The organism is Kitasatospora purpeofusca (genome assembly GCF_036010405.1).
In the GTDB taxonomy this organism is placed as follows: domain Bacteria; phylum Actinomycetota; class Actinomycetes; order Streptomycetales; family Streptomycetaceae; genus Kitasatospora; species Kitasatospora purpeofusca.
The window spans coordinates 7,900,137-8,015,479 of record NZ_CP108561.1 but is presented as its reverse complement, the minus strand read 5'-3'; the positions used below and the strand labels follow the sequence as shown (position 1 = coordinate 8,015,479).

The window sequence follows — 115,343 nt, the reverse complement described above, 5'->3', positions numbered from 1 at the left end:
CGGGCCGGCCGCGGTGCGACCGGCCCGCCCGTCGGAGGTCGGGAGGGGTGACGTGGAGTGGCGCGACGTCAGTACAGCGTGTGGGCGCGCGGGTGGCGCTGCCGCTCCTGGCCGACGAGGTGGTCCATCACCTCGGGCATCGCCTCGACGCCGCCGGCGTTGGTCGGCGAGGTGCGGTACTCGCCCTGCACCACCACGGTCGGCAGCTCGTTGATGCCGTAGCGGACGAACAGCGCGGCGGCCTCGTCGACGGCCCGCAGGGTGTCCTCGGAGCGGTACGCCTCGCGGAACGCCTGCTGGTCGACGCCCTGGCGCAGGGCCCAGTCGGTGGCGGTGTCCTCGGTGGTGACGTCCTGCTCGTTGGTGTGGACCGCGCGGAAGGCGGCGGCCTGCAGGCGCTCGACCAGGCCCAGCCGCTCCAGCGTGTAGTAGAGGCGGGCGTGGCCGCGCTGGGCGGTCTCCTCGCGGCTGCCCTGCCAGATGGCCGGGACGCGGCGCAGGTCGACGTCGGCGCGGTGCCGCTCGGTCCAGACCTGGAGCGGCTGTTCGAGCTGCTGGGAGTGACCGCAGTCGTACCAGAAGAACTCGATCGCCTCGGTGCGGGCGCTCTCGCGCACCGGCTGCGGGTGGTCGAGGCGGACGTACTGGGCGCCCTCACGGGGCGGCTGGTGGGTGACGGCGCCGGCCTGGACGGGGGATGCGGCGATCCCGGCGGCGACGGCGAGCAGCAGGGTGGTTCGAAGGATCGACTTCACACGGGGCAGTGTGGCGGTGACGGAACGTCATCGGCCAGGTCGTCCCGGTGCGTCGGGCCGGGATTCGCCCGATCGGCGCACCCGGCCCGGCGCACCGGGACGCGTCAGCCGCGACCGCCGTCCGGGCCGTCCTTCGCCGCACCGACCGGGTCCGCCCTCGCCCCGGGTCCCGCGGGTCCGGCCGGGCCGCCGCCGCGTCCGCAGACCTCGCCGAACAGCCGCTGCCAGGCGTCGGCCACCACGTCGAGCTCGTTGTGGGCGAGCGCGTGCGCCCGGGCCGCGGCGCCGAGTCCGGCCCGGTCCCCGGCCAGCACCTTGGCCAGCGCCTCGGCGAGGGCCGGCGGGTCCCCGGGGGCGACCAGCGCGCCGGTGACGCCGTCCCGGACCACCGAGCCGACCCAGCCGACGTCGGTGGCCACGGCCGGCAGGCCGGCCAGCGCCGCCTCGATCAGCACACCGGGCACGCCCTCGCTGTCGCTGCTGAGCAGGACGGCGTCGGCGGCCCGGTAGAGCGGGGTCGGGTCGGCGAGGGTGCCCAGGAAGTGGGCCCGGGCGGCGGCCGGATGTCGCTCCAGGGCGGAGCGTTGCGGGCCGTCGCCGGCGACCGCGAGGCGGACGTCCGGGAGTCGGTCGAGGGCGTCCAGGGCGAGGTCCAGGCGCTTCTCGGGGGCGATCGCGCCGAGCCAGGCGACCAGCAGGCCGTCCGGGGACAGGCCGAGCGCCTGCCGGGCGGCGCGGCGGTCGGCCTCGTCGACGGCCGGCGGATAGCGGTCGGCGGCGCGGGCGTTGGGGATGGTGCGGACCCGGCCGGCGGGCAGCCGGAAGCGTTCGACGAGCAGTTCCCCGGCCTCGTCGGCGAGGGCGGTGACGGCGGCGGCGCGGTGCAGCAGGGCGCCGGTGCGCAGCCGCCGGACCGGTCCCGCGGTCCAGTGCCGGGGGTCGCCGATGGAGACGTAGACGAACGGGGTGCGGGTCCCGGCGAGGGCGAGCGCGCAGGCCGGAAGGGTGGAGGAGCCGTGGGCGACCACCAGGTCGGCGGTGCGGGCGGCGGTGCGCAGGGCGCCGAGGGTGCGCGGGTGGAGCCGGCCGGGGCCGAGTACGGCGGTGGCGCGGGTGTCGGGGGCGTCCGGGTGGGCGTCGGGGTGCGGGGCGAGGGCGCGCAGCGCGGAGGCCTGGCCCCGGCGGCGGAGTTCGCGGTGCAGGTCGCGGGCGAGGTTCTGGGCGCCGCGACGGCGTGGATCGGTGATGAGGTGAAGGATGCGGGGGCGGGTTCCGGCCGTCCTGACCGGTGTCGCTTCGGGCATGGCAACGACCTTGGCACAGCCTCCCGTCAGGGACGACCCCTTCGCGCAACCCGGCGGTGGTCCGTTGGTCGGCGTGCGGCCTCCGAAAGGGCGCCGCTCGGGAGCCGTCGTACGCCCCACCGGTGGTGCACGCGCCCCGGTCCGCGCTGTCGACCGCCCCCTGACCGTTCGCCGTCGTCCGGTCCGGGGCGCCCGGTCGGCGGCCCGCCCCGCCCCGGCGCCGGTCTGACCGAACCGCTGGCGGGCGCCGTCCGCGACCTGCGATGCTGAGCGGCAGTCAGGGCGCCCTCCCGGCACGGGAGACCGGGGGCGCCCAGGAGGGCGGGGGTTGGCCTGTGCATGTGCTCTATGTGATCGACAGCGTGAGCCGGGTCGGCGGGGCCGAGCAGGGCCTGGTGGCGATGACCCCCCAGCTGGTACGGGCGGGGGTGAAGCTCGACGTCGCGTACCTCAAGGACTCGCCCGGCGGCTTCCAGCCCGAGCTCACCTCGGCCGGTGCCGATGTGTTCGGGGTCGGCCGGGCCTCCCGGGGCGGCACCGTCGCCGCGCTGCACCGGCTGGTCCGCGAGCGGCGGCCCGACCTCGTGCACACCACGCTCTACGAGTCCGACGTGCTGGGCCGGGCGGCCGCCCTGGCGGCCCGCACCCCGGTGGTGACCAGCCTGGTCAACGCGGCGTACGGGCCGGAGCACCGCAACGCGCGCGGGCTGAACCCGTGGAAGGTGCGGGCCGCGCAGGCGGTGGACGCCACGACCGCGCAGGGCACCCGGCGCTTCCACGCGCTGACCAGGTACGTGGCCGGGGCGATGGCCCGGCGGCTGCGGGTGCCGTCGCAGCGGATCGACGTGGTGCCCCGCGGGCGCGACCCGGAGCTGCTCGGCTCGGTGACGCCGGACCGGCGGGCCGCCGTCCGGACGGCGCTGGAGCTGCCGCAGGACGTGCCGGTGGTGCTGGCCGCGGCCCGGCAGCAGTACCAGAAGGGCCTCGACGTCCTGCTGGAGGCCTGGCCGGAGGTGCTGCGGGCGGAGCCGGACGCGGTGCTGCTGCTGGCCGGCAGCGAGGGCGGCGAGAGCGAGCGGCTGCGGGCGCTGGCCGCGGCGACCCGCGGGGTGCGGTTCCTCGGGCCGCGCGACGACGTGTTCGACCTGATGGCGGCCTCGGACGCGTTCGCGGTGCCGTCCCGCTGGGAGGGGCTCGGCAGCGCGGCGATGGAGGCGATGGGCGTCGGGGTGCCGCTGGTGGCCGCCGATGTGCCGGCCCTGCGGGAGACCGTCGGCTCCGAGGACTACGCCCGGCTGGTGGCGCCGGAGCACCCGGCCGCGCTGGCGGCGGCGCTCACCGACACCCTGGAGGACCGCGCCTCGGCCCGGATGCGGGCGAAGGCCGCGCGGGCCCGGTTCCTGACCTCGTTCACGCTGCACCAGGTGTCGGCGCAGATGGTGGAGTTCTACGAGCGCTCGCTGCGGCTGCGGACGGTCTGAGCCCGCCCGGACCCCTCGGCGGTGCACGCACCGGCGGGCCGCGGGGGCGCGCACCGCCGACGGCCCGTTCTGTCCGGATCCGGGCGGGTCGGCGGCCGGTGCACGCGATCTCCCGGACCAGTATCGCCAAAGCGGTTGCGCCGCACGTCGGGGCTCGGGAAGCATCGCAAGGGGATCCGGCGGGGGCGGCGGTCCGCGTGCGGCGCACGCGATGCACCACCGGGCCGGTCCGCGCCGTGGGGAGTACGTCGTTCAGGACGTTGTCCGCGAGTCGTCAGGGGGGCGGGTTGCGACATCAGCCGAGGGATTCCACCGTGCCCGCGAGGGTGTGCCGGTCACGCCCCGGGGCGTGACCCGACCAGCGGTACCCGGACCCGCCGCGCTCCCGGACAGGGGGGCGACGGGCGCTGACAGCACCACCGCACCACGAACGCGAGGGGATCCAACCGGTGGAACCGGCAAACCACTTCACCGTCCTGCGGCGCTACTGGCGCCTGCTCGTCGGCTGCACGCTCGCCGCGCTGGTCGTCGGCTGGCTGCTGACCCCGACCGGTGACACGGTGGACAACGCCAAATGGAAGTGCAAGGTCGCGATCACCCCGGTCGCCGGCGCCGGCGACACCGTCCGGGCCGACCAGGTGCTCTCCTACGCCCAGGGCGCGGACGTCGCGGCGGCCGCCGCGAAACAGCTCGGCATCGGCGACGCCTCCGAGGTGCTCGCCCGCCGGACCGTCACCGCCGACAGCCCCCAGATGCTGACCATCGCCACCACCGGCCCCACCGGGCAGTCCTGCTCCGACCTGGCCACCGCCTACTCGGCCGCGATCATCAAGGGCTACAGCGACGAGTCGGCCCGCAGCGCAGCGGAGACGATCAAGAAGCTGCAGGCCCAGGCGGACGCCCAGCAGCAGCAGCTGAACGACATCCAGGCCCAGTACAACCGCTCCTCCCCGGCCGACCAGCCCAAGCTCCAGCCCAAGCTGACCGCCGCCAACACCGCGCTGACCACCACCCTCACCACGATCAGCAAGCTGGCCAACAGCGCCCAGACCGACGCCATCCAGCAGTGGGGCAGCATCGACGCCCGCCAGGGCACCAGCAACCTGCTCGCCTCCCCGAGCCGCAGCGTGCGGCTCGGCCTGGCGGTGTTCCTCGGCCTCGCGCTCGGCGTGGTCGCGGCGCTGATGCTCAGCCGGATGGACACCCGGCTGCGCAGCCGCAACGCGGTCGAGGAGGCCTTCAACCTGCCGGTGATCGGCGAGGTGCCGCACCTGTCCCGCCGGCAGCGGCGGGTGCGCGAACCGCTGGTGCGCGCCCGGCCGTCCGACCCGGCCGCCGAGGCCTACCGCTCACTGCGCTCCACCCTGCTGCTGACCGGCCCGGACACGCTGGCCCGGCCGGTCGGAGGCGACGACCGGGACCCGAAGCGGACCGCCCCGCGTCCGCTCACCGAACCGGCGCCGGTGGTCCTGGTCGCCTCCGGCGGCAGCCGCGACGGCCGGACCATCACCATCGCCAACCTGGCCGCCGCGCTCGCCGAGACCGGCCGCGGCGTCCTCGTCCTGGACTGCGACTTCCGCCACCCGCAGCTGCACACCCACCTCGGCGTGGGCGACGGCCCCGGGATGGCCGAACTGCTCAGCGGTGAGCGGCTCGACGAACTGGACGAGCTGATCCGCCCGACCAATGTCGCCGGGGTCTCGCTGATCACCGGTGGCAACACCACCGCGTACCCGGCCGCCCTGGTGCTGCGGGCCGGCGACGTGCTGCGGCGGGTCCGGCCGCACGCCGACGTCGTCCTGATCGACACCTCCCCGCTGCTGCACGCCAACGACGCCTACGACCTGGTGCAGCACGCCGACGCCGTGCTGGTCACCGTGCGCAGCGGCAACGTCACCCCGGAACAGGCCGACCGGGTGGCCGAGTTGCTCTCCCGGACCGGGGTACCGGTGGCGGGCGTGGCCCTGCTCGGCACCTACGGCCCCTCGGGGCGGCGGCGGCGCGGGCCCGCGGGTGTTGCCGGGGCGTCCGGACCGGCCGGACGGGGCGGGCAGCAGCAGCCGCAGCAGCAGGCGGCACTGCCGCGCCAGTCCGGGCCGACGGCGGAACAGGCGTCCGCCCCCGGTCCGGAGCGGGCCGCCGAACCGCCCGGGGAGCGCGGCGGCGGACGGACCACCCCCAGCTGGGCGCGGCGCGCGTCCGGGGAGAACGGCACCGGCCCGGGCGGCGCCGGCCCGAACAGCGCCGGTCCGAACAGCACCGGTCCGAACAGTGCCAACGGCCACGGGCCCGGCGGCGACCAGGGCGAACCGGCCCTGCTGCGCGAGGCGGAGGATCGATGAGCGGGCCACTGGACGATTCCCCGCGGGCAGCGGAGCAGGTGTCGGCACCCGCGCCGGCCCCCGGACCGGCGGACGCCCCCGTGCGCGTGCTGTGGCTCGCCAAGGGCCTCGGCCGCGGCGGCGCCGAGCAGCTGCTGCTCAACTGCGCCCGCCACGCCGACCGTTCGCGCTACCGGATCGAGGTCGCCTACGTCCTGCCGTGGAAGGACGCGCTCGCCCCGGCGCTCACCGAGGCCGGGGTGGCCGTGCACTGTCTGGGCGGCGTCCCCGGCACCCCGGGCCGGGCCGATCCGCGCTGGCCGCTGCGGCTGCGCCGACTGCTCGCCCAGCGCCGGTACCACCTGGTGCACACCCACATGCCGGTGCCGGCCGCCGCCGCCCGGCTGCTCGCCCCCACCCTGACCGGCCGGGGGCCGCGCCTGGTGCACACCGAGCACAACGTCTGGGAGCGCTACCGCCCGGCCACCCGCTGGGCCAACGCGCTCACCTACCGGCGCAACGACGCGGTGATCGCCGTCTCGCACGCCGTCGCCCGGACCGTCCCGCCGGGACGGCGCCGCCCCGGCGAGTGGGTCACCGTGGTGCACCACGGCCCCGACCTGGCCGGAGCGAGCGGAGGACCGGCCGCCCGGGCCGCCGCCCGCGCCGAACTCGGCCTGCCCGCCGAGGCGTTCGTCGTCGGCACGGTCGGCAACCTGACCCCGAAGAAGGACCAGGCGACCCTGCTCGCCGCCCACGCGGACCTGCTGCGCCGCCACCCCGGGGCCCGGCTGGTGCTGATCGGCACGGGACCGCTGGAGGGGCAACTGCGCGCCCGGGCCGACGAACTGGGCATCGCCGACGCCGTCCTGATGACCGGCTCGCGCTCCGACGTGCCGCAACTGCTGCCCGCGCTGGACGTGTTCACCCTGAGCTCCCGCCAGGAGGGCCTGCCGGTCGCCCTGATGGAGGCGATGACCAGCGGACTGCCCTCGGTGGTCACCCGGGTCGGCGGCATGCCCGAGGTACTGGACGACGGCGAGCAGGGCTACCTCGTCCCGCCCGGCGACCCGTCCGCGCTGGCCGACGCGTTCGCCCGGCTGGCCGAGGAACCCGAGCTGCGGACCCGGCTCGCGACCGCCGCCCGGGAGCGCTCCGAGCGCTTCGACGTGGCGGGCGCCCAGCGCGCCGTCGAGGCGGTGTACGCACGGGTCCTGCGGCACTGAGCGGACCACCCGCAACCGGAGAACTCCGGAGCACCGACGTTTCCCCGTTGACCCCCCGACCACCGATGGGAGAGCGAGTCCGGACGTGAGCGCCCTGCCCGCCCCCGCCGAGCTGACCTTCCGCCCGCCGGCCGAGCCCGACCTCCCCGCCGTGCTCGACCTGCTCACCGCCTCCCTGGCGGGTGGACCCACCGGCACCCGCACCGCCGAGTTCTTCGCCTGGAAGCACCTCCGCAATCCCTTCGGCGCCAGCCCCGGGCTGGTCGCCGAGACCGCCGACGGCCGGCTGGCCGGGGTCCGCCTCTTCCTGCGCTGGCAGTGGCGGACGGGCGGCGCGGACGGCCGGACGGTGAACGCCGTCCGGCCCGTTGACACCGCCACCCACCCCGACTTCCAGGGCCGGGGCATCTTCCGCCGGCTCACCCTGGACCTGCTCGACGAGGTCGCCGGGGAGACCGAGCTGGTGTTCAACACGCCCAACGGCAACAGCCTGCCCGGCTACCGGAAGATGGGCTGGCAGGAGCTGGGCCGGGTACCGATCGCGGTCCGCGCCGTCCGCCCGGCCGCCTTCGCCCGGGGTGCGCGCGCCGCCCTGGCCCGCCGTCCGGCCGCCGCGCCGACCGGCCCGCCGGACTGCCGACTGCCCACCGCCCGGGACTGGTTGGCCGATCCGGCGGTGACCGGCACCCGCGGAGCGCTGGCCGAGCTGCTGCGCGAACGCGCCGCCGCCGACTCCGCCGACCACCGGCTCGCCGTCCACCGCACCCCGGAGTTCCTGCGCTGGCGGTACGGCGAGGCCCCCGGCCTGGACTACCGGGTGCTCACCGTGCACCGCGGCGAGGAGCTGACCGGCCTGGCCGTCGGCCGGCCCCGACGGCGCGGCCCGCTGGCCGAGTTCACCCTCGCCGACCTGGTGGTCCGCCCCGGCGACCGGGACAGCGCCGTCCGGCTGCTGCGTGCCGCCGCCCGCGAGTCCGGCTGCGACCACGTCGCCACCCACCTCTCCCCCGGCACCGAGGCCGCCGACGCCGCGCTGCGGGCCGGGTACCTGCGGGCCCCGCGCACCGGGATGACGCTCGCCGCCCGCCGCCCGGGCGGCGCCACCCCGCTCACCCTGGCCGACTGGCGGTTCAGCCTCGGCGACCTGGAGGTGTTCTGATGGCGGCGGCGCCCGGGGGACCGGGCAGCGCGGGCACCACCGGCGCCGCGTCGGCGGTGCTCCGGCGCGTCCCCTGGCCGTCCGCCCTCGCCGCCGCCCTGGTCACCGGCTACGTCACGCTCTTCGTGCTCGCCTCGGTGCACACCTCGTACGACACCTGGGGCGCGCTGCTGATCCTCCCGGCGCTGATGGCGATCGGCACCCCGCTGCTGGCCCGGATCGCGGCCGCCAACCCCGAACGGGACGTCTTCCGGCTGCTGCTGCTGGCGATGACCGCCAAACTGCTCTGCGCCTTCCCCCGCTACCTGATGGCCTTCGTGCTGTACGGGGGCGCGGCCGACGCCAAGATGTACCACCAGAAGGGCACCGAGCTCGCCGCCTACCTGGACCAGGCCGACCTGCTCGGCGGCGTCCACTACGACCTGGGCATGAAGGTCGCCGGCACCGGCTTCGTCATCATCGTCACCGGCATCGTGTACGCGATCACCGGCCCCTCGCTGATCGGCGGCTTCCTGGTCTTCTCCTGGCTGGGCTTCTGGGGCCTGCTGCTGTTCTGGCGGGCACTGCAGATCGCCTTCCCGGAGGCGGACACCCGCAAGTACGCCAAGCTGGTCTTCTTCCTGCCCTCACTGCTGTTCTGGCCGTCCAGCATCGGCAAGGACGCCTGGATGATGTTCTGTCTGGGCCTCACCACCTACGGCACCGCGCGGCTGCTGGACCGGCGGTTCGGCGCCTTCCTCTGCATCGTGCTGGGCTCGGTGGGCACCGCGATGGTCCGCCCGCACGTCACCGCGCTGGCGGGGGCCGGGCTGATGGTCGCATACGTGCTGCGCCGCCGTCCGCAGCAGGTCAGCGCACTTGGGCCGCTGCGCACCATCCTGACCGCCGTGGTGCTGGGCGCGATGGCGGTGCTGATGCTCCAGCAGGTCTCGACCTTCTTCGGCACCGACGGGACCGGCGGCGACGCCGTCAACCAGGTGCTCTCGGAGACCTCCAGACGCACCAGCCAGGGCAATTCGATGATCAACGCGACCGCGCCGGAGGACGCCGCGCCCAAGTTCAGCCTCAACCCGGCGGGGCTGCCGGTCGCGGTGATCAGCGTGCTGTTCCGGCCGTTCCCGTTCGAGGCGTCCAACATCCAGAACCTGATCCAGTCGGTGGAGTGCTTCGCGCTGCTGGTGATGTTCGTCCGGGCCTGGCCCCGACTGTCCCGGCTGCCCCGGCTCTTCGTGCAGCGCTCGTACGTGGCCTTCGCCGCCGTCTACACGCTGCTGTTCTGCTGGGCCTTCTCGACCATCAACAACATGGGCATCCTGTCCCGCGAACGGGTCCAGGTGCTGCCGCTCGCCCTGGTGTTGCTGGTCGTCCCGGCCACCACCGCGGGCCGGGGCCGCACCTCGGCCCGCCGGCCGCCACCGGTCTGGCGGGTCTCGCCCGGGCAGTGGGGCGCCCGGCGGACACCCGAGCCGCCGGGGCTCCCGCCCCCACCCGTGCCGACGGCGGCACCGGCACCCGCCGTCCGGTCCACCGTCCCGCCGTCGTCCACCGTTCCACCGTCCTCCACCGCCTCACCGTCGTCCATCGTGTCACCGTCACCGTCAACGTCCCAGGGGGGATCGACCGCGCCATGACCACCGACACCCTTGCCCTGCCCGCCGCCCTCGGCGGCACTCCCGCCTTCCCCGACGGGCTGCCGCTCACCCGGGTCCAGGTGCCCGACCGCGCCGCGCTGCTGGAGCGGCTCGGCACCGTGCTCGACAGCGGACAGCTCACCAACGGCCGCACCGTCGCCGAACTGGAGGAGGTCTCGGCCGCGCTGCTGGAGGTGCCGCACGTGGTGGCGGTCTCCAACTGCACGACCGGACTGATGCTGGTGCTCCAGGCCGCCGAGGTGGACGGCGGGCGCGCGGTGGTGATGCCCGGATTCACCTTCTCCGCCACCGCGCACGCCGCCCACTGGGCCGGCGGCACCCCGGTGTTCGCCGAGGCCCGCGAGCGGGACATCACCCTCGACCCGGAGGACGCCGCCGCCAAGCTCGCCGCCGCCGACCGCCCGGCCGCGCTCATGGCCACCCATGTCTACGGCACGCCCTGCCAGGTCGAGCACCTCCAGGAGGTCGCCGACGCCGCCGGGGTGCCGCTGGTGTACGACTCCGCGCACGGCTTCGGCAGCCGCCGCAAGGGCGTGCCGATCGGCAACTTCGGCTACGCCGAGGTGTTCTCGATGAGCCCCACCAAGGTCGCGGTGGCCGGCGAGGGCGGACTGGTCGCCACCCGGGACGCCGCGCTCGCCCGGCGGCTGCGCACCGCCCGCGACTACGGCAACCCGGGCGACTACGACACGCTGTTCCCCGGCCTGAACGCCCGGATGAGCGAGCTGCACGCCGCGGTCGGCCTCAACTGGCTGGCCGGACTGCCCGAGCGGGTGGCCCACCGGGGCGCGCTGGTGGCCGAGTTCGCCGCCGTCACGGCCGGTCTGCCGGGTCTGCGGCTGGCCCTGCCGGAGGAGGGCGACACCTCCACCTTCAAGGACCTCACCCTCATCCTGGACGCCGCCGCGTTCGGCCTCGACTCGCGGCAACTCGCCGACGCCCTGCGGGCGGAGGGGATCGACTCGCGGCGCTACTTCCACCCGCCGGTGCAGCGCCAGCGGGCCTACGCCCACCTCGGCCAGGCCGAGGGGCTGCCGCTCACCGACCGGCTCGCCGACTCGGTGCTGACCGTGCCGCTGTGGTCCCAGATGGACGCGCCGACGGTCCGCCGGATCGCCGAGGCGGTGGTCCGGATCCAGCCGTACGCGGAGCGCCTGCGCTCCGCCTGATCCGACCGCGCCGGACCGCGTCGCCGTTACGCGGATCGGGTGAACGCGGTTGGACCGGGGGCACCCCCGGTCGGCAGGATGTCCGGCCGGGGCCCGTGGTCCCGTCCCACCTCTCCCCGTACGGATTTGGAGTTCCCGGTGCTCAAGGGATTCCGCAGCTTCCTGCTGCGTGGAAACGTCGTCGACCTCGCGGTCGGCATCGTGATCGGCGCGGCCTTCACGGCCGTGGTCACCGGGTTCGTGACGGCCTTCCTCACCCCGCTGATCGGGGTCGCGACCGGCGCGGTCGGCGACTTCACCCTGAAGACCTTCGAGGTGGCCGGCACCCGGTTCCCGTACGGCGTCTTCATCAACGCGCTGATCAGCTTCCTGCTGGTCGCCGCGGTGATCTACTTCATCGTGGTGGTGCCGGTCGGCAAGCTCCAGGCGCGGCTCGACGGCGACAAGCCGGCGCCGGTCGCCAAGGCGGACTGCCCGGAGTGCCTGAGCAGGATCCCGGTCGCGGCGGTGCGCTGCTCGTTCTGCACCTCCGAGGTGGCCGGCCTGCCGGGCTTCCCCGCCCAGAACGGCGGCACTCCCCGGCCGGCGCCGGTGCACTGAGCGGACGCGGACCACAGCCCGGTGGCCGTTCGGTGGCCACCGGGCGACGGCCCGACGGCGGCTCGACGGCGGTCCGGCAGCGGTCCGACGGCAGGGCGGGTCCGGGTCGACGGCAAGTCGGGGGCGTTCCAGTGGCGTTCAACGGCCGCGACCGGCCGGGAGCGGCCCCGGGCATCCCCTCCGCAGGCCCTCAGCGGCCCGGACAAACCCCGCGAAAGCTCTGATGGGGACTTTATCCCCGAAACATTCACGAGCCCCCGCCGCGCCGTCGGCGGGGGCTCGAATGCGCCGGTACACGCCCTGCCCGGAGAAGTTTCTTCGACAGTCCCCGAACCGTCCACCGCCCCGTCACCGCACGGGGCTTCGGCGGGCGCGTCCGGGGCCCGTTCGAGCCCCCGGAGCGGGCGAAGGGTGGCCTGAAGTCATCGCCAATTTGTCCGTTCTTACTACTTTCGAAACCTTTGTTCGAGCGAAGCTTGTGTAAACACTCGAACTGCTCCGCCTCCCAGTCTCCTCAGTGGGCTCGTTGTGGGCTTACCGTATGCCCCATGACCTCGCCCCGCTCCTACGACGGAGTCGGCTACCCCTCTCCGTCCTTCTCCTCCGGCACGCCCATCTACGACAGCCTCGTCGCAGAGCGCGGTGTCCCGCAGATCGCGCCCATCAACGTGCCGGCCGCCCTGCCGCCGGCCATGTCGACCGGTTACGGATCGGGCCTCCCCGCCCAGTCCTACGAGAACCGGTACGGCTCCGGGTACGACAGTCCCGGTGGCAACCTCCCCGCCCTGCCGCCGGCCCGCCTCGCCCTGGGCCCCGGCCCGAGCAGCGCCCCCTCCGGTCCGGCCACCACGTACATCCCGGCGCAGCCCGCCCCCGCGTACGCCGCCGCGCCCCAGCCGGCGGTCCCCGGGTACGGCGCTCCGCAGCCCTACCTGCCGGGCCAGCGCCCGCAGGCCCCGTCCCAGGGCTTCACCCAGGCCTCCACCGGCGGGTACCAGCCCTCCGGCGGCCAGAGCTTCGGCGGCCAGAACACCTTCGTCGGCGGCAACGGCGGACAGCAGACCTTCGGCGCGCAGCCGGCCGGTCAGCACGGCGCGGCCGGCCAGCCCCAGGGCGGTCCGCAGTCCTTCGGCGGTCAGCAGTCGTTCGGCGGACCGCAGGGCTTCGGCGGCCAGGGCGGCCACCAGGGCGGCTTCGGCGGCTCGGCCGACCAGTCCTTCGGCGGCGCCCAGCTGCGTCCGGCCGTCACTCCGGTCGCCCCGGTCCGCCCGATGCAGCCGCAGCGGCCCGGCCCGTACGGCGAGCACGGCCAGTACCAGCAGGGCTACCAGCCGCAGGCCCAGGGCTACTGACACCACCCCGGGCCGGACCCCCACCCGGCCCGGACCCGCACCACCTGAGCACCACCCGGCGCGCACCGAACGACGCCGGGCGTACGGAGAACGGGTCATCCACGGACCGCCCGGAACGCCGCCCCACGCGGTGTTCCGGGCGGTCCGTGCGCGTTCGGGCAGCGTGTCGGGGCACTCTGCCGCAGTACCGACCCCGGCGCCTTCCGGCCGCGCGGGTCCGGCCCCGGCTCCGGGCGGGGTCCGGCTCCGGGCGGGGTCCGGCTCCGGGCGGGGTCCGGCTCCGGGCGGGGTCCGGGCGCCGTCCGTGAGCGAGGCAGGACTCACCCGCGGCCGGTCCGGACGGGGCTGGCAGGATGGAGGCATGCAGCTCACCGGACTCCACGTCTACCCCGTCAAGTCCATGTACCGCCTGAGCCCCGCGAGCGCCCGCGTCGAACCGTGGGGCCTCGCCGGTGACCGCCGCTGGATGCTCACCGACGCCACCGGCCGCTTCGTCAGCCAGCGCGAGAACCCCGCCCTCGGCCAGGTCCGCACCGAGCTGACCGCCACCGGCGCCCTCGTCCTCACCACGCCCGGCGGCTCCCGGGCCGAGATCCCGGCCCCCTCGGTCGCGGTCGGCGACCAGCTCGCCGACGTCGAGGTCTGGGGCACCCGCTTCCACGCCGCCGAGGCCGAGAAGGAGGCCCAGCTGTGGATCGCCGAGCAGCTCGGCGACTACCGGCTGGTGCACCTGGACGACCCGCGCGCCCGGCCCGTCGACCCGGCCTTCTCCTCGCCGGGCGACACCGTCTCGATGGCCGACGGCTTCCCGATGCTGCTCACCACCACCGCCTCGCTGGCCGAGCTCAACGCCCTGATCGCCGAGGAGCAGCCGGAGGGCCACGAGACGCTGCCGATGGAGCGCTTCCGCCCCAATGCGGTGGTGTCCGGCAGCGACGCCTGGGCCGAGGACGGCTGGCGCCGGATCCGGATCGGCGGACTGACCTTCCGCGTGGTCAAGCCGTGCGGGCGCTGCGTGGTCACCACCACCGACCAGGAGAGCGGCGAGCGGCGCGGCCCGGAGCCGCTGCGCACCCTCGCCCGGCACCACCGGCTGCTGAAGAAGGCCGCGTTCGGGCAGAACCTGATCCCGGAGCGGCCGGCCGGTGTCGAGGGCGATGTGCTGGGCATGCTGCGGCTCGGCGACGAGGTCGAGGTCCTGGAGGACGGCATGGAGTGGCCGTCCGACCGACTGGTCTGACCGCCCGGCCGCCGCGGACGGTCGCTGGGAGCGGCCGCTGTGGACGGCCGCCACCGGGAGGGACCGCGCGCTCCCGGCGCACGGGGCCGGCGCCCACGCGCCGGAACCCGCGCGCGTTCCCCGCACCCGGGGCTCCCGGCCGGCCCCGCAACCGCTGCTCCCCCACTCCACCCCACCTGCGCCCCACCGGCCCCGGCCGGTTCCGCACCCGCGTCCCGGAACCGGAACTGTGCGCACTCGTTGAAGCATGTGGTGAACCCGCGACGGTGCCCGGCCCCGCCCGCCACCGAGCGGTACCGAACGGCGGGAGCATCCGTGCGGGCGCGCTACGGTGGGCGGACGACCCGCGCACCCCGTGCGCCGCGTCCGGGCGAACGGCGCCCGCGTGCGTCCGGTCCGCAGATCGCCGGCTCGATGAAGGTGGGGACAACAAACCGTCATGGCTGAGCACAGGGTCCGGGTCACCCAGGACAGCGCATCCCGCTGGCGGCGCCGCGCCGGCGAGTACGACACGCTCACCGAGGCCCTGGCGGCCGCCGAACCCGGCGACACGGTGACCGTGCGGTCGGGCACCTTCCGGGAGAACGTGGTCGTGGACAAGGCGGTCACGATCGTCCCCGCCCAGGGCCCCGGCACCGTCCGGATCGACCCTCCCGGCGGCGTCCCGCTCACCGTGACGGCCTCGGCCACCGTCCGGGACCTGGTGATCGAGGGCAGCGACCGCTCCTCCCCCGCCGTGCTGGTGTCCGGCCCGGACGCGGCCCCCTCCTTCACCGGCTGCCGGGTCGAGACCCGCTCCGCCGCCGGATTCGAGGTCGTCGACGGCGCCCGGCCGACCCTCAAGGGCTGCACGGTGGCCAACCCGGACGGGCTCGGACTGCGGCTGCGCGGCCCCGGCACCGCGGCGGCGTTCGAGGACTGCGAGGTGTCCGCCGCCGGTCAGGCCGGACTCGCCGTGCTCGGCGGCGCGACCGCCGCGCTGGAGCGCTGCCGGGTGCACCACGCGACCGGCGCGGGCGTCCTGATCTCCGACCCGGGCAGCGCCGCCGAGTTGACCGGCTGCGAGATCTACGAGATCCGCGGCAGCGGCGTGCAGGCCGAGGCCCAGGCCGGCGGCCGGCTGGTCGACTGCGACATCCACCGGGTCACCGGCAACGGCCTCACCCTCGACAGCGAGGCCGAACTCGTCCTGACCGGCTGCCGGGTGCACGACCTGCCCGAGAACGCGGCCGACCTGCGCGGCCGGGCCCGGCTCAGCCTCACCAACTCCACCGTGCGGGACTTCGGGCGCGGCGCGCTCTCGATCTGGGACCAGGGCACCGAGGCGAGCGCCGAGTCCTGCGAGATCCACGGCTCGAACGGCGAGTACCCGGCGCTGTGGGTCAGCGACGGCGCCCGGCTCACCCTCACCGACTGCGCCCTGCACGACCTGCCGGACGCCCTGTTCGTGCTGGACCGCGACTCCGCCGCCGTCGCCGAGGGCTGCTCGTTCAGCCGGATCCGCAGCTCCGCGGTGTCGGTCAGCGGCGGCGCCACGGTGACGCTCAGCGGCTGCCGGGTGCAGGAGGCGGGCACCGGGCTGTGGTTCCGCGACCACGGCAGCGGCGGCCTGCTGACCAAGTGCGAGATCTCCGACGTGGCGACCGGGGTGATCGTCACCAAGGGCGCCGACCCGGTGTTCCGGGACTGCACCGTCCGCGCCGGATCGGACGCCGGCGTCTACGTCTCCGCCCAGGGCCGGGGCACCTTCGAGGACTGCCGGGTCTCGCACGGCAAGGGCTTCGGCTTCCACATCATCGACGGCTGCCGCACGGTGCTGACGCGGTGCCGCGCCGAGCAGAACGAGCGGGCCGGCTTCGAGTTCTCCGAGCCCGGCCCGGTGGTGGAGGGCTGCACCTCGGACGATGTGGCGGCACTGCCGCCGCCGACCACGGAGATCCCCGGTCCGCGCGCCCAACTCGCCGCCTCCGCTGGCTCCTTGGCCTCCGTCGCGCCTGCGGTGATCGGGCCGATCCCGGACTGCCGGCCCGCCGACGAGGCGCTGGCCGAACTCGACGGGCTGGTCGGCCTGGCCACCGTCAAGCAGGAGGTCCGGACCCTGATCGACCTCATCTCGGTCGGCCGGCGGCGCCGGCAGGCCGGCCTCAAGGCCCCCTCGCTCCGCCGCCACCTGGTCTTCACCGGCGCCCCCGGCACCGGCAAGACCACGGTGGCACGGCTCTACGGCGAGATCCTCGCCTCGCTCGGGGTGCTCCAGCGCGGGCACCTGGTCGAGGTGGCCCGGGTGGACCTGGTCGGCGAGCACATCGGCTCCACCGCGATCCGCACCGCCGCAGCCTTCGACCGGGCCCGCGGCGGCGTGCTCTTCATCGACGAGGCGTACGCGCTCGCGCCGGAGGACGGCGCCCGCGACTTCGGCCGGGAGGCGATCGACACCCTGGTGAAGCTGATGGAGGACCACCGGGACGAGGTGGTGGTCATCGTGGCCGGCTACACCACCGAGATGGAGCGGTTCCTGTCCGCCAATCCCGGTGTCTCCTCCCGCTTCTCCCGGACCGTCACCTTCCCCGACTACACCGCCGAGGAGCTGCTGGAGATCGCCCGCGCCCAGTGCGCCGAGCACGAGTACGCGCTGGCGGACGCCACCGCCCTGGCGCTGCTGGAGCACTTCGCCGGCATCGAGCGCGGCCCGACCTTCGGCAACGGCCGGACCGCCCGCCAGGTCTTCGAGACCATGGTGGAGCGGCACGCGATGCGGGTGGCGCAGCTCGACGACCCGTCCACCGAGGACCTCCAGCTGCTCGTCCCCACCGACCTGCCCGCGCCCCGACTGCCGTAGCCCAACAGGGCGGTGGGGCCGGTCGGCCGGTCGGCCCGTCGGCCCGTCAGCCCGTCAGCCCGTCAGCCCGTCAGCCCGTCAGCCCGTCAGCCCGTCAGCCCGTCAGCCCGTCCAGGCTCCGCCGGCCAGGAAGGCTTCCAGCCCCGCCTTGTAGGGCGCGATGTCGATGCGCTCCCCCGCCAGCCACTCGTCCGCGTAGTACTTGTCGAGGTAGCGGTCGCCCGGGTCGCAGAGCAGGGTGACCACGCTGCCGCGCTCCCCCGCCGCCCGCATCTCGGCGACGATCCGCAGCGCGCTCCACAGCCCGGTCCCGGTGGACGCGCCCGCCTTCCGGCCGAGCACCCCGTCCAGCACCCGGACGGCGGCGATCGAGGCGGCGTCCGGGATCTTCATCATCCGGTCGATCGCCCCGGGGACGAAGCTCGGCTCCATCCGGGGCCGGCCGATCCCCTCGATCCGCGAACCCCGGTCGCACACCGCGTCCGGGTCCTCCCGCACCCAGCCGTCGAAGAAACAGGAGTTCTCCGGGTCCGCGACGCAGATCCTGGTGTCGTACTGCATGTAGTGGACGTAGCGGGCGATGGTCGCCGAGGTGCCGCCGGTGCCGGCGGTGGCGACGATCCAGGCCGGCTCGGGGTGCGGCTCCAGGCGCAGCTGGGCGAAGACCGACTCGGCGATGTTGTTGTTGCCGCGCCAGTCGGTGGCCCGCTCGGCGTAGGTGAACTGGTCCATGTAGTGGCCGCCGGTCTCCTCGGCGAGCCGGGCCGAGGCCTCGTAGACCTCGTCGGGCCGGTCCACCAGGTGGCACTCGCCGCCGTGGAACTCGATCAGGTCGATCTTGGCCTGGCTGGTGGACTTGGCCATCACCGCGATGAACGGCACCCCGACGAGCTGGGCGAAGTACGCCTCGGAGACGGCGGTGGAGCCGCTGGACGCCTCGATCACCGGCTTGCCGGGGCGGATCCAGCCGTTGCAGAGCCCGTAGAGGAAGAGCGAGCGCGCCAGCCGGTGCTTGAGCGAGCCGGTGGGGTGGGTGGACTCGTCCTTGAGGTAGAGATCGATGCCCCACTCGGCGGGCAGCGGGAAGCGCAGCAGGTGGGTGTCGGCCGAGCGGTTCGCGTCCGCGTGGACCTTGCGGACCGCCTCCTTGAGCCAGCTCCGGTACTCCGCGTCGGTACGGTCGACGTCGACGGTCGGTTCGGTCCCCATGGCCTGCCACTCTCCTCGTGCGAGTTCTGCGAGTTCTTCGAAGCCCCCCGATGCGCTCACTACGAGTGTACGAGTGTCACGATAAGTGACATTATGCGAAGCCCCAGGCTCCGCTTATCGACCGTCGGGACCGACGGCCCGCGAGGGCCGCCGGTCGGGATCCGATGGACGCGCTACCCCACCTGCACCGACTGCGGATCGGCCAGGTACGGGCGCCAGCCGAGCTCGGCCGCCCCGGCCAGCGCGCTGTGCGCCAGCTCGGCACCGACGATCGGCACCCGGCCGCTGCGCCCCCAGAGGCTGCGGTCGGCCACCACCGCCCGCAGCCGGTCCGGCGCGGCCTCCAGGAGGTCGCGGTGCAGCCCGCTGAGCACCACCCGGTCCGGGTTGAGGATGTTGACGACCCCGGCGAGCCCGAGTCCGAGCCGGTCGATGACGTGCTCCACGGCCGCCCGGGCCCGCTCGTCGACGGCGGCGGCCCGGCAGACCTCGCCGGCCTGGTCGAGCAGCGGCCGGTCCGGGTCCGGTGTCAGACCGGCCGCGGCGAACAGCGCGTCCGGATCGGTCTCGGAGTTGAGGCAGCCCCGGTTGCCGCACGGGCAGGGGCGGCCCTGCGGATCGACGGTCAGATGGCCGACCTCCAGGGCGAGCCCGGCGCTGCCGGTGTGCAGCCGCCCGTCGATGACCAGCGCGCCGCCGACCCCGCGGTGGCCGGAGGTGACCAGCAGCAGGTGCCGGGCGCCGCGTCCGGCGCCGTGCCGGTACTCGGCGAGGGCCGCCAGGTTGGCGTCGTTGGCGATCGAGGTGGGCAGCGGGTCGAACGCTCCCGGACCGTGCTCGGCGCGCCCCACCTCGACGTCGTACAGGTCCGCGACGGGGGTGCCGCTGGGCCAGGCGAAGTGCAGCGCGGCCAGCGCCGTGCCGTCCGGTTCGGTGACCGGGTTGGGCAGCGCGAGCGCCGCGCCGAGGCAGCGGCGCTCGGTGGCGCGGGCGAGTTCGGCGCCCGCCTGGGCCACCGCGCGCAGCATCCGCACCGGGTCGGTGGCGGCGGGCAGCGGCAGGTGGAGCGGCGGGTCGAGCAGCCCGCCGAGGCCGGCCAGGGTGACGCTCAGGCCGTCGGCGTGGATCTGTCCGGCGATCACCACGGGGCCCGCGGGGTCGATGGCGAGCCGGTGCGAGGGCCGGCCCCGGCCGCCGCCGGCCGGGCGGGAGTCGACCGTGATCAGCCCGAGCGCCTCCAGTTCGGCGGTGACGGCGCCGGCGGTGGCCCGGGTGACGTCGAGCGCGCGGGTGAGCGCCGAGCGGGTCGGGGTCTGGCCGGTGTGGATCAGCTGGAGCGCTGGACCGAGCAGCGTCCGGCCGCGGTCGGGGGCCGCGCGGCGGTGGGCGTCGCGCTGCGCGTCGAGTTCGGCCCCGGTCCCGGGCTTCGGACTTGAAGGTGAGAGCTGCACGTCCCTATTCTTACTTTGTGCCGCTCCGAAACAAAATTCGTCCCCATGCCCCTGCCGACCGGCCGTCCCCCCAGTCTCGCAGCATTGCCGACCGGTCCCGCACCCTCCCCGTGTCCGCCCTCTCCTCCTGGGGCGCCGCCCGACTCGCCCTGACCGCCTTCTTCGCCGTCGACGGCCTGCTCTTCGCCGCCTGGGTCGTCCGGATCCCCGACATCCGCAACCAGGTCAGCGCCTCGCACGGGGCGCTCGGCCTCGCCCTGCTCTGCGTGTCGGCCGGCGCCGTGGCCACCATGCCGGTCGTGAGCCGGCTCTGCCTGCGCTACGGCTCCCGGCCGATCACCGTCGCCTCGCTCGCCCTGCTCGCGGTCTCCGTCCCGCTGCCCGCGCACACCCACTCGGTGCCCGCGCTCGGCGGCGTCCTGCTGCTCTTCGGCGCCGGCTACGGCGGAGCGAACGTCGCCATGAACAGCGCCGCCGTCGAGATCGTCAGCGAGCTCGGCCGCCCCGTGATGCCCAGTTTCCACGCCGGGTACAGCCTCGGCGGTCTGCTCGGCGCCGGTGCGGGCGGCCTGCTCGCCGGCACCCTGACGGCCGCCCAGTGGCTCGCGGCCGCCGGACTGCTCGGCCTCGCGGTCACCGCGCTCGCGGGTGCCGCGCTGCTGCGCAGCCCCGCGGCGCGACCGGTCGGCACCGCGTCCGCCGCCTCCTCGTCCTCCTCCTCGCGCGGCGGGACCGCCGCCGGCCGCGTGCTGGTCCTGCTGCTCGGCCTCACCGCGTTCTGCACCGCGTACGGCGAGGGCGCGATAGCCGACTGGACCACCGTGCACCTGACGGACGACGTGCACGCCGGGGCGCAGACGGCCGCCGCCGGTTACGTGGCCTACGCGCTCGCCATGACCACCGGGCGGATCGGCGGCACCTGGCTGTCCGTGCGACTCGGCCAGCACCGGGTGATGCTGCTCGGCGGGTTCACCGCGGCGGCCGGGATGCTGCTGGCCGCGCTCGCCCCGCTGGTCCCGCTCGCCCTGGCCGGGTTCGTGATGGTCGGGCTCGGCCTGGCCAACCTCTTCCCGCTCGCCATCGCCCAGGCCGGCGCCGTCGGCGGCCCCCGGGGTGTCGCCCTCGCCTCCACGCTCGGCTACGGCGGCATGCTGGTCGGCCCGCCGGTGATCGGCTTCCTGGCCGACGCGACCAGCCTGCCGCTCGCCCTCACCACGGTCGCGGTCGCGGCCACCGCCGCCGCGCTGCTCCCGCTGGCCGTCCGTCGGCGCTGAGTCGGCTGACCACGGCGCTCGCCGGGAGGCTCCCCCCGCGTCTCCGGGCCCGTGCGAGGATCGCGCCATGACGAACAGCACCGGACCGGTCCAGCTCCTCCGCGCCGCCGAACGCCCGGCCACCGCCTGGCGCAACGGCGGCGGGGTGACCAGGGAGGTCGCCGGGTACCCGGCGGGTTCGGGGCTGGACGACTTCGCGTGGCGGGTCAGCCTCGCCGAGGTCGGGTCGGCCGGCCCCTTCTCCGCCTTCCCCGGGGTGGACCGGGTGATCACCCTGGTCGAGGGCCCGGGGATGGCCCTGACCGTGGACGGCACCGAGCACGTCGTCGACGCGCCGTTCCGCCCGTTCGCCTTCGCCGGCGACGCGGCCACCGACTGCCGGCTGCTCGGCGGCCCGCTGGTCGACTTCAACGTGATGACCCGGCGCGGCCGCGCCACCGCCGAACTGGCCCTCGCGACCGAGCCCCGGCCGCTGGTGGTCGCCGCGGGCGCCACCGTGCTGCTGGTCTGCCTGTCCGGCACCGCGGACCTCGACGCCACCACCACCCTCACCCGCTACGACGCCGCCCTGCTCACCGCCCCCACCACCCACACCCTCGACCCCACCGGCACCACCGCCGTGCTCACGCTGCGCGCCGTCGAGGGCTAGCGAGTGCCCGGCTCCTGACCGAGAGCGGCGAGCACCCGCTCCAGCTCCCGCTCGTCGGCCCCCTCGACCTCGATGTCGCCCTCCACCCGCAGATCGAGGTGGGCGAACCGGGGGGCCAGCGCGGTCAGGACCTCCAGCGGGTGACCGCGCCCCTGGTCCGCAGGTGCGTCAACTCCTCGTGCACCACGTCGTCGAACAGGAACGCGCCTTCGAGCTCCAGACTGCGCAGGGCGGGCAGCGCGGGCCAGAGCGCCCGGCCCGCCTCGTGCGGGACCACCGGGTCGTGCAGGTACCGCTCGACCTCCAACGGGCGACCCGTCGAGGTCCGGTGGAGCTCGAAGAGCGTGTCGTAGTGGTGGCCGAGGTACAGCTCCGCGAGCCGCGGCCGCTGCCGCGCGGCGAGTGCCGCCGCCGCGCGCCCGGCGGAGTGGTGGTGGTCCGTCAGGTGCAGCTCCAGCCTGCGCAACCGCCCGGCGGCGGGGTGGCGCAGCAGCACGTCGACCAGGACCGCCTCCCACTGCTCGGGATCGTCCGGGTCGTGGACGCCGCTGTGCGGCAGCTCCGCCAGGAGCCGGAGCACCAGCGCCCGGCGGCGCGGACCGGTCTCCTCCGCCGGGCCGGTCTCCTCCGCCGGACCGTTCTGCTCCGTCAACCGGAACACGGCGGTGTCGAGGAAGCCTCGGGACCAGCCGAGCCGCCACGACCCGTCGGCCCGCAGGCCGTCCAGCCCGCACTCGCGCTCCACCTGCCGGTACACCGCCGCGAGTTGCACGTCGTCGGCCGGCGCCCCCCGGTGCTCCAGCCGGATCGCCTCCCCCCGCGGATCGCCCGCCCCGCTCAGCGCCCGCGCGTACACGAGCCAGTCCGCCCAGTCCTCCAACACCGGCACCGGCACCTCGTCGACGAAACCCACGCCACTCTCCTGTCCTCGGTCCACGGCAGTATCCCCGCCCCCACCGACACCCCGGCGCACCGGACCGCCGCGCGGGAAGTCGGTCCGTCCGACTTCCCGCGCGGCGACAACAGCCTTCAGCGGCCCCGGTGGTGGCGGCCTCAGCCGCAGAGCACCGGCGTGGCGTGGGCCGGGTCCAGCGCGTTGGTGACCAGGTGCAGCGCGGTGGGCGCGAAGGCGACGGCCACGTGCTCGGCGAGCGACAGCGGGCAGTGCGCCTGGACCACCTCGTTGTCCACGGCCGCCGCACCGGCCCCGCCCGCACCGTCCAGGAACTGGCTCCGGTACGGCGTGACGACCTCGTCGTACACCGTGGAGATCACGGTGTAGCGCACACCGGGGACGGTGTCCGGCCTGGAGGCCATCCGCCGGTTGAAGTCGGAGCCGACCGCCTGGTCCCGACAGGCCGCGCAGGCCGTGTAGATCAGTTCGGCGACGCGCGGGAAGTACGGGGCGAGGTTGGTGATGCCGTCCAGCGTCGTCCCGTGGTTGGACGGCGCGAGGGCGACCAGCTTGCCGACCTTGGCCGCGCCGCCGAGGAACTTCAGGTAGTAGTTCGGCAGCATGCCGCCCTGCGAGTGGCCGACGAGGTCGACCTGGGCCGCGCCGGTCGCCCCGCGCACCAGGTCGACGAAGCGCCCGAGTTGGGCCGCCGAGTCGGCGACCGGGGCGAGCCCGCCGATCGGCAGCAGCAGTCCGCTGCCGGAGGAGGTGATGCCGGGGACCGTGCCGTAGTCCAGGGCGAAGACGCAGTAGCCCAGGCTCTTCAGCAGCGGCGAGAGCACCAGCCAGTTCTCGTACCGGTTGGCGAAGGTGCCGTGCACCAGGACCACCGGGTTCGGGTGGGCGGCACTCGGCCGGCAGGTCCAGTCGTTGGCGCCGGGCGGCGAGGCCACCGTGTCACCGTCGGGCGGGAGTCCGGTCGCGGCGGCCCGGACGGAGGCAGGTGCGGCAGCAGCGGCGGCGGGCGCGGTGGGGGTCGCGTCCGCCGCCCGGGCCGCGCCGGCGGGGGTGCCGGCGAGCAGTGCGCCGGCCAGGAGCGCCGCACCGGCAGCCCCAGGGAGCTTGCGGCGCAACGTCCTTGCGGCGGAGCGGAGAAGTGGGGTTCTCAACGGTTGCCTCCGGAGCGGAAGTTTGTTACCAACAGGTAACCCGAGTGCCTCCATCCTGCGGTCGCCCCTCCGACCTGGGTCTCGGGCGGCTTCCAGACCTCGACGGAGTTCTCTGTGACCGGTCACAGTTCACCCCCCACCGCCGCCGGTTGGCGGATCCCGGTGATCGGCGGCACCGCCGCCGACCAGCGTCTGCTGAGCGCCGTACCGGAGTTGGCCGAGGCCGTGGTCGCCGCACTGCTGGACCGGGTACCGGCCTACCGCCGCTTCCCCCGCGAACTGGCCACCGGCGAACTGGTCCCGGTCTCCGCACGCCGGATCCGCGCCCTCGCCCACGCCGTCCGCACCGGACTGCCCGCCCCCGAGGGCGAGTTCGCCGCCGTCCGGGAGGCCGCCGCCCGACGCGCCGAGGAGGGCGTGCCGCTGGACGCCGTCCTGTTCGCCCACCACCTCGGCATGGAGGTCTGCTGGGAGCTGATCACCCGGCACGCCGACCACGGTGACGCCGCCGACCTGCTGCTGCTCAACCGGCTGATGCTCGACCACCTGCGCCGGGCCGCCGCCGCGACCTGTGCCGGATACCTGGCGGAGGGCCGCGGCGACGCCGACGAACGGCGGGCCGCCCGGGGCGCCCTGGTCGCCGCACTGCTCGACGGCACGCCCGCCGGGGCCGAGTCGGCGGCCGCCCGGGCCGGGATCGGCCTGCCGCCCGCGTACGCGGTGCTGCGCCTCGCCGTCGCCGAGCACCCCGACGAGCGCTCCCCGGACGTCGACCGGGCGGTGGCGGGGCACCGCAAGCTGCGCCGGATGCGCACCGAACTCGACCACGCCACCCGGCAGTCGGCGCTGTCCGCGCTCACCGCCACCGGCGGCGTGGTGCTGGTCCCGCTGGAGCACGACCCGGAGGCCGTGCCCGAACAGGTCTGGGAGCGGCTGGCCGAGACCCTGCGACGCGTCGCCCGCGCGGCCGGCGTCACCGTCCGGGCGGGCGGGTCCGCCTCGGTGCCCGCCGAGGTCCCGGCGGCGGCCGCGCTCGCGGCGGAGGTCCTGGAGGTGGCCCTGGCGGTCGGACGGCCGCCCGGACTGCACCGGCTGGACGACCTGCTGGTCGAGTACCAGCTCAGCCGGCCCAGCCGGGCCCGGTCGCGGCTCGCCGCACTGCTCGCCCCGCTGGACGACGCGGGCGAGCTGCTCACCACCCTGCGGGTGCACCTCGCCGGTGGTCTCAGCAGACGCCACACGGCCCAGGTGCTCCACCTGCACCCCAACACCGTGGACTACCGGCTCCGCCGGATCGCCGTCCGCACCGGCCTGGACCCCACCCGGCCCGCCGACCTGCCCCGGATCACGGCCGCCCTCGCCGCCCGCGACGCCGAGCGCGCCGCCGGGGGACACACCCCGGGCGCCCGGACCGTTCCTTAGCCCCGGGCCTTCCAGTCCTGCACCAGTTAGCCCCGGGCCTTCCAGTCCTGCACCAGCAGGCCGAGCAGCACCTCGTCCAGGAACTCGCCCATCACCCAGGCGGAGGAGCGCAGCACGCCCTCCCGGACGAAGCCGTTGCCCTCGGCGGCGCGGAGCATCGCGGCGTTGTCCGCGAGGGTCTCGACCTGCAGCCGCCGCAGGCCGCGCACGACGAAGCCGTAGTGGCACAGCACCGCGACCACCTCGGTGCCGTGGCCCCGCCCCCGGGCCGAGGGGCGCAGTCCGAGGCCGAGGTGCGCGGTGCGGTTGTGGTTGTCGATGCCCCACAGGCTCGCGCTGCCGAGGAGCGCGCCGCTTTCGAGCTCCACCACGGAGAACGGCACGACCGCGTCGTCCGTGCGGTCCAGTGAGACCCGGGACTCCTTCGAGCCGGGCGGGATCGGCCGCCACGGCGCGCTCTCGGCCCGCGAGGAGTTGGCCACGTCGTCGTGGAGCTCGGTCAGCAGGACCGGGATGTCGTCCTCGTGCCGGGCCCGCAGCCCGATCTTCTCTCCTCGAAGCATGCGAGCTTCCTATCCGACCCCGCGCAGCGGCGGCAACCGAATTAGGGCCCGCCGCTCGGATCCCGGCCGCCCGGCCTCAGACCTCGGACTCGCCCGGCAGCCGCAGGTCCCAGCCCGCCAGCGCCCGCAGCTGCGCGGCGGTCATGTCGTCCGGCAGCGGGCTCGGCGGCTCGCTGCGGAACGGCGGCTGCCAGCCCTCCTCCTGCGTCCAGCGGCGGACGGCCCTGGCCGGCGCACCCGCCACCACCGTGTGGTCCGGCACCTCGCCGCGCACCACCGAGCCGGCCGCGACGACCACGTTGCGGCCCAGCCGGGCACCGGGGAGGATCACCGCTCCGGTGCCGATCCAGCTGCCGGAGCCGATCTCCACCGGCTCGTTGCGCGGCCACTGCTTGCCGATCGGCAGGTCCGTCGCCCGGTACTCGTGCGCCTGGTCGGATATGTAGACGCCGGGGCCGGTCCACACGTCGTCGCCCAGCACGATCGACTGGTGGCCGACGATGTGGCTGTCGCGGCCGATCACGCAGCCGCCGCCGATCCGCACGATCGGCTCGGGTCCGAGGTCCAGGCCGGGGAGGAAGCCCGCGCTGATGGTCACCCGCTCGCCGATGATCGAGAACGGGCCGATGGTGATCCACTGCTCGTTGAAGACCGCCCCGAGCGGGAAGCTCAGCTTCGTCCCCGCGCCGAGCTCGCCGAAGCGGTACGGCCCGGGGTTCTCGCTGGAGACCGCGCCGGCCCGCTGCACCCACTGCCAGCCCCGGTGGACGAGCCGCCCCGCAGCGCGCCGGCCGCCGGCCCGGGCGGCGCTGAACAGGGAACGCGTGATCGACATGCGCTCACGTTACCGGTCCGTACGGTCCGCCCGGCGCGGAGGCGGCCAAGGTCACACGGGCCGCGTCGACACGCCCTCGCAACATTTTCGCCGCCCATCCATGGGAACGCATGTCCGAATACCGCCGATGCTGCCAGAATCCCGATCATGGAGATCACCGCACACATCGACGCCCTGCGCCACGAGGGCGGCCTGCTCGCCGACGCCGCCGCCCGCACCGAGCTCGACGCCCCCGTCCCGACCTGCCCGGAGTGGCGGCTGCGGGACCTCGTCCTGCACACCGGCCATGTGCACCGCTGGGCCGCCACCCACCTCCGGGACCGTCGGCCGGCGCCGATGGACGAGGCGAGCCAGCAGGCGATCTGGGCGGAGACGCCGGACGACGCCGTCCTGGTCGACTGGTTCCGCGCGGGCCACGGCGCGCTGGTCGACACCCTCCTCGCCGCACCGGCCGACCTGGACTGCTGGACCTTCCTGCCGACGGCCACGAGCCCGCTCGCGTTCTGGGCCCGCCGACAGGCGCACGAGACGGCCGTGCACCGCATCGACGCCGACGCGGCCGCCGGCACCGAGGGCCCCGCGACCGCACCGGAACTCGCGCTCGACGGCATCGACGAACTGCTGCGCGGCTTCCTGTCCCGCGGCCGCTCCACGCTCCGCAGCGAGCGGCCGCGCACCGTGCTGGTCAGCACGACCGACGGGCCCGGCCGCTGGCTGGCGACGGTCAGCGAGGAACCGCTGTCCGTCGAGCTCACCGAGGCCCCGGCCGACCTGACCCTCACCGGTCCGGCCCGGGACCTCTACCTGCTGCTCTGGAACCGGCTGCCCGCCGGGACCGGTCGGGTGGAGCACTCCGGCGACGAGACGCTGCTCGACCTCTGGCGCGAGAACGCCACGATCGGCTGAGCCGGGCCGGCCGCGACAGCCGTCAGCGCACCCAGCGGGCGGGCCGCTTCTCCAGGAACGACCGCATGCCCTCCTGCGCCTCCTCCGAGCCGAACAGCCTCGCCGACAGCTCGACCAGCTCGTCGGCGTCCCGCTCGAAGGAGCGCACCACCTCGGCGTTGGCGAGCCGCTTGGAGTGCGCGAGGCCCTGCGGCGAACCCAGCCGCAGGGCGTCCAGCAGTTCCTTGAGCGCGACCTCGGCCGCCTCCGGCGCGTCGGCCGCCCGGGTGATCAGACCGATCCGGGCGGCCTCGGCCGCGTCGAACACCTCGCCGGTCAGGTAGTAACGGGAGGCCGCGCGCGGGTCCAGCTTGGGGCGCAGCGGCAGCGAGATCACGGCCGGCGCGAGACCGAGCCTGACCTCGGTGAACGCGAAGGTGGCGGCCGGTCCGGCGATCGCCAGATCGGCCGCGCCCACCAGCCCCAGCCCGCCCGCCCGGACGTGCCCGTCGATGACGGCGATCACCGGCTTGGCGCAGTCCACGATCGCCCGCTGGAGGTCGACCAGCCCGCGCGGCCCGACCGTCGGGTCCGCCCCGGTCGCCTCCGAGAGGTCCGCCCCGGCGCAGAACACCTTGCCCGCGTGCGTCAGCACCACCGCGCGCACCTCCGGATCGGCGGCCGCCCCGGCCAGCCCGGCGGTCAGCTCGGCCATCAGCCGGCGGGACAGCGCGTTGCGGTTGTGCGGCGAGTCGAGGGTCAGCGTGGTGACGGCGTCCTCGGTGGCGACACGGACGAAGGGCGCTTCACTGCTCATCGGTGCGGTCCTGCTTTCCGGCTGAGGGTGGGTCGGAACGGGGCCGCGACCACGGGTCGGCAGCGGCGCCCGGACGACTCTGACATGCCCACCCTCCCCTCGGCCAGGCTTACCGACGCCCGGATGTCCCCCGCCGGTGACGCCCCCGGCCGCTCAGAGCCGGGACGTGTCGAGGTCGAGGTCGAACGGCGCGGGCAGCCGGACGGGCACCCCGAAGGCGTGCGGTCCGTCCTCGACGGCGTGACCGAGCCGGGTCGGCCCGCTGAACACCGTGCAGGCACGGTGCTGCCGGTCGACCAGGAGGTAGACCGGCGCGCCGTACTGGCCGTACCGGCGACGCTTCACCGTCCGGTCGGTCTCGCCGTTCGAGCCGATCCGGGCAGGTCGAGACTGCCCGCTCCGGACACCAGCCCCAGCGCTTCCAGGCGCGGCGTCAGCTGCCGCCGGACGACCTCGGCGGCGCTCTCGTGGGCCCAGGTCGGCGACGGCAGGGTGATCGCTCCCTCGACGATCTCGGCCCGGTCGCCCGCGACGTGCTGGATCGCGTACTTCAGTGCCCGTTCGGGATCCGTCACCGTGCTGTAGTCGCCGGGGAGTCGGGGGACTGTGCTCACGAAGCGGTCTCCTTCCCCGACGGTCGCTCCTGTCACGCCGGGTACAGGTGGAGGATACCCTCCGTGAAAGCCGTGGTGCGGTGATCGGCTGTCGGCCACGATGGGCGCATGACCACGGAATCACAGCCCACCAGCAGCGGCCTCACCCACATCACCGAGCCGCCCGGCGTCGCTCCCGGGACCGGCTACACCCAGGTGGTGACGGCCACCGGGCGGCTGGTGGCGGTGTCGGGGCAGGTCGCCTTCGACGAGCAGCGGCGGCTGGTCGGGGCGGGCGATCCCGGGGCGCAGGCGCGGCAGGTCTTCGAGAACCTGCGCCGCTGCCTGGCCGCGGCGGGCGCGGACTTCTCGCACGTCGTGAAGCTGACGTACTTCCTGACCGACATCGCGGACATGCCGGCCGTCCGCGAGGCGCGGAACGCGGCGTTCGGCGACCTGCCGCTGCCCGCCGGTTCGGCGATGCAGGTGGCGGCGCTGTTCCTGCCGGAGGTGCTGATCGAGATCGAGGCCTTCGCGGTGGTCCCGGAGTAGTCGGCGGGCCGCGCTCGCCGGCTGCGGCGCGTCAGGCCGGGACCTCGCCCCGCCGCCGGGCCCACCGGACGGCGGGGCCCATCGCGAGGCCGGCGCCGGCGAGCAGCGCGCCGAGGACGGCCCAGCCCACCGGGCCGTGGCCGATGACCGCGGTCGAGACGACGGCCGGGCCGATCATCAGCGCGGCGGACATGCCCGCGTTGAAGACTCCCTGGTAGGCGCCGTGGGCGCGCTCGCCGGCCAGGTCGTAGCTGAGCGCCCAGGTGCCGGCCTGGCTCAGGACCTCGCCGACCGCCTGGAGGGCCACGCCGGCCAGGACCACCAGCGCGGCGAGCCCGGCGGGTATGCCGCGGGCGAGGCCGAGGACCAGGCAGGAGGCGGCCAGGATCAGCCCGGCGCGTCCGCAGGCCCGAGCGGCGGCGACCGGGTGCTCGGTGCCCCGGGTGGCGGGGACCTGGAGCGCGATCACCAGCACGGTGTTGACGATCAGGGTGCCGGCCACGGTGATCCGGGGCGCGTCGGTCTGCTGGACGATCCACAGCGGCACCCCGACCTCCAGCATCGCGAACTGCAGGGCGAGCACCGAGCCGAGCGCGGTCACCACCAGGAACGGCCCGTCCCGCAGCGCCGGATTGCGCCCCCTTCCCCCGGCCGAGCCCTGCTCGACGACCGCCGCCACGGCCCTGTCAGCGCCCTCGGCGGACGCCGCACCCGACCACCCGGGCACCCGCAGCCGCTGGAACATCACCGCGACGGCCAGGTACGAGGCCGCGTCCGCCAGGATCGCCGTCAGATAGCCGGCCCGGGAGTCCACCTGGAGCGCGATCGCGCCGACCCCGGTGCCGAGGCAGAGCCCGACGTTGGTCACCACCCGCAGGTAGGCCCGGCCCGCCACCCGCTTGTCGGCGGGCAGCACCTCCGCGTACAGGGCGTTGCGGACGGCGGCCCCGCCCCGGTCGGCGGCGGAGACCAGGCAGGCGAGCGCGACGAACGCCGGGTAGCCGTCCACCAGGGTGTACCCGGCGGTGCCGAGGCCGGTGAGGGCGACCAGCGCGACCAGGACCGGCCTGGCCCCCCAGCGGTCGGCGGCACGCCCGGCGGGGACGCTGGCGAGCACCCCGCAGAGCCCGGCGGCGGTGAGCGCGAAACCGAGCCGCCCGGCGCTCAGGCCGAGGAAGCGGGTGAAGAACAGCACGCCGACGGAGAGCGAGAGGCCGCTGCCGACCGTGTTGAGCAGGGTGATCCGGGCGAGCCTGCGCACCGTCGGGTCGGGGTGCAGCAGGCGTGACGCCCCGGAGGTGGGCAGATCGGAACTCGGCGCGGCGGTCGCCGCCGGTGGGGTGGTCATGGTCACGATCACACCCCGGCGCCGCCGCTAGGCAGTAATCATTTAGGCTCAGCCTTAAACCAGCAGCGCACCGGCGGCACGGACACGCCACGGGGACGCGCGGTGGGCGGACGGGAAGAGGGGGGCGGCGGTCGCGTGCACCGGTTCAAACTCGGCCTGGCCGACCTCGCCACCACCTGGTTCGCCTGCTCCCCCATCCAGGAGGCCGCGCTCAGCCTACGGATGTGGACCCACCCCGGGTACTTCCACCTCCAGTCCGCCGCCTTCGAGCGGCTGCGCCCCGCCTTCCGACGGCTGGACTCCGCGCTGCTGCTCTCCCTGGTCGGCGAGCACCGGTGGATCCCGGACTTCCTGACGCCCCGCCCGGCCACCCCGTGGCCGGACTTCCGCACCGAGCTGGCGGCCGTCCGGGCGCTGCCGCCCGAGCAGTTGCGGCCCGAGCTGGAGCAGACCTTCCTGCCCCACCACCAGCCGCTGCCCCCGCTGCTCGCGGCGGGCCTGGCCGACCCGGCCCGGCTGCTGGCGCGGATCGCCGACGCCCTGGAGGAGTACTGGGAGAGCTGCCTCGCGCCGGGCTGGTGGCCGCAGGCCCGAGCGGTGCTGGAGGCGGACCTGGTCTACCGCTCCCGGGTGCTGGCGCAGCAGGGCGCGGCCGCGCTGTTCGCCGACCTGGACCACCGGCTTCGCTGGTCGGACGGGCTGCTGTCGGTCGACCGCCGCTGGAAGCAGTGGGACGGGGAGATCACGGTGGACGGGCGCGGGCTGGTCCTGGTGCCGACCTTCTTCGCCCGGGGCGCGATCACGATGATCAGCAACGACCGGGCGCCGCAGATCAGTTACCCGGCCCGGGGGCAGGCGGGGATGACCGCTCCGGCGTCGCCGGCGACCCCGCACGCGCTGGAGCAGCTGCTCGGCGCGCCGAAGACCCGGCTGCTGGCGCTGCTGGCCGAGCCGGCCAGTACCACCGACCTCGCCTACCGGCTGGGGGTGACGCCGGCCGCGGTCAGCCAGCACCTGGCGGTGCTGCACCGGACCGGACTGGTGAACCGGGCGCGGCACGGCCGTTCGGTGCTGTACAGCCGCAGCCCGCTCGGCGACGAGCTGTCCGGCCACCCGCGCCGCGGCTGACGACCCGGGCTCCGACCACGGCTCCGGCCAGGGCCCGCCGGGTCCGATCAACTCGCCAGTGGTACAGACCTGTTGACGCATTGGTCTGTACCTCCTACAGTGCCCATGCCCCCGTCTCCCCACGGCGGTGGGCATGTCACGAACCCCGCACCACCACCGCACCACCCCGGCACCACCCCCCGCACCACCCCGTTCGGTTCGGCGTCACCCTGTCCAACCCCCACAGTCGCAGGGAGAACCATGTCCGTTCGATCCCGCACGCGCAGAGGCCGCCACCGGCTGATCGCGCTGCTCTCCGTCCTGCTCCTCCCCCTGGCCGCGATCACCGCACTGGCCACCCCGGCCAACGCGGCCGGCAAGCTCACCGCCGCCTTCACCACCGAGAACAACGGTTCCTGGTGGAAGGGCACTTACATCGTCAGGAACGACAACACCACCGGCGTCAACGGCTGGACCCTGGAGTTCGACCTCCCGGCCGGCGTCACCGTCCAGAACAGCTACAACGGGACGGCGACGGTCAACGGCCGCCACGTCACCGCCGTCGCCGCGTTCTACAACGCCAACGTCCCCGCAGGGAAGACCACCGAGCCCTACAGCTTCTGGTTCGTCGCCAACGGCCCGGTCGGCACTCCCACCGGCTGCCGGATCAACGGCGACAAGTGCGACGGCAGTTCGGACGTCCTGCCCTCCGCGCCCGGGACCCCCGCGGTGACCGACTCCACCGCGCACAGCCTCGCGCTGAAGTGGCCCGCGGCCACCGGCGGCGACTTCCCGGTGGCCTCCTACGACGTGCTGAACGGCAGCACCGTGGTCGGCGGCAGCACCACCACCGACGCCGTGGTCAGCAACCTCACCCCGGCGACCAGCTACACGCTGACCGTCCGCGCCAAGGACACCCGCGGCAACCTCGGCCCGGCGAGCGTGCCGGTCACCGCCTCCACCTTCGACCCGGCGACCGACCCGACGCCGCCCACCGCGCCCACCAACCTCCGCACCACCGCGGTGGGTTCGAGCGACGTGACGCTCGCCTGGAACGCCGCCACCGACAACCTGAAGGTCGCCGCGTACGACGTCTACCAGGACGGCGCCCTGGTCCGCTCGGTCACCGGCTCCACCCTGACCACCACCGTCGGCAGCCTCTCCCCGTCCACCTCCTACACCTTCACCGTCAAGGCCAGGGACGGCGCGGACAACGCCTCGCCCGCCTCGGCGCCGCTGAAGGTCACCACCTCCGACCTGGTCGGCGCCGGCAAGTACGCCCGGGTCGGCTACTTCACCCAGTGGGGCATCTACGGCCGCCAGTACTTCGTCAAGAACCTCGACACCTCGGGCAGCGCGGCCAAGCTCGACGTCATCAACTACGCCTTCGAGAACATCGACCCGGTCAACCTGACCTGCATGGCGGGCGTCACCAAGGGCACCACCGCCAACCCGCAGGACCCGGACCAGGGCACCGGCGCGGGCGACGCCGACGCCGACTACGCCCGCCCGATGAGCGCCGCCCAGTCGATCGACGGCGTGGCGGACGACGGCTGGGGCAAACTGCGCGGCAACTTCAACCAGTTGAAGAAGCTCAAGGCGAAGTACCCGAACCTGAAGATCGTCGTCTCGCTGGGCGGCTGGACGTACTCCAAGTACTTCTCCGACGCGGCGGCCACCGACGCCTCCCGGCAGAAGCTCGTCAAGTCCTGCCTCGACGTGTGGATCAAGGGCAACCTGCCGGTCTACAACGGCGCGGGCGGCGACGGCGTCGCGGCCGGCATCTTCGACGGCATCGACCTCGACTGGGAGTGGCCCGGCTCGCCCGACGGCCACGCCGGCAACCACTACAGCACCAACGACAAGGCCAACCTGACCCTGCTGCTGGCCGAGTTCCGCAAGCAGCTGGACGCCCTCGGCGGCTCGCACAAGCTGCTGACCGCCTTCACCCCGGCCGACCCGGTGAAGATCGACCAGGGCTGGGACCTCTCGAAGATCTTCAACTACCTCGACATCGCCAACGTCCAGGGCTACGACTTCCACGGCGCGGGCAGCGACAACTCCTGGGAGCCCAACCGCACCGGCCACCAGGGCAACCTCTACCCGGACGCCCAGGACCCGTACACCAACCACTTCAGCGTCGACACGGCGGTCAAGCCCTACCTCGACGCCGGGGTCAACCCGCGCAAGCTCACCATCGGCCTGGCGTTCTACGGCCGGGGCTGGCAGGGCGTCGCCGACGGCGGCGTCAAGGGCGAGTGGCAGAGCGCGACCGGCGCCGCCCCCGGCCAGTTCGCCGAGGAGGCCGGCACCCGCGGGTACAACAACCTGATCACCACCTTCCCCAACCTCGCCGTCCACCACGACGAACAGTCGGTCGCGACCTACGGCTACACCGGCGCCGGCGGCCAGTGGTGGACCTTCGACGACGCCTGGTCGATCGGCAAGAAGACGGCCTACCTGAAATCGAAGGGCCTGCTCGGCGCGATGATCTGGGAAATGACCGGCGACACCCCCGGCGGCACCCTGATCACAGCGATCGACAACGGCCTCAAGTAGCACCCCCGGCACAACCGGCCCGGCGCACGCCGAGTCCGAACACACGGGCTCAACAGCACGTCAAGTCCGAGCACGCCGGGTCCGGCGGGCACCAACCCGCCGGACCCGGCGTCACGTCAGCGCGAGGCCAGGGCCGCGAGGCGGCGGGCCGAGCGGTACTGGCGGATCACCTGGGCGAAGGTGGTGTGGCCCTGGGTGGTGCGGGCGAAGGCCCGCCAGGCCGGGTCGATCAGGCAGACCGCCGCGTGGAACAGGTACGGCCGACGCTCGAAGGCGGTCAGCATCTGCTTGCCGGCCCGCATCTCCACCCCCAGGCCGGCCTTGATCGCGAAGGCGTAGTTCAGCGCCTCCCGGCGCACCTCAGCCGCCGTCGCCGACTCGGCGACCTTGACCGCCCACTCCCCGGCCAGCCGGCCCGAGCGCAGCGCGTACGAGATGCCTTCCCGGGTCCACGGCTCCAGCAGCCCGGCCGCGTCGCCGGCCACCAGCACCCGGCCGCGCGACAGCGGCGAGTCCTCGGCCCGGCAGCGGGTCAGGTGGCCGGACTCCACGCTCGGCCGGAACCCCGCGAGGCCCAGCTGCTGGATGTAGTCGGCCAGGTACTGCTTGGTCCGCTCGCCGTCGCCGCGGGCCGAGATCACCCCGACGGTCAGGCTGCCGGACTCGGTCTTCGGGAACACCCAGCCGTAACTGCCGGGCAGCGGACCCCAGTCGAGGTGGATCCGGCCGGCCCAGGCCGCGGCCACCTCGGCCGGGACGGGGATCTCCGCCTCCAGACCGAGGTCGATCTGGTCGAAGGAGACGCCCACGTGCCGGCCGATCCGGCTCGCGCTGCCGTCCGCGCCGACCACCGCGCGGGCCTCGAAGCTGCGCCCGTCGGCGGCCGTGACCAGCGCCGTACGGTGCTCGCCGCCGCGCTGCTCGACCCCGGTGACGGTCACTCCGGTGACCAGCACCGCGCCCGCCTGCTTGGCCGCCTGCACCAGGCGCAGGTCGAACTCGTCCCGGTTGACCAGGCCGAACAGCATCCGCTTGGAACGCCGGGTGCGGGTGAACCTGCCGCCGTACGCGAAGGTGACGGCGTGCACCCGGTCCTGGAGCGGCAGCCGGAAGTCCGGCGGCAGGCTGTCCCGGGACGGGCCGATGATGCCGCCGCCGCAGGTCTTGTACCGGGGGTGCTCGGCCTTGTCGAGCAGCAGCACGCGCCGGCCCTGGGCGGCGGCGGCGTGCGCGGCGGAGGAGCCGGCCGGTCCGGCACCGACCACGACGACGTCCCAGACGCCGTCCAACGGGTCCAACGGGTCCAACGGGTCCGGCCGGTCCGGCCCGGCGGCCTCGGCGTCGATCGGGCTACGAGAATCGGGGCTTCCGGAGTCAGTCACGGGCAACAATCCTATGCGGCCGTCCCCGCCGACGTGGGCCGCACCGCACCGAACGCGCGAACGAATCACGCCCGCACCGGCCCGTACCGTCCTGTACCGGCCGTGCGGACGGTTCCTGACACCGCTCCCCCCGGGGCCGTCCGTTCGTGTCCGCCTATGATCGGCGTTACCCCACGTCAACGCCGTTCGCCCGAAGCACCCCCCGGACGGACCACCCCTACCCGGAGCACAACCGATGCCGCAGCTGCCCCTGGCCGACGCCGTCCGGTCCCTGATGGACCGCGCCCGCACCGACCTCGCCGAACTGGTCGCCTTCCGCTCGGTCGCCGATCCGCGCCAGTTCCCGGTCGACGAGTGCGAGAAGGCCGCCCACTGGGTCGCCGAGGCCTTCGCCGCCGAGGGCCTGACCGGTGTCCGGCTGCTCGACACCCCCGACGGCACCCAGTCCGTCTACGCCGAGCTGCCCGGCCCGGCCGGCGCCCCGACCGTCCTGCTCTACTCGCACTACGACGTCCAGCCGCCGCTGGCCGAGGACGAGTGGCTGAGCCCCGCCTTCGAGCTGACCGAGCGCGACGGCCGCTGGTACGGGCGCGGCGCGGCCGACTGCAAGGGCAACATCCTGATGCACCTGACGGCCCTTCGGGCGCTGCGCCGGGCGGACGGCGGCTACCCGGTCGGCCTGAAGATCATCGTCGAGGGCTCCGAGGAGCAGGGCACCGGCGGCCTGGAGCGCTACGCCGAGGCCCACCCCGAGCTGCTCACCGCCGACGCCATCGTGATCGGCGACACCGGCAACTTCGCCGCCGGCCTGCCCACCGTCACCGCCTCGCTGCGCGGCATGACCGTGGTCGACGTGTCGGTCCGCACCCTCGCGGGCAACCTGCACTCCGGCGCGTTCGGCGGCGCCGCGCCGGACGCCCTCCAGGCCCTGGTCAAGGTGCTCGCCTCGCTGCACGACGAGCACGGCGACGTCGCCGTGGCCGGCCTGACCGCCGATCAGACCTGGACCGGCGTGCAGTACCCGGACGAGCAGTTCCGCGCCGACGCCAAGGTGCTGGACGGGGTCTCGCTCACCGGCACCGGCACCGTCGCCGACCGGCTGTGGGCCCGCCCCTCGGTCACCGTCCTCGGCATCGACGCCCCGCCGGTGGTCGGCGCCACCTCGTCCGTGCAGTCCTTCGCCAAGGCCTCGGTCAGCCTGCGCGTCCCGCCGGGCACCGACACCGGCGCCGCCCAGGAGGCGCTGGTCGCCCACCTGGAGGCCCAGGTGCCGTTCGGCGCGCAGGTCACCGTCGAGCGCCAGGGCAACGGCTCCCCGTTCCTCGCCGACACCTCCGGTCCGGCCTACGAGGCGATGGGCGAGGCGATGGCCGAGGCCTTCGGCACCCCGATGGTCGCCTCCGGCGAGGGCGGCTCGATCCCGCTCTGCAACACGCTGCGCACGCTCTACCCGGGGGCCGAGATCGTGCTGATCGGCGTCGAGGAGCCGACCACCCAGATCCACGCGGTCAACGAGAGCGTCGACCCGCTGGAGCTGGAGCGGATGGCCTTCACCGAGGCGCTCTTCCTGCGCCGCTACGCCGAGCTGCGTTCGGCCTGAGGCAGGTCCGAGGCAGGTCCGAGTCAGGTCCGACCCCTCCGACCCCGGCCGCGCGGGCCGCGCCGTCCACCACGACGGCGCGGCCCGCGTCACCTCCGGGGTCAACAGCACAGGTCCCGGGCCACGCCCGACAGGTCCTCCCCACGCGCCTGCTCCGCGCTGCCGCACGCCCGCGCGTCCCGGGGTCGGCGCGCCCCGCTCACACTCCCCGCACCACCCCGTTCCACCCGTGCGCCGCCGACCGCTACCCCCGCGCTGCCCGTACCCCGGCCGCACCGGCCGTCCGGCCCGCACCACCCCGGACCCCCGTCACCGCGGCCCGGGCCAGCGCCCACCCGACCGCGCCGACCGCGAGCCCGGCCCCCGCCCCGAAGCACAGCTCCCCCACCAGCCCGCGCCGCAGCGGAACGAGCCGGTGCACCACCCCCGCCGCGGTGGCCGCGCCCAGGACCGCCGCGCCCGCCCGCCGGGCCCGGCCGGACAGCTCGACGGCCGGGCGCACCGGCTCCACCGACCGGGCCGCCCGCACCGCGTACCCCGCCACGGCGGCCAGCGCGGGCGCCGAGGTGCCGTACTGCAGGACCTCGCACAGCGGCGGCCCGCCCGCGACCGGCCGCCCCAGCACCGGGAACAGCCGGACCCCGGCCCGGTCGTGGTGGGTGAAGGCGTCCCAGCCGACGTGGCTCGCCGCGCCGACCGCCGCCGAGGCCGCGAACCAGGCGAGGTCCGCCCCGGTCGGCCGCCCCCGACCGGCCCGGCGCACCGTCAGCGCCTCGGCCGCGGCGGACCACGGCGGTGGAAGCAGCGCGACCAGCGGCCCGCGCACCAGCCCGTGCCAGCCCGCCACCAGCCCGGCCGCGAGCGCCACGTCCACCGTCGGCACGCCCCACCAACGGTGGGTCGCCCCGCCGTACCGGTAGACCCCGGGCAGCAGGGACTCCGCGAAGAACGGCACGTCCGGCGCCATCGATCCTGCGACCAGCGCGGACGCGACCAGCGGCCCGCGCTCACCCGCCACGCGCAGCAGAGGCAGGACGGCGGCCGGGTGACTCAGGGTGAACGGCATGGCCCCATCCTGCCGCCCCCGGCCACGGCCGCCGCACCTGCCCCGCACGACCCGCCCCGCCCACCGCCACCCACTGGGCACCACTTCCGGAACGCCGGAGCAGCCGGCCCGGCCGAGGACGCCGGACCGACCGCTCCACCGCTCCACCGACCCGACCGCCGACCGACCGCCGACCGCCCGCCGACCGCCCGGCGACCTGGCCACCCGGCCCCGGGCCCGAACAGCGGGCCTGCTCAGGCCGCGTCCGCCGTCGACGCCAGCCCCACCCCCGCCCGCCGCCCGGCCTCCAGGTAGCGCAGCTCCCCGCAGCGGCGGGCGTCCAGCGCCGCGGCGAGCCGCCGGTACCGCCCGGGCGGCAGCAGCCCGGACGCCTCCTCCAGGCTGACGAAGCGCCAGCTCCGCAGCTCCTCCTGCTGGAGCAGCAGCCCCTGCCGGGCGGTGGCGTCCAGCAGTCCGCCGTCGTAGACCAGGCGCAGCCCGCCCCGGCGCGGGCCGGTGCGCGGCTCCCAGTCAACGGCGAGCAGTCGCAGCGCGGACGGGTCCAGCCGGAGGCCGAGTTCCTCGGCGGTCTCCCGCAGCGCGGCGTCGGTCGGCGCCTCGCCGCGCTCGACCACCCCGCCGGGGAACTCCCAGTCCGGCTTGTAGACCGGGTCGACCAGCAGCACCCGGTCCTGCTCGTCGAAGAACAGGACGGCGGCGGCCACGGTGTCCCCGGTGGGGTCGGGGCTCTGCACGATCGGACAGCGGGCCGATCCGTCGCCCACCAGCTGGGCGAGTCTGGCGGCCGTCTCGCCCGGGGTGAGCCCGGAGGTGTCCACGAGCCGGGCGTCCCGGCGCAGCCAGCGGCGGGCGGCGAGGTACCGGGGCACGTGCTCCAGGCACCACTGCCGGATCCGTTCGCTGCGGGCGGGGTCGTCCGGCACCTCCTCCCGCTGGGCAATGCGCGCACGCAGGATCGTTTCTTCAGGGTCCAGGACGAGGTGGTGCACCGCGATGCCGTGGGAGGCCAGTGAACCGAATATCTCGTCCCGGTAGTCCTCCCGCAGCAGCGTCATCGGGACCACCAGCGGCCCTGGCACCTCGCCGAGCAGCGCCGCCGCCGTCTCGGGGACGAGCCGCCGCCAGGCCGGCAGCTCCTGGAAGTCCGACACCGCCGCCATCCGGTCGGCCGGCAGCATCGCCCGCAGCCCGAAGCCGACCAGCTCGGGATCGAACAGCATGCTGCCGGGCAGCAGCTCCACCAACTCGCGACAGGCGCTCGTCTTGCCCGCCCCGAACGTGCCATTGACCCAGACGATCACTAACGTCCCCTGTTTCTCGACCTCCCCCGATGCCGTTCGCACCGGGCGGCGCCCCCGTCAGCCGAACCAGCGCCACCCGAGGTGGTACCCGCGCCGCGCCGTTCCCCATACCTCCACGTCGGCCCGGCTCATGGCGGTTCCCGGTTCCGTTTGACAGCGGCATGTGCCCAGGTCAGAGGGCCTACCACAGGACCGGTGCAACCCCCGCCGCGCCGGAGCGCGCACCCTTGGGCACCGGAGTCCGCACCAGAGCGCGCGCCCCCCTCCACACCTCGTACGCCCCACCGTCCGTACACCCCGCCGCTCAGGCGCCGCCCACCCCGCCGCTCGGGAGCCGCCCACCCCGCCGCCGGGCCGGGCCCGTGCTTGCCCATCGGCGGCCGACCGCATAGAGAGGAACGATGACCGCACCCAGCACACCCGGCCGCGTCGTGGCCATCGGCTCCGTGAACATCGACCGCATCCTGCGCTGCCCCGTCCTCCCCGCCCCCGGGGAGACCGTGCTCGCGGCCGGCTCCGCCCAGGGCTTCGGCGGCAAGGGCGCCAACCAGGCCGTGGCGGCGGCCGCCATGGGCGCGCCGACCTGCCTGGTGGCCCGGGTCGGCGCCGACGCCGAGGGCCGGGCCGCACTGGCCGACCTCCGGGCGGCCGGAGTGGCGACCGACGCCGTGCGCACCGACCCGGACGCGCCCACCGGTCTGGCCGTCGTCCTGGTCGACCCGGCCGGGGAGAACAGCATCGTGGTCGTCCCCGGCGCCAATGGCCGGCTGACCGGCGCCGAGGTCGCCCAGGCCCTCGCCGGACTCGCCCTGACCTCCGCCGACACCGTCCTGACCAGTGGTGAGGTCCCCGAGGAGTGCATCCGCGCGACGGCCTCCGCGTTGCCCGCCGGGCCGCGCTGGATCCACAACGCGGCGCCGGCGGGTGCCCTCCCGGACTGGTCCGGCCCGGGGCTGCGTCGCCCGCTCCTGGTCGCGAACGCCGTCGAGGCCGCCCAGCTCACCGGCCGCTCCGCCGACGCCGCCGGGACCACCGACGGCACCGGGGACAACAGTGGGGACGACCGTCGGGACGGCACCGCCGCGACGGCCACCGCGCTGGCGGCGCTCGGCGACGGCGCGGTGGTCACCCTCGGCGCGGCGGGCGCCCTGGTCGCGACGGGCGGCGCGCTCCACCGCGTCCCCGCCCCCGAGGTGGCCGTCGTCGACACCACCGGCGCCGGCGACGTGTTCTGCGGTGCCCTCGCCGCCCGGCTGGCCCAGGGCGCGTCCCTCCCCGAGGCCGCCGCCACCGCCGTCGCGGCCGGCGCCTTCGCGGTCACCGCCCTGGGCGCCCGCGGCGCCCTCCCCCGACCGGCCGACCTCACCGGCCCGGCCGCCCGCCCCTCCTGACCACCCACTCCCGAGGACCGGCGGAGGACCCGCGGAAGACCGGCGGAAGCCCACAGAGGACCCGCACCCACGGACCGGCGCCCGGACCACCGCGGTCCGGGCGCCGGTCCGAGCCGAACCGAGCAGGCGTCAGGGCCGCCCCATGTGGGTCGGGTAGTAGCCGCTGCTGATCCCCGAGATCCGGATCAGCGTGCCGGGCCGGGCGGCCTCCACGTACTGGTTGTTGCCCAGGTAGATCGCCACGTGGTGGATGCCCCGGGCAGAGCCGTCGTCCGACCAGAACAGCAGGTCCCCGCGCCGCAGCTGGGAGGCCGTCACCGGCGTGGTGGCCGCGTACTGGTCGTTGGCGACCCGGGGCAGCTCGATGTCGCCGCGCCGGAAGGACTGCTGGACGAGACCCGAGCAGTCGTAGCCGTCCGGACCGTTGCCGGCCGTCCGGAACGGCTTGCCCAGCTGCGCCAGCGCGAACTGCACCGCCGCCTCGACGTCACCGTCCGCCGCCGGAACCGCCGGAGCCGCCGCGTCGGCCGAGGCGCCGGAACCCGAGGCCGAGGCAGAGGCAGAGGCAGAGGCAGAGGACGTGTCCCCGGTCCGCGCGAGGTAGATGTCGTAGTGGGTCGTCCAGCGCCACTGGCCCGCGCTGTTCTTGAACCAGTACCGCGAACCGTCCCACCCCTGGGTGATGCCCCCGGACGGGACGGTCGTCGCCGTCGCCGAGGCGGCCGTGGCCGGGGCGGTGCCCGAGGCCGAGCCGCCGGTCCGCGCCAGGTAGACGTCGTAGTGGGTCGTCCAGCGCCACTGGCCCGCGCTGTTCTTGAACCAGTACCGCGAACCGTCCCACCCGGCGTGGGCCGGCGCCGGCTCGGCCGCCGCCGTCCCCACACCGGTGCCGAGGCCGATCACGCCGGCACCGGCAGCGATCACGGCCACCATGCCTATCCCCCGGCGGACCCGCGCGGCCCGGGAAGGGCGGGCACCGCGCGCCGGCCGGGGGGAGGTGGTGGCAGCGGGCTGCCCGGTCGCGTCGTCGGCGGCACCCGGTGCGCCGGTGTTGACGGTCGTCATGCTGCTGTCTTCCTTCGCTGATCGCGCTGATCGCGCCGATCACCTCGGTCGCGCCGAACGCTGGTCGCCAATCGCTGGACGCGGTGCGCGGGACCCTGGGGCCCCGGTCCGCGCCGCTTGTCACGGTAGGCACGCGTCCGGTCACAGCGCGCAGTGGAGTGCGCCAAAGGAAGGCTCACGGAAGGTGAGCGACCGTCACCCGACCCTGCGCCGGGTGACCGCCCGTCACCCGTGTGCCGAGTCCTCCAGCAGCTGCTTCTTCAGCACCTTCCCCAGGGCGTTCCTGGGGAGTTCGGACACCAGCACCACCCGCCGCGGCCGCTTGTGGACCGAGAGCCGCGACGCGACGAAGTCCGTCAGCTGTTCACCCGTCACGGGGCCGTCCGGCACGACGTACGCCACGATCGCCTGGCCGAGGTCGGCGTCCGGCGCGCCGACCACGGCGGCGTCGGCCACCGCGGGGTGGTCGCGCAGGGCCGCCTCCACCTCACCGGCCCCGATCCGGTACCCGCCGCTCTTGATGAGGTCTACGGAGGCCCGACCCACGATCCGGTGGAAGCCGTCGGCGCCGATCACCGCGACGTCCCCGGTCCGGAACCAGCCGTCGGCGGTCCACGCCTCGGCATCGGCGTCCGGCCGGTTGAGGTAGCCCCGGAACAGGGTGGGCCCGGCCACCTGGAGTTCGCCGACGCTCTCGCCGTCGTGCGCGACGGGCCCGCCGTCCTCGCTGACCAGCCGGGTGCGCACCCCGGCCACCGGCAGGCCCACGCTGCCCGGACGGCGCTCACCGTCGGCGCGGGTGGAGACGGTGATCAGCGACTCGGTCATGCCGTAGCGCTCGATCGGGGCGTGACCGGTCAGCGCGGCGAGTCGTTCGAACACCGGGACGGGCAGCGGAGCGCTGCCGGAGACCAGCAGCCGGGCGGAGGCGAGCCGGGCGGCCGCCTCCTGATCCGCCGCCAGCCGGGACCAGACGGTCGGCACGCCGAAGTAGAGGCTGCCGCCCGCGGCCGCGTAACCGGCGGGGGTCGGCCGGCCGGTGTGCACCAGCCGGCTGCCGGTCCGCAGCGCGCCGAGCACTCCCAGCACCAGCCCGTGCACATGGAACAGCGGCAGGCCGTGCACCAGGGTGTCGTCGGCGGTCCACTGCCAGGCGTCGGCGAGCGCGTCGAGGTCGGCGGCGACGGCGGCGCGGTCGATCACCGCCCCCTTGGGCGCGCCGGTGGTGCCGGAGGTGTAGAGCACGAAGGCGGTCGCCGACGGATCCGGCTCGGCGTACGCGGTGGCGGAGCGCTCGCGCAGGTCGACCGGCAGTCCGGCGACCCCGGCATCCTCCGGCAGGGTGTCGCCGGCGGCGTGCGCCAGCAGGGCCGCGCCGGAGTCGCGCAGGATGTGCGCGCGCTCCTTGGGCCCGGAGTCGGGCGGCAGCGGGACGACCGGGACCCCGGCGAGCAGGCCGCCGACGACCGCGACCACCGTCTCGGCGGTGGACCGGGCGAGCACCGCGAGGGCGGGGGCGCCGGCCACCCGGTCGGCGACGGCCGTGGCCGCGCCGAGCAGCCGCTCGCGGGAGAGGCCCGGTCCGTCGGAGATCCGCAGTGCGTCGGCGGAGTCGCCGGAGCCGCCCCGAAGCGCCGTCAAGAGTGTCATGCGTCTGCCCTCGCCCCTGTCCACGGTGGGCCGGATGCCCACGGTCCGCTGCGCGCCGGGCCACGGGGTCCGCAGGGTCCGCGGGGACCCGCGACCGGCGCCGCCGACCGACTCTACGGGCCCGGGCCCGTCACCCGTGGGCCAGGGCGAACGACGGCGCGGGGGCGCCCCCGGGAGTTCCCGGGCGCGCCCCCGCGCCGTCACCTGCCGTCAGGCCGGTCTCGGATCGGTGTCAGGCCTTGCGGGCCTTCACCTCGCCGGTGAGCTGCGGCAGCACCTCGAACAGGTCGCCGACCACGCCGTAGTCGACGAGCTCGAAGATCGGGGCCTCGGGGTCCTTGTTGACGGCCACGATGGTCTTCGAGGTCTGCATGCCGGCCCGGTGCTGGATCGCACCCGAGATGCCCGCCGCGATGTAGAGCTGCGGGGAGACCTGCTTGCCGGTCTGGCCGACCTGGCTGCTGTGCGGGTACCAGCCGGCGTCGACGGCGGCGCGCGAGGCACCGACGGCCGCGCCCAGCGCGTCGGCGAGCTCCTCGACCACGCCGAAGCCCTCGGCGGCACCGACGCCGCGGCCGCCGGAGACCACGATCGCGGCCTCGGTCAGCTCGGGGCGGCCGGAGGAAACGCGCGGGGTGCGCGAGACGACCTTGGCGGCGTTGCCGGTGAACGCGACGGTGACGTCCTCCACCGCACCCGCGGCCGGGGCGGCCTCCGGGGCGACGGCGTTCGGCTTGACGGTGATGACCGGGGCGCCGTGCGTCACCGTGGACTTCACCTGGAAGGAGGCGGCGAACACCGACTGGGTGGCGACCGGGCCGTTGTCACCGGCCTCCAGGTCGACGGCGTCGGTGATGATGCCGGAGCCCAGGCGCAGGGCGACGCGGGCGGCGACCTCCTTGCCCTCGCCGGACGAGGTGACCAGCACCGCGGCGGCGTCGGCGGCCTCGGCGATCTGGGCCAGCGCGTCCACCTTCGGGACGACCAGCTGGTCGGCGAACTCGGCGCCGTCGGCGACGTACACCTTGGCGGCGCCGTACTCGGCGGCCTTGGCGGCCAGCTCGGCCGCCTTGTCGCCGGCGCCGAGGACGACCGCCGACGGCTCGCCGACACGGCGGGCCAGGGTCAGCAGCTCCAGGGCCGGCTTGCGGACCGCGCCGTCGGCGTGGTCCACGAGAACCAGGATCTCAGCCATGATTCATTGCTCCTGATCGATCGTTGGATGCGCGAACGGGTGGGACTAGATGAACTTCTGGTCGGCGAGGAAGCCCGCGAGCGCCTTGCCGCCCTCGCCCTCGTCCTTGACGACCGTGCCCGCGGTACGCGCCGGACGCGCCGTCACCGACTCCACCGCCGTCCACGAACCCGCCAGACCGACCTCACCGGCGTCGATGCCCAGGTCGTCCAGGTCCAGGGACTCCACCGGCTTCTTCTTCGCCGCCATGATCCCCTTGAACGACGGGTAGCGCGCCTCGCCCGACTGGTCCGTCACCGACACCACCGCCGGCAGCGCCGCCTCCACCAGCTCCGTCGCCGAGTCGCCGTCCCGACGGCCCTTCACCACGCCGCCCTCGACCGACACCTCCGACAGCAGCGTCAGCTGCGGCACACCCAACCGCTCCGCCAGCAGCGCCGGCAGCACACCCATCGTGCCGTCCGTCGACGCCATACCACCGATCACCAGGTCGAACCCGGTCCGCTCCAGCGCCTTCGCCAGCACCGCCGACGTCCCGAGCACGTCCGAACCGTGGATGTCCTCGTCATTGACGTGCACGGCCCTGTCCGCACCCATCGACAACGCCTTGCGCAGCGCGTCCTTCGCGTCGTCCGGACCCACCGTCAGCACGGTCACCTCGGCACCCTCGTTCGCCTCCGCGATCCGCAGCGCCTGCTCCACCCCGTACTCGTCCAGCTCCGACAGAAGGCCGTCCACGCCCTCCCGGTCGGTGGTGTGGTCGTCCGCGAAACGACGGTCACCCGTCGCGTCCGGCACGTACTTCACACAGACAACGATCCTCAAGCTCACGGCCTGTCTCCTGTACTGGTCTCGTCCGGCGGCTGCGGCTGTGCAAGCGGGCGCGAAACACGGTACGCACCTGCTCCCGGCAGCGTGCTCCCGTGCCGGTCCGGAACTTCTTGGCAGCATACTCGCCAGTAGTACGACGGTCACTACTCGCCAGTAGCTTACGCCGCGCGGTCCCGGCCGGACGTCCCTCGGGCCCTCCCGGCAGCCCCGAGCGGGCCGTCGGCCCAGGTGGACCGCGGGACGGACGCACTGCCGTCAGGGCCATCCTGCCCCAGCCCGACCCCTGCTCCACCCCGCGGGGGCGCTCCTTCCCCCTCGGGACCCACCGCGACCGCGGAACGCGCCGTTCCGCGCCGGGGCGACGGACCGCTCAGACCGCCTCGCCCAGCGCCGCGATCACATCCGCCCGCCTCGGCTGCCCGGCCGCCCGGCGGACCACACGGCCGCCCGCGTCCAGCACCAGCACCGTCGGCGTCCGCAGGATGTCCAGCCGCCGGACCAGCTCCAGCCGCTCCTCGGCGTCCAGTTCCACGTGCGCCACCCCGTCGACCATCCCGGCCACCTCCGCGAGCACCCGGCGGGTGGCCCGGCAGGGCTGGCAGAAGGCCGTGGAGAACTGCACCAGGGTCGCCCGCTCGCCGAGCGGCACCCCCAGCTCGGCCGCCGACAGACCCACCGCCCCGTCCTTCGCCCGCACCCTCAGCCTCCCGTCGCGCTTGGCCCGCAGCAGCCCGAACGCACTCGCCAGCGCGAGCACGGCAACGCACACCACCAACCCGGTCATGCCCCCAGTCTGCGCCAGGCCCCCCGGCCTCCGGGAACGGCCCCGGCAAAACGGTCGACCGCCGGCCCGAGGCCCGCGTACGATCGCCGGGTGGACTCCGACCGCCCCGCACAGCCGCTGCTGACCACCCGCCGGGTGGTCGACCTGTGCCGCGCCACGGCCTCGCGCTGTCGCTGACGCTCCCCAGCCGTCAGCCCGCCGCCGTCCCCACCCGGAGTCCCCGTGCAGATCGACCCCCGCGGCCCGCGCTTCGCCGCCGCGCTCACCACCGTCGTCCTGATAGCCGTCCTGCTCACCGGCAGCGGAGCCCTGCTCGCCGCCCAGGCCCTCGTCTTCGCCCTCGGAGCCCTCGGCGGGCTGCGCCGCTCCCCCTACGGATGGCTCTACCGCACACTGGTCCGGCCCCGCCTGGCACCGCCGACCGAGACCGAGGACGAACGCCCGCCCCGGTTCGCCCAGGGTGTCGGCCTGGTCTTCGCCCTCGTCGGCGTGCTCGGCTTCCTCACCGGGGCGGCCTGGCTCGGCCTGCTCGCCGCCGGGTTCGCACTGGCCGCCGCCTTCCTGAACGCCGCCTTCGGCTACTGCCTGGGCTGCGAGATGTACCTGCTGGTCCGCCGCGCACAGGGCCGGGTGGACCTCACCGCCTGACCGCGCCGCGCCACCGCCCCGGAGCGGGGCCCGGCCGGAGCGGAAAAGTTCCCGGCCGGGCCCATCACGTACGTCACACCTTCACATTCCGCCAGGCAGCACCCCTCAGGTGACAGCGGGCACTCCTTCGGGGGATCATCTCCGTGTATCGCCCGTGGCCGCCGCGGTGTGCCGTGCTCCCGGTCGGCCCCCACGCACCGCCCCGGGGCCCCGCCGTACCGGGCCACCAGGCCCGTCGAAGTCAGGACTGACCGTGGCAGAGCTCGTCTACCCGCCGGTGATCGGCGCCGCACTGACCGTCTTCCGCGCGCTCGACGTGCGCATCAAGATCGTCGGCGCCGAAAACATCCCCGCCGAGGGCGGAGCGGTGCTCGTGAGCAACCACATCAGCTACCTCGACTTCCTCTTCGCCGGCCTGGGCGCCTACCGCGGCGGCAAGCGCAAGACCCGCTTCATGGCCAAGGACGACGTGTTCAAGCACGGCGTCTCCGGCCCCCTGATGCGCGGCATGAAGCACATCCCGGTCGACCGGACCGACGGCCAGCCCGCCTACGAGGCCGCCGTCCGCGCCCTCCGGGCCGGCGAGGTCGTCGGCGTCTTCCCCGAGGCCACCATCAGCCGCTCCTTCATGCTGAAGAAGTTCAAGACCGGCGCCGCCCGGATGGCCGCCGACTCCGGCGCGCCGCTGCTCCCGGTGATCCTCTGGGGCACCCAGCAGCTGTGGACCAAGGGCCGCCCGAAGACGCTCACCAAGCGGCACGTCCCGGTCACCATCATGATCGGCGAGCCGATCGTGCTGACCCCCGAGGACAAGCCCGTCATGGTCACCCGGCGCCTGCGCGCCGCGATGACCGAGATGCTCGACCGCGCCCAGCGCGAGTACCCCGGCAAGCCCTCCGGCCCCGAGGACACCTGGTGGCTGCCCGTCGGCCTCGGCGGCACCGCGCCCACCCTGGAGGTCGCCGAGGCCGAGGACGAGGCGGAGGCCCTCGCCAAGGCCGAACGCCGGGCCGCCCGCGGCTGACCCCGCGCCGCGGTGACGCCGCGTCACCGTTCCGCCGAGCTGCCGTACTTCCGCGCGAACGGGCGACTCTCCGTCGCCGAGTGGACGCGGACCGTCGCGTGTCGCCCCGCTCCGCACCCTCCGATCTGACAAAGTGACAGCTCCTTCGGGGGGCATCACGTCCGGACTCGCCGGGCGGATCGGAGACGGAGATGACACGCGGATGACGCGCAAACGGCTCTCACGAACCACCCCCGCCAAGGCCCGCACCCGCCCTCACGCCGGTGCGGGCCTCCTGCTCGCCGGGGCCCTCCTCACCGGCTGCGGCGCCCAGCCCGGCGAGATCCCGCTCAGCGAGATCCGCGCCGAGTCGCCCAGCCCGACCCCCACCGTCGAAGCAGCCGTCGCCAACGGCACCGCCGCCGTCGTCGACGCGGCTGCGGCAACCCCGACCGCCCCGCCGGCCCACAACGGCCTCATCGCCGGCCGGGCCTTCCTCGACCAGGACCGGCTCACCAGCGCGATCTTCGCCGTCACGGCCGACGGCCGGACCCGGCAGCAGCTGACCCAGCCCGCCGACCTGACCCGGGACGACCACCCCACCTGGTCCCCCGACGGCACCGCACTCGCCTTCGACCGCACCGGCGGAGACTCCCCCGGCCGCATCTGGACCACGAGCTCCGACGGCCGGAACGCCCGTCAGCTCGGCCCGCTCTGCGAGGCCGGCGCCCCGGACTGCGTCAACGAGACGGAGACCGCGCCCGCCTGGTCCCCCGACGGCAAGCAGATCGCCTTCACCCGCAGCTGGGGCCGCTCCGATCCGGGCTCGGACCAGATCCAGTACAGCGACCTCTTCGTCATCGCCCCCGACGGCACCAGCGCCCAGCGGCTCACCTTCCTCACCAACGACACCCCGTACTCCGGCGCCGTCACCGACCCGTCCTGGTCCCCCGACGGCAAACAGCTCGTCTTCTCCTACCGGACCAGCGCCACCGGCCAGCCCGCCAACGGCCGCTCCCTCTACATCGTCAACGCCGACGGCACCGGCCTGCGCCGGCTCACCCCGTGGGAACTGCGGGCCGGAGAACGCGCCGACTGGTCCCCCGACGGCAGCCGGATCGTCTTCACCACCTACCCGGCCGGCCCCGACAACGCCCCCGGCGGCGGCATCTACACCGTCCACCCCGACGGCACGGCCGTCGAGGCACTCACCCCCGGCCCGTCCGACGTCACCTACGGAGCCGCCTCCTACTCCCCCGACGGCACCGCCATCGCCTTCGACCAGGCCCCCGCCGGCGGACCCTCCGAGCTCTACACGATGCGCGCCGACGGCTCGACCGTCACCCGGCTCACCGACCCCCAGGGCCACGGGGAGAGCCGCCCGAGCTGGGGCACCGCCCAACCGCAACCGCAGGGCTGAGTTCTCGGCACAGTTCCTTTCCGCGGCAATTCACGCAGAACGCAAAGAACCCCCGTCGGTTTCCCGACGGGGGTTCTTCACAATGATTGTTCGGCGGCGTCCTACTCTCCCACAGGGTCCCCCCTGCAGTACCATCGGCGCTGTGAGGCTTAGCTTCCGGGTTCGGAATGTAACCGGGCGTTTCCCTCACGCTATGACCACCGAAACACTATGAAACTGTCAACCGCACCCACACCGTGACCAGACGTGTGGGGGTCGTTGTTTCAGAACAACACAGTGGACGCGAGCAACTGAGGACAAGCCCTCGGCCTATTAGTACCGGTCAACTCCACCCCTCACAGGGCTTCCATATCCGGCCTATCAACCCAGTCGTCTACTGGGAGCCTTACCCTCTCAAGGAGGTGGGAGTGCTCATCTCGAAGCAGGCTTCCCGCTTAGATGCTTTCAGCGGTTATCCCTCCCGAACGTAGCCAACCAGCCATGCCCTTGGCAGGACAACTGGCACACCAGAGGTTCGTCCGTCCCGGTCCTCTCGTACTAGGGACAGCCCTTCTCAACACTCCTACGCGCACAGCGGATAGGGACCGAACTGTCTCACGACGTTCTAAACCCAGCTCGCGTACCGCTTTAATGGGCGAACAGCCCAACCCTTGGGACCTACTCCAGCCCCAGGATGCGACGAGCCGACATCGAGGTGCCAAACCATCCCGTCGATATGGACTCTTGGGGAAGATCAGCCTGTTATCCCCGGGGTACCTTTTATCCGTTGAGCGACGGCGCTTCCACAAGCCACCGCCGGATCACTAGTCCCGACTTTCGTCCCTGCTCGACCCGTCAGTCTCACAGTCAAGCTCCCTTGTGCACTTACACTCAACACCTGATTGCCAACCAGGCTGAGGGAACCTTTGGGCGCCTCCGTTACTCTTTAGGAGGCAACCGCCCCAGTTAAACTACCCACCAGACACTGTCCCTGATCCGGATCACGGACCCAGGTTAGACATCCAGCACGACCAGAGTGGTATTTCAACGACGACTCCACCATGACTGGCGTCACGGCTTCAAAGTCTCCCACCTATCCTACACAAGCCGAACCGAACACCAATATCAAGCTATAGTAAAGGTCCCGGGGTCTTTCCGTCCTGCTGCGCGAAACGAGCATCTTTACTCGTAATGCAATTTCACCGGGCCTATGGTTGAGACAGTCGAGAAGTCGTTACGCCATTCGTGCAGGTCGGAACTTACCCGACAAGGAATTTCGCTACCTTAGGATGGTTATAGTTACCACCGCCGTTTACTGGCGCTTAAGTTCTCAGCTTCGCCCCGACGAATCAGAGCTAACCGGTCCCCTTAACGTTCCAGCACCGGGCAGGCGTCAGTCCGTATACATCGCCTTACGGCTTCGCACGGACCTGTGTTTTTAGTAAACAGTCGCTTCTCGCTGGTCTCTGCGGCCACCCCCAGCTCTGGCAGCAAGTGCCGTCACCAGGAATGGCCCCCCTTCTCCCGAAGTTACGGGGGCATTTTGCCGAGTTCCTTAACCATAGTTCACCCGAACGCCTCGGTATTCTCTACCTGACCACCTGAGTCGGTTTGGGGTACGGGCCGCCATGAAACTCGCTAGAGGCTTTTCTCGACAGCATAGGATCATCCACTTCACCACAATCGGCTCGGCATCAGGTCTCAGCCTTGATGAGTGACGGATTTGCCTATCACTCGGCCTACACCCTTACCCCGGGACAACCACCGCCCGGGCTGGACTACCTTCCTGCGTCACCCCATCGCTCACCTAGTACAGACTTGGTCCAGCGGCTCCACCACGTCCCTTCGTCCGAAGACTCCGGGCCGGCTTCACGGCTTTAGCATCACCTGGTTCAGCGTTGGCGCTTCAAAGCGGGTACGGGAATATCAACCCGTTGTCCATCGACTACGCCTGTCGGCCTCGCCTTAGGTCCCGACTTACCCTGGGCAGATCAGCTTGACCCAGGAACCCTTGGTCAATCGGCGCAAGAGTTTCCCACTCTTGTATCGCTACTCATGCCTGCATTCTCACTCGTGTACCGTCCACGACTGGTTTCCACCGCCGCTTCACCCGGCACACGACGCTCCCCTACCCATCACAGCAGGCGTTGGCCCTATATGCTGCAATGACACGACTTCGGTGATGTGCTTGAGCCCCGCTACATTGTCGGCGCGGAATCACTTGACCAGTGAGCTATTACGCACTCTTTCAAGGGTGGCTGCTTCTAAGCCAACCTCCTGGTTGTCTCTGCGACTCCACATCCTTTCCCACTTAGCACACGCTTAGGGACCTTAGTCGGTGTTCTGGGCTGTTTCCCTCTCGACCATGGAGCTTATCCCCCACAGTCTCACTGCCACGCTCTCACTTACCGGCATTCGGAGTTTGGCTAAGGTCAGTAACCCGGTGAGGCCCATCGCCTATCCAGTGCTCTACCTCCGGCAAGAAACACGTGACGCTGCACCTAAATGCATTTCGGGGAGAACCAGCTATCACGGAGTTTGATTGGCCTTTCACCCCTAACCACAGGTCATCCCCCAGGTTTTCAACCCTGGTGGGTTCGGTCCTCCACGAAGTCTTACCTCCGCTTCAACCTGCCCATGGCTAGATCACTCCGCTTCGGGTCTTGGGCATGCAACTGTATCGCCCTGTTCGGACTCGCTTTCGCTACGGCTACCCCACACGGGTTAACCTCGCTACACACCGCAAACTCGCAGGCTCATTCTTCAAAAGGCACGCAGTCACGAGACACACAGCAAGCTGCGTGTCCGACGCTCCCACGGCTTGTAGGCACACGGTTTCAGGTACTATTTCACTCCGCTCCCGCGGTACTTTTCACCATTCCCTCACGGTACTATCCGCTATCGGTCACCAGGGAATATTTAGGCTTAGCGGGTGGTCCCGCCAGATTCACACGGGATTTCTCGGGCCCCGTGCTACTTGGGAGTTCTTCAAACGAGCCGTACAGATTTCGTCTACGGGGGTCTTACCCTCTACGCCGGACCTTTCGCATGTCCTTCGACTACCTGTACGGTTTCTGACTCGCCGACCGGCCGGCAGACCGGTCAAGAAAAATCCCACGACCCCATCAGCGCAACCCCTGCCGGGTCTCACACGCTCATGGTTTAGCCTCATCCGGTTTCGCTCGCCACTACTCCCGGAATCACGGTTGTTTTCTCTTCCTGCGGGTACTGAGATGTTTCACTTCCCCGCGTTCCCTCCACATACCCTATGTGTTCAGGTATGGGTGACAGCCCATGACGACTGCCGGGTTTCCCCATTCGGAAACCCCCGGATCAAAGCCTGGTTGACGGCTCCCCGGGGACTATCGTGGCCTCCCACGTCCTTCATCGGTTCCTGGTGCCAAGGCATCCACCGTGCGCCCTTAAAAACTTGGCCACAGATGCTCGCGTCCACTGTGCAGTTCTCAAACAACGACCAGACACCCACACTCGACAAGTCCGAAAACTTGCCTCGCATGGGACCGGCATCACTGAAGCAACAGCCTCACGGCCGTTCCCTCAGGACCCAACAACGTGCCCGACACACCCGATCAACAATCCGTTTTCCACGCCGAAGCAGTACTGACGGATGCCAACCAAGTGTGCCGAATAGTCAACGTTCCACCCATGAGCAACCGTGCAGGACATTCGCCTGCAAGCGGCACATTGCTCCTTAGAAAGGAGGTGATCCAGCCGCACCTTCCGGTACGGCTACCTTGTTACGACTTCGTCCCAATCGCTGGTCCCACCTTCGACGGCTCCTTCCCTTACGGGTTAGGCCACCGGCTTCGGGTGTTACCGACTTTCGTGACGTGACGGGCGGTGTGTACAAGGCCCGGGAACGTATTCACCGCAGCATGCTGATCTGCGATTACTAGCAACTCCAACTTCATGGGGTCGAGTTGCAGACCCCAATCCGAACTGAGGCCGGCTTTTTGGGATTCGCTCCGCCTCGCGGCATCGCAGCCCTTTGTACCGACCATTGTAGCACGTGTGCAGCCCAAGACATAAGGGGCATGATGATTTGACGTCGTCCCCACCTTCCTCCGAGTTGACCCCGGCAGTCTCCTGTGAGTCCCCATCACCCCGAAAGGCATGCTGGCAACACAGAACAAGGGTTGCGCTCGTTGCGGGACTTAACCCAACATCTCACGACACGAGCTGACGACAACCATGCACCACCTGTATACCGACCACAAGGGGGCGACCATCTCTGGCCGTTTCCGGTATATGTCAAGCCTTGGTAAGGTTCTTCGCGTTGCGTCGAATTAAGCCACATGCTCCGCTGCTTGTGCGGGCCCCCGTCAATTCCTTTGAGTTTTAGCCTTGCGGCCGTACTCCCCAGGCGGGGAACTTAATGCGTTAGCTGCGGCACCGACGACGTGGAATGTCGCCAACACCTAGTTCCCAACGTTTACGGCGTGGACTACCAGGGTATCTAATCCTGTTCGCTCCCCACGCTTTCGCTCCTCAGCGTCAGTAATGGCCCAGAGATCCGCCTTCGCCACCGGTGTTCCTCCTGATATCTGCGCATTTCACCGCTACACCAGGAATTCCGATCTCCCCTACCACACTCTAGCCTGCCCGTATCGAATGCAGACCCGGGGTTGAGCCCCGGGCTTTCACATCCGACGCGACAGGCCGCCTACGAGCTCTTTACGCCCAATAATTCCGGACAACGCTCGCACCCTACGTATTACCGCGGCTGCTGGCACGTAGTTAGCCGGTGCTTCTTCTGCAGGTACCGTCACTTGCGCTTCTTCCCTGCTGAAAGAGGTTTACAACCCGAAGGCCGTCATCCCTCACGCGGCGTCGCTGCATCAGGCTTTCGCCCATTGTGCAATATTCCCCACTGCTGCCTCCCGTAGGAGTCTGGGCCGTGTCTCAGTCCCAGTGTGGCCGGTCGCCCTCTCAGGCCGGCTACCCGTCGTCGCCTTGGTAGGCCATTACCCCACCAACAAGCTGATAGGCCGCGGGCTCATCCTGCACCGCCGGAGCTTTACACCCGGGACCATGCGGTCCCAGGTCATATCCGGTATTAGACCCCGTTTCCAGGGCTTGTCCCAGAGTGCAGGGCAGATTGCCCACGTGTTACTCACCCGTTCGCCACTGATCCACCCCGAAGGGCTTCACCGTTCGACTTGCATGTGTTAAGCACGCCGCCAGCGTTCGTCCTGAGCCAGGATCAAACTCTCCGTGAATGTTTACTCGGCCCAATGATTAGAAGGGGCCGGTCTACACTCGCGTCGAGCGGCACGGCAACCACCGGAATTGGGCGGCCCCGCGCACTGCGTCCTCGCTAGTGTTTTACTTCAAAAGGAATCTCCAACCCCAGGAAACCCTGAGGCCGGGGATGTCAACATATCTGGCGTTGACTTTTGGCACGCTGTTGAGTTCTCAAGGAACGGACACTTCCTTCAGGCGGCTTTCACACCGGCCCTCCGGGCGCTTCGTTCTTTCGTGTTTCAAGCTTATCAGATGTTTTCCGCTCCGTTTTCCGGAGTTTCATTCAGCCGACTTCGCTTTCCGCTTGTCCCCGCTCTCTCGCGGCGACTCCGGAACTGTACGGGGACGGGAGCGTCAGAAGCAAATCGTCCCGCCCCGCGGCGGCGGGACGGGACGATCGGCGGTCGGAGCGCACCTCAGGCGCGACCCATCTCCTCGGCGATGGCCGCCGCGAAGGCGTCGATGTCGGCCTCCGTGGTGTCGAAGGAACACATCCAGCGGACCTCACCGGTGTGCTCGTTCCAGAAGTAGAAGCGGTAGCGCTTCTGCAGCCGCTCGCTCACCTCGCGCGGGAGGATCGCGAACACCGCGTTCGCCTGGACCGGGCGGACCACGGTCACGCCGTCGATCCCGCGGACCGCGGCCTCCAGCCGGCTCGCCATGGCGTTGGCGTGGCCGGCGTTGCGGAGGTAGAGGTCGCCCGAGAGCAGCGCCTCGAACTGGACCGAGACGAAACGCATCTTCGACGCGAGCTGCATCGAGGTCTTGCGCAGGAACTTGATGTTCCGGACCTTCTCGGGGTTGAGCACGACCACGCACTCGCCGAGCAGCAGGCCGTTCTTCGTGCCGCCGAAGGACAGCACGTCGACGCCCACGTCCGTGGTGAAGGCGCGCAGCGGGACGCCGAGCGAGGCGGCGGCGTTGGAGAGGCGCGAGCCGTCCACGTGGACCAGCATGCCGAGCTGGTGCGCGTGGTCGACGATCGCCCGGATCTCCTCCACCGTGTAGAGGGTGCCGAGCTCGGTGCTCTGGGTGATCGAGACCGCGAGCGGCTGCGCGCGGTGCTCGTCGCCGAAGCCCCAGGCCTGCTGGTCGATGAGCTCGGGGGTGAGCTTGCCGTCGGGGGTGGGGACGGTGAGCAGCTTGATGCCGCCCATCTTCTCCGGCGCGCCGCCCTCGTCCACGTTGATGTGGGCGCTCTCGGCGGCGATGACCGCGCCCCAGCGCGGCAGCAGGGCCTGCAGGGCGACGACGTTGGCGCCGGTCCCGTTGAAGACGGGGTACGCCTCGGCCTGCTCGCCGAAGTGGCGGCGGAAGACGTCCTGCAGGTGGGTAGTGTAGTCGTCCTCACCGTAGGAGACCTGGTGGCCGCCGTTGGCGAGGGCGATGGCGGCGAGCACCTCGGGGTGCACGCCGGCGTAGTTGTCACTGGCGAAGCCGCGGACGGCGGTGTCGTGCCGCCGCTGCGCGTCCGTGTGGCCGGAGAGCTCGGAAATGTCGGTCATTGGGCTGTCAGCCACAGGTGCTGTCCGTTCAGTTCTTCTGCGGGGCGGTCCCAGAGGCCCGCGAGGTGTTCGGCGAGGTCGGCGGTGTCGGTGAAGCCGGCGAACTTCGCCTCCGGCTTCTCGGCCCGCATCTCGGGACTGACCAACGCCTTGATCACCAGGATGGCAGCCGCAGCGGTGGGCTTGCCGTCCTCGGCGGTGGTCTCCTTGCGGAAGGAGTCCGCCATGGCCAGCGTCCAGGCCTCGGTGGCGGCCTTCGCGGCGGCGTAGGCGGCGCCGCCCGCGGTGGGCTTGTGCGCGGCGGCGGCGGAGATCATCGCGTAGCGGCCGGACTCGCTGCGGACCAGGGCGGGCTGGAACGCCAGCGAGGTGTGCTGGAGGGTGCGCACGACGGTGTCGTGCAGGAAGTCCCAGTCGTCGATCCGGCTGTCGAAGAAGGTCTTGCTGCCGCGCCAGCCGCCGACGAGGTGGAACACGCCGTCGACGTGGCCGTGCTCGGCCTCCAGGTGGTCGGCCCAGTCGTGGACCTCCTGCGGGTCGAGGAGGTCGATGACCTGGCCGCTGACGCGCGCGCCGCGGACGGCGATGCGGACGGAGTCGAGTGCGGACTCCAGGCGCTGGGCGTCGATGTCGGCGCCGATGACGGTGGCGCCGTCGGAGGCGAGGCGGCGCAGCACGGCCTGGCCGGCCGGGCCGCTGGCTCCGGCGACGGCGATGACCTTGCCGGTCAGCGGTCCCTTGGGTGCGGTGGTCACGCGGCGACTCCCTGCAGGCCGGCGCCGGTGATACCGGCGGTCGAGGCGATGACGCCGCCGAGCTTCTTCGAGAGGGCCTCGTAGAACATGCTCAGCGGGAACTCGTCGGGGAGCACAGCGTCGCACAGCGCCTTGTTGAGCGCCTTGCCGTCGGTGGTGCCGAACGGCAGTGCCTCGGTGCCCTTCGCCCAGGTCGAGGCCGGGTGCGGGGTGAGGTAGCGGGAGACCAGCTCGTAGGCGGCGATCCAGTGGGCCGGCTTCGGGCGGTCGATACCGTCGCGGTAGAGGGTCTCGATCTCGGCGCAGAGGTCGTTGGTGACCTTCGGGGCCCGCTCCCAGTCGATGCTGAGGCGGTTGTCGCGCCAGCGCAGCGCGTCGTGCTTGTGCAGGTAGGCGAAGAGCAGCTGGCCGCCCATGCCGTCGTAGTTGCGGACGCGGTCGCCGCTGACCGGGAAGCGGAAGAGGCGGTCGAAGAGGATCGCGTACTGGACGTCGCGGGCGTGCACGTTGCCCTCGGTCTCCAGCTTCACCGCCTCCTTGAAGGTGGTGAGGTCGCAGCGGAGCTCCTCCAGGCCGTACATCCAGAACGGGCTGCGCTGCTTGATCATGAAGGGGTCGAACGGCAGGTCGCCGTGGCTGTGGGTCCGGTCGTGGATGAGGTCCCAGAGCACGAAGGTCTGCTGCGAGCGCTCCTGGTCCTGCAGCAGGCTCTCGGCGTCGGCGGGGATCTCCAGGCCGAGCAGTTCGACGGCGTTGGTGGAGACCACGCGGAAGCGGGCGGCCTCGCGGTCGCAGAAGATGCCGCCCCAGGTGAATCGTTCCGGCGCCTTGCGCACGGCCACGGTCTCCGGGAAGAGGACGGCGGAGTTGGTGTCGTAACCGGCCGTGAAGTCGGTGAAGGTGATCGGCACGAACATCGGGTTGTCGAAGCGGGTCCGCTCCAGCTCGGCCAGCCACTCGGGCCACACGACGTTCAGCAGGACGGCTTCCAGGTTGCGGTCCGGGTTGCCGTTCTGGGTGTACATCGGGAAGACGACCAGGTGCTGGAGGCCGTCCTCGCGCTGGGTCGCGGGCTGGAAGGCGAGCAGCGAGTCCAGGAAGTCGGGCTCCCGGTAGCCGGTGTCGGCCCACTTGGCCAGGTCCGCGTCGACGGCGGCCAGGTAGGCGGCGTCGTGCGGGAAGAGCGGGGCCAGCTCGGCGACGGCGGTGCGCACGGTCGCGACCAGGGGGTCGACGGTGTGGCGCTGCACGGCGGCCAGGTCGATGGAGCCGTCCTTGGACTGCAGGGGGCGCAGGGTCTCGACGGCGTCCTTCAGTCGCAGCCAGGCCGGGTGCGCGGCGAGGCTCTGGGCCGGGGCGTCGGCCGCCACAGCGACCCTTGGCGAAAGATTCTGCATCGGGGACTCACTTCAACAGGAGGGTTTTCAACGAGACCACCATATGTACGAAAGGTTCTTCTGTTCAAGGGCGGGTTCGGCGCCGGATCTTTCGTGACCAGGGGTGGAGCACGCGTGACAGGCGCGTGAACAGGCGAGGGGATCTTCCGGACGGCAGGGGACGAAGCCTCCCAAGGCGACCATGCCGCGCGTGTCCCGGGCCCGCCACCGGGGGAGGTCACCACCCGACCGGTCCGCCTCTTCGCCCAGGAGCGCCGCCCATGCCCCTCCCCCGCACGTCCGTCGTCGCCGCGCTGCTCGCCGGTGCCCTGCTGGCCGCGGTCACCGGCTGCGCCGCCCAGGAACCGGCCTCCGGTTCCGGCTCCGCGTCCCCGGCCCAGGGCGGCTCCGCCGACTGCTCGCCCGGAGCGCTGCCGACCCGGACGGCGGGGACGCTCGCCGTCGGCACCGACAAGCCCGCGTACGGGCCGTGGTTCTCGGAGGACCGGCCGGAGAACGGCAAGGGATTCGAATCGGCGGTGGCGTACGCGGTCGCGGCGAAGCTGGGGTACCCCAAGGAGAAGGTGTCCTGGGTGGTCGCACCGTTCGGCCGGGCGACCGCGCCCGGCCCCAAGGACTTCGACTTCGACATCAACCAGGTGTCGATCAGCACCGAGCGCCGACAGGCGGTGGACTTCTCCTCCGGCTACTACGACGTGCGGCAGGCGGTGATCGCGCTGAAGAGCTCCAAGGCCGCCTCGGCCCGGAGCCTGGCCGACCTGAAGGGGGTCAAGCTGGGTGCCCAGGTGGGGACCACCAGCCTGGAGGCGATCACCGGCACCCTGCGGCCGTCGGCGCCGCCGGCCGTCTTCGACTCCAACGACCTGGCGAAGGCCGCGCTGAGGAACGGTCAGGTTGAGGCGCTGGTGGTGGATCTGCCGACGGCCTTCTACATCACCGGGGCCGAGGTGACCGAGGCCGTGGTGGTCGGTCAGCTGACGGGCGCCGGCGGCGGGGCCGAGCAGTTCGGACTGGTGCTGGACAAGGGCTCCCGGCTGACCGGCTGCGTCTCGGCGGCGGTGGACGCGCTGCGGGCCGACGGCACGCTCGGGCGGCTGGAGCAGGAGTGGCTGTCCGACGCCGTGTCCGCTCCCGTACTGCGGTGAGCACGGAGGACGTGAGCGCCGGAGACATGAGCGCCGGGGAGGTGAGCACGGAGGACGTGACCGCGGAGCACGGGAAGGCGGCCGCCCCGCCCGGCTACCGGCCCTCGGCGCGCCGACTGGCCCGGGAGGCGTTCCGCCGCCGCCGCGCCCGCCGCTCGGCGCTGATCGCCACCGCCTCGACCGTGCTGACGGCGGTCGCGCTGGTCGCCCTGGTGGTCGGCTCGCCGGGCTGGCCGGCGGTGCGGCGCTCGTTCTTCAGTGCCGAGTACGCCCGGCAGGCGCTGCCCGAGGTGCTCAAGGGGCTGCGGATCAATCTGGAGCTGATGGCCGTCTGCGGGGTGCTGATCCTCGTCCTCGGCCTGCTGCTCGCGGTGCTGCGGACGCTGCGCGGGCCGGTCTTCCTGCCGGTGCGGCTGCTGGTCACGGTCTACGTGGACTTCTTCCTCGGCCTGCCGATGATCATCTGCCTGCTGGTGATGATCACCGGCGTCCCGGCGCTGCGGCTGACCGGGGTCACCACCGACCCGCTGTGGCTGGGCGGCGCGGCGCTGGTGCTCACCTACGCGGCGTACGTGTCCGAGGTGTTCCGGGCCGGGATCGAGTCGGTGCACCCGAGCCAGCTGGCCGCCGCCCGCTCGCTGGGCCTGTCGCACACGCAGGCGATGCGGTTCGTGGTGCTGCCCCAGGCGGTGCGCCGGGTGGTGCCGCCGCTGCTCAACAACCTGGTCAGCCTGCAGAAGGACACCGGGCTGGTGTCGATCGGCGGGGTGATCGACGCGGTCTACGCGGCGAAGATCATCAACGGCCGGTCGTTCAACTCCACCCCGTACCTGGTGGCGGCGCTCGTCTTCGTGGCGCTGACCGTGCCGCTGACCCGGTTCACCGGCTGGCTGACCGCCCGGGCCGACCGCCGGCGCTACGAAGGGGGCCTGTCGTGACGGTGCCGGGACAGTCGGCCGACGGGACGGCCGACGGGACAGCAGACGGGACGGCCGACGGCCGTGAGCCGGTCCTGCGGCTGGAGGCGGTGCGCAAGACCTTCGGCGACGGCCGGGTGGTGCTCGCGGACGTGCACCTGAGCGTGCCCGAGCACTCGGTGACGGCGCTGATCGGCGCGTCCGGCTCCGGCAAGTCGACGCTGCTGCGGTGCGTCAACCTGCTGGACCGGATCGACGACGGCGCGGTGTTCCTGGACGGCACCGAGATCACCGACCCGCGCGTGGACGAGGACGCCGTCCGGCGGCGGATCGGCGTGGTGTTCCAGGCGTACAACCTCTTCCCGCACCTGACCGTGCTGGAGAACGTGACGCTCGCCCCGCGCCGGGTGCACGGGGTGCCGCGCGCCGAGGCGGAGGCGCGGGCGCTGGAGCTGCTGGAGCGGCTCGGTCTCGCGGACCGGGCCGGCGCCTACCCGGACCGGCTCTCGGGCGGGCAGCAGCAGCGGGTGGCGATCGTCCGGGCCCTGGCCACCGGGCCGCGCCTGCTGCTGCTCGACGAGATCACCGCCGCGCTGGACCCGGAGCTGGTCGGCGAGGTGCTGTCGGTGGTGCGGGACCTCAAGGAGCGGGGCATGACGATGCTGCTCGCCACGCACGAGATGGGCTTCGCGCGCGAGGTCGCCGACCAGGTCTGCTTCCTGGACGGCGGGGCGGTGCTCGAACAGGGGCCGCCGGAGCGGGTGTTCGGGGCGCCGACGGAGGAGCGGACCCGGCGCTTCCTGAGCCGGGTGATCGCCTCGGGCCGGCTCGCCGGGTGACCGGAGCGTCCGCACCCGGGCGCCAGTACCCGAATGCCGGGGCCGGGCGGCGCCCGACGCCCGACCGCACCACGAGGAGCACAACCGTGCGCCCCCGTACGCGCCCTGCTGTGCACGGCGGCGAGCGGTGATCGTGGACGGTACGCCCGTCCGCGCCGCCCGGGAGGCCGCCGTTGCACGGTCCAGACCTGGTCAGCTGGCTGCTGGCCGTCCTCACCGCGGCCTCCGGTGGCTACTGCCTCTCCCGGCTGCGCCGCGCCCCGTGCACTCCCGTCCCGGCCCCGGCCGCCACCGCCCCGGCCGCCCTTCCCGGCGCCGGTCCCGGCCGGCTGCACACCCACGAGGCGGACCTCGCCGAGGGACTGATGGGTTTCGGCATGGCCGCGATGGCGGTCGCCGGTGCGGCCGTACCGGGCGAGGTGTGGGCCTGGGTCTACGGTCCGCCCGCCGTGCTCCTGCTGCTGGCGGCGGCCCGCCGTCCGGACCGGCGGGCGCACCGGCTGCACCACGCGGTCGGGGCGCTGGCGATGACGTACATGGCGCTGGCGATGACCGCCGCCCCCGGGCACGCCGGGCACCATCCGGCCACCGGCTCGCCCGCGCTGACCGGCGCCCTGCTCGCCTACTTCGGCGGGTACGCGCTGTGGTCCGGCAGCCGGCTGCTGAGCGGCTCCGGCGGCACGGCGGCGGTGGCCTCGGCCGGACTGCCCCGGGCCTGCCGACTGTCCATGGGCATCGGCATGTTCGCCATGCTCCTGACCATGTGACGACCGTCCGCCGTCCCGTCCGTCCGCACCGGGCGAGGACGGACGGGACGACGGACGACGAACCGGCAGCGGGTCGGCGGCACCCGGGCGCCCCCTCGTGACCCGCCCCCGTCCGCCAGGTGTCGTGGCGTTGGTCACTGGGCGACCGAAAGCCGTTCCACCCGGCTCCGGCAGCGCATAGGTTGACCGGAAGCGCACTGTCGCGCTCCGTGCGTCCCCGGGGAGCCCATGCCATGACGGCCCTGCTCGGCCTGTTGCTGCTCGGACTGGTGCTCGCCACCCTCGCCCCCCGGCTGCTGGTCCGGGCGCGCTGGGTGGAGCGGGAACCGGTCCTGGCGCTGCTGGTCTGGCAGTGCCTGGTGGTGGCGGTGCTGCTGTGCTGCGCGCTGGGCCTGGTGCTCGCCGCGATGGCCGCCCTCCCCGACCTGCGCACGGTGCTCTTCGGCTGCGCGCCGACCGGCGTCGAGGCCGCGTACGGCCTGCACAACGCCGAGGGCTGGGGCCGGCTCTGCGCGGCGGTGCTGGCGGCGGGCGGGCTGCAGACGGTGGTCGCGCTGACCCGGGAGATCCGTACCGCGAAGGCCCTGCGGGCCCGTCGGCACGCCCAACTGGCCGAGCTCTCACCGCCGTTGCCGGAGTCGATCGAGCCGGTCTCGGGTGTCGGCGCCCGGCCCCGCCGGGAGCGGCTGGTGGTACTGGAGAACGTCCGCCCGGAGGCGTGGTCGCTGCCGGGGCAGGACTCCCGGCTGGTGGTCACCACCGGGGCCCTCCACCGGCTCACCGCCCGCGAACTGGCGGCGGTTCTCAGCCACGAGCGCGGGCATGTGCGGGCCCGGCACCACTGGCTGGCCCAGGGGGCGCAGGCGCTCGCCTCCGGCTTCCCCGGGGTCGGGGTGTTCCGCGCCTTCCGGGACCAGGTGGGCGAGTTGGTGGAGCTGGCGGCGGACGACCGGGCGGCGCGCCGGCACGGGCGCCACACCACGGCCCTGGCGCTGGCGGGGATCAATCTGGAGCGCGGGGTGTTCGGCGCCTGCCCGCCCGGGCAGGCGCAGTCCCCGAAGCGGGTGGACCGACTGCTGGCGGGGCGGCCGAGGCTGTCCGTGCCGCACCGGCTGCGACTGACCGTGGCCGCCCTGGCGGTGCCCGCTGCGGTCGTCCTGCTGGCCGTCGCCCCGGGGCTGCTCGCTCTGCGCTGAGCCGCCCCGCCAACACCTGCGCGAAGCAGCGACATTGACGGAGCGTCGGATCCTTGCCGAAGCGCCCTACGGCTCCTCGGTCAGGGTGAGCGACAGCACCTCGCGATGCAGCTCGCGGGCCTCGGCGTAGCGCCGGCAGCCCTCCTCCGTGAGCGCGACCTGGATGCCGCGCCGGTCGGCGGCGCACATCGCCCGAGTGACCAGCCCCGCCTTCTCCAGTCGGCCGATCAGCCGGGAGAGGGCGCTCTGACTGAGGTGCACGGTGGGGGCGAGCTCCTGCACGCGCAGGCCCTTGTCGCCGCTGTCGCAGCCCTCGACGAGGCGCTCCAGCACCTCGAACTCGCTCATGCCCAGGCCGTGTTTCTCGCCGAGCTCGCGGTCGAGCAGACAGGCGGTCCGGGCATGCCGGGCGAGCAGGTCGCGCCACTGGGCGACCAGCCCTGCCTCCTCCGGGGAGTCGAGTTCAGCCACCCCGCCACAGTATCACAGCGTCAACAACTTATGCGTTAACATCTTATTCACTTGCATTGGATGCATGTGCATGTAGTGTCTTGCGTCATGACCACAGCGACCGCCACGACCACCGACGATCCGTCACATGCCGGGGCCCACTGGACTCCCCGACTCTGGGGCACCCTGATCGTGCTCTGCGCCGCGCTCTTCCTGGACGCCCTGGACATCTCGATGGTCGGCATCGCCCTGCCGTCCATCGGCTCCGAACTGCACCTGTCCACCTCCACCCTCCAGTGGGTGGTCTCCGGCTACGTGCTCGGCTACGGCGGCCTGCTGCTGCTCGGCGGCCGCACCGCCGACCTGCTCGGCCGCCGCCGGGTCTTCCTGACCGCGCTCGGCGTCTTCGCCGCCGCCTCCCTGCTCGGCGGCCTGGTCGACGACGGCGGCCTGCTGATCGCCGCCCGCTTCCTCAAGGGCGTCGCGGCCGCGTTCACCGCGCCGGCCGGCCTGTCGATCATCACCACGACCTTCCCCGAGGGCCCGGCCCGCAACCGGGCACTGTCGATCTACACCACCTGCGGCGCCAGCGGCTTCTCGCTCGGCCTGGTGCTCAGCGGCCTGCTCACCGCGGTCGGCTGGCGCTGGACCTTCCTGATGCCCGTCCCGATCGCGCTGATCGCCCTGGTCTTCGCCGTCCGGCTGCTCCCCCGCCCGACCGAGGAGAAGGCCACCGGCCGCTACGACGTGCTCGGCGCGATCACCGGCACCACCGCCGTGCTGCTGCTGGTGTTCACCGTCACCGAGGCGCAGGGCGCGGGCTGGCTGAGCCTGCGCACCCTGGGCTCGCTGGCCGTCGTGGCGCTGCTGGCGGCGGCGTTCCTGGTGGTCGAGAGCCGGACCGCGCACCCGCTGGTGCGGCTCGGCATCTTCCGCAACGGCTCGGTCGCCCGGGCCAATGTGATCGCCTTCGCGATGACCGGCGCGTACGGCGGCTTCCAGTTCGTGGTCACCCTCTACCTGCAGGACCTGCTCGGCTGGTCGGCCCTGACGATGGCGCTCGGGCTGCTCCCGGCCGGCGCGATGATCGCGCTCTCGGCGCCGTTCATGGGCCCGGTGGTGGACCGCTTCGGCACCGGCCGGCTGCTGCCGATCGGCCTGCTGGCCCTGGTCGGCGCGTTCGCCCTGTTCCTGCGGCTGGACGCGCACAGCTCGTACCCGGTGCTGGTGCTGCCCTCGATCGTCCTGCTCGGCGTCGGCTTCGCGCTCGCCTTCCCCTCGGTGAACATCGCCGCCACCGACGGGGTGGCGGACGAGGAGCAGGGCCTCGCCTCGGGCCTGGTGAACACCGCGATCCAGGTGGGCACCGCGGTCGTCCTGGCCGGCGCCACCGCGATCATCACCGCGGGCAGCAACGGCGGCACCGGCGCCGAGGCCCAGCTGGACGGCTACCGGCCGGCCCTGCTGTTCGTCACCGGGGTCGCGCTGGTCGGCCTGGTGATCGCGGTGGCGGGAGCCGTGCTCGACCGGCGGAAGAAGGCAACCTCCCTGCCGGTACCGGACTATGATTATCCGTCAGTAGGCCGGGAGGACCTGGCCGGGCGCCGCGACGAGATCCTCAGCAAGAGCTGAGCGGCGGCAGAGGTTCCGCATCACCCGGATCCACCCTTCGCCGTCGGGCTGGGCGCCGGCTCTACCAAACCCCCGTGTTGGTAGGGCCGGCGCCTCCGTACGGGCCGAACCCGGACCGCCCGGCCGATTGCCGGTCGCCGGGGTCCGGTCGCCGGCCCGGCCAGTATATTGGCCGCCAGCCAACGAACGTACGGAGCAGACACGATGGCACCTCGCGGGGATTCGGTCAATGAGGAGATGCGCCAGCGCTCCCGGCGCCGCATCATGCGGGCCACCGTCGAGCTGGTCGACCAGCGCGGATACGCCGGCACCACGCTGACCGACATCGCCGAGCGGGCCGGGCTCGCGCGCGGCCTGCTCTCCTACTACTTCGACGGCAAACGGCTGCTGATGCAGTCGGCCACCCACCGGATGATGCACCAGGCGCTCTCCACCGCCCTCGACGAGCTGGCACCCGAGGCCGGCCCCGAGGACCGGCTCGCCCGGGCCATCGACGCGGTGCTGAGCCTGGCCATGGACCACCCGAGGGTGATGCGCTCGCACCTCGCGCTCATCCTCGACCCGGACACCGGCGCCTTCGTCCAGGACCCGGAGCAGCAGCGGCTCGGCTCGATCCTCCAGGGACTGCTGCGCGACTGGGGCGCACCCGACCCGCCGGCCGAGCACGCGGTACTGCGCAGCGCGCTGATGGGCGGCTGCATAGGCGTGCTGCTGCCCGGGGCGGAACTCCCGCTGGCCCCGATCCGGGCCGACCTGTTCCGCCGCTACGACCTGCCCTGGCACCTGGGCCGTCCGCCGCAGCCGCTCCCGCCGGAACGGGAACGGCCGCCGGCCCGCGGCTGAACCGCGGCGGCCGGCGGCCGCCCTGCCTGTCCGGCGCCCCGGGGGCACCGGTCCGGTCCGGGCTCAGCGCTCCTTGAGGATCGAGGCCAGCAGGTCGATGGTGCGCTCGGGCGTGAGGCTGTCCACGCAGAGCCGCTCCATGACCTGGATGTAGGCGTCGACGTCGTCGCGCTTGTCCAGGTACAACGCGCTGGTCAGCTGCTCCAGGTACACCACGTCCGCGAGGTCCTGCTCGGGGAAGCGCAGGATGGTGAACGCACCGGACTCACCGGCGTGCGCACCGAAGCGGAACGGCATGACCTGGATGACCACGTTGGCCTGCTCGGCGGCGTCGATCAGGTACTGGACCTGGCCGCGCATCACCTTGGGGCCGCCGACCGGACGGCGCAGCGCGGCCTCGTCGATGACCGCCCAGAGCCGCGGGCTGCCGCCCTCGGTGAGGAGCTTCTGACGGCGCATCCGCAGGCTGACCCGGCGTTCGACCTCCTCCTCGCTGATCACCGGCCGACTCTGGCCGAAAACCGCCCGTGCGTACTCCTCGGACTGCAGCAGGCCGGGGACGAACTGGACTTCGTAGGTGCGGATCAGGGCAGCGGCCTCCTCGAGGCCGACATAGGTCTGGAACCAACCCGGCAGGACGTCGTTGAAGCTGTGCCACCAGCCCGACTTGTTGGCCTCACGGACCAGGCCGAGCAGCGCCTCGCGTTCGAGGCCGTCGTCCACGCCGTAGAGGCTGAGCAGGTCGGCGACGTCACGTTCCTTGAAGCTGACCCGGCCGAGTTCCATGCGGCTGATCTTGGACTCGGAAGCCCGGATCGCGTAGCCCGCGTCCTCGCGGGTGATGCCGCGCGTCTCGCGGAGCCGGCGCAGCTGGGAGCCGAGGAGGATCCGGCGGACCATCGAGCCGCCGCCCGGCTGAACTGTGGTCATGCGGTCCTAACCTCCACCTAGGGCAAACAGCGCACAGTCTGCCATCAGTTGAGCGCTCACGGTGCCGATACTGACGGATGTTCCTATCGGTTCTGCACTCCGCACACCAGGATGCACGTGCATCCGGCGCTTGCATATGCCATTTGAACGACTGCACGTGAATCGGCTCTTGCATCTGTAGTGAGCGCAGAGCACGATGGTGCACGTGCACCTGCACATCCCTGGCAATCCCGCGGGCTCCGCGTCGACCCCACGCGCGATTCCGTGCACCGGCCCGGTAGCGCCCCCGCGCCTCCGGGCCCTCGTGCGCGCGCGCCTGGTCGAGGCGGCCGCGCGGCCGAGCGAGTCGGAGGTGACCGGCATGACCCCGGCGGGTCCAGCCGTGTCCGCCCCCTTATGGGAGGAGCTCTTCATGAGCACCGGAACGGCTTTGGCAGTCGACCCCCATGTGGTCACGTGTACGCTCGCTCCCCGCTACGAAGCCGTCAGAACCGCGCGCGACTTCGCCAGGACCGCCCTGCAGCGCTGGGGCCTGGGCGAGCTCTTCGACGATGTCGCGCTGGTGGCCTCGGAGCTGGTGACCAACGCGTTGCGGCACGCGATCGGCGCGTGCCCGACGGCGGCGGACGACCACGACTTTCCCACGCAGCCGACGCCCGAGGGCAGGCTGCCGATCCGAATAAGCCTCGTGCACCGCGCGCCCCAGGTGGTCTGCGCGGTGAGCGACCCCAGCAGCCTGGGCCCGGTGGCCCGGGAGGCGGACTTCGTGGCCGAGTCCGGCCGCGGACTGCACCTGGTGGACTCCTTCAGCCGTTCCTGGGGCTGGCACCCGCTGGGCGGCGGCAAGGTCGTCTGGGCGCTGTTCGAGGCGGAGGAGAGCCTGCGACCGGTCCCCGCGGCCGAGTTCGGCGGACGGCACCGGCGCTCGGCCTGATGCCTGACTCCTGACGCCCGACGCCTGACTCGGCGTCCGCCGACAGTCGCGCCGGGAACACCACACCACGGCCGGCAGGCTTCTTCGGCGACCACTCCACCCCGGCAACGGCGATCGGCGGCCCACGGGCAGCGGGCACCGGCAGCCTCCCGGCGGTGGCGTCGCTCCGATCCCTGCCACTCCGAACCCTGCCACTCCGATCCGCGTGCGGCGGCTCGGCAGAGCGGCGGAAGCGGGCCCAGCGGGGGAAGCGGGCCCAGCGGCGGAAGCGGGCCCGGCCGCGAAGGCCGGGCGCCCCTCGGCCCGGGATCCCGGGGGCGGGAGAGCCGGGAGAACCGGCAAGCACGGCCGAAAAAGACTAAAGGCCGTCGTGGTGTCAGCACCCACGACGGCCCCCCGATGGTGAAGCCGGCGACCGGTCAGACCGCCAGGTGGTCGAACTCCCCGTCCTTGGCCCCCAGCAGCAGTGCGGCGATCTCGGCCCGGGTGTAGATCAGCGCCGGACCGTCCGGGAAGCGCGAGTTGCGCATCGCCACCTCGCCCCCCGGAAGGGCGGCGAATTCGACGCAGTTCCCCTGGGAATTGCTGTGCAGGCTCTTCTGCCAGACCACGCCTTCGAGGTCCGCAGCGGCCATCCCGTTGTACGTGTCGTACGTGTCGTGCGAGTCGTGCATAGAAATCTCCCGAAGAGCTCCGGAGTGGGTCGTCCAGCTCGGCGCCCCGGCCCCGGCCGTACGACCGGGCCGGCCCCGTACCGGCCCGGCACAACGCCTCACTTGACGCGATGATAGCTCCAGTGCACGTGCATCAGCACGGGACATTGCAGGTGCACGGCCTTTTCGACACCGAACCGGAACTCTTCACAAGGAGCCCCCCGGCGGTATATAAGCGGACATAGCCGAGCGAATCGACAAGTAGCCGCTAACCGCCCGTAGGCGACCCCCCGCTGAATGTTGATCTTCCGACGCCGGGAGTCGCACCTCAGTGACGCTCCGTCAGGCCGGTCGTATGCTGTGAGACATCTCACGCGCCACTCGAGCAACGAAAGCCCCGTTCCGTCGCATCTACGCGGGTACCGGGACAACTGCCGCCCGGAGGCCGGTTATGTCCGGTTTTCGCAGTGGTGGTCCCACCCGGTACGGCAGCCGAATGCGGGCCGGGCGGGCCGATGTCCTACGATCTCCGCCATGAGCACCGCAGCCATCCCGGGCGCGCCACTGCCCGTCCGTACTCCAGGCTCCCGTGCGCGGGGGCGCCACCGCCGTCCCGAGCGCCCCGAGATCCCGGCCGGTTCCCCGGCCCTGCTGCTCGCCGTCCCCGCGGCCGCCGGACCGGAATCCCGGTCCGTGGTCGAGGAGCTGCTGTCGATCGTCCGCAGCGAGCAGAACGGCGTGCTGACCGCCGCCGGCTACCTGCCGACCGGCGGGGCCGACGGCCGGCAGACCGGCGGGACCACGGCCGAGCGCACCGTCGCCGAACTCCTGACCGAAGCGGCCGAGGCCGGCCTGCCGACGCCCGTCGTGGTACCGCTGGTGCCCGGCCCGCACGGCTTCCTCCCCGAACTGCACGCCCTCGCCGCCGAGTACGGCGCCCAGGTCACCGACACCCTGGGCCCGCACCCGCTGCTCGCCGAGGCCGTCCACGTCCGCCTCTCCGAGGCCGGTCTGGCCCGCGCCGACCGCGCCCGCCTGTTCGCCATCGCGACCGCCGCCGACGGCGTGGTGCTCACCACCGTCGGTGGGCAGCCCGCGGCCGACGCGGCCGGCATCACCGGCATGCTGCTGGCCGCCCGGCTCGCCGTCCCGGTCGTCGCCGCCGCGCTGGACATCCCCGGCTCGGTGGCCGAGGCCGTCGCCCACCTCAAGGAGATGGGTGCCCAGAACCCGGCCCTGGCCCCGCTGGTGATCGGCCCCGAGGCGGACGCCGAGCTGCTCGCCGCGGCCGCCGAGGAGTCCGGCTGCCCGTCGGCCGCGCCGCTGGGCGCGTACCAGGCGGTGGGTCAGCTGGTCGCCTCCACCTACCTGGCCGCGCTGCCGGCCGTCGCCCCCGACTTCGGGGCCGACGAGGCCGAGGACACCGACGAGACCGGCCTCCGCGGCAACGGGCGGCACGCCGCCCAGTAGCGGACACCGCGTGGGCGGGCCCGGAACGGCAGCGCCGTTCCGGGCCCGCCGCGCGTCCGCCGGAGGCACCCGGCGCCGCCGCGGCACCGTCACCGCCCCACCCGCCCGGTGGGCGCGGCCGCGTGCTTCAGCCTGAGCTCCGGCACCTGCACCGGCCGGGACTGGCCCGCCAGGGTCGGCACCGACGCGGCGACCGCGTTCCACTGCGGCCGGTCGTTGCCCTCCTCGCCCGCCCGGCGGACCTGGAGCACCTCGGTCGTTCCGGCCCGGCGCAGCAGGATGTTCTTGGGCGCCCCGGCCTCCGGGTCGAGCCAGAGCTCGTTGCCGCCGAACTCGCAGTCCAGCACCAGCACGTCGTCCGGTTTGCCGTCGGCCCCGGCCCGGAACGCGATCCCGGCCCTACGGTAGCCGGTGAACCGGCTGCGGCTGAAGGTGACCGACTCCCCGGCGAGTTCGTGCCGGGCGGTGGACACCGCGAAGTCGCTGCGCCCGGCGGCGTCGATCAGCAGCCCGTCGAAGTTGCTACCGCGGTCCCGGCCGAGCGCGTGCAGTGCCACTCCCCCGCCGGCGTTGCCGTACAGCACGCTCGCGGTGTAGTCGAAGTCGTTGAGGTAGGCGCCGTGCTCGATGCCCCAGCCGCCGTTGTGGTAGGCGGCGAACTCGGTGACCACATGGTGCCGCTGGGCGTTGAGCCAGACGAAGATGCCGTCCTGCAGGTTGTTGTGGGCCAGGCAGCGCTGGAAGGTCCAGACGCCCTCGCTGTTCTCCGGCCACTCGAAGCCGGAGGCACCGGTGGCGCCCTGCACCCCGACGGCGACGCAGTCCACGGCCTTGCCGCCGGTGCCCGCACCGAGGTTGAAGCCGGTCAGCCGGTAGGCCCGGGGGTTGGGTTCGAGCAGGGTGCGGGAGGCGACGCAGGACTCGTAGACGATGTCGTCGGAGGGCTGCTGGGGGGTGCGGGTGTCCAGCGGGCCGTCCCACCAGTAGGCGTCCTCCCAGGTCTCGTGGCTGACGCAGCTGCGGAAGGTGATGCCGTGACTGGCGTGCGGCACGAACGCGTGGCTGCCCGCGTCCCGGACGACCACGCCCTCGACCACGGTGCCACGGGTGGCGTCGCCGAGCCGGTGGAAGTGCAGCCCGTACCGGCCGAGCACCGGCGCGGTGACGGGCGCGGTGCCGTCCGGGCCCCGCCAGGTCTCCTTGGTGTCGGCGCGCGGCCCGACCCAGCGCAGCGCGCTGTGCCGGACGTCGGCCCGGCGGGTGCTGGTGAGGTGGACGTGGGCGCGGCCCTTGGCGCTGCCCTCGACCCGGACGGTGCGGGTGAGGTTGAGCAGTTCGGCGCCGACCGTGACGCCCCCTCCGGCGGCGACCCTGGGGTGCGGGTACTTGAGCGGGGTGTTCAGGGTGACGGTGGTTCCGCTGACGGACCGGACGGTGACGAGGTCGTAGGCGGCGGCGAAGCCGTCCTGGTCGGGCGGGCCGGTCGGGGTGACGGCCAGTTCGTCGCCGGGGAGCCAGCCGGCCGGCGGAGCGGCCAGGTCGACGACGGTGTCGCCGGCCCTGAGCTCGCGCTCGGCGCGGACCCAGGCGGTCTTGGCGGCGCCGTCCAGCCGCAGGTAGCCGGCGCCGGTGACCCAGAGGCCCACATCGGTGTCGACCACTTTCATGCCGTCACCCTGGAAGCGCTTCTCGTCGACGGAGGGGAAGCGGAGGGTGTGGACCCGGTCGCCGTCGGGGGCGAGGGCGAGGGTGCCGCGGATCTCGACGTTGCCCGCGGCGGCGAGGGTGAGGGTGCGGTCGGCGGCGAAGGTGAGACTGCCGCCCGGCTCGACCAGCAGGGAGCCGACCTCGGCGTCGGTGTCGAGCAGGACCTTGTCGGTGATCCGGACGGCGCTGCGCGGTCCGGGCGGGCTGCCGCCCCAGCCGGCCCGGTCGGACCAGCGGCGGCCACCCTGGTCGACGGTGGGCGCGGGGGCCGGCTGCTCGGGGGGCCCCGTGCCCGGGGCTCCGGTGCCCGGGGCGGCGGCGTCCGGCGGGGCGGCGCCGTGGCCGCCGTCCTGGCCCATCGGGGCGCCCTCCCCGGGCGGGCCGGAGCCGACGACGGCGGCCGGGGTGACCAGCCGGGTCTCTCCGGTCAGCGAGCGGCGCAGGACCTCCTCGCCGCTGATCGCCGCGAAGGCGGTGCCGACGGCCAGCCAGCGCAGTAATGCGCGGCGGGTTACGGGAGTTCGGGGCGGTTCGGGTGGGATGTCCGCTCTGCGATGTTTTGCCCTGCGGTGCGCCCCGCGCGGCCTGGCGGCCGGACGGGCGGCGTCCGGCTCCTCGTCGATGCCCATCGGTGCGTAGCCCTCCCCCCGGGCGGCTGCGTCTGCGCCGGCGTGGTGCCGACGCTCTGAAGCATAGGCAGTTGTGTTGGCCATGACGGGCGTTGCCGGAAATCGGTCATTTCTGATCATGAAGGACAGCGGTTCAGCACGTCTTTCGTAAACTGTGACGGTCGTCACACATGTTTGCGGTTTGAAGCCGCCTCTGCTTAACGTGCTCCCCGTTCGTGGCCACACGGACCCAGCCCGTCCGCGACGCCGAGTCCTGCCGTCGGGCGTGCTGGCAGCGCAATACATCACGGCAGGAGCGGGGGAACCACAGGTAGTTCGCCCAGGACCGGTCCTCGGACCGGACCCGGGCTAGGGGTGAAGCCGCGTCCACAGCGCGGCCGGGCAACTCCGGCCCGAATCCGACAGCTCACCTCGCAGGCGTGGGAGAGGACCACGTTCTTCATGCTGCCCACCAACGGCACCCGTCTGTCCGGCCGTACCCGTCGCGCGATCGCCGCCCTCGGCGTCGCGGGCATCGGCCTCACCGTCCCCTGCCTCACCGCCGGCACCGCCTCGGCCGCCTCCGTCGCCACCTGGGACAAGGTCGCCCAGTGCGAGAGCACCGGCAACTGGAGCATCAACACCGGCAACGGCTTCTACGGCGGCCTCCAGTTCACCAACTCCACCTGGGCCGGGTTCGGCGGCACCGCCTTCGCCGCCCGTGCCGACCTCGCCACCAAGGACCAGCAGATCGCGATCGCCGAGAAGGTGCTCGCCGTGCAGGGCCCCGGTGCCTGGCCGGTCTGCTCGGTCCAGGCCGGTCTGACCAAGGGCGGCACCCCCGCCGCCGTGGACACCTCCGCCACCACCGCGCCGGCCGCCAAGACCCCGGCCCCGGCCGCCAAGCCCGCCGAGAAGCCGGCCGCCAAGCCGGCCGAGAAGCCCGCCACCAAGCCCGAGAACCCGGCCCCGGCCGCCTCCGACGCCGCCCAGCAGCGCACCGGCGCCCAGGACTGGCAGAAGTGGCACCGCCAGGCGGGCCAGGAGGCCTCCGCCGACTACACCGTGGTCGCCGGCGACTGGCTCTCCTCCATCGCCGACAAGAACAACGTCCAGGGCGGCTGGGAGCGGCTGTACGAGCTCAACCGCTCCACCCTGGCCGAGGGCCCGCACAGCATCTACCCGGGCCAGCACCTGACCCTCGGCGACCGCGCCGAGGCGAAGACCCCGGCCGCCGACAGGTCGGGCCAGGGCTTCGACTGGTTCAACCGCGCCAAGGACGCCCAGAACGGCTCCGGGACGGCCGCCAAGCCCGCCGCCGACGCCACCGCGAAGGCCGAGACCCCGGCCCCCGCTCCGGCCGCCACCGGCAGCATGGCCGCCGCCGTCTCCTTCGCCCAGTCGAAGGTCGGCCAGGCCTACGTCTACGGCGGCACCGGCAACGGCGGCTGGGACTGCTCCGGCCTGACCCAGGCCGCGCTGCGCGCCGCGGGCGTCTCCGTCCCGCGCGTCGCCGCCGACCAGGCCGCCGCGTCCACGCACGTCTCGCTGGACTCGCTCAAGGCGGGCGACCTGCTGTTCTGGTCCAACAACGGCCAGGACTCCGGCGTCTACCACGTCGCGCTCTACATCGGCGACGGCAAGTACATCGAGGCCGCCAACCCGAGCTCGGGCGTGCGGCTCCAGACCGTCGCCAACTGGGCGCCGGACTTCGCCGGCCGGGTCTGATCCGGTAACGCCCGGGGTCCGTCCGCGGGCCCGTGGCCCCCGGGGAGAGCCGTCGCTCCTCTCCCCGGGGGCTGCGGCGTGCCCACGCGCGGGCACAGCCGCGATCACCGTCCCGGACAACCATGGTCAAAGGCCCGCCCCGGCGGGCATGCTGCTGCTCTGCACCCGAGGAGGAGTCACCATGGCCCAGGTCACCGTCTCGCTCGACGCCAATCTCGCCATCGACGCGATGATGCTGTCCGGCACCAGGAACCCGCAGGACGCCGTCGAACTGATCCTCCGCGACTTCCTGGAGCGGGGCCGGCGCACCGAGACCCGCACCGGTGACGCCGCCGACGGCCACCGGGTCACCCCGGACCGGCCCACCGCCCAGGAGGGCTGAGCCGAACGCCGAGGGGCCCGGGAGCGGTTCGCTCCCGGGCCCTCGTGGTGTCTCCTCAGCGCGCGCGGCCCCCGGTCGAGCCGCGCATCACCAGCTCCGGCTGGAACATGAACTCCCCGCGCTGGACGGCGTTGCCGCCGACCTCCTCCAGCAGGGCGTCCACGGCCGCAGTGGCCATCGCCTCCACCGGCTGGCGGACGGTGGTCAGCGGCGGCTCGGTGAAAGCTATCAGCGGCGAGTCGTCGAAACCGACCACCGAGACGTCCTGCGGCACCGCCAGGCCCCGCTGACGGACCGCCCGGATCGCGCCGAGCGCCATCATGTCGCTGCCGCAGACGATCGCCGTGCAGCCCTTGTCCAGCAGCGCCCCGGCCGCCGCGTGCCCGCCCTCCACGCTGAACAGCGTGTGCCGGACGAGCTCCTCGGCCTCCTCCCGGGTGTGCCCGAGCACCTCCCGCAGGGCCGCCGTGAAGCCCTCGATCTTGCGCAGCACCGGCACGTACCGCCGCTGCCCGACGGCCAGCCCGATCCGCTCGTGGCCGAGTTCGGCCAGGTGCTGGACGGCCATCCACATCGCGGCCCGGTCGTCCGGCGAGATGAACGGCGCGTCGATCTTCTCGCTGTAGCCGTTGATCAGCACGAACGGCACCCCGCGCCCGGCCAGCCGGGCGTAGCGGTCGTGGTCGGCGGTGCTGTCGGCGTGCAGGCCGGAGACGAAGACGATGCCCGCCACGCCCCGGTCGACCAGCATCTCGACCAGTTCGTCCTCGGTGGAGCCGCCCGGGGTCTGGGTGCAGAGCACCGGCGTGTAGCCGTGCCGGCTCAGCGCCTGCTCGATCACCTGGGCCAGCGCCGGGAAGATCGGGTTGCTCAGTTCCGGGGTGATCAGTCCGATCAGCCCGGCACTGCGCTGGCGCAGCCGGGTCGGCCGCTCGTAGCCGAGCACGTCCAGCGCCGCCAGCACGGTCTGCCGGGTGGTGGCGGAGACGTTCGCCTTGCCGTTGAGCACGCGGGAGACGGTGGCCTCGCTGACCCCCGCCTGCGCCGCGATGTCTGAGAGTCGCGCCGTAGTCACGGTCCCAGAGCCTATTGCAACCACGTCAGACCGCCCACCAGTCGGTGCTGTCCGCGGCCAGCACCGCCTCGCCGTCGACGACCCGGGGGTCGGCGCCGGCGGAGGTCAGCAGCAGCCGGCCGGGCGCCGGTATCGCGACCGGGGCGCCGGTGGCGTTGACGGTGCAGACGAAGGAGCCGCGGCGGAACGCCAGGGTGCCCTCGGGGCTCTCCAGCCACTCGACCTCGCGGCCGGCGCCGAGGTCGTCGCGGTCCCGGCGCAGGGCCAGCGCGGAGCGGTACAGCTCCAGGGTGGAGGTCGGGTCGCCGGTCTGCGCCTCGACGCTGAGCGCGGCCCACTCGGCGGGCTGCGGCAGCCAGGACGGGCCGCCGGCGTCCGGGCCGAAGCCGTACGGGGCCTCGGTGCCGGACCACGGGATCGGGACCCGGCAGCCGTCGCGGAAGCCGTCCTGGCCGGCCTGGCGGAAGAACGACGGGTCCTGGCGGACCTCGTCGGGCAGGTCGGTGACGTCCGGCAGGCCGAGCTCCTCGCCCTGGTAGACGTAGGCGGAGCCGGGCAGGGCGAGCATCAGCAGGGTGGCGGCGCGGGCGCGGCGCAGGCCGAGCGCGCGGTCGCCGGGGGTGCGGATCTGGGTGCCGAGGCCGGGCGGGTTGGCGAACCGGGTGGCGTGCCGGGTGACGTCGTGGTTGGAGAGCACCCAGGTGGTGGGGGCGTCGACCGGGCGCATCGAGTCGAGCGAGAGGTCGATCACGCCGCGCAGCTCGGCCGCGTCCCAGGAGGTGCCCAGGTACTGGAAGTTGAAGGCCTGGTGCAGTTCGTCCGGGCGGACGTAGTTCGCGGTGCGCTCGACGGTCGGGGTCCAGGCCTCGGCGACGCCGATCCGCTGGCCGGGGTACTCGTCGAGGATCTTGCGCCAGCTGCGGTAGATCTCGTGCACGCCGTCCTGGTCGAAGAACGGCATGACGTCGTTGCCGAGCAGCTTGAGCTGGTCGCCGCCGCCGAGGTCGGGCAGGCCGGGGGCCTTGACCAGGCCGTGGGCGACGTCGATCCGGAAGCCGTCGACGCCCATGTCCAGCCAGAACCGCAGGATGGAGCGGAACTCGTCGGCGACGGCCGGGCTGTCCCAGTCGAAGTCGGGCTGCTCGGGGGCGAACAGGTGCAGGTACCAGTCGCCGGGGGTGCCGTCCGGGTTCTCCGAGCGGGTCCAGGCCGGGCCGCCGAAGATGGACTCCCAGTCGTTGGGCGGCAGTTCGCCGTTCTCGCCCTGGCCGGGACGGAAGTGGTAGCGCTCGCGCAGCGGGGAGCCGGGGCCCTCGCGCAGGGCGCGCTGGAACCACTCGTGCTGGTCGGAGGAGTGGTTGGGGACGAGGTCCACGATGATCCGCAGGCCCAGCGCGTGGGCGTCGCGGATCAGCGCGTCCGCGTCCAGCAGGGTGCCGAACATCGGGTCCACCGCCCGGTAGTCGGCCACGTCGTAGCCGGCGTCGGCCTGCGGGGAGGCGTAGAACGGCGACAGCCAGACGGCGTCCACGCCGAGGTCGCGCAGGTAGGGCAGGCGGCTGCGGATGCCGGGCAGGTCGCCCATGCCGTCGCCGTTGGAGTCGGCGAAACTGCGCGGGTACACCTGGTAGATGACCGCGTCCCGCCACCAGCCTCTGTCCGCGCCGGCACCGGCCTCGTGAGCGGTGGCGTCGGCGGCGGGCCGGGAGGTGTCGGCCAGGTTCTGGGTCATGGACGGTATCCCTTGGGGGTGGAGGAGGAGCAGTCAGGACGGGGAGCGCCGGCGGTCAGGACTTCGAGGCGCCGGCGGTCAGCCCGGTCACCAGGTGGCGCTGCACCAGGTAGAAGAGGACCGAGGAGGGGATCGCGATCAGCACCGCGGTGGCGGCCATCAGGTTCCACTGGGCGTCGTGCTCGCTGACGAAGGTCTGCAGGCCGACGGCCAGCGTGTACTTGTCGGAGCTGAGCATGAAGGTGGAGGCGAAGGCGACCTCGGCCCAGGCGGTGAGGAAGGAGTAGAAGGCGGCGACCGCCAGGCCCGGGCGGGCGAGCGGCAGCACCAGCCGCCAGAAGGTGCCGAACGGGGAGAGCCCGTCGACCCGGCCGGCCTCGTCGATCTCCACCGGGATGGTGTCGAAGTAGCCCTTCAGCAGCCAGCCGCAGTAGGGCACGGTGGTGGTCGAGTAGACCAGGATCAGGCCGAGGTAGCTGTCCAGCAGGCCGAGCCGGGAGAGGATCGTGTACATCGGCACGATCAGCACCGCGATCGGGAACATCTGGGTGACCAGCAGCGACCACATCAGCGGCCTGTGGCCGGGGAAGCGCATCCGGGAGACGGCGTAGCCGGTGGAGGCGGCGATCATCACGCCGAACACGGTGGTGACACCGGAGACCAGGAAGGCGTTGCCGAACCAGGTCGTGAAGTCGGTGTCGAACAGCACCGTGCGGTAGTTCGAGAAGGTGATCTTGTCGAGGATCGCGCCGGGGTGCAGGTAGTCGGTCTTGTCCGGACCGAGCGAGACGTAGAGGATCCACGCCACCGGGAACAGGGCGACCAGGCTGGCCAGGATCAGCGCGCCGTGCATCAGGGCCTTGGCGAGCGGGGTGCTCTCGCCCCGGGCGCGGACCTTGGCGGGCCGGGCGGCGGGGGCCGCGGTGCGGGCGGCGGCGCGGGGGGTGGGTCGGTCGGTGGTGGTGCTCATCGGGGTGCCTCCTTCGTGGTCGTACGGTTCGCCGGGTCAGCCGTTCGCGCGCTCGTTGCGGGCGAGCCAGCGGCGGTAGAAGCCGGTGAAGACGATCAGGATGGAGAGCAGGATCACGCCGTAGGCGGCGGACTGCGCGTAGTCCCGGGGCTGCTGGCCGAAGCCGAGCCGGTAGGCCCAGGTGACCAGCAGTTGGGCGTCCGGAGCGCCGTTGGCGCCGAACAGCAGGAAGATGACGGCGAACTGGTTGAACGTCCAGATCACACCGAGCAGTACGACGGTCGAGGAGACGGTGCGCAGCCCGGGCAGGGTGACGTGGCGGAACCGCTGCCAGGCGGTGGCGCCGTCCATCTCGGCGGCCTCGTACAGCTCGGCCGGGATCGACTGGAGGCCGCCGAGCAGCGAGATCATCATGAACGGGACGCCGACCCAGGTGTTGACCAGGACGGCGGCGGCCTTCTGGGCCAGCGGGTCGTCCAGCCAGCCGGGTTCGGGCAGGTGCAGCGCGGAGAGCAGGCCGTTGACGGCGCCGCCGTCGGCGAGCATCAGCCGCCAGGAGAAGACGGTGACGAAGGTCGGCACGGCCCACGGCAGGATGAGCAGCATCCGGTAGACGGCGCGGCCGCGGAGCTTCTGGTTGAGCAGCAGGGCGAGGCCGAGGCCGATGGTGTAGTGCAGGCCGACGCAGAGGGCGGTCCAGGAGATGGTCCACACGAAGTGCGACCAGAAGCGGTCGTAGGAGCCGGGGCCCCAGAGGATGTCGGCGTAGTTGTCGAGGCCGACGAAGTGGTAGCTCGCCGGGATCTCGTTGACGCCGATCTTCCTGGCCGCGTTGAGGCTGTTGGCGTCGGTGAGGGTGAGCCAGAGTCCCTCGGCGAGCGGGTAGAGCACCAGGACGCCGAGGACGAGCACCACCGGTGCGATCATCGCGTAGGCGTACCAGTGCTTGGCGTACGAGCGCTTGAGGCGCTCCATCAGGCCCGGACGCGGATCGCGCTGCCGGCTGCCCTGGCCGGTGGCGCCCTGCACGGCGACTGACATGTTCGACACCTTCTCGGGGAGGTCCGCCGCCTCGCTTCGGCGACTGCTGCTACGGGTCCGGCCGCCCGGCCCGCCGGGGGTCGGCGGGCCGGACGGCTGCGGTGAGGGACTACTTGGCGAAGCCCGGGAGGAGCTTGGCGTAGTCGGTCGCGACGGTGTTCAGGCCGTCCTGGGTCGAGGTGCCCTGGACGACCTTGCCGAGGTTGGTGCCCAGCGAGGCGAACAGTGAGCTGTACTCGGGCAGTTCGGGGCGCGGCTTGGCGCTCGACAGCACCGACTGGAAGCCGGCGATCCCGGGGTCGGCCTTGACCTCGGGAGTGAAGGCGTCGTCGCGGGTCGGCAGGGTGGAGTTCTTCTGCGCGATGAACGCCTGGCTCTCGGCCGAGGTCATGAAGGCGGCGAACTTCTCGGCGGCGGCCTTGTGGGCCGCGTCGGCACCGGCGTAGACGGAGATGTTGTGGCCGCCGGTCGGGGCGCCGCCCTTGCCGGCCGAGCCGCCCGGGACGGGGGCGATGCCGAGGTTGGCCTTGTCGGCGAAGGCCGAGCCCTTGTAGATGTTGGTGATCTCCCAGGGGCCCTGGACGATCGCCGCGACCTTGCCGCTGTTGAAGGCGTCCATCATGTGCGCGTAGGCGTCGGTGGTGACGTCGGCCTTGGCGGTGCCGGGCGCGGTGAACAGCGACTTGTAGGTCTCGATCCCCTTGACGGCCTCGGGGCCGGCCACGGTGATCTTCTTGCCCTTGGCGTCGACGGTGTCGGTGCCCTCGCCGAAGAGGAACGGCATCGCGTAGTAGCCGTCGGCGGCCTTCAGCCAGAAGCCGTCCACGCCGGCCTTGTCCTTGACCGTGGCGGCGACGGTCTTCAGCTCGTCCCAGGTGGTGGGGGCGGCGGTGATGCCGGCCTTGGCGAAGAGCTCCTTGTTGTACAGCAGGCCGAGGGTGTCGGTGACCAGCGGCACGCCGTAGAGCTTGCCCTGGTAGCTCGCCTGCTGGATCAGGCTGGGCTGGAACTTGGCGGAGTCGGCGGCGGCCGGGGTGCCGTCCAGCGGCTCCAGGTAGCCGCCCTTGGCGAAGGCGGCGGTCCAGCCGACCTCGGAACGGAACACGTCCGGCGCGCCCTTGGCCCCCATGGCGGTCTGGAGCTTGTTCTGCGCCTGGTCGAACGGCACGTTGACGAAGTCGACCTTGACGTTCGGGTTGGCCGCCTCGAACTTCTTGACGAGCTCCTGGTAGTTCGGCGCCTCGTTGGTGGCGTTCGAGGTGTCCCAGTAGGTGAGGGTGACCGGCCCGTCGGCCTTGCCGTCCGAGCTGGAGCCGCTGCTGCCACAGGCAGCCATCGAGACCGCGAGGGCCACAACGAGGGCAGAGGCCGCGATGCCACGCCGCATGAGAACTCCTTGGAGGGTGGGGGTGCCCGAAATAGTGGGAGACAGGCGCATAATGGCTGCCTTGCCTCGCGCCGACCGCACCGTTGCTGCCGCCGGGCTCGGGAAGGAAGTTAACAGCGGGGCAACAGTCGCGGAAAGCCCTTGCAGCAAGTTTCTGCAAGAAAAAGCGATCGTTACACCCGCGTGTCCATCGCGTTGCCGCACGGTAGTTGACAGGCAGGGAAGTTGTGGCGCTTTGTCCGGTTCGCCCCGGTCGACAGCTGCCGCCGGGGCCACCCTCCGTGGTGAAAGGCTCTTGCAGCGCCCCCGTCAGCCGGTGCTGCCGAGCCGGAACACCGTGGTCGAACGGAACTCCTCCCCCGGCCGCAGCACGGTGCTCGGGAAGTCCGGGTGGTGCGGGGAGTCCGGGAAGTGCTGGGTCTCCAGCGCCACCCCGGAGAACGGCCCGTACGGCACCCCGCTCGCGCCGCTGACCGCGCCGCGGAAGCCGTTGGCCGTGTAGACCTGGATCCCCGGCTCGGTGGTCAGCACCTCCAGGGTCCGCCCGCTGACCGGGTCCTCCAGCCGCGCGGCCGGGGCCGGGGCGCCGTCCGCCGGGCGTGGGCGCAGCACCCAGTTGTGGTCGTAGCCGCCCGGGCCGGTCAGCTGCGGGTGCTCGTCGTGCACGGACTTGCCGATCGGCCGGGCGGAGGTGAAGTCGAACGGTGTGCCGGCCACCGGCTCGATCCGCCCGTACGGGATCTGCCGCCCGTCGGCGGGGGTGTACCCGTCGGCGTCCAGGGTGAGCAGATGGCCGAGGACGTCCCCGGAGCCCTCGCCGCCCAGGTTGAAGTAGGCGTGGTTGGTGAGGTTGACCACGGTCGGCGCGGCGGTGACCGCGCGGTAGCGGATCGCCAGCTCGCCGGAGGCGTCGAGGGTGTAGTCGACGGTGACGTCCAGCGCCCCCGGGAAGCCCTGGTCGCCGTCCGGGCTGTGCAGCCGCAGCCGGACGCCGTCGGGCAGTTCCTCGGCCGCCCACATCCGGTTGGCGAAGCCGTCCGGGCCGCCGTGCAGGGTGACCCCGCCGCCGGTCGGGGCGAGCGGGTGCTCCTCGCCGTCGAGGCCGACCCGGCTGTCGGCGATCCGGTTGGCGTACCGGCCGACCACGGTGCCGTAGTGCCGGGCCGGGCCGAGGATGTCGGCGATCCGGTCGCTGGAGAGCAGCACCTGGCCGGGGCGGCCGTCCCGGTCGGGGCCGACCAGGGTGTGCAGGGTGGCACCGAGGGTGAGCACGCTCGCCTCGTACGGGCCGGCCCGAAGCGTCCACCGCTCGATCGCGGAGCCCGCCCCCGAGGGGTCCAGGGGCTCGCGCCGCACGCTGGTGGTCCGCGACCCGTTCGACGGGGGCGTCGCCATGACCTGCTCCTCACCGGCGGGCCACGGGGTGCGCGCCCGCCCTTGACCGGGGTACCGCCCGGACCCTGTACGGGCCCGGGTCGGCGTCAAGCCTAGTCAGCCGCAGGCCCGGCAGGGCGCTCATCGGGTCCGCGCGCGCCGCCCGGGCAGCCGCAGGAGCATGCAAGCGGTGACAACCGGTCGAAACCGGTCAACACCTCAACGGGAACCGTCAGAAGCGGTCGGGCCGGTCCGACCGCTCGGGAAGCTCCGGACGTGCCCGGAGCTCCGGGAGCGCCACCGGCTCCGCCGGGTCCGAGCCGTCGCGCGGCACCGGCGCCCACGGCTCGGCCGACCGCTGCTCCGGCGCCAGCCCGAGGGCCGCGGCCAGACCGTCGGGCCCGCTGCCCGCCTTGCGGTAGACCGCGGCCAGCCGCCGGTTGACCAGGCTGAGCGGCAGCGCCAGCCGGTCCGCGATCCGCTGCGGCGGCACGCCCCGGACGGCCAGCTCGGCGACGTCCCACTCGGGCTGGCTGAGCGTCTCCCGCACGTCGCCCAGCCGGTTCGGCCGCAGGCCGTAGTTGGCCAGCTCGCGCCGCGCCCGGTCGACCAGCCCGTCCGCGGCGCAGTGCTGCGCCAGCTCGATGCCCTGGTACAGGTACTCCTGGGCGTCCTCCAGCCGGCCGACCCGGCGCAGCGCGGCCCCGAGGTCGACCAGCGCCACGGCGTGCTCGTAGCCGGCCGGCGACTGGCCGAGGTGGGCCACCGCCCGCTCCAGCAGCTCGACCGCCTGCTGGCCGTCCTCGATCTGGGCGTGCAGCCGCAGCGCCGTCCCGATCGCCGAGGCGGTGCCGAAGCGCTCCGCGTCGGCGACCGAGCGGCGGGCGTACTCGCGGGCCCGCTCCGGCTCGTCCTCGGCGAGCGCGATGGCCAGGTGCGCGGCCCAGGGCGCCCAGACGGTGTTGTGCCAGCCCCGGATGTCCAGCTGGGTGCCGGCCTCGGTGAGCGCCGCGGCCGCACCGGCGGGCCGGCCGACGGCGAGCAGCAGCTTGCCGTACAGCGAGGCGGCGTCCGGCAGCACCATCGCGGTGGCGTGGTACGGCGGGTGGAAGCCGAAGTCGAGGGCGAGCTCCCAGGCCTCCTGGCTGCGGCCGCGGGCGATCAGGGTGTCGATCAGTACGCCGACCGCGTCCCAGGCCAGCGGCAGCTTGGAGCCGATCCGCTCGGAGAGCCGCAGCGCGCGGCGCAGGAAGTCCTCGGCCTCGGCCAGCAGACCGCGCCGGAACCGGGCCAGGCCCATCAGGAAGTAGGCGAAGCCCCGGTGGGCACCCGACCAGCCCGCCACCTCGAACTGGACGATGGCGTCCGAGAACAGCCGCTCGGCCTGGGCGATCCGGTCGTTGTAGGTGTAGGAGAGGCCGAGCGTGGCGGGCAGCTCGAAGCCCCAGATGTTGTCGGTCCAGCCGAGCCCCTTGGGCAGCCGCCCGTTGTCCAGCACGTCGTCCGCGTGCCGCAGCACCTCGGCCGAGGGCGCGCCGCGCAGGGTGAGGTCCCAGGCCCGCAGCGCCAGCACCGCCCGGTCGGCGGCCTCGCGCCCGGTGAGGCTCTCGCACAGGGCACCCAGCCGGGCGGAGCGGGCCGGCCCGTCCTCCTCGGACTTGCGGAAGGCGTGCCACATGAACGACGCGGCCTCCAGACGCATCCGGCCCGCCGGGTCCCCGTAGGTCTGCTCGGCCTCCTGCTGGCAGACCAGGGCGGCCTGGCGCAGCTCGCCGCTGTGCGCCAGCACCTCGGAGAGCCGGAAGGTGGCGTCCACCCGGAGCGTGGGGCGCAGCGGTCCCTCCTCCGGGTCGAGCGCGAGCTTCAGCTGGTTGACGGTGGCGACCGGGTCGGTCAGCAGGGCCGAGCAGCCCAGCTCGTAGAGCACCTCGGCGCGGTCCTGGTCGTCCGGCGGTTCGGCGAGCGCGCGGTGCAGACAGCGCTGGGCGGCCTCGGGCGCGCCGATCAGCAGGTGTTCGGAGGCGGCCCGGCGGAGTTTGCGCACGGTGCGGTCGTCGCCCTCGCCCGCGAAGGTCTCCACCAGGTGGCGGGAGGCGGCGAGCAGGCCGAGCCCGGCGTTCTCGATCTCGGCGGCGGCCACGCCGTGCATCCCGGTCCGGGTGGCCTCGGGCATGGTGTTGTAGATCGAGCTGGCGATCAGCGGGTGGACGAATTCGAGGTTGCCGTTCGGCGTGGCGGTCAGGACGCGCTGCTTGCGCAGTTCCTTGACGGACTCGCGGGCGCCCTCGGTGGACTGGGCGGAGATCCGGGTGGCGAGGTCGGGCCGGATGTCGGTGCCGAGCATCGCGGCGGCCCAGGCGAACCGCAGGGTGGCGGCGCCGAGCCGGTCCAGCCAGGACTTGAGGGTCATCCCGGTGGCGTCGACGGCGAGTTCGCGGAGCTGGACCGAGTTCTCCTCGACCGGGTCGAGGTCCTGGTCGCGGACCTGGTCGAGCAGGGCGACGGCCTCGAACGGATTGCCGTTGACGACGTTCCAGAACTCGTAGCAGAAGGCGTCCTCGGCCCGGTCGCCCAGCTCGGCGCGGATGATGTCGGTGACGGCGACCAGCGAGAGCCGGCTCAGCTGGTGCCGGCGGGTGGCCAGGGAGGCGACGGCACGGTGGTGGTCCTGGGACTCCTGCTGCCAGTCGGCGGTGTCGTCGCGGTAGGCGAACACCAGCAGCACCGGCAGTTCGCGGGCCCGGACGGCGAACTGCGCCAGCCAGCCGAGGGATTCGAGGTCGGCCCAGTGCAGGTCGTCGACGAGCATCACCAGCGGGGCGCGGCGCGGGGCGAGCTGGGTGAGGACGAAGTCCAGGCCGTCCCGGACGCCCTGCGGGTCGAGGCGGCGGGCGCCCTTCTTGGGCTGCTTGAGGCCCATGGCCGGTCCGACGACCTCCTCCCAGGTGCCCATCACCTGGCGGAACTCGCCGGGGCCGAGGCTGCCGAGCACCGGCTGGAGGAGCTGGCGCAGCACGTGGTACGGCTCGTTGAACTGGCGCTCGCCGCCGCGGGCGAACAGCACGGTGGCGTTGGGGCGCAGCTTGGCGATCCGGCGGACCTCGTGCAGCAGGGTGGTCTTGCCGATGCCGGGCCGGCCGGAGAAGGTGAGGAGTTCGCCGATCTCGGTACCGCCGGCCGCGAAGTCACGGCAGAGTTTGTCCACCGCCGCCTCGGCGGAGCGGATTTCGGCGTCGCGGTCACGCAACCTGACCCGGTTGGGGGCGCCTTCCGCCTCCCGCGCGCCGGTCGTCGCCTCCGCTCGGAATTCGCTGTCCCGCTCGGTCACCGTCGCGCCTCCACCTCGCCGTTCCCTGCTCGTGGAGCCGAGAGTAGCGCCGCCGGGGGTGTGGTGGAGCGCATTCACGCAGGCGGGGGCCGAGATCGAGGGTTCGGCGGGCTTGCCGAGGGCAATTGCCCTATATCCCTAACGTCGGATCATTGCATCGGATACTCTACGGCCCGCACGCCGAGTTGATCATGTCGTGACAATCCGTCACCACCCGGCCGTGCAGCCCCAACTCCCCCACCGACAGCAGCAATACCTTAAGCGCCCCCACCCTCCGCAGCTCCGGGAGTCCGATGTCTGACGACACCTCACTTCAGATTCCGTTCCCGTACCGTCGCAGTGCCCACGGGCCGTACGCCACCGAACTGCACCGCGCCTGGCTCACCCGCCACCCGCTGCTGGCCGACCCGACCCACCCGTCGTACGCGCACTGGGAGGTCGTCGACCTCGCCGCCCTCGGCTACCCCGACGCCGGGCCGGACGAACTCGCCCTGGCCGCCGACCTGATGGGCTTCTACTTCCTCTTCGACGACCAGTTCGACGGCCCGCTCGGCCGCCGCCCCGCCGAGGTCGCCCCCATCTGCGACCGGCTGGTGGCCGTCCTGCACGGCGCCCGGCCGGACCGGGACTCCCCCGTGGAGACCGCGTTCGCCGACCTCTGGGAGCGCAGCGTCCAGGGCATGCCGGCGCGCTGGCAGGCGCGCGCCGCGTACAACTGGGAGTACTACCTGGCCAGTCACCCCGCGGAGGCGGCCGGCCGGATAAGCCCGCGCCCGCCCGACCGGGCCGGGTACCAGGTGCTGCGGCGCGGCACCGCCGCGATGGAGACCATCTTCGACATGGTCGAGCGGCTCGGCCACTTCGAGGTCCCGCCGGCCGTCCTGCACCACCCGGTGCTGCGTCAGATCCGCCAGCTCGCCGCCGACATCCCCTCCCTCACCAACGACGTCCGGTCGTTCCCGCTGGAGGCCCCGCGCGGCGACGTCAACAACCTGGTGATGATCGTCCAGCGGGAGCGGGACTGCTCGGCCGAGTCGGCCTGCGCGGTGGTGATGGCGGAGGCCCAGCTGATGGCCGAGCGCTGCCGCGAGCTGTACGAGCGGCTCCCCGACGTGTACCGGGAGCTGGGGCTGGCCCGGGTCGAGCGGATCGTCGCCCAGCGCTACGCCGACGGCCTGGTCACCTGGCTGGCCGGCTACCTGAGCTGGGAACGCCGCACCGGCCGCTACCAGGAGGCGTGAGGAGTACCCGCCCGCTCCGGCCGGTCCCTCCGAGGGGTACCCGCCCGCTCCGGCCGGTCCCCTCCGGCGCCGAGGAACAGGCGCCGGGGGCCGAAGCGCGGCGGCCGGAATGCGCCACCCTCCGTGGACGGGCGCCGTACGGACCGTGGCCGAACCGGCCGCCCGCCGGTTAGGGTGCTGCTCGGCGGGCGCCCCCGGAGCGGGGCACGCCCGACCCGCGTGTGTGTCCGTACCCTCCGCCGGGCCGCCCTGCACGGCCCGGCGCACCGCCCGGCCCACGCGCCGGTGCGGCGCCCCGACAGCGCGAGGAGGCACCAGAGCATGCCGGTCTACCAGCCCCCCGGACAGCCCGGATCCATCGTCGAGTACCGCCCCCGCTACGAGCACTGGATCGGCGGCCGATGGGCTCCGCCGGTCCTCGGCCAGTACTTCGAGAACCCCAGCCCGGTCACCGGCGAGGTCTTCACGGAGGTCGCCCGCGGCACCGCCGAGGACATCGAGGCCGCCCTCGACGCCGCCCACGCCGCCGCCCCGGCCTGGGGCCGCACCCCGCCCGCCGAACGCGCCCAGGTCCTGCTGCGGATCGCCGACCGGATCGAGCAGAACCTCGAACGGCTCGCCGTCGCGGAGAGCTGGGAGAACGGCAAGCCGGTCCGCGAGACCCTGGGCGCCGACCTGCCGCTCGCGGTCGACCACCTGCGCTACTTCGCCGGCGCGCTGCGCGCCCAGGAGGGCGGCCTCTCCCAGCTGGACGAGGACACGGTGGCGTACCACTTCCACGAGCCGCTGGGCGTGGTCGGCCAGATCATCCCGTGGAACTTCCCGATCCTGATGGCGGTCTGGAAGCTCGCCCCGGCCCTCGCGGCGGGCAACGCGGTCGTGCTGAAGCCCGCCGAGCAGACCCCGGCCTCCGTCCTGCTGCTGGTCGAACTGACCGCCGACCTGCTGCCGCCGGGCGTGCTCAACGTGGTCAACGGCTACGGCCTGGAGGCCGGCCGGCCGCTGGCCTCCAGCGACCGGATCCGGAAGATCGCCTTCACCGGCGAGACCACCACCGGCCGGCTGATCGCGCAGTACGCGAGCGGCAACCTCATCCCGGTCTCGCTGGAGCTGGGCGGCAAGAGCCCCAACCTGTTCTTCGCCGACGTCGCCGCCGAGCGGGACGCCTTCTACGACAAGACGGTCGAGGGCTTCGCGATGTTCGCCCTCAACCAGGGCGAGGTCTGCACCTGTCCGAGCCGGGCGCTGATCGAGTCCTCGATCTACGACCGGCTGCTCGCGGACGGCCTGGAGCGGGTCCGTTCGATGCGCCAGGGCAACCCGCTCGACACCGAGACCCAGGTCGGCGCGCAGGCCAGCGACGAGCAGCTGCGCAAGGTCCTCTCCTACATCGAGATCGGCCAGGCCGAGGGCGCCAAGGTGCTGGCCGGCGGCGAGCGGGCCGACCTCGGGGGCGCGCTGGCCGGCGGCTACTACGTGACGCCGACCGTCTTCGAGGGCGTCAACGGGATGCGGATCTTCCAGGAGGAGATCTTCGGCCCCGTCGTCGCGGTCACCCGCTTCGAGGACTTCGACGACGCGATAGCGCTCGCCAACGACACCCAGTTCGGCCTCGGCGCGGGCGTCTGGACCCGCAACGGCACCACCGCCCACCGGGCGGGCCGCGCCATCCAGGCGGGCCGGGTGTGGACCAACTGCTTCCACGCGTATCCGGCCCACGCGGCCTTCGGCGGCTACAAGAACTCGGGCATCGGCCGGGAGAACCACAAGGCCCTCCTGGAGCACTACCAGCAGACCAAGAACCTCCTGGTCAGCTACTCCCCGCAGGCCATGGGCCTGTTCTGACGCGACCGGCCCCCGCAGTGCCGGCGGGGCGCCGCCGACGGGGCCGGAAACGCGGAGTGGGAAGTCGGTCGGACCGACTTCCCACTCCGTACGCCACTCCCCGTGGCCCGGTCTCGGGGACCCCTGAGGGCAAATCACCCGTATCGGGATGTAAGCACATGAATCACCGGAAATCTCCGACGCGCCGCCGACATGCGCGGCGTGTCCCGTCCGACGCCCTAAACAGGAGTTCCCACCGCTTCGACTCCTGGGAGACCGGATGGCCATCGCCACCGCCAAACTGACCGACCCGACCGTGCGCGCCGCCGTCACCGCGATCAACGCGGGCGACCGGCAGGCCTTCGTGGACCTGCTGACCCCCGGCGCCACGATGTCCGACGACGGCTCCGACCGCGACCTCCAGGACTGGATCGACCGGGAGATCTTCACCGTGCGCGGCCACATGGAGGTCCGCTCCGAGTCCGACAGCGGCCGGGCCCTGGTCGCCGACTTCCGCAACGAGACCTGGGGCGAGATGCGCACGGCCTGGCGCTTCACCGTCGAGCACGGCCGGATCGACCGCTTCGAGACCGGCCAGGCCTGACCCCCGGCGCCCCGTCACCGGGGACGGCCGGGGCGGGTCAGGCCGCCCCGAGCGACTCCCGCACCGCCCGGATCAGCGCGCGGGAGCGGACGTCCCCGGTGACCCCGGGCTGCATGCCGTTGGTGACGTAGCCGAAGCCGATCCCGAGCCCGGGATCGGCGAAGCCCAGCGAACCGCCCCGGCCGGGGTGCCCGAAGCTGGCCGGCGAGGCCATCAGCGCGGTCGGGCTGTGCCGGAAGAAGCCCAGTCCGAAGGTCGAGTTGACGATCAGCACCCGGTCCGGGCCGCTCACCACCGGCCCGACCGCGCGGGCCAGCACCTCCGGGCCCAGCAGCGGCGGCAGCGTCCCGCCGCCGCCGCCGTAGCGGTCCGCCGCGCCGATCAGCGCCGCGTAGAACCGCGCCACCGAGCGCGCGGTGCCGATCCCGCCCGCGCCGGGGATCTCGGCGGCCTGCACCGCCGGGTCGTTGAGGTCCACCCCGGGGCGCACCGAGGCGAAGGCCCGCGCGGTCAGCGAGGAGGGGTCCTGGTAGGCGTCCCGGACCGACTGCTTGGGACGCAGCCGCAGGCCGCTCGGCCCGGTCCTGGCCGACGGCGGGGCGGGCAGGTCGACCAGCCGGCCGACCCGGGGCGCGGCGCCGGACGGCAGCCCGATCCACAGGTCCAGGCCGAGCGGCCGGGCGATCTCCTCGGCGAAGTACTGGCCGACGGTCCGTCCGGAGACCCGGCGCACCACCTCGCCGACCAGCCAGCCGAAGGTGTAGGGGTGGTAGCCGTGCGCGGTCCCCGGCTCCCAGGCGGGCCGCTGGGCGGCCACCGCGGCCGCCGCCCGCTCCCAGGTGAGCACGTCCTCCAGCCTCAGCGACACGTCCAGCGCGGGCACGCCCGCCTGGTGCGACAGCAGCCAGCGCACCGGCGCCCCGCCCTTGCCGGCCGCCGCGAACTCCGGCCAGTAGGAGGCGACCGGGGCGTCCAGGTCGAGCTGCCCCCGCTCGGCGAGCAGCAGCGCGGTGGTCGCCGTCAGGCCCTTGGTGACCGAGCGCAGCACCTGCGCGGTGTCGGCCGTCCACGGCACAGCCGGTGCGGGCCGGCCGCCCACCTCCGGCCGGGCGTCGCCGCCCCACAGGTCGACCACCTTCCGGCCCCGGACGTACAGCGCGAACGCCGCGCCGAGCTCGCCGTGGTCCCGGAAGTTGCGGGCGAAGGCCTCCCGCACCGGCTCGAAGCCCCCGGCCGTCTCGCCCCAGATCTCCACCACCGCGCGCCGTCCCCGTCCTCGTCGGTCGTTCGTACGTCCATCGTTCGTGTGTACGTTAATCGCCCGGAAACCCTAACCTGTCGGTCATGACCAATCCTGCCGAAGAGCTGCTGGACGTCGTCGACGAGCACGACCGGGTGATCGGGACCGAGACCCGCGGAGAGGTGTACCGGCGGGGGCTGCTGCACCGGTGCGTCTTCGTCCTGGTCCGCGACCCGGCCGGGCGGATCTTCGTCCACCGGCGCACCGACACCAAGCTGTTCGCCCCGGGCGCCCACGACATGTTCGTCGGCGGCGTGGTGGGCGCCGGCGAGACGTACGAGGAGGCCGCCGTCCGGGAGGCCGAGGAGGAACTGGGCGTGACCGGGATCGTCCCGCGCCCGCTGTTCCGCTTCGTCTTCCGGGGCGACGGCCTCGCCTGGTGGTCCGATGTGCACGAGGCCGAGTGGGACGGCCCGGTGGACCCGCAGGAGTCCGAGGTGGCCTGGCACGCCTGGCTGACCCCGGCCGAGCTGGCCGAACGCCTGGCCCGGGACGAGTTCGTCCCGGACGGCCGCGAGGCGTACCGCCGCTACCTGGAGCACCACCGGGCCTGACCGGGCCCGACCCGGCGCGGCCCGGGCCGATAGGGTGGCGCGCATGGCATCCCGCACGCCGTCGGCCCCCTCCTCCGCGCCCGCGCGCGGCGACCGTCCGGAGCGCACCGGGCGGTCCGCGCGGCCCGGCACACCCGAACCGGCGGGCGAGGCCGGCGGAGCCGACGAGGCGGGCGGGCCGGGCAAGGCGGGCGGGGCGGTCGAGGCTGCCGCGACAGGCAAAACGGTCGGGACAGGCAAGGCGGTCGGGACAGGCAAGGCCGGGCGGCCGCGCCGACGGCTGAGCGTCGACGAGCGGCGCGAGCAGCTGATCGCCGTCGCGCTGGAGCTGTTCAGCCACCGCCCGCCGGAGGAGGTGTCGATCGACGACATCGCCGCCGCCGCGGGCGCCTCCCGACCGCTGGTCTACCACTACTTCCCGGGCAAGCAGGCGATCTACGAGGAGTCGCTGCGGCGGGCCGGACGGGAGCTGGCCGCCCGGTTCGAGGAGCCCGCCGACGGCCCGCTGTCCGAGCGGCTGCACCGGGTGATGGGCCGCTACCTGGACTTCGTGCAGAGCCACGGCCCCGGCTTCGCCGCGCTGCTCCGCGGCGGCTCGGTGACCGCCAGCACCAACACCTCGGCGGTGATCGACGAGGTCCGGAGGGCCGCGCACGAGCAGATCCTCGGCCACCTGGCGCTCCCCTCCCCCAGCCCGGGACTGCGACTGACCGTCCGGGCCTGGATCGCCAACGCCGAGATCACCTCGCTGGAGTGGCTGGCCGACCGCTCGGTGCCGCTGGAGGAGCTGCAGCTGCACCTGGTGCAGGAGTTCGTCGCCTCGCTCACCCTGACCGCCGCCCGGGAACCCGCGCTCGCCGCCGAACTGGCCGGCTTCTTCGCCGGGGAGCGGCCGGACGGCCCGACCGGGCAGCTGGTCCGCGATCTCGCGGGCCTGCTGGCCGTCCCCGGCCTGGCCGACACCCTCGCCGTGCTGGCCGTCCCGCCGGCCCCGGAGGAGCCCCGGGCGCGGCTCTGAGCACGGGCCGCGCCGGGGACGGCCGGTTCTGCCGCATCGGCGGCCTCTGATAGGAATGTGCACGGATCCGACGGCGGCCCACCGGGCACCCTCGGGCCGGGATCCGCACCAGCGAACGCACAGCGAGCAGAGCGGGGGGCTCAACAGTTGACCCAGGACGGCCAGTTCAGCGCGGAGGCGACTCCCTTCGCGGCAGCGGAGCGGGTCTCCGCGACGCTCGGCAGCCTCACCGACGCCCTCTTCGACGCCCGCGCCTCGCGCCACCCCGCAGCCGTGCTGACGCAGTTGCGGACCGCCGCGCACCCGGCCGCCGAAGCCCTGTTCCAGCTGCCGCTGGCGCCCAACGGGCCGGTGCACACCGCCGTCGGACGGCTCGGCACCGTGGTCACCGCCGGCACCGCCCGCCCCGGCAGCGGCGCCGCGCTCGCCCCGCTGGCGATCGGCGGACTGCTGGCCCGCTACGGCGCCGCAGGTCCGGTCCGGGGCGCGGCGGGCGGCTCCCCGGAGGCCCTCACCGCCGGGCACTTCGACCTCCCGGTGACCGGCGAGCCCGCCGACCCGAAGCTCCGCCCCGCGTTCGCCGCACCGCTGGCCGCCCTCGCCGCCGGGCAGCAGACCCGGCAGCCGGTCGAACTGCCGACCGGCGCGGGCGCCGAGGTCCGGCTGGTCGTCCCGCCCGGCTTCCACGCCCTCACCGCGCCCGGCGGCCCGCCCGGGGTCTCCGCCCGCACCGTGTCCGCCGGCTTCGTCGACGGCATCCCGGCCGGCCTCGGGATCGCCCCGGCCACCGGCGCGGCCGCCGCCGAGCTGACGGCCCACCTGGCCGAGACCGCCGAGGAGCTGTTCAGCGGCACCGCCCCGGCCGACCGCCGCGAGTTCGCGCTGATCGCCGCAGCCCTGGCCGATGTCGTCACCTCCTCCGGCGCGGTCTACGCGGGCGTCGCGGCGGTCCAGGTGGACGGCAGGGCGGCCGACGCGACGCTGGTCGTCTCGCTGGCCCGCCACCCGCTGCCGATCACCGGCCTGGCCACCGAACTCGCCACCGTGCGACGGCACGCCGAGGTGTGGACGGTGCTGCTGCCCGCCGGGCCGGCGGCCGTCCTGGTCGAGGGCCGCAGTGTGCCCGTCCCGGGCCCGCTGGCCGCCGACGGGGTGCGCCGCTGGGCGGTCACCTCGGTGGTCGAGGCGTTCGTCCCGCTGCCGGACGGCGCCTCGGTGCTCTGCGTCCAGCTGACCACCGCGCAGCCGCAGGACTGGGAGCTGTACACGGACGTCTTCGCCGAGCTGCTGAAGTCCGTGCAGTTCGGCTGGGACGGCGTCCCCGCCGCTCCGGCCGCCCCGCTGCCCGCCGTTCCGCCCGCCGCCACCGTGCTGCTCGTCCCGGTCGCCGAACCGACGCCCGCCGCGCCCCCGTTGCCCGCCGCGCCCCCGACGGCGCCTCCCGCCGCCGAGGACGGGGCCGCCGAACTCCCGGTGCACCTGCGCGGCACCCCGGTCCGCGTCCCCCCGGCCGACTTCAACCCCTTCGCCCCGGTCGCCGACCCGACCCCGGCTCAGCCGATCCTGATCCCCGAGGACGCGCCCGCCGCACCGGCCGCGCCCAAGGGCACGCCCGTGATGGTGCCCCCGCCGGACTTCGACCCCTTCGGCATCCTCGGTGCCCCGGCCGCCGCGCCCGCCACCGAGACCCCCGCCGAAGCCCCGGAGCCGCTCAAGGGCACGCCCGTCACGGTGCCGCCCCCGGACTTCGACCCCTTCGGCATCCTCGGCACCCCCGCCGCCGCGCCCGCCACCGAAACCCCGGCCGCCGCGCCCCGGCCCGTGGCCGCCGCCGACCCCTTCGGTACGGTGACCGCCGCCGAGCGGGCCGCCGACCCGTTCGGCACGACCGTGCCCGGCCCGCAGTCCGTCCCGCCGCCGCCGACCGCCCCGCCGAGCGTCCCGGCGCCGGAGCGCGACCCCTTCGGCTGAGCCCGCGCGGCACCCCGGACGCTCGCACCCCGGCCGTCCGAACCCCGGCCGTCGGCACCTCCGGCCCGCCCCGCGCGCGGCCGCCCGCACCGCCCCTCCACCGGCGGGCCGGGCGGCCGCGCGCGTCGTCCGTCATGCCCACGACCACCAACTGGTACAGACCTATTGCCAGTTGCCGGTCCGCTCCCTACCCTCGGCACAGGATCCTCCGTGGCACCCCGACGGCCCGAGGACCGGTTCCGCGCCGCCCCCATGGCCCGGAGCACACAGCTCCACGCACCTGACACCTCCCCACGGGTAACGGGGCGTCCGGGCCTGCCCCGGGACCCCAGGACAGGAGCCACATCCATGCGCAGACGTCGGATCAGCCTGCCGCTACTGGCAGCCGGGACCCTGCTCGTCCCGGTCCTCGCCGCCGCTCTCCCCGCCACCATGGCCAGCGCCGCGGCCGAGCGCGCCACCGCCTCGGCCGCCGAGGCCGCCGCCGGGTCCGTCACCGCGGCCTTCGCCAAGGGCAGCGACTGGAGCACCGGCTACGAGGGCAGTTACACCGTCACCAACGGCTCCAGCGCCCCGGTCAACGGCTGGACCCTGGAGTTCGACCTCCCGACCGGCAACACCGTGGCCGGCCTCTGGAACGCCAGCTACACCACCTCGGCCTCCCACGTCACGGTGAAGAACCCCGGCTGGGCCGCGACCCTGCCGGCCGGCGGCACCTACAACGTCGGCTTCAACATCGCCTACTCCGGCAGCTACCAGCCGCTGAAGAACTGCAAGATCAACGGCCAGCCGTGCGACGGCAGCGGCGGCGACCAGACCGCGCCGACCGTCCCCGGCAGCCTCAGGACCGGCACCGTCACCCAGACCTCGGTCGACCTGTCCTGGACCGCCAGCACCGACAACGTGGCCGTCACCGGCTACGACGTCTTCCAGGGCGGCACCAAGGTGGCCACCGCCGACGGCGCCACCACCGGCGTCACCGTGCAGGGCCTGACCGCGGGCACCGCCTACCAGTTCACCGTCCAGGCCTTCGACGCGGCGGGCAACCGCTCCGCGGCGGCCGGACCGGTGAGCGCCACCACGAGTCCCCCGGTCGAGGACCACGAGGCGCCCAGCACGCCGGGCACCCCCGCCGTGACCGGCTCGGACGCCAACTCCGTCTCGCTGAGCTGGACCCCGAGCACCGACAACGTCGGCGTCACCGCCTACGACGTGTACAACGGCACCGCGCTGGCGGTGACCGTGACGTCCCCCGCCGCGACCGTCGGCAACCTGGCGCCGGACACCTCCTACACCTTCACCGTCAAGGCCCGCGACGCGGCCGGCAACGTCTCGCCCGCCTCCGGTCCGGTGACCGGGAAGACCAAGCCCGGCGGCAGCAACCCGGCCGCGATGAAGATCGGCTACTTCACCCAGTGGAGCATCTACGCCCGCGGCTACAGCGTGAAGCAGCTCGACACCTCGGGCTCGGCGGGCCGGCTCACCACGCTCAACTACGCCTTCGCCAACATCCACCCGAGCACCAAGCAGTGCTTCATCACCAACAAGGCGGCCGGGCCGGACAACGACCCGAACGCGGGCGACGGCGCCGGTGACGCCTGGGCCGACTTCGGCAAGGGCTGGGACGCGGGCAGCTCGGTGGCCGGGACCACCGACACCTGGGACCAGAAGCTGGCCGGCAACTTCAACCAGCTGAAGCAGCTCAAGGCCAAGTACCCCAACCTCAAGATCCAGATCTCGCTGGGCGGTTGGTCGTACAGCAAGTGGTTCTCCGACGCGGCGGCCACCGACGCCTCCCGCAAGGCGCTGGTCAGCTCCTGCATCGACATGTACATCAAGGGCAACCTGCCGGTGATCGACGGCCGCGGCGGCGCGGGCAGCGCGGCGGGCATCTTCGAGGGCATCGACCTCGACTGGGAGTGGCCGAACTCCGACGGGCACACCGGGAACATCTTCCGGCCCGCCGACAAGGCCAACTACACCCTGCTGGCCCAGGAGTTCCGCCGCCAGCTGGACGCCCTCGGCGCCACCACCGGCAAGCACTACACGCTGAGCGCCTTCCTCCCGGCCGACCCGGCGAAGGTCACCGCCGGCATCGACGTCCCCGGCCTGTTCGCCGCCTTCGACTTCGCCACCATCCAGGGCTACGACTACCACGGCGGCTGGGAGATGGTCACCAACCAGCAGTCCGCGATCAAGGTCGCGGCGGGCGACCCGAACCCGCCGGCCCGGCAGTTCAGCTCCGAGGTCGCGATCGGCGCGTACGTCTCCGGCGGCGCCCCGAAGAGCAAGCTCACGCTGGGCATCCCGTTCTACGGCCGAGGCTGGACCGGCGTCCCGCGCGGCACCACCAACGGCCTCTTCCAGACCGCGACGGGCCCCGGCCCGGGCACCTACGAGGCCGGCTTCGAGGACTACAAGAAGCTCAAGCAGATGGCCACCGGCGGTGGTTACACCATCTACCGGGACCCGGTCGCCGGGTACGCCTACATCTACAACGGCTCGGTGTTCTACTCCTACGACGACCCGACCGAGATCGCCCGCAAGACCGCCTGGATCAAGTCCCAGGGGCTGGCCGGCGCGATGATCTGGGCCTTCGACGGTGACACACCGAACGGCGAGCTGATGGCCGCGGTGGACAACGGCCTCAAGTAGCCCCGTCCGTCCACCACCCGACCGTCACCACCTGACCGTGACAGCCCGACCGTCACACCCCGGCCCGCCCCGTCCCACCGCCTCCCACGCTTTGCAAAGTGCGGACTCTGCAAAGTGCGGGAGAGCTGCGGGCGGGGCGGGCCCGCTCAACGCGCGCGGCGGGCCAGGTGCACGACGTCGGGCACCCCCCGGGCGACCTCGATCTCGTGGGTGACCACGTCGGAGAAGCCGGCCGCCCGCAGCTCCTCCTCGAAGGCCGGCGACGGCCGGGCGCTCCAGACCGCCAGCACCCCGCCCGGCTCCAGCCGGTGGCGCAGCACCGCCAGTCCGTCCGCGCCGTACAGCCCGGCGTTGCCGTCGGTGACGGTCCAGTCCGGCCCGTTGTCGATGTCCAGGCACAGCGCGTCGTAGCGGGCGCCGTCGGCCCCGGCCAGGTACTCCAGCAGGTCGGTGTGCAGCACCTCGACCCGCTCGTCCTCCAGCGCCCCGGCCGAGAACGCGGCCAGCGGTCCACTGCGGTGCCAGTCGATGATGGCGCTCTCGCGCTCCACGACCGCGATCCGGCCCCAGCGCGGTTCGGCCGCCGCGTGCGCCAGCGAGAACCCCACCCCGAGCCCGCCGATCAGCACGGACGGCCGCGCCACCGGCCCGGTCCGGTCGAGCTCCTCCAGCGCCACCCCGATCAGCAGCCGCTCGGAGCGCCCGTCGGCGGTGTCCATCAGGAAGCAGCCGTTGGCGATGATCTCGTAGTCCCGCCCGCGCCGGCGCAGCGCCACTTCCCCGAACGGACCCTCGCGCCGGTCCAGCGTGACGACGGCGGCGGAACCGTCCCGTTCGGGCAGCGCGCTGTACATGCGGCGGGTTCCTCCGCGGAGTCGGGGGCACGGACGCGCGGGACGGCCTCCGAGGGCCGGACCACCCGCCCGACGATAACCCAGCCGGCCCCGGCGGGCGCCCGATTTACGTGGTGATCAGCACTCCGGCGTACGACACCCCCGCCACCACCAGCCAGGAGCCGAGCCCGAGCAGGGCGATCCGGCCGCCGGTGCGCACCATGGTCGGCAGGTGGACGGCGCTGCCGAGCCCGAACAGGGCGGCCGCGAGCAGCAGCTCCTGGGTGTCCCCGGCGAGCGTCAGGGCCCGCTCGGGCAGGACCCCGGTGGTGCGCAGCACGATCATGGCCAGGAACCCGGCGACGAACAGCGGCAGCAGCGGCGGTCGTTTGCCGGCGGTCGGCGCGGTGCCGGCCCGCCGGTGCGAGCGCCGGACGGCGACCGCGACCCCGGCGACCAGCGGTGCCAGCAGGACCACCCGCATCAGTTTGACCAGCACCGCTTCGCGCAGCGCCCCGGCGCCGCCGGTCTGCGCGGTGGCGACCACCTGCCCGACGTCGTGGACGCTGGCGCCGACCCAGCGCCCGAAGCCGCTGGGGTCGAGCCCGAGGGGCTGCTGGAGCAGCGGCAGGACGGCGATCGCCAGGGTCCCGCAGAGGGTGACCAGCGCGACGGAGGCGGCGACGTCCTCCTCCTCGCTGCCGGCGGCCTGGCTGACCGCGCCGATCGCCGAGGCGCCGCAGATCGAGTAGCCGGTGGCGACCAGCAGCGGCTGGTCGCCGGGCAGTCCGAGCCGCCGCCCGAGCCAGAGCGTGCCGGCGAAGGTCGCCCCGACCACGGTGAGCACCATGGCGACGGTGGCCCAGCCGAGGCCGAGCACGTCGTCGAGGCTCAGCTTGAGGCCGAGCAGCACGATGCCGATCCGCATCAGCCGCTTGCCGGCCATGGAGAGCCCGGGCCGGGCGACGCCGCGGACCACCGGTCGCAGCCCGGGCAGGTGGGCGGCGGCGATGCCGAGCACGACCGCGGCGGTGAGCTTGGGCACGGCGGGGACGGCCTGGTGGACGGCGATCGCGGCGGCCACGCCGAGCACCGCGAGCAGCAGGCCGGGGGCGTCGCCGCCGAGCGGGGGCAGGACGCGGGTGCGGACCGGCCGGACCCGGCGGTCCCTGAGGGTCAGGGCCATTCGGGGCTCACCGCTGCTCGCCGGCGGGCAGCCGGTAGACGCGCCGGATGCTGGTGCCGAGCTTGGCGACGTCGGCGCCGTAGACGTGGACGGAGATGGCGGTGGAGCCGCACGCGTTGCGGACCAGGTGGATGTCGCCGGGCGGGGCGAACGCGGCGACGGTGCCGGCCGGGCCGACCACGTGCTCGGTCTCCACCAGGTGGGCGGTGCGCCCGTCGGACACCAGCCGGTAGCGGGTCTCGCTCTCCTGGCCCTGGTGGACGCCGGCCACGCACCAGGAGACGTGGTCGTGGATCGGGGTCCGCTGGCCGGGCAGCCAGACCAGTGCGACGACCGAGAAGGAGCCGTCCTCCTCGGCGTGCAGGACGTGCTGGCGGTAGCGGTCCGGGTCGCCCTCGCGCTGCTCGGCGGTGAGCAGCTCGCTGTCACCGAGGTGCGGGGCGAGGCGTTCGCCGACCAGGTAGGCGGTGAGTTCCGGCGGCAGGCCGCGGTCCACCACGGCGCGGATCTCGCCGACGAGGGCGGTCATACGCTCGGTGAGCCGGCCGCTGCCGACCGTGGCTGACGTTGTCATGGCGGTAGCGTCGCCCTGCGCGACCTATCACGTCCAAGGAGGGTTTTTTCACCCTCCCCCAACCATTGCTTATCAATCAGCTCGGGAGTGATCGGCCCCGGCACGGTCGGCCCGGGACCGCTCGACCCGGGACCGGTCGACCCCGCTCCGACGCCCGGTCGCCCCGATCAGCACCCGACGCGGGCGGCCGCGGCCTGCCGCAGCTGGTCGAGCACCAGCGCGGTGGCGGGGATCCGGCGGTGCTCGCGGAGCACGTACGCGCTGACCTGCCGTCGCAGGTGCGGCTCCACGGCCCGGCCGGTGACCTTGCGGTGGCACATGAAGGAGAGCACCAGCGCGGGCATCAGCGCGATCCCGACCCCGGCGGCGACCAGGCTCTGCACCGCGAGGTTGTCGTCGGTGGAGAACACGATGTCCGGCGCGAAGCCCTCCTCCGCGCAGACGTGCAGCAGGTTGGCCCGGCAGCGCGGGCAGCCGGCGATCCACCGCTCGCCGTCGAGGTCGGCGAGCCGGACGGCGTGCCGGCGGCCGAGCGGGTGGCCGACCGGCAGCAGCACCGTCAGCAGGTCCTCCATCAGCGGGATCTCGTCCAGCTCCGGCGGCACCTCGGCCGGCGCGCCGGGATAGCGGAAGGCCAGCGCGATGTCGCACTCGCCGCGCAGCAGCCGCTGCACCGAGTCGGGCGGCTCGGCCTCCAGCAGTTCGACCCGGACGCCCGGGTGCTCGGCGAGCAGCCTGGCCATGGTCTCGGGTATCAGGGTGGCGTTGGCGCTCGGGAAGGCGCAGACCCGGACGCGTCCGGCGCGCAGCCGAGCCAGTGCGGCCAGCTGCTGCTGCGCGGCGGAGAGGCTGCCGAGGATCTGCTCGGCGTGCCGGGACAGCGCCTCGCCGGCCTCGGTGAGCCGCAGCCCGCGCCCGGCCCGGGTGAACAGCGGCAGGCCGACACTGCGTTCGAGGGCCTTCATCTGCTGGGTGATGGCGGGCTGGGTGTAGCCGAGTTCGCGGGCCGCCGCCGAGTAGGAGCCGGCCCGGACGACCTCGTGGAAGGTCCGGATGTGCCGCGAGTCGAATACCGGCTCCACTGTGCCTCCGCCCGGATGCCGTGCCACTGCCCGGCAATCATAAGCAGAGTTTGGAGGTATCGAGCCGACCCTCGTTCGTACCTATGGTTCACTCCGGGAACGGACGCCTCTCGGGCCCCCGGCGGCCGGTCGGCGGGTTCACTGCTGCGCGGTCGGCGGCAGCCCCATCGCCACCTCGGCACTGGCCACCGGTGCCCCGCCCCGCATGCTCGGCCGGCGCCGCCCCTGCCGCTCGACCCATCGCGCGAACCAGGACAGCAGCAGGCACATGCCGATGTAGATCGGCGCGATCACCATCACCACCGGGATGAACGGCAGGTCGTAGTCCAGGTTGGTGGCGATCAGCTTGCCCGCGTGCAGGAACTCCTCGTAGGTGATCAGGAAGCCCAGCGAGGTGTCCTTGAGCGCCACCACCAGCTGGCTGATGATGGCCGGCAGCATCGCCCGGTTGGCCTGCGGCACCAGCACGTACGCCATGACCTGGGTCTTGCGCATGCCGAGCGCGAAGGCCGCCTCCTTCTGCCCCTTCGGCACCGCCAGCACCCCGGCCCGGAAGACCTCGGCCAGCACCGAGCCGTTGTAGAGCACCAGTCCCGCCACCAGCGCCCAGAGCGGGGCGACCTTGAGCACGACGAAGATGAAGAAGATCATCACCAGCAGCGGCATGGCCCGGAAGAACTCCACCACCAGCGTGGACAGCATCCGCACCGGCCGGTGGTCGGAGAGCCGCCCGGCGGCGAACAGCGCACCGAACGGCAGCGCGAACAGCACCGTCCAGCCGAAGGCCTTGAGGGTGTTGCCGAGCCCGCGCAGCAGCAGCTCCTGGACGCCCTTGTACTCGAAGGCCATCCACTTGGACTCGGTGAACTGCTGGGTGTGGAAGAGCATGTAGACGATCCAGCCGAGCAGCACGGCGATCGCCAGCAGCGCGATCCCGCCGTACAGCCGGTGCCGGGCAAGCGCCTTCGGGCCCGGGATGTCGTAGAGCGCCGAGGATTCCACCGTCATCGCGCCACCGCCACTCGTCGTTCCAGCAGGTTGAACACGAGGCTGACGGCCAGGGTGATGATCAGGTACCCGACGGCGATCCAGACGAAGGTCCAGACGATGCTGTAGCCCAGCTCGTTGATGGTCCGGTAGGTGCCGAGCAGCTCGGTGACGCTGAACGAGCCCGCGATCGCGGTGTTCTTCGCCAGCGCGATCATCACACTGCCGATGGGGGCCACCACCGACCGGTACGCCTGCGGCAGCACCACCAGCCCCATCGTCTGGCCGAAGGTCATGCCCAGGCTGCGCGCCGCCTCGCCCTGGCCCACCGGCACGGTGTTCACGCCCGCGCGCATCGCCTCGCAGACGAAGGCCGAGGTGTAGCAGCCGAGCGCCAGCACCGCGAAGGTGAAGAACGGCAGGGTGATGTCGAAGCGCGGCAGGCCCAGCACCACGATGAAGAACAGCAGGGTGAGCGGGGTGTTGCGCAGCAGCGTCACCCAGGTGGTGCCGAACACCCGCAACGGCTTCACCGGCGAGACCCGGAAGCTCGCGATCAGCACCCCGAGCACCAGGGCCAGCACCGCGCTCACCACGAACAGCGAGAGGGTTCCGAGGAAGCCCTCCCAGTAGGTCGACCAGTTGTCGGTCAGCGTTTTCACAGCCCGCCCCTCCCTCAGTACCGGTCGATCGGCGGCGGGGTCGGCGCGGGGATCCCGGACAGGCCGAGGGTCGCGTCGTACGCCTTCTTCCAGTCGCCGTTCTCCTCGTGGTGCGCCAGCGCGTCGTTCAGCGCCCCGCGCAGCACGGTGTCGTTCTTGGGCGTGCCGATCCCGTACGGCTCCTGGGAGAACAGCGGGCCGACCACCTTGAGCTCGTCCGGCACCTTGGCCGCGTAGCCCATGAGGATGGTGTTGTCCGTGGTGACGGCGTCCACCTGGGAGGTGATCAGGTTGTCCACGCAGGCCGAGTAGGTGTCGTAGCCGATCAGCTCCGCCTTCGGGTACTGCTTCTGGATCCGCTGGTACGGGGTGGAGCCGGCCGCCGAGCAGACCTTCTTGCCCTCCAGGTCCTGCGGCCCGTTGATGTCCGTGTTGTTCTTGCGCACCAGCAGCGACTGACCGGCCAGGTAGTACGGCCCGGCGAAGCCGACCAGCTTCTTGCGGTTGTCGTTGATGGTGTAGGTGCCGACGTAGTAGTCGACCTGGCCGTTCTGCAGCGCGGTCTCGCGGTTGGCCGAGGCGATGGTGCGGAACTCGATCCGGTCCGGGCCGAAGCCCAGGTCGGCGCCGACCATCTTGGCGATCTCGATGTCGAAGCCGGAGTACTGGCCGGTGGCCGGGTTCTTCTGGCCGAGGTAGGGCTGGTCCTCCTTGGCGCCGACCACCAGGTGCCCCCGGGCCCGGGCTCCGTCCAGGGTCGGGGAGCCGCTGACCGGGCTCCCGGTCGCCACCTGGTAGCTGGGCAGGGCGCTGGGCTGCGGCCCCTTGGGCGGCGGGGTGCCGGGCTTGCCGCAGCCGGCCAGCAGCAGGGCCGAGGCCAGCAGGGTGACGGTCTTCTTCACGGGCCGGGCCTCAGTGCTTCAGGATCTTGGAGAGGAAGTCCCGGGCGCGCTCGCTCTCCGGTGCGTCGAAGAACTCGTCCGGCGCGCGGTCCTCGACGATCCGGCCGTCCGCCATGAAGACCACCCGGTTGGCGGCCGAGCGGGCGAAGCCCATCTCGTGGGTCACCACGACCATGGTCATGCCCTCGTGCGCCAGCAGGCGCATCACGTCCAGCACCTCGTTGATCATCTCGGGGTCCAGGGCCGAGGTCGGCTCGTCGAAGAGCAGTGCCTTCGGGTCCATCGCCAGCGCCCGGGCGATCGCCACCCGCTGCTGCTGGCCCCCGGAGAGCTGGGCCGGGTACTTGTCCGCCTGGTCGGCCAGCCCGACCCGCTCCAGCAGCGCCCGGGACTTGGCGTCCGCCTCGCCCCTGGCCCGCCCGCGCACCTTGATCTGCGCCAGCGAGACGTTCTGCAGCACGGTCCGGTGCGCGAACAGGTTGAAGGACTGGAACACCATCCCGACCTCGGCCCGCAGCCGGGCCAGCCCCTTGCCCTCCTCGGGCAGCGGTCGACCGTCGATCAGGATGGTGCCGGACTCGATCGGCTCCAGCCGGTTGACGGCCCGGCAGAGCGTGGACTTCCCGGAGCCGGACGGGCCGATCACCACCACGACCTCGCCGCGGCCGATCGTCAGCTCGATGTCCTGGAGCACGTGCAGCGCGCCGAAGTGCTTGTTGACCCCGCGCATCTCGATCAGCGGGGTGAAGCCGCCGGGCCCGGGACCGGAAGCCGGTCCGGGCCCGGGCGGTGGCTCGGCGGTGCTCACCGTCCGCGCCGCCCCTTCAGCAGCCAGCCGAGGGCCGCGCCAGCGATCAGGGTGCCCAGCAGGGCGATCCAGAGCGGAGCGGTCACGGTGAAGACCCAGAACTGGATCTGCACCTTGTCGAGGTTGGCGAACAGGAACCACACCGCGAGGACGACGATGACGCCGATCCCGATGTACCGGGTGGGGATCCCACCGATCTCACTGCGCTTGGTGCCGGAGGCGCCGTCCGAAATCTTGGTCACCCGTGCAGTCTGCGGGCGAATGGGCGGTTTTGCCCCGCCACGCGCCCGGGAGTAACCCGCACGGGGCAACCCCTCCCCGCGCCGGGTGACCTCCCGTCACACTCCGTCATGACCCGCCGTCAGCAAGGGCTCACCCCTCGTCCCGCCAGGAGCGCCACAGCGCCGCGTACGGACCACCGGCCGCCACCAGCTCCGGGTGGCTGCCGTACTCGCTGATCCGCCCGTCCTCGACCACCGCGATCACGTCCGCGTCGTGCGCGGTGTGCAGCCGGTGCGCGATGGCGATCACCGTGCGGCCCTCCAGCACCCGGGAGAGCGAACGCTCCAGGTGCCGGGCGGCCCGCGGGTCCAGCAGCGAGGTGGCCTCGTCCAGCACCAGGGTGTGCGGATCCGCCAGCACCAGCCGGGCCAGTGCCAGCTGCTGGGCCTGCGGCGGCGTCAGCGCGGCACCGCCGGAGCCGACCTCGGTGTCCAGGCCGGCCGACAGCGCGTCCACCCACTCCCCGGCGTCCACCGCGTCCAGCGCCCCGCGCAGCTCGGCGTCGTCCGCCCCGGGCGCGGCCAGCAGCAGGTTGTCCCGGAGCGTCCCGACGAACACATGGTGCTCCTGGTTGACCAGCGCCACCTCGGAGCGCACCCGCTCGGCCGGCATCCGGGACAGCGCCGCCCCGCCGAGGGTCACACTGCCCCGGCCCGGGGCGTAGATCCCGGCCAGCAGTCGGCCCAGCGTGGACTTCCCGGCCCCGGACGGCCCGACCAGGGCCACCCGGCTGCCCGGGGCGACGTCCAGGCTGATGCCGTGCAGCACATCGGCGCCCTCCCGGTAGCCGAAGCGCACGTCCCGCGCCTCGACCCGCCGCCCGCTCGGCCGGACCTCGTCGTCGTTCTCCGCCGTCGGCACCTCGTGCACGCCGACCAGCCGGGCCAGCGAGGCCTGCCCGATCTGCAGCTCGTCGTACCACCGCAGGATCAGGTCGACCGGGGCCACCAGCGCCTGCGCGTACAGCACCCCGGTGGTCAGCTGGCCCACGGAGATCCAGCCCCGCAGCGCGAACAGCCCTCCGAGCAGCAGCGGACCGAGCACCGCCAGGGTGTACACGGCGTCGATGGTCGGGAACCACGCCGAGCGCAACCAGAGGGTGTACCGCTCCCAGGCGATCCACTCCGCCAGCTTGCGGTCGGTCAGCCGGACCCGCTGCTCGCCGAGTCGCAGGGACTCCACCGTCCGGCCCGCGTCCACCGTCTCGGCCAGCACGGAGTTCACCGCCGCGTACCCGGCGGACTCGTTCCGGTAGGACTGCGGGGCGCGCCGGAAGTACCAGCGGGAGGAGGCCAGCAGCAGCGGCAGGCCGAGCAGCGAGGTGAGCGCGAGCAGCGGTGAGGTGACCACCAGCGCGCCGAGGACCAGCAGCAGCGAGACGATCGCCACCGCCAGCTCGGGTACCGCCTCGCGCACCGACTTGTCCAGCCGGTCGATGTCGGTGGTGCCGCGGGAGACCAGGTCGCCCGTCCCGGCCCGCTCCAGCACACCGGTCGGCAGCGCCACCGAGCGGACCAGGAAGTCCTCCCGGAGGTCGGCCAGCACCCGCTCGCCGAGCACGGCGCCGCGCAGCCGCGACCACCAGGTGAACGCGGACTGCACCGCGAGCGCGAGCAGGTACCAGGCCACGGCCACCGTGATGGTGGACCCGGCAGTGCCGGTGGCCAGCGACTCGACCAGCGTGCCGAGCACCCACGGCCCGACCAGCCCGGCCACGGTGGCCACGGTGTGCAGCCCGACCACCGCCGAGAACGGCCCGCGATGACGCCGGGCCAGCACCCGGAGGTAGCCGCGCACGGCGGCCGGGGAGCCGACCGGCAGCGTGGTGGCCGGCCCCTGCTCCTGCTGGACGGGGGGCTTCATGCGTCACTCCTCGGCTCGGACGGGATCGGACGGTTCCACCGGGACGCGGCGGCGGGGCGCTCCCCGGCCGGCCCGGACGGGCGGCGGCGGCGCCTCATGACCGCTCCCCCACCGGTGCCGGCACCCCGGCGCCCGGCCCGACCCCCGCCGGCTCCTCCTCGCGGGTCACCACCGCCCGGTAGGCCGGCTCGCCGCGCATCAGCTCGCGGTGCGAGCCGCTCGCGGCCACCCGGCCGTCCCGGACCAGCACCACCCGGTCCGCCCGGTCGAGCAGCAGCGGGCTGGTCGCGAGGACCACCGTGGTACGCCCCTCGCGGTTCTGCCGCAGCCCGGCGGCGATCCGGGACTCGGTGTGCGCGTCGACCGCGCTGGTCGGCTCGTCCAGCACCAGGACCGGCGGGTCGGCCAGCAGGGCCCGGGCCAGCGCCAGCCGCTGGCGCTGGCCGCCGGACAGCGAGCGGCCCCGCTCGGTGATCTCCGCCCGCATCGCCTCGCCCCGGCCCGTCAGGCCCGCCGAGCCGTCCACCAGGGCGTCGAGCACGTCCTCGGCGCGGGCGGCGGCGAGCGCCCCGGCGGGGTCGACCCGGCCGGAGGCGGGGATGTCGAACAGCGCCGCCAGGGTGCCGGAGAGCAGCACCGGCTCCTTGTCGTGCACCAGTACCGCGGCCCGCGCCTCGGCCAGCGGGACGGTGTCCAGCTCGACGCCGCCGAGCCGGACCGAGGGCTCCGGCCGCCCGCCCTCGGCGACCGGGACGTGCCCGCCGAGCCGCTCGGCCAGCGCCCCGGCGAAGTCCGGGTCGCCGCAGACCACTGCGGTCAGCTCCCCGGCCCGGACGGTCAGCCCGGTGACCGGGTCGTACAGGTCGGAGCGGGCCGGATCGGCCAGCACGTTCTCACCACCGCCGTCGGTCCGGGTGAGCGAGAGCACCCGGACGGCCCGCCCGGCCGAGACCCTGGCGACGCTCCAGGCGTGCGCCGCCTCGCCGAGGATCCGCAGCGGCGCGGCCAGGAAGGCCGTGGCGCCGTAGACCGCGACCAGGGTGCCGATCGAGATCCGCCCCTCGGCCGCCTGCCGGGCGCCGTACCAGGTGATCCCGACCACGAACAGCCCGGGCAGCAGCACCTGCTGGGCCTGCATCAGGGACCAGATCCGGGCCGAGCGGACGGCGGCCGCGCGGACCTTCTGGGAGGCCGCCCGGTAGCGGTCGAGGAAGAGCTCCTCGCCGCCGATGCCGCGCAGCACCCTGAGGCCGGCCACCGTGTCGGCGGCCAGCTCGGTCGCCTTGCCGCCGAGCGCGCGCTGCTCGGTGTAGCGGCGCTCGAACGGCCCCAGCAGCGGCCAGACCGAGGCGGCGAGCACCGGCACGCCGAGCAGCACGGCCAGCCCGAGCACCGGTTCGGTGGCCAGCACCGCGGCGCTCACCCCCAGCCAGACCACGATCGCCCCGCGCAGCCGGGCGACGAGCTCGACGTACCAGCCGATCTTCTCGACGTCCCCGCTGCCGACCGCGACGATCTCGCCGGTGGCGATCCGCCGGGACAGCCCGGAGCCGAGGTGGGAGGCCTGACGGGCGACCAGCTGCCGGACCTGGCAGGCGGCGTGGATCCAGTTCCAGACCGCCTGGCGGTGCAGCAGGACGGTGCCGACCGCGGAGACCGCCGCCAGCGCCAGGGCGAGCGCGCCGGCCCGCCACAGGGCGTCGGAGTCCCCGTCGACGACGGCCTGGACGCCGAGGCCGACCGGCAGCGGCAGGGCCGCCTGGCAGCCCATCTCCAGCAGCGACCAGCAGGTGGCGAGCACCTGCCCGCGCCGCTGGCCGCGCTGGAGCCAGCGCAGGAATCCGAGCGGGGAGGAGAGTTCCGGACGGCCGGGGTCGGCCAGCGGGAGGGTTTTGAGCAGCATGACGCTCCGTTGGAGGCGGCGCGGGCGGAGGGCGAGGGGGAGGCCGGTAGGGTCACGGCCGTGGGTCGGTCAGGAGGTCATGGCAGCGAGACTGCCAACCCGAATGTGATCTGCGCAACAGGTTTTCCGCCCGCCGGGCCCACCCCGTAGGCTGCTGCAAGCGCCGGTAGCGCGCGTCGGAAAATTTCTCCGGGACCGGGGAACAAATCCGTCGCCCCCGCCGGTTGCCCCCTAGGAACCGTGGACGACCAGGAGAGGGCACTCCTTCCGTGAGCAACATCCCGAGCCTCGAGCTCAACGACGGCAACCTCATCCCCCAGCTCGGCTTCGGGGTCTGGCAGGTGCCGGACGCGGAGGCCACCGCCGCCGTCCGCGCCGCGATCGAGGCGGGCTACCGCTCCATCGACACCGCCGCGATCTACGAGAACGAGACCGGCACCGGCAAGGCCGTCGCCGAGGCGCTGAGCGGCGGCATCGCCCGCGAGGACCTCTACATCACCACCAAGCTGTGGAACTCCGGCACCCGCGACTGGTCCGGCGAGCAGGGCCGGGACGCGGTGCTGCGCGAGTTCGACGCCTCCCTGGAGCGGCTCGGCCTGGAGTACCTCGACCTCTACCTGATCCACTGGCCGCGCCCGATGCACGGCAGCTACGCCAATGTCTGGAAGGCCCTGGAGCAGCTGCGCGCCGACGGCCGGGTCCGGTCGGTCGGCGTCTCCAACTTCGGCACCGAGCAGCTCACCCGGCTGGCCGAGGAGTCCTCGCTCGTCCCGGTGCTGAACCAGGTCGAGCTGCACCCGTACTTCCCGCAGGAGGAGCTGCGCGCCTTCCACGCCGAGCACGGCATCGCCACCGAGGCGTGGAGCCCGCTCGGCCAGGGCAAGGACCTCCTCGGCGAGCCGGCGCTGGTCCGGATCGCCGAGAAGCACGGCCGCACCGTCGCCCAGGTGGTGCTCCGCTGGCACCTGCAGAGCGGCATCATCGCGATCCCGAAGTCGGTCACCCCGTCGCGGATCAAGGAGAACCTCGACGTCGCCGGCTTCGAGCTGGACGCCGAGGACCTCGCCGCGGTCGCCGGTGTCGCCACCGGCACCCGGATCGGCCCGGACCCGCAGGGCTTCGACTGGAACTGACCGGGCGGGCGGCACCCCCGCCCGGCCGCGTGTCAACGGCGAAGGCCGCCCTCCCCGATGCGGGAGGGCGGCCTTCGCCGTGTTGACCCGCGGACCGTCACCGGTCCGGGGCCGACGGCCCACGGTCGAGGACGGCCGGCCGACGGGTGAGCGACGGACGACCGCGGAGCGACCGGATGGCGAATGGTTTTGCCGGACGGCCGAGGCTTTCGCCTACAGCCGCGCCGCCTTGGCGATCAGCGCGAGCGCCGCCTCGTGCTCGTGCTCCTCCAGCGGAGCCAGCAGCAACCGCTGGACCTGCGCCACGCCCGCGGACGAGCGGTGCAGCAGGTCCTGACCCGCCGGCGAGAGCGACAGAAGGTTGCGCCGCCCGTCCGAGGGGTCGCGGCGACGCTGGACCAGGCCGCGCCGGACCAGCCGGCTGACCATCTCCGCCATCGTGGCCTTGTCCAGCGAGGCGAGCTCGCCCACCGTGCGCTGGTCGGCGCCCGGCTCCAGTTCGAGCGCGTCCAGCACCGCGTACTGCGGCGCCGTCAGCTCCGAACCGACGTGCTCCGACCAGAGCTTGGTGTGCACCTGCTGGCTCACCCTGATCAGGTAGCCGATCGCCCTCTGGGCGTCCAGCATCGGTCGCGCGTCCGTCAGGACGGCGACCTGGGCCGGCTCCAGTCTGGCTATCTTGGCCATGACACGGACAATCTCCAGCTGCTCCTCCGAGGTGAGCGGCTCGAAGAGCGTGCGCTGCACACGGACCACTCCGCCGGTGGCCTCGCGGACAGCCTGGGCGCCGCTCTGCGAGAGAGCGAGCAGCTTGCGCCGGCCGTCGGCCGGGTCTCGGCGCCGAAGCACCAGGCCGCGCCGGACCAGCCGGGCGACCATCTCGGCCATAGTGGCCTTGTCGAGCGAGGCACGCTCGCCGACGGTCCTCTGGTCGGCGCCCGGTTCGAGGGCGAGAACCAACAGGACCGCGAACTGCGGGGCCGTGAGATCGGCCCCGACATGTTCGGACCACAGTCGAGTGTGGACCTGCTGTGCAACGCGGATGAGGTGTCCGGGCGACTGCTGCAGTCGCGCGGACACGCGGGTCGTCGGGATCTCCCCCAGCACCATGTATCCGTCCCGATGTCACACCCGGTGTGTGTGGGACACCCGGGTGGGGCAGTAACGGCGAGTGGGCGTCCCGCTGTGAGGGAGGGCGCTCCAGCCGTGCAGCCGGTGGCTGCTGGCGGACACTATACAAACGGCAGGCCCTCGCTGGCAGGCAGGGGCGGATAGTAGACGCAGGTTCGGCAACATTGGCATATTTACTCGCCGCGCCGACCCGCCGGTAACCCGTTCGCAGGAGAAAGCCGACCGGTCGGTCCTTACCCTCGGTCACCTGCGCCTTCGCCCTGGCCGCGCTCCCTACTCGCCGGTAGGGTATGGCCACCCGGACGGATCCGCCCTCCGGATCGGCCCGGCGGAACCCGAGAGCCCGCCGTACGGTTCCTGGGAGTTCCCTGAGTACCGCGTTCCGGAACGGAACCGCGTCCGGCCGGTCACCGGCGTGACCCCCGAGCGACACCCGAGCGACATCCGCGGACCCGCTCCGACGCCCGCGGACCTCCGAGAGAGACGAGACCGAGCATGACCGAGCAGACCACGTCCCCGCGGGTCGCCGTCGTCACCGGCGCCGCCCGCGGCCTGGGCGCCGCCACCGCCGTCCGCCTGGCCGCCGACGGCTACGCCGTCGCCGTGCTCGACCTGGAGGAGTCGGCCGGCCGGGAGACCGTCGAGCGGATCACCGCCACCGGCGGCCGGGCCCTGGCGGTCGGCGCGGACGTCTCGGACGCCGCCCAGGTGCAGGCCGCGGTCGACCGGATCGTCGCCGAGCTCGGCGCCCCGGTCGTCCTCGTGAACAACGCGGGCGTGCTGCGCGACAACCTGATCTTCAAGATGACCGAATCCGACTGGGACACGGTCATGAACGTGCATCTCCGCGGCGCGTTCCTGATGACCCGGGCGATCCAGAAGTACATGGTCGACGCCGGTTTCGGACGGATCGTCAACCTCTCCTCCTCCTCGGCCCAGGGCAACCGGGGTCAGGCCAACTACTCGGCCGCCAAGGCCGGCCTGCAGGGCTTCACCAAGACCCTGGCCATCGAGCTCGGCAAGTTCGGCATCACCGCCAACGCGGTCGCCCCCGGCTTCATCGCCACCGACATGACGGCCGCCACCGCGGCCCGAGTGGGCATGGGCTTCGAGGAGTTCAAGGCCGCCGCCACCACCCAGATCCCGGTGCGGCGCGTGGGCGAGCCGGAGGACGTGGCCAACACGATCTCCTTCTTCGCCGGCGAGGGCGCGGGCTTCGTCTCCGGTCAGGTGGTCTACGTGGCCGGCGGTCCCCTCGACTGACCCTCCGAACCTACGCAGGGTTACCACGGGGTGGGAACCGGCCCGGCCGGTCTCCCACCCCGTGTTTTTTGCCTGAATTTGGGAGAAGGCACACGAACGCCATACGGACATTCGATCCGAAAACGTCTCCGGAACGACCCGGAACGACCTCAGGTGATCGGAGAACACCTTTGCCGAGGAATTCCGAATGCCCCCGGTAATGCCCTCGAACCCATTCGGGCGGTTACGGCCGGACCGTCCGCGAAGGATCCGGAAAAGGCCGGTCCTAGCCCTCCCAGCTGCGCACGACCAGTCCGTCGCGCACCGCGAGGTTGAGCCGCCCCTCCCGGTGGTCCATCGTCATCGCCACCCCCGGCGGCAGTACCCGCACCGAGGCCCACCCGTGCCGACGGGCCAACTCCTCGGCCCGCTCGACCCGCAGCCCCGCGTAACCCTCCGCGTCCGTGTCCGTCATCGCCCCTCCCCGGCTCGCCCAGCAGACGTACGCTGGAATCGTAGACCGCCCGTACGAGGACCGCCGGTACGAACGGCCGCAGGCGACCTGCGGCCCGGAATCGGGCCGGTAAGGACCGGGAGGTGACCTCGGATGCCCGCGACGACCCCGCGGCGGTGGCACAGCGGCACCGAACCCGCCACCGCCCGCAGCGACCTCAAGCTGCGCTACCTGCTCTCGCTGACCTTCACCCCGCTGTTCGCGCTGGCCACCGCGGGGTTCGCGGTCTGGGCCGCGAACGCCCCCGCGTTCGGTGCGCCGAGCCGGGGCACCCTCACCGGCTTCGCCGTGGCCTGCGGGATCCTCACCCTGCTCGCCGCCGTCGATCTCGTCGTCGTGGTCCGGCGCCGCCGGACCGAGCTCTGACCCCCCGGTCTCCCGCGGGGTGGGAACCCGGCGGCCCGGCAGCACCGCGGCCCGTCCCCACCCCGCGAAACACATCCCCGCGAAACACATCCCGACACATCCCGCAAGGCACATCCCCGCAGAACGCGCCCCCGCGCGGGCTCAGCGGCTGCCGACCGCCTGCTTCACCAGCGTCCGCCCGAAGTCCCACATCAGACCGCTCCCCCGGTGCGCGTCCTCCATCACCTCGGTGAACGCCTCCACGAACCGGTCCACGTCCCGCTCGGTGATGATCAGCGGCGGAATCAGCTTGATCACCTCCAGATGGTCCCCGGACACCTGGGTGAGGATCCGGTGCCGCTGCAGCAGCGGCACCACCACCATCTGGGCGAACAGCCCCTTGCGGGCCGCCTGCAGGGCCGTCCAGCCGGTCCGCAGCTTCAGCGACTTCGGCCGCCCGAACTCGATCCCGATCATCAGCCCGCGCCCCCGCACCTCGGCGAGCAGCTCGTACCGGTCGACCAGCGCGGTCAGCCGCGCCCGGAAGTAGTCGCCCACCTTGCGGGCGTTCTCCACCACCTGCTCGTCCCGGATCACCTCCAGGGTCGCCAGACCGGCCGCCATCGCCTGCGCGTTGGAACCGAAGCTGGCCGAGTGCACCAGCACCCGGTCCATCGAGGAGTACACCTTCTCGAAGATCCAGCCCTTGCCGAGGGTCGCCCCCACCGGCACATAGCCGCCGGACAGCGCCTTGGCCGCGCACACCAGGTCCGGCAGCACGCCCTCCTCGTCCTGGTAGGCGAAGAACTCACCGGTGCGCCCGATCCCGGTCTGCACCTCGTCGCAGATCAGCAGCGCCCTGTGCTCGTGCAGCAGGTCCTGGGCGGCCCGCAGCCAGCCGGGCGGCGGCGCCTGCACGCCCTTGCCCTGGATCGGCTCGACGATCAGCGCCGCGACGTCACCGCGCTTCAGTTCCTTGGCCAGCGCCCCGAGATCGCCGAGCGGGATCGCGGTGTCCGGCAGCAGCGGGTCGAAGCCCTTGCGGAAGCCGTTCTCGCCGTTCACGGACAGGGAGCCGGTGGTCAGCCCGTGGAAGGCGTGGTCCGCGTACAGGATCCGGCGGCGACCGGTGGCGTAGCGGGCGAACTTCAGTGCCGTCTCGACCGCCTCGGTGCCGCTGTTGCCGAAGAACACCCGGTCCAGCCCCGGCGCGTACGACAGCAGCCGCTCGGCGAGCAGACCGGGCAGCGGCGAGCAGTCGAAGCGGACCAGGTCCGGCAGGTCGAGGTCCATCACCTGCTGGACGGCCGAGCGGACCACCGGGTGGTGGCGGCCCAGCGCGAAGATGCCGAAGCCGGCCAGCATGTCGAGGTACTCGTTGCCCTCGGCGTCGTAGAAGTACTGGCCCCGGGCCCGCTCGTAGTACTTGTCGAAGCCGATGGTGTGCAGCATCCGGGCCAGCTGCGGATTCAGGTAGCGGCTCTGCAGCTCGTACCGCTCCTTGCCCCGCTCGGCGAGCAGGGCGGCCAGGTCGAATCGGACGTCGGTGCGGGCATCGGTGCGGACGTCGGTGCGGGCGTCCGTGCGGTCGTCGGGGTCAGCCGGCATGGCGCTGGTTCGCTCCTCGGTTCGGAAGGTCCCGGTCCGGCAGGCCACCGGCCGGAAGCAGGTGCTTGGCGAAGGCGGCGGTCTGGGCGGCGACCCCGGTGCCGGTCAGCCCGGTCTCCTCCAGGATCTCCCCCCGCGCGGCGTGCCCGAGGAACTCCTGCGGCAGGCCCAGCACCCGCACCGGGACGTCCACGTCGGCGTCCCGCAGCGCCTGGGCGATCGCCGCACCGACGCCGCCGGCGCGGCCGTTGTCCTCGACCGTGACCACCAGCCGGTGCCGGGCGGCGAGCTCCGGCAGGGCCGGGTCCACCGGCTTCACCCAGCGCGGGTCGACCACGGTCGTGGTGAACCCCTCGGCGAGCAGCAGCCGGGCCGCGTCCAGCCCCGCGGCGGCCGTGGTGCCGACGGTGACCAGCAGGATCTCCGGCAGCTCCCCGGTGCGCAGCAGCACGTCCACGCCGCCGATCCGCTCGATCGCGGGAACGGCCGGGCCGATGGTCGCCTTGGGGAAGCGCACCACGGTCGGGGCGTCGGCGACGTCCACCGCCTCGCGCAGCTGGGCGCGCAGCTCGTCGGCGTCACGCGGGGCGGCGAGCCGCAGCCCGGGCACGACCTGGAGGATCGACATGTCCCACATGCCGTTGTGCGAGGCGCCGTCCGGGCCGGTCACGCCGGAGCGGTCCAGGACGAAGGTGACGCCGAGCCGGTGCAGGGCGACGTCCATCAGCACCTGGTCGAAGGCCCGGTTGAGGAAGGTCGCGTAGACCGCCACCACCGGGTGCAGTCCCCCGGTGGCCAGTCCGGCCGCGCTGGTGACGGCGTGCTGCTCGGCGATGCCGACGTCGAAGGTGCGCTCCGGGTACGCCTTGGCGAACTTCGCCAGGCCCACCGGCTGGAGCATCGCGGCGGTGATCGCGACCACGTCCGGGCGTTCGGCGCCGACGGCCAGCAGCTCGTCGCCGAACACCGAGGTCCAGGAGACGCCGGTGCTGGGCGAGATCGGCAGGCAGGTGTAGGGGTCGATCGGGTTGACGGCGTGGAAGCGGTCCGCCTCGTCCTGCTCGGCGGGCCGGTAGCCGCGGCCCTTGACGGTGAGGCAGTGCACGATGACCGGGCCGCCGAAGCCCCGGGCCTTGCCGAGCGCGGACTCCAGCGCGGCGAGGTCGTGGCCGTCGATCGGGCCGAGGTACTTGAGCCCGAGGTCCTCGAACATGCCCTGCGGCGCGAAGGCGTCCTTGAAGCCCTTCTTGGCGCCGTGCAGCGCCTCGAAGATCGGCTGGCCGACCACCGGGGTGCGCTGCAGGGTGCCCTTGCCCCAGGACAGGAAGCGCTCGTAGCCCTGGGTGGTGC

91 protein-coding genes, 3 rRNA genes, 1 pseudogene and 1 riboswitch (1 of these 96 only partly in view) are annotated in these 115,343 nt (G+C 73.2%); of the genes and pseudogenes, 43 read left to right on the top strand and 52 right to left on the bottom strand.

Annotation, left to right across the window (positions count from 1 at the left end):
* Positions 1–68: 68 nt before the first annotated feature.
* Together OG715_RS34995 and OG715_RS34990 are read right to left on the bottom strand one after the other, a co-directional pair.
* Positions 69–755, bottom strand: a complete 687-nt coding sequence (locus OG715_RS34995) for a thiol:disulfide interchange protein DsbA/DsbL (protein ID WP_266273258.1) — start codon at positions 753–755, stop codon at positions 69–71.
* Positions 756–859: 104 nt separating this feature from the next.
* Positions 860–2,059 (bottom strand): glycosyltransferase family 4 protein, encoded by a 1,200-nt coding sequence (locus tag OG715_RS34990; RefSeq protein ID WP_266273259.1) that lies wholly within the window; start codon positions 2,057–2,059, stop codon positions 860–862.
* Positions 2,060–2,400: 341 nt separating this feature from the next.
* Between OG715_RS34990 and OG715_RS34985 the strand changes: the two genes are divergently transcribed.
* From OG715_RS34985 to OG715_RS34940, 10 genes are all read left to right on the top strand, one after another.
* Positions 2,401–3,540 carry a glycosyltransferase family 4 protein gene (locus OG715_RS34985; protein WP_327064180.1) on the top strand — a complete coding sequence of 380 codons (1,140 nt, stop codon included), beginning with the start codon at positions 2,401–2,403 and terminating at the stop codon, positions 3,538–3,540.
* A gap of 449 nt (positions 3,541–3,989) precedes the next feature.
* A complete protein-coding gene (locus tag OG715_RS34980) occupies positions 3,990–5,882 on the top strand; it encodes a tyrosine-protein kinase family protein (RefSeq protein ID WP_266273262.1) in 1,893 nt (630 codons plus the stop codon).
* Positions 5,879–7,087, top strand: a complete 1,209-nt coding sequence (locus OG715_RS34975) for a glycosyltransferase (protein WP_266273263.1) — start codon at positions 5,879–5,881, stop codon at positions 7,085–7,087. The genes OG715_RS34980 and OG715_RS34975 overlap by 4 nt, the downstream gene beginning before the upstream one ends.
* Positions 7,088–7,172: 85 nt before the next feature.
* The gene (locus OG715_RS34970) at positions 7,173–8,246 is read left to right on the top strand and encodes a GNAT family N-acetyltransferase (protein ID WP_266273264.1); all 1,074 of its coding nucleotides are present in this window, start codon (positions 7,173–7,175) and stop codon (positions 8,244–8,246) included.
* A complete protein-coding gene (locus OG715_RS34965; protein WP_266273265.1) occupies positions 8,246–9,877 on the top strand; it encodes a hypothetical protein in 1,632 nt (543 codons plus the stop codon). Before OG715_RS34970 ends, OG715_RS34965 begins: the two co-directional genes overlap by 1 nt.
* Positions 9,874–11,067, top strand: a complete 1,194-nt coding sequence (locus OG715_RS34960) for a DegT/DnrJ/EryC1/StrS family aminotransferase (protein ID WP_266273266.1) — start codon at positions 9,874–9,876, stop codon at positions 11,065–11,067. Before OG715_RS34965 ends, OG715_RS34960 begins: the two co-directional genes overlap by 4 nt.
* 138 nt (positions 11,068–11,205) lie before the next feature.
* Positions 11,206–11,667, top strand: a complete 462-nt coding sequence (mscL, locus tag OG715_RS34955) for a large conductance mechanosensitive channel protein MscL (protein ID WP_266273267.1) — start codon at positions 11,206–11,208, stop codon at positions 11,665–11,667.
* A gap of 548 nt (positions 11,668–12,215) precedes the next feature.
* The gene (locus OG715_RS42525; protein ID WP_266274758.1) at positions 12,216–13,019 is read left to right on the top strand and encodes a DUF6643 family protein; all 804 of its coding nucleotides are present in this window, start codon (positions 12,216–12,218) and stop codon (positions 13,017–13,019) included.
* A 361-nt stretch (positions 13,020–13,380) separates the two neighbouring features.
* On the top strand, positions 13,381–14,259 hold the full coding sequence (locus OG715_RS34945) for an MOSC domain-containing protein (protein WP_266273268.1): 879 nt from the start codon (positions 13,381–13,383) through the stop codon (positions 14,257–14,259).
* A 439-nt stretch (positions 14,260–14,698) separates the two neighbouring features.
* Positions 14,699–17,098 (top strand): right-handed parallel beta-helix repeat-containing protein, encoded by a 2,400-nt coding sequence (locus OG715_RS34940; protein ID WP_266273269.1) that lies wholly within the window; start codon positions 14,699–14,701, stop codon positions 17,096–17,098.
* 102 nt (positions 17,099–17,200) lie between these two features.
* Here OG715_RS34940 and OG715_RS34935 read toward each other — a convergent pair whose 3' ends face one another.
* Positions 17,201–18,307, bottom strand: coding sequence for a PLP-dependent cysteine synthase family protein (locus OG715_RS34935; protein WP_266273270.1), 1,107 nt, complete (start codon positions 18,305–18,307; stop codon positions 17,201–17,203).
* Between the two features lie 173 nt (positions 18,308–18,480).
* Positions 18,481–19,659, bottom strand: a complete 1,179-nt coding sequence (locus OG715_RS34930) for an ROK family protein (RefSeq protein WP_266274593.1) — start codon at positions 19,657–19,659, stop codon at positions 18,481–18,483.
* A gap of 116 nt (positions 19,660–19,775) precedes the next feature.
* Between OG715_RS34930 and OG715_RS34925 the strand changes: the two genes are divergently transcribed.
* Both OG715_RS34925 and OG715_RS34920 read left to right on the top strand, forming a co-directional pair.
* Entirely contained in the window at positions 19,776–21,032 is a 1,257-nt protein-coding gene (locus tag OG715_RS34925) for an MFS transporter (protein ID WP_407661052.1), read from the top strand.
* Positions 21,033–21,099: 67 nt separating this feature from the next.
* Positions 21,100–21,681: a HutD/Ves family protein gene (locus OG715_RS34920; RefSeq protein WP_266273272.1), complete on the top strand. Its 582-nt coding sequence runs from the start codon at positions 21,100–21,102 to the stop codon at positions 21,679–21,681.
* Positions 21,682–21,805: 124 nt separating this feature from the next.
* Here OG715_RS34920 and OG715_RS34915 read toward each other — a convergent pair whose 3' ends face one another.
* Together OG715_RS34915 and OG715_RS34910 are read right to left on the bottom strand one after the other, a co-directional pair.
* Positions 21,806–22,594 (bottom strand): hypothetical protein, encoded by a 789-nt coding sequence (locus OG715_RS34915; RefSeq protein ID WP_266273273.1) that lies wholly within the window; start codon positions 22,592–22,594, stop codon positions 21,806–21,808.
* A gap of 140 nt (positions 22,595–22,734) precedes the next feature.
* The gene (locus tag OG715_RS34910; protein WP_407661146.1) at positions 22,735–23,658 is read right to left on the bottom strand and encodes an esterase/lipase family protein; all 924 of its coding nucleotides are present in this window, start codon (positions 23,656–23,658) and stop codon (positions 22,735–22,737) included.
* Between the two features lie 201 nt (positions 23,659–23,859).
* Here OG715_RS34910 and OG715_RS34905 point away from each other — a divergent pair, with 201 nt between their 5' ends.
* Entirely contained in the window at positions 23,860–25,167 is a 1,308-nt protein-coding gene (locus OG715_RS34905; protein ID WP_266273275.1) for a PucR family transcriptional regulator, read from the top strand.
* A gap of 26 nt (positions 25,168–25,193) precedes the next feature.
* On the opposite strand, the gene OG715_RS34900 is transcribed toward OG715_RS34905, so the two are convergent.
* Together OG715_RS34900 and OG715_RS34895 are read right to left on the bottom strand one after the other, a co-directional pair.
* Positions 25,194–25,730: a GNAT family N-acetyltransferase gene (locus OG715_RS34900; RefSeq protein WP_266273276.1), complete on the bottom strand. Its 537-nt coding sequence runs from the start codon at positions 25,728–25,730 to the stop codon at positions 25,194–25,196.
* Positions 25,731–25,806: 76 nt separating this feature from the next.
* The gene (locus tag OG715_RS34895) at positions 25,807–26,565 is read right to left on the bottom strand and encodes an acyltransferase (protein ID WP_266273277.1); all 759 of its coding nucleotides are present in this window, start codon (positions 26,563–26,565) and stop codon (positions 25,807–25,809) included.
* A 147-nt stretch (positions 26,566–26,712) separates the two neighbouring features.
* On the opposite strand from OG715_RS34895, the gene OG715_RS34890 reads away from it, so the two are divergent.
* Entirely contained in the window at positions 26,713–27,471 is a 759-nt protein-coding gene (locus OG715_RS34890; RefSeq protein WP_266273278.1) for a maleylpyruvate isomerase family mycothiol-dependent enzyme, read from the top strand.
* 22 nt (positions 27,472–27,493) lie between these two features.
* Here the strand turns inward: OG715_RS34890 and OG715_RS34885 are convergent, their stop codons facing one another.
* Both OG715_RS34885 and OG715_RS34880 read right to left on the bottom strand, forming a co-directional pair.
* Positions 27,494–28,267, bottom strand: a complete 774-nt coding sequence (locus tag OG715_RS34885; protein WP_266273279.1) for an enoyl-CoA hydratase family protein — start codon at positions 28,265–28,267, stop codon at positions 27,494–27,496.
* 153 nt (positions 28,268–28,420) lie between these two features.
* A pseudogene (locus tag OG715_RS34880) lies at positions 28,421–28,881 on the bottom strand (Uma2 family endonuclease).
* Between the two features lie 108 nt (positions 28,882–28,989).
* On the opposite strand from OG715_RS34880, the gene OG715_RS34875 reads away from it, so the two are divergent.
* Complete coding sequence (locus OG715_RS34875; RefSeq protein WP_266273280.1) at positions 28,990–29,412, top strand: RidA family protein; 423 nt, start codon at positions 28,990–28,992, stop codon at positions 29,410–29,412.
* Positions 29,413–29,443: 31 nt separating this feature from the next.
* Here the strand turns inward: OG715_RS34875 and OG715_RS34870 are convergent, their stop codons facing one another.
* A complete protein-coding gene (locus tag OG715_RS34870) occupies positions 29,444–30,760 on the bottom strand; it encodes an MFS transporter (protein WP_266273281.1) in 1,317 nt (438 codons plus the stop codon).
* A 135-nt stretch (positions 30,761–30,895) separates the two neighbouring features.
* Between OG715_RS34870 and OG715_RS34865 the strand changes: the two genes are divergently transcribed.
* Positions 30,896–31,888, top strand: coding sequence for an ArsR/SmtB family transcription factor (locus OG715_RS34865; protein WP_266273283.1), 993 nt, complete (start codon positions 30,896–30,898; stop codon positions 31,886–31,888).
* A gap of 240 nt (positions 31,889–32,128) precedes the next feature.
* Positions 32,129–34,426 carry a glycosyl hydrolase family 18 protein gene (locus OG715_RS34860; protein WP_266273284.1) on the top strand — a complete coding sequence of 766 codons (2,298 nt, stop codon included), beginning with the start codon at positions 32,129–32,131 and terminating at the stop codon, positions 34,424–34,426.
* A gap of 116 nt (positions 34,427–34,542) precedes the next feature.
* Here the strand turns inward: OG715_RS34860 and OG715_RS34855 are convergent, their stop codons facing one another.
* The gene (locus tag OG715_RS34855; protein ID WP_407661051.1) at positions 34,543–35,808 is read right to left on the bottom strand and encodes a geranylgeranyl reductase family protein; all 1,266 of its coding nucleotides are present in this window, start codon (positions 35,806–35,808) and stop codon (positions 34,543–34,545) included.
* A gap of 235 nt (positions 35,809–36,043) precedes the next feature.
* Here OG715_RS34855 and OG715_RS34850 point away from each other — a divergent pair, with 235 nt between their 5' ends.
* On the top strand, positions 36,044–37,408 hold the full coding sequence (locus OG715_RS34850) for a dipeptidase (protein ID WP_266273285.1): 1,365 nt from the start codon (positions 36,044–36,046) through the stop codon (positions 37,406–37,408).
* Between the two features lie 244 nt (positions 37,409–37,652).
* Here the strand turns inward: OG715_RS34850 and OG715_RS34845 are convergent, their stop codons facing one another.
* Positions 37,653–38,474: a DUF4184 family protein gene (locus OG715_RS34845; RefSeq protein WP_266273287.1), complete on the bottom strand. Its 822-nt coding sequence runs from the start codon at positions 38,472–38,474 to the stop codon at positions 37,653–37,655.
* A 233-nt stretch (positions 38,475–38,707) separates the two neighbouring features.
* Positions 38,708–39,775: an NUDIX hydrolase gene (locus tag OG715_RS34840; RefSeq protein WP_266273288.1), complete on the bottom strand. Its 1,068-nt coding sequence runs from the start codon at positions 39,773–39,775 to the stop codon at positions 38,708–38,710.
* Between the two features lie 401 nt (positions 39,776–40,176).
* Here OG715_RS34840 and OG715_RS34835 point away from each other — a divergent pair, with 401 nt between their 5' ends.
* A complete protein-coding gene (locus OG715_RS34835; protein ID WP_266273289.1) occupies positions 40,177–41,166 on the top strand; it encodes a PfkB family carbohydrate kinase in 990 nt (329 codons plus the stop codon).
* 129 nt (positions 41,167–41,295) lie between these two features.
* Here the strand turns inward: OG715_RS34835 and OG715_RS34830 are convergent, their stop codons facing one another.
* From OG715_RS34830 to OG715_RS34810, 5 genes are all read right to left on the bottom strand, one after another.
* Positions 41,296–42,231 (bottom strand): C40 family peptidase, encoded by a 936-nt coding sequence (locus OG715_RS34830; RefSeq protein WP_266273291.1) that lies wholly within the window; start codon positions 42,229–42,231, stop codon positions 41,296–41,298.
* A 225-nt stretch (positions 42,232–42,456) separates the two neighbouring features.
* Positions 42,457–43,881: an acyl-CoA synthetase gene (locus OG715_RS34825; protein WP_266273292.1), complete on the bottom strand. Its 1,425-nt coding sequence runs from the start codon at positions 43,879–43,881 to the stop codon at positions 42,457–42,459.
* Positions 43,882–44,113: 232 nt separating this feature from the next.
* On the bottom strand, positions 44,114–45,076 hold the full coding sequence (locus tag OG715_RS34820) for an electron transfer flavoprotein subunit alpha/FixB family protein (RefSeq protein ID WP_266273294.1): 963 nt from the start codon (positions 45,074–45,076) through the stop codon (positions 44,114–44,116).
* A 45-nt stretch (positions 45,077–45,121) separates the two neighbouring features.
* Complete coding sequence (locus OG715_RS34815; RefSeq protein WP_266273295.1) at positions 45,122–45,907, bottom strand: electron transfer flavoprotein subunit beta/FixA family protein; 786 nt, start codon at positions 45,905–45,907, stop codon at positions 45,122–45,124.
* 370 nt (positions 45,908–46,277) lie between these two features.
* The gene (locus tag OG715_RS34810; protein ID WP_266273296.1) at positions 46,278–46,691 is read right to left on the bottom strand and encodes a TlpA family protein disulfide reductase; all 414 of its coding nucleotides are present in this window, start codon (positions 46,689–46,691) and stop codon (positions 46,278–46,280) included.
* A 222-nt stretch (positions 46,692–46,913) separates the two neighbouring features.
* On the opposite strand from OG715_RS34810, the gene OG715_RS34805 reads away from it, so the two are divergent.
* From OG715_RS34805 to OG715_RS34795, 3 genes are all read left to right on the top strand, one after another.
* A complete protein-coding gene (locus OG715_RS34805) occupies positions 46,914–47,339 on the top strand; it encodes a DUF4395 domain-containing protein (protein ID WP_266273297.1) in 426 nt (141 codons plus the stop codon).
* A gap of 253 nt (positions 47,340–47,592) precedes the next feature.
* A complete protein-coding gene (locus OG715_RS34800; protein ID WP_266273298.1) occupies positions 47,593–48,363 on the top strand; it encodes a lysophospholipid acyltransferase family protein in 771 nt (256 codons plus the stop codon).
* A gap of 202 nt (positions 48,364–48,565) precedes the next feature.
* The gene (locus OG715_RS34795) at positions 48,566–49,762 is read left to right on the top strand and encodes a hypothetical protein (RefSeq protein ID WP_266273299.1); all 1,197 of its coding nucleotides are present in this window, start codon (positions 48,566–48,568) and stop codon (positions 49,760–49,762) included.
* A gap of 88 nt (positions 49,763–49,850) precedes the next feature.
* On the opposite strand, the gene rrf is transcribed toward OG715_RS34795, so the two are convergent.
* From rrf to OG715_RS34765, 6 genes are all read right to left on the bottom strand, one after another.
* A 5S ribosomal RNA gene (gene rrf / locus OG715_RS34790) occupies positions 49,851–49,967 on the bottom strand.
* Between the two features lie 87 nt (positions 49,968–50,054).
* A 23S ribosomal RNA gene (locus OG715_RS34785) occupies positions 50,055–53,177 on the bottom strand.
* A gap of 280 nt (positions 53,178–53,457) precedes the next feature.
* Positions 53,458–54,981: ribosomal RNA gene (locus OG715_RS34780) — 16S ribosomal RNA — on the bottom strand.
* Together the 16S, 23S and 5S rRNA genes form the textbook arrangement of a ribosomal RNA operon.
* 441 nt (positions 54,982–55,422) lie before the next feature.
* Positions 55,423–56,511, bottom strand: coding sequence for a threonine aldolase family protein (locus tag OG715_RS34775; protein WP_266273301.1), 1,089 nt, complete (start codon positions 56,509–56,511; stop codon positions 55,423–55,425).
* Entirely contained in the window at positions 56,508–57,266 is a 759-nt protein-coding gene (locus OG715_RS34770; protein WP_030392226.1) for an SDR family oxidoreductase, read from the bottom strand. The genes OG715_RS34775 and OG715_RS34770 overlap by 4 nt, the downstream gene beginning before the upstream one ends.
* Entirely contained in the window at positions 57,263–58,663 is a 1,401-nt protein-coding gene (locus tag OG715_RS34765; RefSeq protein WP_266273302.1) for a DUF6421 family protein, read from the bottom strand. Before OG715_RS34765 ends, OG715_RS34770 begins: the two co-directional genes overlap by 4 nt.
* Before the next feature lie 260 nt (positions 58,664–58,923).
* On the opposite strand from OG715_RS34765, the gene OG715_RS34760 reads away from it, so the two are divergent.
* The 5 genes from OG715_RS34760 (at position 58,924) to OG715_RS34740 (ending at position 63,527) form a co-directional block, all read left to right on the top strand.
* Positions 58,924–59,808, top strand: a complete 885-nt coding sequence (locus OG715_RS34760) for an ABC transporter substrate-binding protein (protein ID WP_266273303.1) — start codon at positions 58,924–58,926, stop codon at positions 59,806–59,808.
* Positions 59,809–59,834: 26 nt separating this feature from the next.
* Entirely contained in the window at positions 59,835–60,746 is a 912-nt protein-coding gene (locus tag OG715_RS34755; RefSeq protein ID WP_407661145.1) for an amino acid ABC transporter permease, read from the top strand.
* A 74-nt stretch (positions 60,747–60,820) separates the two neighbouring features.
* Complete coding sequence (locus tag OG715_RS34750) at positions 60,821–61,564, top strand: amino acid ABC transporter ATP-binding protein (protein WP_266274595.1); 744 nt, start codon at positions 60,821–60,823, stop codon at positions 61,562–61,564.
* Positions 61,565–61,737: 173 nt separating this feature from the next.
* Positions 61,738–62,331 carry a DUF5134 domain-containing protein gene (locus OG715_RS34745; protein ID WP_266273305.1) on the top strand — a complete coding sequence of 198 codons (594 nt, stop codon included), beginning with the start codon at positions 61,738–61,740 and terminating at the stop codon, positions 62,329–62,331.
* Between the two features lie 233 nt (positions 62,332–62,564).
* Complete coding sequence (locus tag OG715_RS34740; protein ID WP_266273306.1) at positions 62,565–63,527, top strand: M56 family metallopeptidase; 963 nt, start codon at positions 62,565–62,567, stop codon at positions 63,525–63,527.
* Positions 63,528–63,593: 66 nt separating this feature from the next.
* Here OG715_RS34740 and OG715_RS34735 read toward each other — a convergent pair whose 3' ends face one another.
* Complete coding sequence (locus tag OG715_RS34735) at positions 63,594–63,998, bottom strand: MarR family winged helix-turn-helix transcriptional regulator (RefSeq protein ID WP_266273308.1); 405 nt, start codon at positions 63,996–63,998, stop codon at positions 63,594–63,596.
* A gap of 87 nt (positions 63,999–64,085) precedes the next feature.
* Here OG715_RS34735 and OG715_RS34730 point away from each other — a divergent pair, with 87 nt between their 5' ends.
* Positions 64,086–65,609 carry an MFS transporter gene (locus tag OG715_RS34730; RefSeq protein ID WP_266273309.1) on the top strand — a complete coding sequence of 508 codons (1,524 nt, stop codon included), beginning with the start codon at positions 64,086–64,088 and terminating at the stop codon, positions 65,607–65,609.
* Between the two features lie 237 nt (positions 65,610–65,846).
* Positions 65,847–66,452 carry a TetR/AcrR family transcriptional regulator gene (locus OG715_RS34725; protein ID WP_266273310.1) on the top strand — a complete coding sequence of 202 codons (606 nt, stop codon included), beginning with the start codon at positions 65,847–65,849 and terminating at the stop codon, positions 66,450–66,452.
* 63 nt (positions 66,453–66,515) lie between these two features.
* Here OG715_RS34725 and OG715_RS34720 read toward each other — a convergent pair whose 3' ends face one another.
* Entirely contained in the window at positions 66,516–67,382 is an 867-nt protein-coding gene (locus OG715_RS34720; RefSeq protein WP_030392216.1) for a helix-turn-helix domain-containing protein, read from the bottom strand.
* A gap of 412 nt (positions 67,383–67,794) precedes the next feature.
* Here OG715_RS34720 and OG715_RS34715 point away from each other — a divergent pair, with 412 nt between their 5' ends.
* Positions 67,795–68,316: an ATP-binding protein gene (locus OG715_RS34715; RefSeq protein ID WP_266273311.1), complete on the top strand. Its 522-nt coding sequence runs from the start codon at positions 67,795–67,797 to the stop codon at positions 68,314–68,316.
* A gap of 419 nt (positions 68,317–68,735) precedes the next feature.
* Here the strand turns inward: OG715_RS34715 and OG715_RS34710 are convergent, their stop codons facing one another.
* Complete coding sequence (locus OG715_RS34710) at positions 68,736–68,990, bottom strand: DUF397 domain-containing protein (RefSeq protein WP_030392214.1); 255 nt, start codon at positions 68,988–68,990, stop codon at positions 68,736–68,738.
* A gap of 513 nt (positions 68,991–69,503) precedes the next feature.
* Between OG715_RS34710 and OG715_RS34705 the strand changes: the two genes are divergently transcribed.
* Positions 69,504–70,439: a hypothetical protein gene (locus OG715_RS34705; protein WP_266273312.1), complete on the top strand. Its 936-nt coding sequence runs from the start codon at positions 69,504–69,506 to the stop codon at positions 70,437–70,439.
* An 89-nt stretch (positions 70,440–70,528) separates the two neighbouring features.
* On the opposite strand, the gene OG715_RS34700 is transcribed toward OG715_RS34705, so the two are convergent.
* Positions 70,529–72,775, bottom strand: a complete 2,247-nt coding sequence (locus OG715_RS34700) for a hypothetical protein (protein ID WP_266273313.1) — start codon at positions 72,773–72,775, stop codon at positions 70,529–70,531.
* Positions 72,776–73,040: 265 nt separating this feature from the next.
* Positions 73,041–73,208, top strand: a riboswitch (cyclic di-AMP (ydaO/yuaA leader).
* An 8-nt stretch (positions 73,209–73,216) separates the two neighbouring features.
* On the opposite strand from OG715_RS34700, the gene OG715_RS34695 reads away from it, so the two are divergent.
* A complete protein-coding gene (locus tag OG715_RS34695) occupies positions 73,217–74,482 on the top strand; it encodes a transglycosylase family protein (RefSeq protein WP_323182215.1) in 1,266 nt (421 codons plus the stop codon).
* Positions 74,483–74,663: 181 nt separating this feature from the next.
* Complete coding sequence (locus OG715_RS34690; protein ID WP_266273314.1) at positions 74,664–74,864, top strand: hypothetical protein; 201 nt, start codon at positions 74,664–74,666, stop codon at positions 74,862–74,864.
* A gap of 55 nt (positions 74,865–74,919) precedes the next feature.
* On the opposite strand, the gene OG715_RS34685 is transcribed toward OG715_RS34690, so the two are convergent.
* From OG715_RS34685 to OG715_RS34655, 7 genes are all read right to left on the bottom strand, one after another.
* Complete coding sequence (locus OG715_RS34685) at positions 74,920–75,939, bottom strand: LacI family DNA-binding transcriptional regulator (RefSeq protein WP_266273315.1); 1,020 nt, start codon at positions 75,937–75,939, stop codon at positions 74,920–74,922.
* Between the two features lie 25 nt (positions 75,940–75,964).
* Positions 75,965–77,671 (bottom strand): glycoside hydrolase family 13 protein, encoded by a 1,707-nt coding sequence (locus tag OG715_RS34680; protein ID WP_266273316.1) that lies wholly within the window; start codon positions 77,669–77,671, stop codon positions 75,965–75,967.
* 55 nt (positions 77,672–77,726) lie between these two features.
* The gene (locus tag OG715_RS34675; RefSeq protein ID WP_266273317.1) at positions 77,727–78,641 is read right to left on the bottom strand and encodes a sugar ABC transporter permease; all 915 of its coding nucleotides are present in this window, start codon (positions 78,639–78,641) and stop codon (positions 77,727–77,729) included.
* Between the two features lie 36 nt (positions 78,642–78,677).
* Positions 78,678–79,682: a carbohydrate ABC transporter permease gene (locus OG715_RS34670; protein ID WP_030392207.1), complete on the bottom strand. Its 1,005-nt coding sequence runs from the start codon at positions 79,680–79,682 to the stop codon at positions 78,678–78,680.
* A 109-nt stretch (positions 79,683–79,791) separates the two neighbouring features.
* Positions 79,792–81,069, bottom strand: a complete 1,278-nt coding sequence (locus OG715_RS34665) for an extracellular solute-binding protein (RefSeq protein ID WP_266273318.1) — start codon at positions 81,067–81,069, stop codon at positions 79,792–79,794.
* 309 nt (positions 81,070–81,378) lie between these two features.
* A complete protein-coding gene (locus tag OG715_RS34660) occupies positions 81,379–82,464 on the bottom strand; it encodes an aldose epimerase family protein (protein WP_266273319.1) in 1,086 nt (361 codons plus the stop codon).
* Positions 82,465–82,675: 211 nt separating this feature from the next.
* Positions 82,676–85,771 (bottom strand): ATP-binding protein, encoded by a 3,096-nt coding sequence (locus OG715_RS34655; RefSeq protein WP_266273320.1) that lies wholly within the window; start codon positions 85,769–85,771, stop codon positions 82,676–82,678.
* 293 nt (positions 85,772–86,064) lie between these two features.
* Between OG715_RS34655 and OG715_RS34650 the strand changes: the two genes are divergently transcribed.
* The 3 genes from OG715_RS34650 to OG715_RS34640 all read left to right on the top strand — a co-directional run bounded on the left by OG715_RS34650 (position 86,065) and on the right by OG715_RS34640 (position 89,440).
* Positions 86,065–87,012, top strand: a complete 948-nt coding sequence (locus OG715_RS34650; protein ID WP_051742927.1) for a terpene synthase family protein — start codon at positions 86,065–86,067, stop codon at positions 87,010–87,012.
* Positions 87,013–87,333: 321 nt separating this feature from the next.
* Complete coding sequence (exaC, locus tag OG715_RS34645; protein ID WP_266273321.1) at positions 87,334–88,857, top strand: acetaldehyde dehydrogenase ExaC; 1,524 nt, start codon at positions 87,334–87,336, stop codon at positions 88,855–88,857.
* Positions 88,858–89,116: 259 nt separating this feature from the next.
* Positions 89,117–89,440, top strand: coding sequence for a nuclear transport factor 2 family protein (locus tag OG715_RS34640; RefSeq protein WP_266273322.1), 324 nt, complete (start codon positions 89,117–89,119; stop codon positions 89,438–89,440).
* Between the two features lie 37 nt (positions 89,441–89,477).
* On the opposite strand, the gene OG715_RS34635 is transcribed toward OG715_RS34640, so the two are convergent.
* A complete protein-coding gene (locus OG715_RS34635) occupies positions 89,478–90,698 on the bottom strand; it encodes a serine hydrolase domain-containing protein (RefSeq protein WP_266273323.1) in 1,221 nt (406 codons plus the stop codon).
* 86 nt (positions 90,699–90,784) lie between these two features.
* Here OG715_RS34635 and OG715_RS34630 point away from each other — a divergent pair, with 86 nt between their 5' ends.
* The 4 genes from OG715_RS34630 (at position 90,785) to OG715_RS34615 (ending at position 96,938) form a co-directional block, all read left to right on the top strand.
* The gene (locus OG715_RS34630; RefSeq protein ID WP_266273324.1) at positions 90,785–91,294 is read left to right on the top strand and encodes an NUDIX hydrolase; all 510 of its coding nucleotides are present in this window, start codon (positions 90,785–90,787) and stop codon (positions 91,292–91,294) included.
* 280 nt (positions 91,295–91,574) lie between these two features.
* Complete coding sequence (locus OG715_RS34625; protein ID WP_266274597.1) at positions 91,575–92,312, top strand: TetR/AcrR family transcriptional regulator; 738 nt, start codon at positions 91,575–91,577, stop codon at positions 92,310–92,312.
* A 147-nt stretch (positions 92,313–92,459) separates the two neighbouring features.
* Positions 92,460–94,283 carry a hypothetical protein gene (locus OG715_RS34620; RefSeq protein ID WP_266273325.1) on the top strand — a complete coding sequence of 608 codons (1,824 nt, stop codon included), beginning with the start codon at positions 92,460–92,462 and terminating at the stop codon, positions 94,281–94,283.
* A gap of 348 nt (positions 94,284–94,631) precedes the next feature.
* A complete protein-coding gene (locus OG715_RS34615; protein ID WP_266273326.1) occupies positions 94,632–96,938 on the top strand; it encodes a glycoside hydrolase family 18 chitinase in 2,307 nt (768 codons plus the stop codon).
* Positions 96,939–97,084: 146 nt separating this feature from the next.
* On the opposite strand, the gene OG715_RS34610 is transcribed toward OG715_RS34615, so the two are convergent.
* The 11 genes from OG715_RS34610 to OG715_RS34560 form a co-directional block, all read right to left on the bottom strand.
* Entirely contained in the window at positions 97,085–97,792 is a 708-nt protein-coding gene (locus OG715_RS34610) for a spermidine synthase family protein (protein WP_266273327.1), read from the bottom strand.
* A gap of 106 nt (positions 97,793–97,898) precedes the next feature.
* Entirely contained in the window at positions 97,899–98,957 is a 1,059-nt protein-coding gene (locus tag OG715_RS34605; protein WP_266273328.1) for a YeiH family protein, read from the bottom strand.
* 7 nt (positions 98,958–98,964) lie between these two features.
* Complete coding sequence (locus OG715_RS34600; protein ID WP_045943777.1) at positions 98,965–99,531, bottom strand: cysteine dioxygenase family protein; 567 nt, start codon at positions 99,529–99,531, stop codon at positions 98,965–98,967.
* 167 nt (positions 99,532–99,698) lie between these two features.
* Positions 99,699–100,613: a LysR family transcriptional regulator gene (locus tag OG715_RS34595; protein WP_045943776.1), complete on the bottom strand. Its 915-nt coding sequence runs from the start codon at positions 100,611–100,613 to the stop codon at positions 99,699–99,701.
* Between the two features lie 138 nt (positions 100,614–100,751).
* Positions 100,752–101,621, bottom strand: a complete 870-nt coding sequence (locus OG715_RS34590) for an amino acid ABC transporter permease (RefSeq protein ID WP_266273329.1) — start codon at positions 101,619–101,621, stop codon at positions 100,752–100,754.
* Positions 101,618–102,262 (bottom strand): amino acid ABC transporter permease, encoded by a 645-nt coding sequence (locus OG715_RS34585; protein ID WP_266273330.1) that lies wholly within the window; start codon positions 102,260–102,262, stop codon positions 101,618–101,620. The genes OG715_RS34590 and OG715_RS34585 overlap by 4 nt, the downstream gene beginning before the upstream one ends.
* A 14-nt stretch (positions 102,263–102,276) precedes the next feature.
* Positions 102,277–103,164: a glutamate ABC transporter substrate-binding protein gene (locus OG715_RS34580; RefSeq protein ID WP_266273331.1), complete on the bottom strand. Its 888-nt coding sequence runs from the start codon at positions 103,162–103,164 to the stop codon at positions 102,277–102,279.
* Between the two features lie 10 nt (positions 103,165–103,174).
* On the bottom strand, positions 103,175–103,894 hold the full coding sequence (locus OG715_RS34575) for an amino acid ABC transporter ATP-binding protein (protein WP_323182252.1): 720 nt from the start codon (positions 103,892–103,894) through the stop codon (positions 103,175–103,177).
* Positions 103,895–103,968: 74 nt separating this feature from the next.
* Positions 103,969–104,214, bottom strand: a complete 246-nt coding sequence (locus OG715_RS34570) for a lipopolysaccharide assembly protein LapA domain-containing protein (RefSeq protein ID WP_030392187.1) — start codon at positions 104,212–104,214, stop codon at positions 103,969–103,971.
* 130 nt (positions 104,215–104,344) lie between these two features.
* A complete protein-coding gene (locus OG715_RS34565) occupies positions 104,345–106,117 on the bottom strand; it encodes an ABC transporter ATP-binding protein (RefSeq protein ID WP_266273332.1) in 1,773 nt (590 codons plus the stop codon).
* A 94-nt stretch (positions 106,118–106,211) separates the two neighbouring features.
* Entirely contained in the window at positions 106,212–108,020 is a 1,809-nt protein-coding gene (locus OG715_RS34560) for an ABC transporter transmembrane domain-containing protein (RefSeq protein WP_266273333.1), read from the bottom strand.
* A gap of 269 nt (positions 108,021–108,289) precedes the next feature.
* On the opposite strand from OG715_RS34560, the gene OG715_RS34555 reads away from it, so the two are divergent.
* Positions 108,290–109,153, top strand: a complete 864-nt coding sequence (locus OG715_RS34555) for an aldo/keto reductase (protein ID WP_266273334.1) — start codon at positions 108,290–108,292, stop codon at positions 109,151–109,153.
* A gap of 213 nt (positions 109,154–109,366) precedes the next feature.
* Here the strand turns inward: OG715_RS34555 and OG715_RS34550 are convergent, their stop codons facing one another.
* Entirely contained in the window at positions 109,367–110,263 is an 897-nt protein-coding gene (locus OG715_RS34550) for a MarR family winged helix-turn-helix transcriptional regulator (RefSeq protein WP_051742929.1), read from the bottom strand.
* A gap of 516 nt (positions 110,264–110,779) precedes the next feature.
* Here OG715_RS34550 and fabG point away from each other — a divergent pair.
* A complete protein-coding gene (gene fabG, locus OG715_RS34545) occupies positions 110,780–111,547 on the top strand; it encodes a 3-oxoacyl-ACP reductase FabG (RefSeq protein WP_266273335.1) in 768 nt (255 codons plus the stop codon).
* A 265-nt stretch (positions 111,548–111,812) separates the two neighbouring features.
* Here fabG and OG715_RS34540 read toward each other — a convergent pair whose 3' ends face one another.
* Positions 111,813–112,001 (bottom strand): I78 family peptidase inhibitor, encoded by a 189-nt coding sequence (locus OG715_RS34540; protein ID WP_266273336.1) that lies wholly within the window; start codon positions 111,999–112,001, stop codon positions 111,813–111,815.
* Positions 112,002–112,133: 132 nt separating this feature from the next.
* Between OG715_RS34540 and OG715_RS34535 the strand changes: the two genes are divergently transcribed.
* Positions 112,134–112,406, top strand: coding sequence for a DUF6343 family protein (locus OG715_RS34535; protein ID WP_266273337.1), 273 nt, complete (start codon positions 112,134–112,136; stop codon positions 112,404–112,406).
* A 141-nt stretch (positions 112,407–112,547) separates the two neighbouring features.
* Here the strand turns inward: OG715_RS34535 and OG715_RS34530 are convergent, their stop codons facing one another.
* Together OG715_RS34530 and dxs are read right to left on the bottom strand one after the other, a co-directional pair.
* Entirely contained in the window at positions 112,548–113,993 is a 1,446-nt protein-coding gene (locus tag OG715_RS34530) for an aspartate aminotransferase family protein (RefSeq protein ID WP_266273338.1), read from the bottom strand.
* Positions 113,983–115,343 carry the 3' portion of a 1-deoxy-D-xylulose-5-phosphate synthase gene (dxs, locus tag OG715_RS34525; protein ID WP_266273339.1) on the bottom strand. It continues 580 nt past the right edge of the window, so the window shows 1,361 of its 1,941 coding nt (coding positions 581–1,941); the start codon falls outside the window, past its right edge — the gene reads right to left on this strand; the stop codon is at positions 113,983–113,985. Before dxs ends, OG715_RS34530 begins: the two co-directional genes overlap by 11 nt.

What these genes read in the sequence shown, in the direction of transcription:
- OG715_RS34695 (WP_323182215.1), top strand. Translation starts at nt 73,217, where the DNA reads ATGCTGCCCACCAACGGCACCCGTCTGTCCGGCCGTACCCGTCGCGCG.
- OG715_RS34740 (WP_266273306.1), top strand. Translation starts at nt 62,565, where the DNA reads ATGACGGCCCTGCTCGGCCTGTTGCTGCTCGGACTGGTGCTCGCCACC.
- OG715_RS34550 (WP_051742929.1), bottom strand. Translation starts at nt 110,263, where the DNA reads ATGGTGCTGGGGGAGATCCCGACGACCCGCGTGTCCGCGCGACTGCAG.
- OG715_RS34590 (WP_266273329.1), bottom strand. Translation starts at nt 101,621, where the DNA reads ATGACGGTGGAATCCTCGGCGCTCTACGACATCCCGGGCCCGAAGGCG.
- OG715_RS34810 (WP_266273296.1), bottom strand. Translation starts at nt 46,691, where the DNA reads ATGACCGGGTTGGTGGTGTGCGTTGCCGTGCTCGCGCTGGCGAGTGCG.
- OG715_RS34670 (WP_030392207.1), bottom strand. Translation starts at nt 79,682, where the DNA reads ATGTCAGTCGCCGTGCAGGGCGCCACCGGCCAGGGCAGCCGGCAGCGC.
- OG715_RS34710 (WP_030392214.1), bottom strand. Translation starts at nt 68,990, where the DNA reads ATGCACGACTCGCACGACACGTACGACACGTACAACGGGATGGCCGCT.
- OG715_RS34775 (WP_266273301.1), bottom strand. Translation starts at nt 56,511, where the DNA reads ATGACCGACATTTCCGAGCTCTCCGGCCACACGGACGCGCAGCGGCGG.
- OG715_RS34675 (WP_266273317.1), bottom strand. Translation starts at nt 78,641, where the DNA reads ATGAGCACCACCACCGACCGACCCACCCCCCGCGCCGCCGCCCGCACC.
- OG715_RS34885 (WP_266273279.1), bottom strand. Translation starts at nt 28,267, where the DNA reads ATGAGCAGTGAAGCGCCCTTCGTCCGTGTCGCCACCGAGGACGCCGTC.
- OG715_RS34705 (WP_266273312.1), top strand. Translation starts at nt 69,504, where the DNA reads ATGAGCACCGCAGCCATCCCGGGCGCGCCACTGCCCGTCCGTACTCCA.
- OG715_RS34920 (WP_266273272.1), top strand. Translation starts at nt 21,100, where the DNA reads ATGACGAACAGCACCGGACCGGTCCAGCTCCTCCGCGCCGCCGAACGC.
- OG715_RS34765 (WP_266273302.1), bottom strand. Translation starts at nt 58,663, where the DNA reads ATGCAGAATCTTTCGCCAAGGGTCGCTGTGGCGGCCGACGCCCCGGCC.
- OG715_RS34825 (WP_266273292.1), bottom strand. Translation starts at nt 43,881, where the DNA reads ATGACACTCTTGACGGCGCTTCGGGGCGGCTCCGGCGACTCCGCCGAC.
- OG715_RS34755 (WP_407661145.1), top strand. Translation starts at nt 59,835, where the DNA reads ATGAGCGCCGGGGAGGTGAGCACGGAGGACGTGACCGCGGAGCACGGG.
- OG715_RS34945 (WP_266273268.1), top strand. Translation starts at nt 13,381, where the DNA reads ATGCAGCTCACCGGACTCCACGTCTACCCCGTCAAGTCCATGTACCGC.
- OG715_RS34965 (WP_266273265.1), top strand. Translation starts at nt 8,246, where the DNA reads ATGGCGGCGGCGCCCGGGGGACCGGGCAGCGCGGGCACCACCGGCGCC.
- OG715_RS34875 (WP_266273280.1), top strand. Translation starts at nt 28,990, where the DNA reads ATGACCACGGAATCACAGCCCACCAGCAGCGGCCTCACCCACATCACC.
- fabG (WP_266273335.1), top strand. Translation starts at nt 110,780, where the DNA reads ATGACCGAGCAGACCACGTCCCCGCGGGTCGCCGTCGTCACCGGCGCC.
- OG715_RS34730 (WP_266273309.1), top strand. Translation starts at nt 64,086, where the DNA reads ATGACCACAGCGACCGCCACGACCACCGACGATCCGTCACATGCCGGG.
- exaC (WP_266273321.1), top strand. Translation starts at nt 87,334, where the DNA reads ATGCCGGTCTACCAGCCCCCCGGACAGCCCGGATCCATCGTCGAGTAC.
- OG715_RS34870 (WP_266273281.1), bottom strand. Translation starts at nt 30,760, where the DNA reads ATGACCACCCCACCGGCGGCGACCGCCGCGCCGAGTTCCGATCTGCCC.
- OG715_RS34605 (WP_266273328.1), bottom strand. Translation starts at nt 98,957, where the DNA reads ATGGCCCTGACCCTCAGGGACCGCCGGGTCCGGCCGGTCCGCACCCGC.
- OG715_RS34845 (WP_266273287.1), bottom strand. Translation starts at nt 38,474, where the DNA reads ATGCCGTTCACCCTGAGTCACCCGGCCGCCGTCCTGCCTCTGCTGCGC.
- OG715_RS34935 (WP_266273270.1), bottom strand. Translation starts at nt 18,307, where the DNA reads ATGGGGACCGAACCGACCGTCGACGTCGACCGTACCGACGCGGAGTAC.
- OG715_RS34640 (WP_266273322.1), top strand. Translation starts at nt 89,117, where the DNA reads ATGGCCATCGCCACCGCCAAACTGACCGACCCGACCGTGCGCGCCGCC.
- OG715_RS34665 (WP_266273318.1), bottom strand. Translation starts at nt 81,069, where the DNA reads ATGCGGCGTGGCATCGCGGCCTCTGCCCTCGTTGTGGCCCTCGCGGTC.
- OG715_RS34680 (WP_266273316.1), bottom strand. Translation starts at nt 77,671, where the DNA reads ATGACCCAGAACCTGGCCGACACCTCCCGGCCCGCCGCCGACGCCACC.
- OG715_RS34715 (WP_266273311.1), top strand. Translation starts at nt 67,795, where the DNA reads ATGAGCACCGGAACGGCTTTGGCAGTCGACCCCCATGTGGTCACGTGT.
- OG715_RS34535 (WP_266273337.1), top strand. Translation starts at nt 112,134, where the DNA reads ATGCCCGCGACGACCCCGCGGCGGTGGCACAGCGGCACCGAACCCGCC.
- OG715_RS34690 (WP_266273314.1), top strand. Translation starts at nt 74,664, where the DNA reads ATGGCCCAGGTCACCGTCTCGCTCGACGCCAATCTCGCCATCGACGCG.
- OG715_RS34560 (WP_266273333.1), bottom strand. Translation starts at nt 108,020, where the DNA reads ATGCTGCTCAAAACCCTCCCGCTGGCCGACCCCGGCCGTCCGGAACTC.
- OG715_RS34700 (WP_266273313.1), bottom strand. Translation starts at nt 72,775, where the DNA reads ATGGGCATCGACGAGGAGCCGGACGCCGCCCGTCCGGCCGCCAGGCCG.
- OG715_RS34540 (WP_266273336.1), bottom strand. Translation starts at nt 112,001, where the DNA reads ATGACGGACACGGACGCGGAGGGTTACGCGGGGCTGCGGGTCGAGCGG.
- OG715_RS34720 (WP_030392216.1), bottom strand. Translation starts at nt 67,382, where the DNA reads ATGACCACAGTTCAGCCGGGCGGCGGCTCGATGGTCCGCCGGATCCTC.
- OG715_RS34960 (WP_266273266.1), top strand. Translation starts at nt 9,874, where the DNA reads ATGACCACCGACACCCTTGCCCTGCCCGCCGCCCTCGGCGGCACTCCC.
- OG715_RS34660 (WP_266273319.1), bottom strand. Translation starts at nt 82,464, where the DNA reads ATGGCGACGCCCCCGTCGAACGGGTCGCGGACCACCAGCGTGCGGCGC.
- OG715_RS34900 (WP_266273276.1), bottom strand. Translation starts at nt 25,730, where the DNA reads ATGCTTCGAGGAGAGAAGATCGGGCTGCGGGCCCGGCACGAGGACGAC.
- OG715_RS34990 (WP_266273259.1), bottom strand. Translation starts at nt 2,059, where the DNA reads ATGCCCGAAGCGACACCGGTCAGGACGGCCGGAACCCGCCCCCGCATC.
- OG715_RS34890 (WP_266273278.1), top strand. Translation starts at nt 26,713, where the DNA reads ATGGAGATCACCGCACACATCGACGCCCTGCGCCACGAGGGCGGCCTG.
- OG715_RS34830 (WP_266273291.1), bottom strand. Translation starts at nt 42,231, where the DNA reads ATGACGACCGTCAACACCGGCGCACCGGGTGCCGCCGACGACGCGACC.
- OG715_RS34820 (WP_266273294.1), bottom strand. Translation starts at nt 45,076, where the DNA reads ATGGCTGAGATCCTGGTTCTCGTGGACCACGCCGACGGCGCGGTCCGC.
- OG715_RS34615 (WP_266273326.1), top strand. Translation starts at nt 94,632, where the DNA reads ATGCGCAGACGTCGGATCAGCCTGCCGCTACTGGCAGCCGGGACCCTG.
- OG715_RS34600 (WP_045943777.1), bottom strand. Translation starts at nt 99,531, where the DNA reads ATGACAACGTCAGCCACGGTCGGCAGCGGCCGGCTCACCGAGCGTATG.
- OG715_RS34630 (WP_266273324.1), top strand. Translation starts at nt 90,785, where the DNA reads ATGACCAATCCTGCCGAAGAGCTGCTGGACGTCGTCGACGAGCACGAC.
- OG715_RS34650 (WP_051742927.1), top strand. Translation starts at nt 86,065, where the DNA reads ATGTCTGACGACACCTCACTTCAGATTCCGTTCCCGTACCGTCGCAGT.
- OG715_RS34760 (WP_266273303.1), top strand. Translation starts at nt 58,924, where the DNA reads ATGCCCCTCCCCCGCACGTCCGTCGTCGCCGCGCTGCTCGCCGGTGCC.
- OG715_RS34940 (WP_266273269.1), top strand. Translation starts at nt 14,699, where the DNA reads ATGGCTGAGCACAGGGTCCGGGTCACCCAGGACAGCGCATCCCGCTGG.
- OG715_RS34850 (WP_266273285.1), top strand. Translation starts at nt 36,044, where the DNA reads ATGCCGCAGCTGCCCCTGGCCGACGCCGTCCGGTCCCTGATGGACCGC.
- OG715_RS34835 (WP_266273289.1), top strand. Translation starts at nt 40,177, where the DNA reads ATGACCGCACCCAGCACACCCGGCCGCGTCGTGGCCATCGGCTCCGTG.
- OG715_RS42525 (WP_266274758.1), top strand. Translation starts at nt 12,216, where the DNA reads ATGACCTCGCCCCGCTCCTACGACGGAGTCGGCTACCCCTCTCCGTCC.
- OG715_RS34895 (WP_266273277.1), bottom strand. Translation starts at nt 26,565, where the DNA reads ATGTCGATCACGCGTTCCCTGTTCAGCGCCGCCCGGGCCGGCGGCCGG.
- OG715_RS34565 (WP_266273332.1), bottom strand. Translation starts at nt 106,117, where the DNA reads ATGAAGCCCCCCGTCCAGCAGGAGCAGGGGCCGGCCACCACGCTGCCG.
- OG715_RS34575 (WP_323182252.1), bottom strand. Translation starts at nt 103,894, where the DNA reads ATGCGCGGGGTCAACAAGCACTTCGGCGCGCTGCACGTGCTCCAGGAC.
- OG715_RS34795 (WP_266273299.1), top strand. Translation starts at nt 48,566, where the DNA reads ATGACGCGCAAACGGCTCTCACGAACCACCCCCGCCAAGGCCCGCACC.
- OG715_RS34725 (WP_266273310.1), top strand. Translation starts at nt 65,847, where the DNA reads ATGCGCCAGCGCTCCCGGCGCCGCATCATGCGGGCCACCGTCGAGCTG.
- OG715_RS34610 (WP_266273327.1), bottom strand. Translation starts at nt 97,792, where the DNA reads ATGTACAGCGCGCTGCCCGAACGGGACGGTTCCGCCGCCGTCGTCACG.
- OG715_RS34530 (WP_266273338.1), bottom strand. Translation starts at nt 113,993, where the DNA reads ATGCCGGCTGACCCCGACGACCGCACGGACGCCCGCACCGACGTCCGC.
- OG715_RS34860 (WP_266273284.1), top strand. Translation starts at nt 32,129, where the DNA reads ATGTCCGTTCGATCCCGCACGCGCAGAGGCCGCCACCGGCTGATCGCG.
- OG715_RS34975 (WP_266273263.1), top strand. Translation starts at nt 5,879, where the DNA reads ATGAGCGGGCCACTGGACGATTCCCCGCGGGCAGCGGAGCAGGTGTCG.